Origin of the sequence: Flavobacterium sp. 245 (assembly GCF_004362055.1) — a bacterium.
Classification (GTDB): domain Bacteria; phylum Bacteroidota; class Bacteroidia; order Flavobacteriales; family Flavobacteriaceae; genus Flavobacterium.
Genome location: NZ_SNXB01000004.1, coordinates 1 through 115,343, shown reverse-complemented (window position 1 = coordinate 115,343; position 115,343 = coordinate 1). Strand labels below are relative to the sequence as shown.

113 protein-coding genes and 1 pseudogene (1 of these 114 running past the window's edge) are annotated in these 115,343 nt (G+C 33.0%); 55 read left to right on the top strand and 59 right to left on the bottom strand.

From position 1 onward, the window contains the following. The 4 genes from EV145_RS09325 to EV145_RS09315 all read left to right on the top strand — a co-directional run. Window positions 1-692, top strand: partial view of a family 16 glycosylhydrolase gene (locus EV145_RS09325; protein ID WP_133524947.1) — the 3' portion only. The gene continues 67 nt to the left of window position 1, outside the view; the window shows 692 of its 759 coding nt (coding positions 68-759); the start codon falls outside the window, past its left edge; it ends in the stop codon at window positions 690-692. 303 nt (window positions 693-995) lie between these two features. Then, the gene (locus tag EV145_RS09320) at window positions 996-1,580 is read left to right on the top strand and encodes an RNA polymerase sigma factor (protein ID WP_035648741.1); all 585 of its coding nucleotides are present in this window, start codon (window positions 996-998) and stop codon (window positions 1,578-1,580) included. Window positions 1,581-1,629: 49 nt separating this feature from the next. Beyond that, window positions 1,630-1,773, top strand: a complete 144-nt coding sequence (locus EV145_RS22390) for a hypothetical protein (RefSeq protein WP_166638431.1) — start codon at window positions 1,630-1,632, stop codon at window positions 1,771-1,773. 500 nt (window positions 1,774-2,273) lie between these two features. Beyond that, on the top strand, window positions 2,274-3,335 hold the full coding sequence (locus EV145_RS09315) for a tetratricopeptide repeat protein (RefSeq protein WP_133524946.1): 1,062 nt from the start codon (window positions 2,274-2,276) through the stop codon (window positions 3,333-3,335). A 144-nt stretch (window positions 3,336-3,479) separates the two neighbouring features. Here EV145_RS09315 and EV145_RS09310 read toward each other — a convergent pair whose 3' ends face one another. After that, on the bottom strand, window positions 3,480-4,136 hold the full coding sequence (locus tag EV145_RS09310; protein ID WP_133524945.1) for an endonuclease III domain-containing protein: 657 nt from the start codon (window positions 4,134-4,136) through the stop codon (window positions 3,480-3,482). 341 nt (window positions 4,137-4,477) lie between these two features. Between EV145_RS09310 and bcp the strand changes: the two genes are divergently transcribed. Then, window positions 4,478-4,930, top strand: coding sequence for a thioredoxin-dependent thiol peroxidase (gene bcp, locus EV145_RS09305; protein ID WP_133524944.1), 453 nt, complete (start codon window positions 4,478-4,480; stop codon window positions 4,928-4,930). A 166-nt stretch (window positions 4,931-5,096) separates the two neighbouring features. On the opposite strand, the gene EV145_RS09300 is transcribed toward bcp, so the two are convergent. Continuing rightward, window positions 5,097-6,557, bottom strand: coding sequence for a TonB-dependent receptor (locus EV145_RS09300; protein ID WP_133524943.1), 1,461 nt, complete (start codon window positions 6,555-6,557; stop codon window positions 5,097-5,099). A gap of 90 nt (window positions 6,558-6,647) precedes the next feature. Here EV145_RS09300 and EV145_RS09295 point away from each other — a divergent pair, with 90 nt between their 5' ends. The 3 genes from EV145_RS09295 to EV145_RS09285 are packed head-to-tail and all read left to right on the top strand — an operon-like array spanning window position 6,648 to window position 8,408. After that, window positions 6,648-7,412, top strand: coding sequence for an MBL fold metallo-hydrolase (locus EV145_RS09295; RefSeq protein ID WP_133524942.1), 765 nt, complete (start codon window positions 6,648-6,650; stop codon window positions 7,410-7,412). Between the two features lie 12 nt (window positions 7,413-7,424). Further along, window positions 7,425-7,928, top strand: a complete 504-nt coding sequence (locus tag EV145_RS09290; RefSeq protein ID WP_133524941.1) for a hypothetical protein — start codon at window positions 7,425-7,427, stop codon at window positions 7,926-7,928. Window positions 7,929-7,976: 48 nt separating this feature from the next. After that, a complete protein-coding gene (locus EV145_RS09285; protein WP_133524940.1) occupies window positions 7,977-8,408 on the top strand; it encodes a hypothetical protein in 432 nt (143 codons plus the stop codon). 80 nt (window positions 8,409-8,488) lie between these two features. Here EV145_RS09285 and EV145_RS09280 read toward each other — a convergent pair whose 3' ends face one another. The 5 genes from EV145_RS09280 to EV145_RS09260 form a co-directional block, all read right to left on the bottom strand. Then, window positions 8,489-9,049, bottom strand: a complete 561-nt coding sequence (locus EV145_RS09280; protein WP_133524939.1) for a cysteine hydrolase family protein — start codon at window positions 9,047-9,049, stop codon at window positions 8,489-8,491. A 71-nt stretch (window positions 9,050-9,120) separates the two neighbouring features. After that, a complete protein-coding gene (locus EV145_RS09275) occupies window positions 9,121-9,765 on the bottom strand; it encodes an alpha/beta hydrolase (RefSeq protein ID WP_133524938.1) in 645 nt (214 codons plus the stop codon). Window positions 9,766-9,877: 112 nt separating this feature from the next. After that, on the bottom strand, window positions 9,878-10,204 hold the full coding sequence (locus tag EV145_RS09270) for a hypothetical protein (protein ID WP_133524937.1): 327 nt from the start codon (window positions 10,202-10,204) through the stop codon (window positions 9,878-9,880). 4 nt (window positions 10,205-10,208) lie between these two features. Then, entirely contained in the window at window positions 10,209-11,459 is a 1,251-nt protein-coding gene (locus EV145_RS09265; RefSeq protein WP_133524936.1) for a dihydroorotase, read from the bottom strand. 155 nt (window positions 11,460-11,614) lie between these two features. After that, window positions 11,615-13,543, bottom strand: coding sequence for a vWA domain-containing protein (locus EV145_RS09260; protein ID WP_133524935.1), 1,929 nt, complete (start codon window positions 13,541-13,543; stop codon window positions 11,615-11,617). 249 nt (window positions 13,544-13,792) lie between these two features. Between EV145_RS09260 and EV145_RS09255 the strand changes: the two genes are divergently transcribed. Then, window positions 13,793-14,905, top strand: coding sequence for a lactonase family protein (locus EV145_RS09255; RefSeq protein ID WP_133524934.1), 1,113 nt, complete (start codon window positions 13,793-13,795; stop codon window positions 14,903-14,905). Window positions 14,906-15,064: 159 nt separating this feature from the next. Here the strand turns inward: EV145_RS09255 and EV145_RS09250 are convergent, their stop codons facing one another. The 8 genes from EV145_RS09250 to EV145_RS09215 form a co-directional block, all read right to left on the bottom strand. Beyond that, entirely contained in the window at window positions 15,065-16,417 is a 1,353-nt protein-coding gene (locus EV145_RS09250) for a DEAD/DEAH box helicase (RefSeq protein WP_133524933.1), read from the bottom strand. Window positions 16,418-16,527: 110 nt separating this feature from the next. Continuing rightward, a complete protein-coding gene (locus EV145_RS09245) occupies window positions 16,528-16,896 on the bottom strand; it encodes a response regulator transcription factor (RefSeq protein ID WP_133524932.1) in 369 nt (122 codons plus the stop codon). Between the two features lie 8 nt (window positions 16,897-16,904). Beyond that, window positions 16,905-19,118 carry a DUF4838 domain-containing protein gene (locus tag EV145_RS09240; protein ID WP_243739239.1) on the bottom strand — a complete coding sequence of 738 codons (2,214 nt, stop codon included), beginning with the start codon at window positions 19,116-19,118 and terminating at the stop codon, window positions 16,905-16,907. A gap of 5 nt (window positions 19,119-19,123) precedes the next feature. Continuing rightward, on the bottom strand, window positions 19,124-20,263 hold the full coding sequence (locus EV145_RS09235) for a YaiO family outer membrane beta-barrel protein (RefSeq protein ID WP_166638430.1): 1,140 nt from the start codon (window positions 20,261-20,263) through the stop codon (window positions 19,124-19,126). 129 nt (window positions 20,264-20,392) lie between these two features. Further along, complete coding sequence (locus EV145_RS09230; RefSeq protein WP_133524930.1) at window positions 20,393-21,829, bottom strand: glycosyltransferase family 2 protein; 1,437 nt, start codon at window positions 21,827-21,829, stop codon at window positions 20,393-20,395. Next, on the bottom strand, window positions 21,826-22,887 hold the full coding sequence (locus EV145_RS09225) for a hypothetical protein (RefSeq protein WP_133524929.1): 1,062 nt from the start codon (window positions 22,885-22,887) through the stop codon (window positions 21,826-21,828). Before EV145_RS09225 ends, EV145_RS09230 begins: the two co-directional genes overlap by 4 nt. A 75-nt stretch (window positions 22,888-22,962) precedes the next feature. Further along, entirely contained in the window at window positions 22,963-23,727 is a 765-nt protein-coding gene (locus tag EV145_RS09220) for a TIGR02757 family protein (protein ID WP_133524928.1), read from the bottom strand. Then, complete coding sequence (locus EV145_RS09215) at window positions 23,720-24,406, bottom strand: ABC transporter ATP-binding protein (RefSeq protein ID WP_133524927.1); 687 nt, start codon at window positions 24,404-24,406, stop codon at window positions 23,720-23,722. Before EV145_RS09215 ends, EV145_RS09220 begins: the two co-directional genes overlap by 8 nt. 252 nt (window positions 24,407-24,658) lie before the next feature. On the opposite strand from EV145_RS09215, the gene EV145_RS09210 reads away from it, so the two are divergent. Then, on the top strand, window positions 24,659-24,967 hold the full coding sequence (locus EV145_RS09210) for a hypothetical protein (protein WP_243739238.1): 309 nt from the start codon (window positions 24,659-24,661) through the stop codon (window positions 24,965-24,967). Here EV145_RS09210 and EV145_RS09205 read toward each other — a convergent pair. The 6 genes from EV145_RS09205 to EV145_RS09180 all read right to left on the bottom strand — a co-directional run bounded on the left by EV145_RS09205 (window position 24,964) and on the right by EV145_RS09180 (window position 29,982). Then, window positions 24,964-25,266, bottom strand: a complete 303-nt coding sequence (locus EV145_RS09205; protein ID WP_133524926.1) for a DUF6787 family protein — start codon at window positions 25,264-25,266, stop codon at window positions 24,964-24,966. The two genes, EV145_RS09210 and EV145_RS09205, sit on opposite strands and share 4 nt — an antisense overlap. Window positions 25,267-25,298: 32 nt before the next feature. Beyond that, window positions 25,299-25,739: a DUF6146 family protein gene (locus EV145_RS09200; protein ID WP_133524925.1), complete on the bottom strand. Its 441-nt coding sequence runs from the start codon at window positions 25,737-25,739 to the stop codon at window positions 25,299-25,301. 174 nt (window positions 25,740-25,913) lie between these two features. Beyond that, complete coding sequence (locus EV145_RS09195) at window positions 25,914-26,477, bottom strand: DUF937 domain-containing protein (RefSeq protein ID WP_133524924.1); 564 nt, start codon at window positions 26,475-26,477, stop codon at window positions 25,914-25,916. 102 nt (window positions 26,478-26,579) lie between these two features. Beyond that, window positions 26,580-27,530 carry a D-2-hydroxyacid dehydrogenase gene (locus tag EV145_RS09190; protein WP_133524923.1) on the bottom strand — a complete coding sequence of 317 codons (951 nt, stop codon included), beginning with the start codon at window positions 27,528-27,530 and terminating at the stop codon, window positions 26,580-26,582. 214 nt (window positions 27,531-27,744) lie between these two features. After that, on the bottom strand, window positions 27,745-28,815 hold the full coding sequence (gene serC, locus EV145_RS09185) for a 3-phosphoserine/phosphohydroxythreonine transaminase (protein WP_133524922.1): 1,071 nt from the start codon (window positions 28,813-28,815) through the stop codon (window positions 27,745-27,747). Window positions 28,816-28,908: 93 nt separating this feature from the next. Then, window positions 28,909-29,982 carry an acyl-CoA reductase gene (locus tag EV145_RS09180; protein ID WP_133524921.1) on the bottom strand — a complete coding sequence of 358 codons (1,074 nt, stop codon included), beginning with the start codon at window positions 29,980-29,982 and terminating at the stop codon, window positions 28,909-28,911. A 196-nt stretch (window positions 29,983-30,178) separates the two neighbouring features. Between EV145_RS09180 and EV145_RS09175 the strand changes: the two genes are divergently transcribed. Both EV145_RS09175 and EV145_RS09170 read left to right on the top strand, forming a co-directional pair. Then, window positions 30,179-30,529: a 4Fe-4S dicluster domain-containing protein gene (locus EV145_RS09175; protein ID WP_133524920.1), complete on the top strand. Its 351-nt coding sequence runs from the start codon at window positions 30,179-30,181 to the stop codon at window positions 30,527-30,529. A 167-nt stretch (window positions 30,530-30,696) separates the two neighbouring features. Beyond that, window positions 30,697-31,860 (top strand): hypothetical protein, encoded by a 1,164-nt coding sequence (locus EV145_RS09170; RefSeq protein ID WP_133524919.1) that lies wholly within the window; start codon window positions 30,697-30,699, stop codon window positions 31,858-31,860. A gap of 172 nt (window positions 31,861-32,032) precedes the next feature. Here the strand turns inward: EV145_RS09170 and EV145_RS09165 are convergent, their stop codons facing one another. Further along, window positions 32,033-34,735 carry a TonB-dependent receptor gene (locus EV145_RS09165; protein ID WP_133524918.1) on the bottom strand — a complete coding sequence of 901 codons (2,703 nt, stop codon included), beginning with the start codon at window positions 34,733-34,735 and terminating at the stop codon, window positions 32,033-32,035. 296 nt (window positions 34,736-35,031) lie between these two features. Between EV145_RS09165 and ychF the strand changes: the two genes are divergently transcribed. The 11 genes from ychF to EV145_RS09110 all read left to right on the top strand — a co-directional run bounded on the left by ychF (window position 35,032) and on the right by EV145_RS09110 (window position 48,551). Further along, window positions 35,032-36,126, top strand: a complete 1,095-nt coding sequence (ychF, locus tag EV145_RS09160; protein ID WP_133524917.1) for a redox-regulated ATPase YchF — start codon at window positions 35,032-35,034, stop codon at window positions 36,124-36,126. Window positions 36,127-36,452: 326 nt separating this feature from the next. Further along, entirely contained in the window at window positions 36,453-37,130 is a 678-nt protein-coding gene (locus tag EV145_RS09155; RefSeq protein ID WP_133524916.1) for a TIGR02117 family protein, read from the top strand. Window positions 37,131-37,138: 8 nt separating this feature from the next. Continuing rightward, complete coding sequence (locus EV145_RS09150) at window positions 37,139-37,831, top strand: hypothetical protein (RefSeq protein ID WP_133524915.1); 693 nt, start codon at window positions 37,139-37,141, stop codon at window positions 37,829-37,831. 74 nt (window positions 37,832-37,905) lie between these two features. Next, a complete protein-coding gene (locus tag EV145_RS09145) occupies window positions 37,906-38,865 on the top strand; it encodes a YihY/virulence factor BrkB family protein (RefSeq protein WP_133524914.1) in 960 nt (319 codons plus the stop codon). Continuing rightward, complete coding sequence (locus EV145_RS09140) at window positions 38,862-39,386, top strand: NADPH-dependent FMN reductase (RefSeq protein ID WP_133524913.1); 525 nt, start codon at window positions 38,862-38,864, stop codon at window positions 39,384-39,386. The genes EV145_RS09145 and EV145_RS09140 overlap by 4 nt, the downstream gene beginning before the upstream one ends. Next, window positions 39,387-40,361: a transglutaminase domain-containing protein gene (locus EV145_RS09135; protein ID WP_133524912.1), complete on the top strand. Its 975-nt coding sequence runs from the start codon at window positions 39,387-39,389 to the stop codon at window positions 40,359-40,361. It abuts the gene before it with no gap. 49 nt (window positions 40,362-40,410) lie between these two features. Further along, on the top strand, window positions 40,411-41,397 hold the full coding sequence (locus tag EV145_RS09130) for a transglutaminase domain-containing protein (protein ID WP_133524911.1): 987 nt from the start codon (window positions 40,411-40,413) through the stop codon (window positions 41,395-41,397). Window positions 41,398-41,473: 76 nt separating this feature from the next. Continuing rightward, window positions 41,474-42,649, top strand: coding sequence for a nicotinate phosphoribosyltransferase (gene pncB / locus EV145_RS09125; protein ID WP_133524910.1), 1,176 nt, complete (start codon window positions 41,474-41,476; stop codon window positions 42,647-42,649). A 163-nt stretch (window positions 42,650-42,812) separates the two neighbouring features. Further along, window positions 42,813-44,681: a DNA topoisomerase IV subunit B gene (locus tag EV145_RS09120; protein WP_133524909.1), complete on the top strand. Its 1,869-nt coding sequence runs from the start codon at window positions 42,813-42,815 to the stop codon at window positions 44,679-44,681. Between the two features lie 22 nt (window positions 44,682-44,703). Then, window positions 44,704-45,807 (top strand): YhcG family protein, encoded by a 1,104-nt coding sequence (locus tag EV145_RS09115; protein WP_133524908.1) that lies wholly within the window; start codon window positions 44,704-44,706, stop codon window positions 45,805-45,807. 23 nt (window positions 45,808-45,830) lie between these two features. After that, window positions 45,831-48,551, top strand: a complete 2,721-nt coding sequence (locus EV145_RS09110; protein ID WP_133524907.1) for a DNA gyrase/topoisomerase IV subunit A — start codon at window positions 45,831-45,833, stop codon at window positions 48,549-48,551. Window positions 48,552-48,604: 53 nt separating this feature from the next. On the opposite strand, the pseudogene EV145_RS09105 reads toward EV145_RS09110, so the two are convergent. Continuing rightward, window positions 48,605-49,273 (bottom strand): annotated as a pseudogene (locus EV145_RS09105) (AAA family ATPase); the annotation flags it as partial. A gap of 65 nt (window positions 49,274-49,338) precedes the next feature. Here EV145_RS09105 and EV145_RS09100 point away from each other — a divergent pair. Further along, window positions 49,339-49,938, top strand: coding sequence for a hypothetical protein (locus tag EV145_RS09100; RefSeq protein WP_243739237.1), 600 nt, complete (start codon window positions 49,339-49,341; stop codon window positions 49,936-49,938). Between the two features lie 36 nt (window positions 49,939-49,974). On the opposite strand, the gene EV145_RS09095 is transcribed toward EV145_RS09100, so the two are convergent. The 8 genes from EV145_RS09095 to murQ all read right to left on the bottom strand — a co-directional run bounded on the left by EV145_RS09095 (window position 49,975) and on the right by murQ (window position 56,045). Beyond that, window positions 49,975-50,601, bottom strand: coding sequence for a PolC-type DNA polymerase III (locus tag EV145_RS09095; protein WP_133524906.1), 627 nt, complete (start codon window positions 50,599-50,601; stop codon window positions 49,975-49,977). A 2-nt stretch (window positions 50,602-50,603) separates the two neighbouring features. Beyond that, the gene (locus EV145_RS09090) at window positions 50,604-52,526 is read right to left on the bottom strand and encodes a DUF294 nucleotidyltransferase-like domain-containing protein (protein ID WP_133524905.1); all 1,923 of its coding nucleotides are present in this window, start codon (window positions 52,524-52,526) and stop codon (window positions 50,604-50,606) included. A 188-nt stretch (window positions 52,527-52,714) separates the two neighbouring features. Beyond that, complete coding sequence (locus tag EV145_RS09085; RefSeq protein ID WP_133524904.1) at window positions 52,715-53,086, bottom strand: DNA topoisomerase IV; 372 nt, start codon at window positions 53,084-53,086, stop codon at window positions 52,715-52,717. Window positions 53,087-53,154: 68 nt separating this feature from the next. Further along, a complete protein-coding gene (locus EV145_RS09080; protein WP_133524903.1) occupies window positions 53,155-53,619 on the bottom strand; it encodes a hypothetical protein in 465 nt (154 codons plus the stop codon). Between the two features lie 13 nt (window positions 53,620-53,632). After that, window positions 53,633-54,208 carry a DUF1572 family protein gene (locus EV145_RS09075; protein WP_133524902.1) on the bottom strand — a complete coding sequence of 192 codons (576 nt, stop codon included), beginning with the start codon at window positions 54,206-54,208 and terminating at the stop codon, window positions 53,633-53,635. 65 nt (window positions 54,209-54,273) lie between these two features. Then, on the bottom strand, window positions 54,274-54,846 hold the full coding sequence (locus EV145_RS09070; RefSeq protein ID WP_133524901.1) for a pentapeptide repeat-containing protein: 573 nt from the start codon (window positions 54,844-54,846) through the stop codon (window positions 54,274-54,276). Between the two features lie 46 nt (window positions 54,847-54,892). Beyond that, window positions 54,893-55,114, bottom strand: a complete 222-nt coding sequence (locus EV145_RS09065; RefSeq protein ID WP_017498392.1) for a DUF6095 family protein — start codon at window positions 55,112-55,114, stop codon at window positions 54,893-54,895. A gap of 118 nt (window positions 55,115-55,232) precedes the next feature. Beyond that, complete coding sequence (gene murQ, locus EV145_RS09060) at window positions 55,233-56,045, bottom strand: N-acetylmuramic acid 6-phosphate etherase (protein ID WP_133524900.1); 813 nt, start codon at window positions 56,043-56,045, stop codon at window positions 55,233-55,235. A gap of 168 nt (window positions 56,046-56,213) precedes the next feature. Between murQ and EV145_RS09055 the strand changes: the two genes are divergently transcribed. Beyond that, window positions 56,214-57,359 (top strand): helix-turn-helix domain-containing protein, encoded by a 1,146-nt coding sequence (locus tag EV145_RS09055; protein WP_133524899.1) that lies wholly within the window; start codon window positions 56,214-56,216, stop codon window positions 57,357-57,359. Between the two features lie 153 nt (window positions 57,360-57,512). Further along, window positions 57,513-59,900, top strand: a complete 2,388-nt coding sequence (locus EV145_RS09050) for a TonB-dependent receptor domain-containing protein (protein ID WP_133524898.1) — start codon at window positions 57,513-57,515, stop codon at window positions 59,898-59,900. A gap of 165 nt (window positions 59,901-60,065) precedes the next feature. Here the strand turns inward: EV145_RS09050 and EV145_RS09045 are convergent, their stop codons facing one another. Both EV145_RS09045 and EV145_RS09040 read right to left on the bottom strand, forming a co-directional pair. After that, window positions 60,066-60,734, bottom strand: coding sequence for a ZIP family metal transporter (locus EV145_RS09045; protein WP_133524897.1), 669 nt, complete (start codon window positions 60,732-60,734; stop codon window positions 60,066-60,068). A gap of 93 nt (window positions 60,735-60,827) precedes the next feature. After that, entirely contained in the window at window positions 60,828-61,592 is a 765-nt protein-coding gene (locus EV145_RS09040) for a class I SAM-dependent methyltransferase (protein ID WP_133524896.1), read from the bottom strand. Between the two features lie 135 nt (window positions 61,593-61,727). Between EV145_RS09040 and EV145_RS09035 the strand changes: the two genes are divergently transcribed. The 3 genes from EV145_RS09035 (at window position 61,728) to EV145_RS09025 (ending at window position 63,978) form a co-directional block, all read left to right on the top strand. Next, the gene (locus EV145_RS09035) at window positions 61,728-62,885 is read left to right on the top strand and encodes a class I SAM-dependent RNA methyltransferase (protein ID WP_133524895.1); all 1,158 of its coding nucleotides are present in this window, start codon (window positions 61,728-61,730) and stop codon (window positions 62,883-62,885) included. 147 nt (window positions 62,886-63,032) lie between these two features. After that, window positions 63,033-63,269, top strand: a complete 237-nt coding sequence (locus EV145_RS09030; RefSeq protein WP_133524894.1) for a hypothetical protein — start codon at window positions 63,033-63,035, stop codon at window positions 63,267-63,269. A gap of 16 nt (window positions 63,270-63,285) precedes the next feature. Next, the gene (locus EV145_RS09025; protein ID WP_133524893.1) at window positions 63,286-63,978 is read left to right on the top strand and encodes an aspartate/glutamate racemase family protein; all 693 of its coding nucleotides are present in this window, start codon (window positions 63,286-63,288) and stop codon (window positions 63,976-63,978) included. Window positions 63,979-64,049: 71 nt separating this feature from the next. On the opposite strand, the gene EV145_RS09020 is transcribed toward EV145_RS09025, so the two are convergent. From EV145_RS09020 to rlmD, 3 genes are read right to left on the bottom strand one after another with little or no spacing between them, the layout of a single operon-like run. Next, entirely contained in the window at window positions 64,050-64,865 is an 816-nt protein-coding gene (locus EV145_RS09020) for a DUF6048 family protein (RefSeq protein WP_133524892.1), read from the bottom strand. Further along, window positions 64,837-65,394: a DUF6452 family protein gene (locus EV145_RS09015; protein ID WP_133524891.1), complete on the bottom strand. Its 558-nt coding sequence runs from the start codon at window positions 65,392-65,394 to the stop codon at window positions 64,837-64,839. The genes EV145_RS09020 and EV145_RS09015 overlap by 29 nt, the downstream gene beginning before the upstream one ends. A 10-nt stretch (window positions 65,395-65,404) precedes the next feature. After that, on the bottom strand, window positions 65,405-66,817 hold the full coding sequence (rlmD, locus tag EV145_RS09010) for a 23S rRNA (uracil(1939)-C(5))-methyltransferase RlmD (protein ID WP_133524890.1): 1,413 nt from the start codon (window positions 66,815-66,817) through the stop codon (window positions 65,405-65,407). A 159-nt stretch (window positions 66,818-66,976) separates the two neighbouring features. Here rlmD and EV145_RS09005 point away from each other — a divergent pair, with 159 nt between their 5' ends. Beyond that, window positions 66,977-68,026: a sensor histidine kinase gene (locus EV145_RS09005; RefSeq protein ID WP_133524889.1), complete on the top strand. Its 1,050-nt coding sequence runs from the start codon at window positions 66,977-66,979 to the stop codon at window positions 68,024-68,026. A gap of 12 nt (window positions 68,027-68,038) precedes the next feature. On the opposite strand, the gene EV145_RS09000 is transcribed toward EV145_RS09005, so the two are convergent. The 4 genes from EV145_RS09000 to epsC form a co-directional block, all read right to left on the bottom strand. Beyond that, a complete protein-coding gene (locus EV145_RS09000; protein ID WP_133524888.1) occupies window positions 68,039-68,449 on the bottom strand; it encodes a hypothetical protein in 411 nt (136 codons plus the stop codon). Between the two features lie 152 nt (window positions 68,450-68,601). Beyond that, window positions 68,602-69,588 (bottom strand): aldo/keto reductase, encoded by a 987-nt coding sequence (locus EV145_RS08995; protein WP_133524887.1) that lies wholly within the window; start codon window positions 69,586-69,588, stop codon window positions 68,602-68,604. Between the two features lie 143 nt (window positions 69,589-69,731). Then, the gene (cysM, locus tag EV145_RS08990; RefSeq protein ID WP_133524886.1) at window positions 69,732-70,619 is read right to left on the bottom strand and encodes a cysteine synthase CysM; all 888 of its coding nucleotides are present in this window, start codon (window positions 70,617-70,619) and stop codon (window positions 69,732-69,734) included. A 1-nt stretch (window position 70,620) separates the two neighbouring features. Next, the gene (epsC, locus tag EV145_RS08985; RefSeq protein ID WP_133524885.1) at window positions 70,621-71,412 is read right to left on the bottom strand and encodes a serine O-acetyltransferase EpsC; all 792 of its coding nucleotides are present in this window, start codon (window positions 71,410-71,412) and stop codon (window positions 70,621-70,623) included. 190 nt (window positions 71,413-71,602) lie between these two features. Between epsC and EV145_RS08980 the strand changes: the two genes are divergently transcribed. Beyond that, complete coding sequence (locus EV145_RS08980) at window positions 71,603-72,304, top strand: DUF1003 domain-containing protein (protein ID WP_133524884.1); 702 nt, start codon at window positions 71,603-71,605, stop codon at window positions 72,302-72,304. A gap of 12 nt (window positions 72,305-72,316) precedes the next feature. Here EV145_RS08980 and EV145_RS08975 read toward each other — a convergent pair whose 3' ends face one another. Next, window positions 72,317-72,583, bottom strand: a complete 267-nt coding sequence (locus tag EV145_RS08975) for a DUF2752 domain-containing protein (protein WP_166638438.1) — start codon at window positions 72,581-72,583, stop codon at window positions 72,317-72,319. Between the two features lie 124 nt (window positions 72,584-72,707). Between EV145_RS08975 and EV145_RS08970 the strand changes: the two genes are divergently transcribed. Then, window positions 72,708-72,893 carry a hypothetical protein gene (locus EV145_RS08970; protein WP_133524882.1) on the top strand — a complete coding sequence of 62 codons (186 nt, stop codon included), beginning with the start codon at window positions 72,708-72,710 and terminating at the stop codon, window positions 72,891-72,893. Continuing rightward, window positions 72,883-73,434 carry a Smr/MutS family protein gene (locus tag EV145_RS08965; protein ID WP_133524881.1) on the top strand — a complete coding sequence of 184 codons (552 nt, stop codon included), beginning with the start codon at window positions 72,883-72,885 and terminating at the stop codon, window positions 73,432-73,434. Before EV145_RS08970 ends, EV145_RS08965 begins: the two co-directional genes overlap by 11 nt. Window positions 73,435-73,581: 147 nt before the next feature. Here EV145_RS08965 and EV145_RS08960 read toward each other — a convergent pair whose 3' ends face one another. Further along, window positions 73,582-74,580, bottom strand: coding sequence for a hypothetical protein (locus EV145_RS08960; protein WP_133524880.1), 999 nt, complete (start codon window positions 74,578-74,580; stop codon window positions 73,582-73,584). Between the two features lie 86 nt (window positions 74,581-74,666). Here EV145_RS08960 and EV145_RS08955 point away from each other — a divergent pair, with 86 nt between their 5' ends. Further along, complete coding sequence (locus EV145_RS08955) at window positions 74,667-75,791, top strand: cysteine desulfurase family protein (protein WP_133524879.1); 1,125 nt, start codon at window positions 74,667-74,669, stop codon at window positions 75,789-75,791. 82 nt (window positions 75,792-75,873) lie between these two features. Here the strand turns inward: EV145_RS08955 and EV145_RS08950 are convergent, their stop codons facing one another. Beyond that, window positions 75,874-76,434 (bottom strand): L-threonylcarbamoyladenylate synthase, encoded by a 561-nt coding sequence (locus EV145_RS08950; RefSeq protein ID WP_133524878.1) that lies wholly within the window; start codon window positions 76,432-76,434, stop codon window positions 75,874-75,876. Between the two features lie 131 nt (window positions 76,435-76,565). Here EV145_RS08950 and EV145_RS08945 point away from each other — a divergent pair, with 131 nt between their 5' ends. Then, window positions 76,566-77,672 carry a glycosyltransferase family 4 protein gene (locus EV145_RS08945; protein WP_133524877.1) on the top strand — a complete coding sequence of 369 codons (1,107 nt, stop codon included), beginning with the start codon at window positions 76,566-76,568 and terminating at the stop codon, window positions 77,670-77,672. Window positions 77,673-77,679: 7 nt separating this feature from the next. Continuing rightward, complete coding sequence (locus EV145_RS08940) at window positions 77,680-78,450, top strand: Kdo domain containing protein (RefSeq protein WP_133524876.1); 771 nt, start codon at window positions 77,680-77,682, stop codon at window positions 78,448-78,450. Here the strand turns inward: EV145_RS08940 and EV145_RS08935 are convergent. From EV145_RS08935 to EV145_RS08925, 3 genes are all read right to left on the bottom strand, one after another. Next, window positions 78,447-79,217: a glycosyltransferase family 2 protein gene (locus EV145_RS08935; protein WP_133524875.1), complete on the bottom strand. Its 771-nt coding sequence runs from the start codon at window positions 79,215-79,217 to the stop codon at window positions 78,447-78,449. The genes EV145_RS08940 and EV145_RS08935 overlap by 4 nt on opposite strands. Then, window positions 79,214-80,290 (bottom strand): glycosyltransferase family 9 protein, encoded by a 1,077-nt coding sequence (locus tag EV145_RS08930; protein ID WP_243739236.1) that lies wholly within the window; start codon window positions 80,288-80,290, stop codon window positions 79,214-79,216. The genes EV145_RS08935 and EV145_RS08930 overlap by 4 nt, the downstream gene beginning before the upstream one ends. A 109-nt stretch (window positions 80,291-80,399) precedes the next feature. Next, entirely contained in the window at window positions 80,400-81,215 is an 816-nt protein-coding gene (locus EV145_RS08925) for a 2,3,4,5-tetrahydropyridine-2,6-dicarboxylate N-succinyltransferase (protein ID WP_026729271.1), read from the bottom strand. Window positions 81,216-81,500: 285 nt separating this feature from the next. Between EV145_RS08925 and EV145_RS08920 the strand changes: the two genes are divergently transcribed. The 3 genes from EV145_RS08920 (at window position 81,501) to EV145_RS08910 (ending at window position 84,329) form a co-directional block, all read left to right on the top strand. Further along, entirely contained in the window at window positions 81,501-82,136 is a 636-nt protein-coding gene (locus EV145_RS08920) for a PAS domain-containing protein (RefSeq protein WP_133524874.1), read from the top strand. A 156-nt stretch (window positions 82,137-82,292) separates the two neighbouring features. Then, window positions 82,293-82,709 (top strand): Holliday junction resolvase RuvX, encoded by a 417-nt coding sequence (gene ruvX / locus EV145_RS08915; protein ID WP_133524873.1) that lies wholly within the window; start codon window positions 82,293-82,295, stop codon window positions 82,707-82,709. Window positions 82,710-82,835: 126 nt separating this feature from the next. Then, window positions 82,836-84,329: a malate:quinone oxidoreductase gene (locus EV145_RS08910; protein ID WP_133524872.1), complete on the top strand. Its 1,494-nt coding sequence runs from the start codon at window positions 82,836-82,838 to the stop codon at window positions 84,327-84,329. A 42-nt stretch (window positions 84,330-84,371) separates the two neighbouring features. On the opposite strand, the gene EV145_RS08905 is transcribed toward EV145_RS08910, so the two are convergent. Beyond that, a complete protein-coding gene (locus EV145_RS08905; RefSeq protein ID WP_133524871.1) occupies window positions 84,372-86,594 on the bottom strand; it encodes an FUSC family protein in 2,223 nt (740 codons plus the stop codon). Between the two features lie 202 nt (window positions 86,595-86,796). Between EV145_RS08905 and def the strand changes: the two genes are divergently transcribed. From def to mazG, 3 genes are all read left to right on the top strand, one after another. Then, window positions 86,797-87,387: a peptide deformylase gene (def, locus tag EV145_RS08900; protein WP_133524870.1), complete on the top strand. Its 591-nt coding sequence runs from the start codon at window positions 86,797-86,799 to the stop codon at window positions 87,385-87,387. Between the two features lie 57 nt (window positions 87,388-87,444). After that, window positions 87,445-87,933 (top strand): DUF5606 domain-containing protein, encoded by a 489-nt coding sequence (locus tag EV145_RS08895; protein WP_133524869.1) that lies wholly within the window; start codon window positions 87,445-87,447, stop codon window positions 87,931-87,933. Window positions 87,934-88,031: 98 nt separating this feature from the next. Beyond that, complete coding sequence (mazG, locus tag EV145_RS08890) at window positions 88,032-88,802, top strand: nucleoside triphosphate pyrophosphohydrolase (protein ID WP_133524868.1); 771 nt, start codon at window positions 88,032-88,034, stop codon at window positions 88,800-88,802. Here the strand turns inward: mazG and EV145_RS08885 are convergent, their stop codons facing one another. After that, window positions 88,803-89,483 (bottom strand): Crp/Fnr family transcriptional regulator, encoded by a 681-nt coding sequence (locus EV145_RS08885; protein WP_133524867.1) that lies wholly within the window; start codon window positions 89,481-89,483, stop codon window positions 88,803-88,805. It lies immediately after the preceding gene. A 205-nt stretch (window positions 89,484-89,688) separates the two neighbouring features. Here EV145_RS08885 and EV145_RS08880 point away from each other — a divergent pair, with 205 nt between their 5' ends. From EV145_RS08880 to EV145_RS08845, 8 genes are all read left to right on the top strand, one after another. Continuing rightward, window positions 89,689-92,076 carry a heavy metal translocating P-type ATPase gene (locus EV145_RS08880; RefSeq protein WP_133524866.1) on the top strand — a complete coding sequence of 796 codons (2,388 nt, stop codon included), beginning with the start codon at window positions 89,689-89,691 and terminating at the stop codon, window positions 92,074-92,076. A gap of 116 nt (window positions 92,077-92,192) precedes the next feature. Beyond that, window positions 92,193-92,384 carry a cbb3-type cytochrome oxidase assembly protein CcoS gene (gene ccoS / locus EV145_RS08875; protein ID WP_133524865.1) on the top strand — a complete coding sequence of 64 codons (192 nt, stop codon included), beginning with the start codon at window positions 92,193-92,195 and terminating at the stop codon, window positions 92,382-92,384. Between the two features lie 2 nt (window positions 92,385-92,386). Continuing rightward, window positions 92,387-94,576, top strand: a complete 2,190-nt coding sequence (gene ccoN / locus EV145_RS08870; protein WP_133524864.1) for a cytochrome-c oxidase, cbb3-type subunit I — start codon at window positions 92,387-92,389, stop codon at window positions 94,574-94,576. A gap of 4 nt (window positions 94,577-94,580) precedes the next feature. Next, entirely contained in the window at window positions 94,581-94,757 is a 177-nt protein-coding gene (locus EV145_RS08865) for a CcoQ/FixQ family Cbb3-type cytochrome c oxidase assembly chaperone (RefSeq protein ID WP_035648546.1), read from the top strand. Window positions 94,758-94,776: 19 nt separating this feature from the next. Further along, window positions 94,777-95,718: a cbb3-type cytochrome c oxidase N-terminal domain-containing protein gene (locus EV145_RS08860; RefSeq protein ID WP_133524863.1), complete on the top strand. Its 942-nt coding sequence runs from the start codon at window positions 94,777-94,779 to the stop codon at window positions 95,716-95,718. Window positions 95,719-95,723: 5 nt separating this feature from the next. Further along, a complete protein-coding gene (ccoG, locus tag EV145_RS08855) occupies window positions 95,724-97,142 on the top strand; it encodes a cytochrome c oxidase accessory protein CcoG (protein ID WP_133524862.1) in 1,419 nt (472 codons plus the stop codon). 12 nt (window positions 97,143-97,154) lie between these two features. Continuing rightward, on the top strand, window positions 97,155-97,604 hold the full coding sequence (locus EV145_RS08850; protein ID WP_133524861.1) for a FixH family protein: 450 nt from the start codon (window positions 97,155-97,157) through the stop codon (window positions 97,602-97,604). A gap of 7 nt (window positions 97,605-97,611) precedes the next feature. Further along, a complete protein-coding gene (locus tag EV145_RS08845; RefSeq protein WP_133524860.1) occupies window positions 97,612-98,313 on the top strand; it encodes a sulfite exporter TauE/SafE family protein in 702 nt (233 codons plus the stop codon). Here EV145_RS08845 and hemN read toward each other — a convergent pair. The 8 genes from hemN to prfB all read right to left on the bottom strand — a co-directional run bounded on the left by hemN (window position 98,310) and on the right by prfB (window position 106,170). Further along, window positions 98,310-99,674 (bottom strand): oxygen-independent coproporphyrinogen III oxidase, encoded by a 1,365-nt coding sequence (gene hemN / locus EV145_RS08840; protein WP_133524859.1) that lies wholly within the window; start codon window positions 99,672-99,674, stop codon window positions 98,310-98,312. The genes EV145_RS08845 and hemN overlap by 4 nt on opposite strands. Window positions 99,675-99,801: 127 nt before the next feature. Next, window positions 99,802-100,278, bottom strand: coding sequence for a hypothetical protein (locus tag EV145_RS08835; protein ID WP_133524858.1), 477 nt, complete (start codon window positions 100,276-100,278; stop codon window positions 99,802-99,804). 115 nt (window positions 100,279-100,393) lie between these two features. Beyond that, window positions 100,394-100,741, bottom strand: a complete 348-nt coding sequence (locus EV145_RS08830) for a hypothetical protein (RefSeq protein ID WP_133524857.1) — start codon at window positions 100,739-100,741, stop codon at window positions 100,394-100,396. 112 nt (window positions 100,742-100,853) lie between these two features. Further along, complete coding sequence (locus tag EV145_RS08825) at window positions 100,854-101,276, bottom strand: DoxX family protein (RefSeq protein WP_133524856.1); 423 nt, start codon at window positions 101,274-101,276, stop codon at window positions 100,854-100,856. A gap of 123 nt (window positions 101,277-101,399) precedes the next feature. Beyond that, the gene (locus tag EV145_RS08820) at window positions 101,400-103,028 is read right to left on the bottom strand and encodes an acyl-CoA carboxylase subunit beta (protein ID WP_133524855.1); all 1,629 of its coding nucleotides are present in this window, start codon (window positions 103,026-103,028) and stop codon (window positions 101,400-101,402) included. A gap of 170 nt (window positions 103,029-103,198) precedes the next feature. Beyond that, window positions 103,199-104,197, bottom strand: coding sequence for a UDP-3-O-(3-hydroxymyristoyl)glucosamine N-acyltransferase (lpxD, locus tag EV145_RS08815; RefSeq protein WP_133524854.1), 999 nt, complete (start codon window positions 104,195-104,197; stop codon window positions 103,199-103,201). A gap of 323 nt (window positions 104,198-104,520) precedes the next feature. Then, entirely contained in the window at window positions 104,521-104,967 is a 447-nt protein-coding gene (gene msrB, locus EV145_RS08810) for a peptide-methionine (R)-S-oxide reductase MsrB (protein WP_133524853.1), read from the bottom strand. A 104-nt stretch (window positions 104,968-105,071) separates the two neighbouring features. Beyond that, window positions 105,072-106,170 (bottom strand): peptide chain release factor 2 gene (gene prfB, locus EV145_RS08805; RefSeq protein WP_133524852.1). Its coding sequence is split into 2 segments (ribosomal slippage): window positions 105,072-106,106 and window positions 106,108-106,170, totalling 1,098 coding nucleotides; the frame shifts between segments, so codons are not numbered across the junction. Window positions 106,171-106,547: 377 nt separating this feature from the next. Between prfB and EV145_RS08800 the strand changes: the two genes are divergently transcribed. Then, entirely contained in the window at window positions 106,548-107,567 is a 1,020-nt protein-coding gene (locus EV145_RS08800; protein ID WP_133524851.1) for a threonine aldolase family protein, read from the top strand. A 207-nt stretch (window positions 107,568-107,774) separates the two neighbouring features. On the opposite strand, the gene EV145_RS08795 is transcribed toward EV145_RS08800, so the two are convergent. Then, window positions 107,775-108,095 carry a YbaB/EbfC family nucleoid-associated protein gene (locus EV145_RS08795; protein WP_133524850.1) on the bottom strand — a complete coding sequence of 107 codons (321 nt, stop codon included), beginning with the start codon at window positions 108,093-108,095 and terminating at the stop codon, window positions 107,775-107,777. 145 nt (window positions 108,096-108,240) lie between these two features. On the opposite strand from EV145_RS08795, the gene EV145_RS08790 reads away from it, so the two are divergent. The 4 genes from EV145_RS08790 (at window position 108,241) to EV145_RS08775 (ending at window position 113,972) form a co-directional block, all read left to right on the top strand. Continuing rightward, on the top strand, window positions 108,241-110,301 hold the full coding sequence (locus EV145_RS08790; protein ID WP_133524849.1) for a S9 family peptidase: 2,061 nt from the start codon (window positions 108,241-108,243) through the stop codon (window positions 110,299-110,301). Window positions 110,302-110,370: 69 nt separating this feature from the next. Next, complete coding sequence (locus tag EV145_RS08785) at window positions 110,371-111,411, top strand: PLP-dependent cysteine synthase family protein (RefSeq protein ID WP_133524848.1); 1,041 nt, start codon at window positions 110,371-110,373, stop codon at window positions 111,409-111,411. Between the two features lie 365 nt (window positions 111,412-111,776). Then, window positions 111,777-112,703, top strand: a complete 927-nt coding sequence (locus tag EV145_RS08780; RefSeq protein ID WP_133524847.1) for a LamG domain-containing protein — start codon at window positions 111,777-111,779, stop codon at window positions 112,701-112,703. A 369-nt stretch (window positions 112,704-113,072) separates the two neighbouring features. Beyond that, window positions 113,073-113,972 carry a LamG domain-containing protein gene (locus EV145_RS08775; RefSeq protein ID WP_133524846.1) on the top strand — a complete coding sequence of 300 codons (900 nt, stop codon included), beginning with the start codon at window positions 113,073-113,075 and terminating at the stop codon, window positions 113,970-113,972. A 52-nt stretch (window positions 113,973-114,024) separates the two neighbouring features. Here EV145_RS08775 and EV145_RS08770 read toward each other — a convergent pair whose 3' ends face one another. Both EV145_RS08770 and EV145_RS08765 read right to left on the bottom strand, forming a co-directional pair. After that, window positions 114,025-114,228, bottom strand: a complete 204-nt coding sequence (locus tag EV145_RS08770; protein ID WP_133524845.1) for a hypothetical protein — start codon at window positions 114,226-114,228, stop codon at window positions 114,025-114,027. Window positions 114,229-114,369: 141 nt separating this feature from the next. Beyond that, complete coding sequence (locus tag EV145_RS08765; protein WP_026729302.1) at window positions 114,370-115,083, bottom strand: YebC/PmpR family DNA-binding transcriptional regulator; 714 nt, start codon at window positions 115,081-115,083, stop codon at window positions 114,370-114,372. Window positions 115,084-115,343 lie beyond the last annotated feature (260 nt).

Below are 115,343 nucleotides of genomic sequence, written 5' to 3'. Positions count from 1 at the left end.
TTGTCTGGGAAGAAAATTTCGATAAAAAGGAGTTAAATGAAAAAGAATGGAATTACGAACTTGGCGACGGCTGTCCTAATCTCTGCGGATTTGGAAACAATGAAAGACAGATTTATACCAAAACAAATCACGAATTTAAAGATGGAAATCTAGTTATTGAAGCTAGAAAAGAAGGTTCTAAATACACTTCGACTAAAATTACCACCAAAGGAAAAAAGGAATTTAAATATGGCCGAATTGAAGCTCGAGCGAAATTGCCTGTTGGTCAAGGAATCTGGCCTGCATTCTGGATGTTAGGAGCAAATATCGACGAAGTTCATTGGCCAAAGTCAGGTGAAATAGATATTTTAGAATATATTGGACGCGATCCAGGAATGGTTTACACTACCTTGCACACACAGGACAGCCACGGAAATACAATCAATACTAAAAGAACGCCATATCCTAATATTGAAGAAGGATATCACATATTTGCAATTGAATGGACTAAAGAAAAAATGGACTTTTTTGTAGACAAAACATTAGTTTATACTTTTAATCCACCAGTAAAAAATGAAGACACTTGGCCTTTTGATCAACCTTTTTATATAATTGTCAATTTAGCAGTTGGAGGAAATTTTGGAGGACCGGAAGTAGATGACAAAGTGTTTCCGCAAAAGTACTATGTTGATTACGTACGTGTTTATCAATAAAAAGACAAAAAAAAAGATGTAAATAGTTATAAGTGTTTAATTGTAAGTTATTTATGTCTTTTTTTTATTGATTTTTCATGCGTAAAATTTAAGGTTTTAACGGACTTTGCTAATAAAATTTAACGTATCTACGTGTTTTTTAAGTTTTTATTGTTAATTATTATGTATTTTATTTGCTTTTTAAAATAATAATTTGTTAAATTTGATCACTTAATTAACACAACTAAAAAAAGAGAAGCCTATACAATAAAATTACTTTTTAGAAAATTACTCCAAATTAAAAAAAACTAAAAAAGTAGTATTATGGCTCATCTGCATATTCCAGACGCTCTGTTAGTAAAAAATTATATCGACGGCAATGAAGTTGCACTGTCGACATTAATTAAAAGGCACGAATCTAAGATATATGGTTTTATATATTCTAAGATCGCCGATAGAGATATTTCAAATGATATTTTTCAAGACACTTTTATTAAGGTAATCAAAACCTTAAAAAGTAATTCCTATAATGAAGAAGGTAAATTTTTGCCTTGGGTAATGCGTATATCTCACAATTTGATTGTGGATCACTTTCGTAAAACCAAAAAAATGCCAATGTACAGAGAAACAGAAGAGTTTTCAATCTTCTCTGTAATGTCTGATGATTCTTTGACAATCGAAGGAAAAATGATACTTGATCAAGTTGAAATAGACTTAAAAAAACTAATTGAAGAACTTCCAGATGATCAAAAAGAAGTACTGGTAATGCGTATGTATCAGGATATGAGTTTCAAGGAAATCTCTGAATTGACAGACGTTAGCATCAATACAGCATTAGGAAGAATGCGTTATGCATTGATGAATTTGAGAAAAATAATTGATAAACATCAAATTATTTTAACCAACTAATACTATTTTGAGTATTAACTCGTTATACTGTATATAAACATTTTATAGTATGGCAAAAATTTACTCTAAGAAAGCGTTAGCTTCTAAAAATTTAAAACCTAAAAAAGAAGTTGTTTCTTTTTTACTAAGTTATTCACAAGCATTAACTGTTGTGAAAATCGAAGATAAAACTTTTGATATTATAGCAAATTAATAATCGGCAATTTAGGCCGAAAGTTTATTGTTAACGAAAAAGCCAAATGGTCGTTTTGGTTTAAAACTCACTTTTAGTATGTAAAATACTGACAGTGAGTTTTTTTTTGCTCTTTGTTAAAACAATAGAAAATTATGATAAATTAGCGGTTTTAAGAAAATGTTATGATTTGGCTAAAAAAATATTCACATTTTATTGTGTATTCATTTTTTAATTCTATTTTAGATAAAAATATGTAATGTTTGCATGAAATATCCGTAAACAATGGTATTTATAGCGTAAATACTGTTAAAAAACAGATTATTGTAAATAATAGTAAAAGTGTTTAATCCTTTAAAATATATAATATGATAAAAAACTACTCTAGCTAACTTTTAAGTTTGATGATTTTTGAATCCATTAATTTGGATATCGAAAATACAATTTTGGTCCACTATGGATAACCAGCAAAATTGTTGAGAGAAGAACCCAATCTATTTAACTATCAAACTTGATCTACAATGAAAATGAAACTAATGATTTTATCAATTGTATTGATAAATGTTGGGATGTATGCCCAAAAAACACAAATAAAAGATGCGCAGGCAATTTTTGATAAAGGTAATTCGCAAGAAGCAATTACGATTTTAAATAAGACAGAATATCTTATCATAAATGCTCCTGATGAAGACAAATCTGATTTTTATTTTTTAAAAGGAAATGTATTAAAAGATTTAGCCAGCAAAAATATTGATGCAGCAAATAACTTCAGCCTTGCATCACAAGCTTATCAAGATGTGTTTTTGTTCGAAAATGAATCAGGAAAATTTAAATTTACTGTAAAAGCTGCAACAGCTTTAAAAGACATGAAGGCTGACTTGGTAAACGGCGCTATGGCCGACTTTAAAGCTGGAAAGTTTAAAGAAAGTGCCGATAAAAGCTACAAAGTATATTTGTTTGACAAAAAAGATACGCTGAATTTGTTCAATGCAGCTTCATCATCTATAAATGCTAAAGATTATAACTCGGCAATTAAGTACTATGAAGAATTAAAGAAAAAGAATTATTCTGGACAAGGCGTTGTTTATTATGCAACAAATAAGAAAACAAAAGAAGAAGATGCTTTTATTTCGCCAAAAGCTAGAGAATCAGCCATTCAGCAAGGACTTTATGAAAAACCAAGAACAGAGTCGGTTCCTTCAAAAAAGATAGATGTGCTCAATAATTTGGCTTATTGTTACATGGAAAACAAAGATTATGCAAAGGCTGAGACGGCATATAATTATGTTTTAGAAGTAAATCCTAACTATGTTGATGCCTATGTTAATTTAGCATATCTAAAATTACAGCAAAAAAAGGCTTTGACTGATGAAATTGCCAATTTAGGAACTACGCCTAAAGAAATGCAGCAATATGATAAGCTAAATGCAAGAAAAGATGATATTGCAAGAAGTGCCATTCCATATCTTAAAAAAGCGCTTACTATAGAACCTAAAAATGAAGATGTAACAAAAACACTTTTAGGAGTTTACAGATCTCTTGATATGACTACTGAATATAATGCTTTAAAAGCGGGAATGTAATAAAATGGAATAATTAGAGAATGTGATAATTAGATAATTTATTATAGTAAATCTTTGTAAATACATTATTTAATTGTCTAATTATCAAATTAACACATTAAAAGATTAACAAAGGCACAAAGATTTTAATCTTTGTGCCTTTTTTTATTTCGTCAATTTTGCCATTTCTTCGATAATTGATTTTTTTCCAACAGTTCTCGTGATAATATCTTTTTCAAGACTCCAGCCTCTTGCAGGCGAATATTCACGTCCGTACCAAATAATCTGAAGATGCAAATCATTCCATATTTCTCTCGGAAATAATCTTTTGGCATCTTTTTCTGTCTGTACAACATTTTTTCCATTCGAAAGATTCCATCTGTACATCAATCTGTGAATATGTGTATCAACCGGAAAAGCAGGAACTCCAAAAGCCTGAGACATTACTACACTTGCCGTTTTATGCCCAACGGCTGGTAATTCTTCAAGTGCTTCAAAACTCTGAGGTACTTCTCCGTTATGCTTATCAATTAATATTTGCGATAAGCCATGAATTCCTTTTGACTTCATTGGCGATAAACCACAAGGGCGAATAATTTCTTTAATTTCTTCAACCGACATTTTAACCATATCGTATGGATTATCAGCTTTCGCAAACAACAAAGGCGTAATCTGGTTTACGCGAACATCGGTACATTGGGCAGATAATAAAACCGCAATTAAAAGAGTATAAGGATCTTTATGATCAAGCGGGACAGGTATGGTAGGGTAGAGTTCTTTTAACGTATTTATAACAAATTGTACGCGAGCTTCTTTATTCATTTCCGTATTTTTAATCCCGTAAAAATAGCATAATTTTAATGATGTGCCTAATCCAGCTTTCCGTTTCAACTCCTCATTATGCTAGTAACATTTTTAAGTATTTAAAAGAGCTTCCGCTGGTCGCTTTTTAAATGCAAAAAATGTAAACTATCATAATTCCGGGGTTTTCACTGCAATCTGGGGCAAAGAGTTAAGAGTTATGAATTATGAATTATTTTAAAGTTACAATTCAAAATCATATAATCTAAGAAGTCTAAGCAAGTCTAACAATCTAAGAAGTCTAAGCAAGTCTAACAATCTAAGAAGTCTAAGCAAGTCTAACAATCTAATAATCTAAATAAATGACAACACTAAAAGCAGGAGATAAAGCGCCAAATTTTTCAGGAATAGATCAAGAAGGAAAAACGCACAAACTGGCAGATTATGCCGGAAAAAAATTAGTAGTTTTCTTTTATCCAAAAGCAAGCACGCCGGGCTGTACAGCCGAAGCCTGTGATTTAAGAGATAATTTTCACCGTTTTCAGGCAAATAACTATGAACTTCTTGGAGTAAGTGCCGACAATCAAAAAGCGCAAACCAAGTTCAAAGAAAAATACGAATTGCCATTTCCTTTATTGGCAGATGAAGATAAATCGGTTATCAATGCATTTGGAGTTTGGGGGCCAAAGAAATTCATGGGAAGAGAATACGACGGAATTCATAGAACCACCTTCGTAATCAATGAAAAAGGAATTATTGATGAGGTAATCGAAAAAGTAAAAACAAAAGAACATACTACGCAGATTTTGAAATAGTATTCAGTTGCAGTATTCAGTTGAAGTGTTCAGTCGCAGTTTGTCAGGCTGAGCGAAGTCGAAGCCCACGTTCCAATTGGAGCGCCCTTCGACTTCGCTCAAGGTGACAACTGACAACTGCGACTGAATACTAATAAAAAAAGTCCCAACTAAGGGACTTTTTTTATTAGGTATTTTGTTCTAATTCTTTTTGAGGATGATACCCAAAAAGATGGTGTTCTTTTATAATTTCTGCAACTCCAGAAGGAAGCATTGGTTCCCAGCCCGTCTTTCCTTGGCCAATCATTTTCAATACTTCGCGAGAGAATACATTTAATATATCTGGATTGTAGTCTTTAATATCAACCACTTTTCCATTGAATTTAAAGAATTTGTACAATTCTTTCATTCGAGGGTGAACTTTTAAATTGTCAGAAGTAATAATTTCTCCGTTATCGCCTAACATTGGGTATAAGAATACTTTCATGTCGCGGTAGAATAATTTTCCAAACGCTTCCAGAATTCCTCCACTCAAATGACGATAGTATTTCTCATCAAAAATGTCAACTAAGTTATTTACTCCCATTGCCAATCCCATTCGAGCTTTGGTATAGTTAGAGAAATATTCAACAACTTTATAATACTCTTGGAAATTCGAAATCATTACAGTTTGACCAAGAGAACAAAGCAATTCGGCTCTGTCCATAAAATCACGTTCGTCAATTTCACCATCAGAACGCAAATTCGAAAGTGTAATTTCAAAAACTACTAAAGTATTGTCTTTGTCCACTTTATTCTCGCTCAGAAACATTTTTAATGATTTCTCATACATGTCAAGATTGACATTGGTAACTGGGCGGAAACTCCCTCTAAAAGCAAGAAGATTTTTTTTGTATAAAACGGCAGCAGGCAAAACGTTCTTTCCATCCGGATTAAACATTACGGCATCTGTCATTCCGTTTTTAACCAATTGCAAACTCATTAAACGATTATCAACATCGGCAAAACGAGGCCCTGAAAAGTTAATCGTATCAATTTCAAGCTGATCTTTGTCTAAGTGATCATATAGATAACGCAGTAAGCGTTTTGGATCATTGTATTTGTAAAAAGCACCGTAAATTAAGTTTACACCTAAAATTCCCAGTGTTTCCTGTTGTAGTCTTGCGTCAGTTTCTTTAAAACGAATGTGAAGAATGATTTCGTTATAAGCTTCGTCTGGTTCAATTTGGTATCTTATTCCAACCCAGCCGTGACCTTTAAATTGTTTAGCAAAATCAATAGTTGCAACTGTATTTGCGTAGCTGAAGAAAAGTTTGTTTGGGTGTTTTTCTCTACTTAAACGCTCTTCGATCAATTCACCTTCAAATGTCAGCATTTTTTTAAGGCGGTTTTCAGTGACATAGCGGCCGTCGCCTTCAATGCCATAAACGGCATCACTAAAATCTTTGTCATAGGCAGACATCGCTTTTGCAATTGTTCCCGATGAACCTCCGGATCTGAAAAAGTGCCTAACAGTCTCTTGTCCAGCACCAATTTCGGCAAATGTTCCGTAAATATTCTCGTTTAAATTAATGCGTAACGCTTTGTCTTTTATAGAAGGAATCTGTTCGATGACCTTGTCACCTTTGAGTTTTATTTCTGTACCCATTTTATTTTAAATAGATTTGTTACAAAGTTAGTAAATTAGGCTTCTAATGAAAGAGAAATAATCCTATTTTTGTAAAAAAATTAAGTTCAATTGAAGGTCTATTTTTTAGGTACTGGTACTTCTCAAGGTATCCCAATTATTGGGGTTGATCATCCCGTTTGCAAAAGCACTGATGCTAAGGATAAAAGGCTCCGCGTATCCATATGGATTTCGTGGGACGAGCATTCGTATGTAATCGACTGCGGTCCTGATTTCAGACAGCAGATGCTTTCCTGCGGATGCCGAAAACTCGATGCTATTTTATTCACGCACGAACATGCTGATCATACAGCAGGTCTGGATGATATTCGTCCGTTTAATTTCAGACAGGGCGAAATTCCGGTTTATGCGCATCAGCGTGTAATTGCTAATCTGGAACGCCGTTTTGAGTATATCTTTGAAACCGTAAACAAATATCCGGGCGCGCCAAGCATTAAAACAATTGAAGTTTTAAATAATAAACCTTTTGCAGTTGGTGATAAAACGGCTATTCCGGTAAATGTTATGCACGGTGATCTTCAGGTGTTTGGTTATCGTATTGATGACTTTGCTTATTTAACCGATGTAAAAACAATCGAACCGGCCGAAATCGAAAAATTAAAAAACTTAAAAGTTTTAGTTGTAAATGCATTGCGCGTTGAACCGCACGATACACATTTTAACTTGCAGGAAGCACTTGATTTTATTAATCTTGTTAAGCCTGAAAAAGCTTATTTAACTCATATCAGTCATGTTTTAGGTTTTCATGAAGAAGTGCAAAAAACGCTTCCTGAAAATGTTTTTCTGGCTTATGATAATTTAGAAATTACAATTTAATTATACCACACAATGAAAAAATCCTTAATGCTTTATCTTTTTATTCTTGCTATTTTAATGAATGTGTTTACTTATATGTTTTATAGCGGGCAAGTTAAATTTGAGCAAGATCGATATGATAAAACTACTAAGAAGCTTAGAGACAGCATAAATTTGGTTTCAACCAAATTGGCTGATGCCGATTATTTTTCGCTAGAACATAATGAAAATGCACAAAACTACTTTGATAACAGTGCTTCTGGAGGAAAAGTAATTTTGTACGAAAAACTAATTCCGGTTGTAACTGAAAAGTTATTAGATTTAAACGAAAATCCGAAAGGGAATCCATATACAGGTCAAGATATTATTGGAGGAAAGAAATTTATCATCAATAAAGTCAAAATTTTAAACCACAGATGGATTATTGCAGATTACAGCAATGGAGAATTATGGGGAGAAGTCTTGTTAAAATACTTTGTAAATACTGATGAAAGTATTACATTTGAAATAAATCAAACTTGGTTATATCAAAAATAGGATTTTTTAATCCTATTTTTTTTGCTCAATTTTTAAATTAATAGGATTATGAAAAAGATAATTTTGCTTGCAAGTATTGTAATTTTGGCATTTTCTTGTGCCAAGAAAGTTTCTCAAGAAAATAAAGATTCAAAAGAACCAGAACAGTCAAAAACGGAAATTAAAGTTGGAGCAGACTCAGACACTCACGGTTGTAAAGCTTCTGCGGGATATACTTGGTCAGATCTGAAAAAAGAATGTATCCGAATTTTTGATGGAACAAAATTGTCGCACTATGATGACGGAAAAGCTTATACAACAGCGTCATATGTAGTTTTTGACGGAAATAAAGCTGAACTTTTTCTAGATACTCAAAAAGAATCTATCATCTTAGAAAGAAAATCCGAAGGTGATTCTTGGAAAAAAGACGATTTAGAATTAATTCCTTGGAAAGGTTATGTTTTGAAGAAAGCGGGGAAAATTATTTATTCAGGAGAATGATTTAGTATTCAGTCTCAGTTTGCGGTTTAGAACTTTTTCAAAGTTTCAAACTTTGAAAAAGTTCTAAGCTAGTATAAAAACTATATAATTTCTTTAATGAAATCGGAAGTTACTATCTTAGCAAATTCTTCATTCAAACTAGCTAAAGCAGTTTGGTGAATTAATTCGGCAGAGAATTCTTCTCCGTTTATTCCTTTTTTATTGAAAGTTGCGGTTGCATCAGAAATTAAATAAGTAGTGTATCCAAAATTTCCAGCCATTCTTGTTGTAGTAGAAACACAATGATCTGTTGTTAAGCCTACAATAACAACGTTTGTTATTTTAGCATCATCAAGCAGGTCTTTTAAGTTTGTTCCAATAAAAGCGCTGTTGACATTCTTTTTAATGATAATTTCACCTTCTAAAGGTTTTACAACATCATGAAATTCATTTCCTGGACTGGTTTCGTTTAAAATAGAATTAGGATTTGAAGAACAATGCTGTATGTGAAAAACAGGAAGTTTTTTAGATCTCCAGATTTCTAAAAGTTCGCCGGCCTTTTGTTCAGCATCAATATTATTTCGATCGCCACCCCAATAAGCGACGTCATGAAAACCTTTTTGAATATCAATTAAAATTAATACAGGATTATCTAATTTCATAATAATAATTTTTTAAAAGGTTGGTTTAATTGTTGAAACCACTGAGCACTAAAAAAACTGAACACTGAACACTAGCTCAAAAGCCAATTCTTAAAATCAAAGAAATTCTGCGGCGCAACACCGTGACCAACAGGATATTCTTTATAAACAACAGGAATATTTAGTTTCTCTAAAATTGCAGGCGTTTTTCTTGCCCATTCAATCGGAATAACTTGATCTACAGTTCCGTGTGATGCGAATATTTTCAAGTTTTTAAAGTCATTTTTCTCAAAACCTTCTTTAATGATTTCTTCATTAAAATAACCGCTCATTGCTACAACTCTCTGAATTTTTTGAGGATATGAAAGCGCAGCAGAATAACTCAAAATAGAACCTTGGCTGAAACCAATTAAGGTAACATTATTACTATCAATTGGATAATTAGCTACTAATTCATCAATAAATTTAGCAATTAAATCACGTGAAGTTTTGGCTTGCTCATTGTCTGAAAATTTATTTTGATCTGCATCAAAATTGATTGCGTACCATGCGTAAGCTCCATATTGCAAATCATAAGGCGCTCTTGCAGAAATGATGTAGTAATTATCTGGAAGTTCAGAGGCAAACGAAAATAAATCGGCTTCGTTGCTGCCGTATCCGTGTAATAAAAGCAATAACGGATTTTTATCTAAAATTACTTTTGGTTCTTGTATTTTATATTCTAAAGATAGATTCATTTTTTTTAGTTTTCAGTCGCAGTCACTGTTTTCAGTGACTTTGATAAAGTTTTTGGAATTCGGACCCGAGCGCTAGCAAACAGGCGAAGCAATTTATTTTTTGGAATTTTGATTACCCTATAGATTTAAACCATTTTTGAAACAATTCGCCAACTAACGGAATTGGTTTCATTTGGCCTTGAATAGCAGTAAAGATTCCGTAGGTCCAAAGAATTGAAATACAAATCCACATTGGGAAAGTGATAAAAAAGCTGTCAAAATTACTGATTATAGCTCCGAAAGAAATAAATGTCAACGACAAACCTAAAGCTTGACGAATATGAAACGACGCAAAACTGTTTTTGTTTTCAGAATTCATAGACATGGCAATCAAAACACCGATAATTAAAATATAACTGGTAATGGCGATTGATTTTCCCTCTTCGATTGTATTCTTCATTGTATTATTTTGTAACAAGTTGATTTTGATTTAAAATTCCGTAAACAGAACCTTTGATTTCGGTTCCTAAAAAGGCAGAATTTTTAGATTTTGAAAGAATGTTTTCTTTTTCAAAAGTTGATTTTCCTTCTGGAGTAAAGAGTGTAAAATTGGCTTTTGCACCTTCTTCGATTGTATTATTTTCAAGACCAAAAATTTCCCTTCCCGAAGTTAGTTTTGCAACTACAGTTTCTAATGGTAAAACGCCCAATAAAGCTCCAAAAGCACTTTCTAAACCAATGGTTCCATTTTTAGCCGTATCAAATTCCATTTTTTTGAATTCAATATCAATTGGGTTGTGATCTGATGTAATTGTATCTATAGTTCCGTCAGCAATTCCGTTTAATAGCGCTTGTCTGTCAACCTCGGTGCGTAATGGCGGTGTCACTTTAAAACGTGTGTCAAATCCGTCCAGTTTTTCATCGGTTAAAACCAAATGATGAACAGAAACACTTGTCGTTACATTTAATCCTTTAGCTTTAGCTTCTCTAATTAATTGAACCGATTTTGCTGTAGAAATTGTCGGAATATGAAGTTTTCCGCCTGTATATTCCAATAAAAATAAGTTTCTTGAAATCTGTAGTTCTTCAGCTAAATTCGGAATTCCTTTTAATCCTAATCTTGTAGAAACGATTCCTTCATTTGCAACGCCGTTTCCTTTTATATTTGGATCTTGCGAATAAGCGATCACCAAACCATCAAAATCCTGAACATATTGTAATGCAATTTTCAGCAAATTGGCATTGTCAATACTTTTGTTGTAATCTCCAAAAGCTACGGCTCCGGCATTTTTCATGTCGTAAAGTTCTGCCATATCTTTTCCTTCGCTGGCTTTTGTTAAAGCGCCAATTGGGAAAATTTCTGTTGCAAAACCATTTGCTTTATTTTTTACAAAATTTACTTGAGATTGATTGTCGATGATTGGGAAAGAGTTTGGCTGTAAAGCGATTGCAGTAAAACCACTTTTTGCAGCAACATTTAATCCGTTTGCGATTGTTTCTCTGTCTTCATAACCTGGTTCACCCAACGAGACACTGCTGTCAAACCAACCTTGAGAAATGTGAAGATTGTCAAATCTTACAATTTCGGCATCATCGTTTGGAAGTGAAACGCCTATTTTTTCAATTAAACCATCTGCAATTAAAAGATCAACGGTCTGATTATGAAACGGACTTTTTGAGTCGATAATTTTGGCGCTTTTGATGATTATTTTCATAAGTAGATATTTATTTTATTCAAACATTAAATGTTTTTTGTTTTTACCATTAAGAAATTAAGTTAATAAAGTGAGGAACTTAATTTTCTAAACATTAAAAAAGTAAGTTCATAAAGTGAAAACTTAATAATCTTAATGTCTTAATGGTAAAAAAATCATTTTACAAATTTTATAATTGCCATTTCTAATGCTAAAAATAACAGTGCAAAGATAACAAACCATTTCCAAATTTGGCTGTCAGTTCGCTCAGTTTGTAAGGTGTTAAAAATGGTCGAAATTGTATCGGCGGTTTTAAAGTCAGAAACCACGTTTGTGTTTACTCGACTTAAATCGCTTTCGGTTCTTTTGTAATTAAAACTTAAATTTTCAACCCATTCTTTTTTATCAAAAATGCTATAATTCCCAGCTGTTTCGGGGAAATCATTGAATGTTAATTTGACTTTATTATTCAGAATCTGCTGAATCGGAATAAAAGAATCATCTGCTCCTTTTACTTCTAAAATTGCATCTTTTGTCAGCAAAACATCAACAAAATAAGGCTGGTTGTTTCCAATTGTCAAGGCATTTACACCGGTTTTTTGATTGTTCTGTGCTATTTTGTAAAATAACGGAACAATTAAAGGCGATTGCTGAAAGTTTGAATTCGTAGAATTTATGGGTGCCGAGAATACTGTAATTCCGGAAGTTGGATTTTGAATTGCAGTTACAAAGGCACTTTGATCTTCATATGATAAAACCGCTGGATAAGGGCTTGAAATAGCGAATGAAGTGCCGGTTTTTGGATACTGGAAATTCGTAATTTTATTTTCAAAAACGCCAGAAAATAATGGATGATCAAAATTGATTTTGGTAATTAATTTACTTTCGGTTTTGAGATTATTAAATTGAACTTTTCCAAAATTCGCTAAAAAAGAATTCAAATTTGAAATTGAACTTTTTTCAGAAGGAATTACCACGATATTTCCACCTTTAGAAACAAATGCTTTCAAAGTCGTCTGTAAAGCTTGCGGGATTTCAACTAATTCGTTTAAGATTATAGTATTTTGTTTTTCTAAACTATTATAATCTAAAGTACTGATGGAATAATTATTATAATTAAATTCTGCAGAAGTATAAATTCTCGACAAGAAATTACTTTTTTCAGGTTCACCAATACTGATTACGTTTGTTTTTTTGTTTTTAGAAATGCTGAAAAACAATTTGTTGTCATAAGTTAAACCATTGTCTTCGATAGAAACATAACCGTGAAAAGCTTCTTTCGGAATCGTGAAGTTGATTTTCTTTTTCTTCGAATCAAAAGTAATAATCGTTTTCGCAATCAGTTTGTTTTGATTGTATAAAGCAGTCGAAATTGGTTTGAAATCTTCACCATAAGCTGATAAATCGATACTTATTTCGTAGAAATTCTCCAAAGTTTGGTTAATGTAGACACTGTCAATTGAAACATTGTTTTTTTGCTCAGCTTCAGAAAGTATAAAATAGGGTTTTTCTTCAGAATCAATATTTTTAATATCGTTTTCTTTTAAACCAACGGCGTCAGAAATAATAATGATGTCTTTTTTATGTGCCGATTTATGAGCCTTTACTTTTGCCATTATTGACGAAAGTTCAAATGGAGTTGCACTGTAGTTTAGATTCTGTAAAGCACTTTTGGCCGACTTGATATCTGTATTCCAAAAATTTTCGGTATTTGTCAATAAAGAAAACTGAGCAGTTTCGGGCGTATTTTCCAATAGTTCCTGAACAGCACGTTTTAGCAATTCGCCTTTTTTGCCTTTTGCCTGCATGCTGAACGAATTATCTAAAATAATATACATTTCGTTTGAGGCATTTTTGCTGTCTTTGGCTTCAAAAAAAGGTTGTGCAAAAGCAATGATGGCGCAAGTAAGCAGTAATAATCGAGTGGCAAGCAATAAACGTTTTTTGATTTTAGAACTTTTTCGGGTCTGAATTGCAAGCTCTTTTAAGAAACGGACATTGGTAAAATAAGAAGTTTTAAAACGTCGTAATTGAAATAAATGAACCAAAATTGGAACAATCAATAAAAACAGAAAGTATAGAATTTCGGGATGTTTAAAATGCATTCTGGCTTCGATTTACTTCGTTACGTTTTGTTTTTCGCGAAGATGCTGGTCAAAAATACAAATTAAAAACTATTAAACCATATAAGTTCATAGAAGAGATTATAAGTAGAAATGTTTAAGTATCCTAAAATGAACTTAGATAACTTATATGGTGGAAATCCTTTTTAAAAATGTAACTTTTCTCGTTTTATTTGTAATGATCAAAAAGATATTATTGCGTATTTTAGCGTATTCAAAAAATAATAGAAAATGAAAAAATTATATGTGATCTTATTTTCGGCTTTAGCAGTTACAACGATGAAAGCTCAAAATAAATTCAACTTGTTAGTTGGAACTTATACTAATAAATGCCAAAGTAATGGAATTTACGTATATGAATTTAATGCCGATTCTGGGGCTTTTAAATTAAAAAACTCATCAGAAAATGTTATCAGTCCGAGTTATTTGTCGGTTTCTGCAAATAACAAGTTTGTATATGCCGTAAATGAAAACGGAACTCAAAGTGCAGTGAGCGCGTTTGGATTTGACGCGGTTTCGGGAAAACTTAAATTTTTGAACACAAATGATGCTTTAGGCGCAGATCCTTGTCATTTGATTAATGATGATAAAAATGTAATTGTTGCTAATTATTCTGGGGGGAGTATTGTGGTTTTTAAGAAAATTGCAGACGGAAGCATTTCAACAGTACAGCAATTAGTGCAACACGAAGGAAAAGGTCCTAATGTGGCGCGTCAGGAAAAAGCGCATGTGCATCAAGTTGTTTTTTCACCAGATAAAAAGTTTGTTTTGTCTAATGATTTAGGTTTAGATAAAATATTTATCTACAAATATAATCCCGCTGCAAAAAATGAGATTTTAACTTTAAAAGGATCTGTTGATGTAAAAGCGGGAAGTGGACCAAGACATTTGACCTTTAGCAAAGATGGCAAATTTGTCTATTTAGTTCAGGAACTTGATGGAACATTGACAACTTTAAGTTATGATAAAACGGGAAATCTAAAAATAGTTGCAGAAACAAGTATTCTTCCTAAAGGATTTACAGGCGGAACTGGCGCTGCAGCAATTAAAATTTCGCCTGACGGACAATTTTTATATTTAACTGACCGTGTAGATGCAAATGCAATTTCGGTGTACAAAATTTTGAAAAACGGAAGTTTAGAATTGGTCGAACAGCAAAGTACATTAGGAAAAGGCCCAAGAGATTTCGCTATTGATCCATCAGGAAATTACCTTTTAGTTGGACATCAATACACAAATGATGTTATCATTTTTAAAAGAGATAAAGCAACAGGAAAGCTTACAGATACTGGAAAACGAATTGAATTGTGTTCTCCGGTTGGGTTAGTTTTTACAAAAATATAATTTTAAGGTTCTAAGTAGCTAAGATACTAAGGCACTAAGATTTAAAAACTAAAAAGGCGAAATTAAGTTATTAACTTAATTTCGCCTTTTTAGTTTTTTTTATTTCTCTAACCTTAGAACCTTAGCATCTTAGTATCTTAGCTACTTAGAATCTAAAAATTATTTATCCTTATCTTTTCTCTTCTTATCTCTGGTCTTCAACATATTTCGATTGACAGAACCATGTGTTTTCTTTTTAGTTTTTGAAGGACCTCCAAGATTGACTTTTTTATTCTTTTTAGATTTTTCATGAAAAGCACCTTCACCTTCAAGTTTTACCTTTTTCATTAAAAACTTAATCGGCTGTCTGTCTTTTTCAGGTTCAATCAATTTTGTTGAAATTTCGACTTCTTCAGGGAAATCAGTAATTTCAAGTTCCTGATTCATTAAAAGTTCGGTTTCAATTTTGAATTCTTCTTCTCTTGGCGTTACAAAACTAATTGCAGTTCCAGTGGCATCTGCACGGCCGGTACGACCAATTCTGTGCATATATAATTCAGGTTCTTCTGGAAGTTCAAAGTTGATTACGTGCGTGATATCAGAAATATCTAAACCTCTCGCCATAATATCTGTAGTGATCAAGCCTCGAAGATTTCCTTCCTGAAATTCGGCCATTGTGCTCAAACGGTAATTTTGAGATTTATTAGAGTGAATAACACCAAATTGTCCTTCAAAAAACTCTTCAACACGCGTATGAAGCATGTCTGAAATCTTTTTATTGTTTACGAAAACCAAAACACGATTCATGTTTTCGTTCGTTTCCAGTAAATGTTTCAGCAGATTTACTTTTGTATTGAAATTCGGAACATTATATGTAATCTGAGTAATTTTTTCAAGAGGAGTTCCTGAAGCTGCAAGTGTTACTTCTTCTGGAAAATCAAAATAATCATTTAATATATCATCAACTTCGTCTGTCATTGTAGCAGAAAACAGAATGTTTTGACGTTTTGTTTTCATCATTGCCAAAAGTGAAGTCAGCTGTGGTCTGAAACCTAAATTCAGCATTTCATCAAATTCGTCGATTACTAATTTTTGAGTATCATCAAAACGAACAACAGCGTCAAGTGCCAAATCCATTGTACGGCCCGGCGTTCCAACTAAGATATCAACTCCTTCGTAAACGGCTTTTTTCTGAGTATTAATATTTACACCTCCATAAATGCCTAAAGTTTTAACCGACATGTATTTAGTCAATTTTTCAACTTCTTCGACAACCTGAACTACTAACTCACGAGTTGGTACTAAAACAACAATTTTAGGTGTATTGGTATTCGTAAATTTATATAATTTTAAAAGAGGCAGTAAATAAGCAAATGTTTTACCTGTTCCGGTCTGTGCAATTCCCATCATATCACGTCCAGACATGATTACAGAAAAAGATTTTTCCTGAATAGGAGTAGGCGTAACAAAGCCTAATTCGTCAACAGCTTTTTGTAATGATTTTGGAAGATTGAATTTTTCGAAAGTGCTCATTTGCATTAAATTTTGTGCAAATATAGCTATAAATAGCTGAAAAATTGGTATTTCTTCGAAATTACAAAAACTTAAGCGATTCATATTTCTTAAAAATAGAGTTTGAATTACTACAAAAATCGTTTTATTCGCAATAAAAGTTCGTTTGGATTAAAAGGTTTTGCAATAAAATCATCAACGCCTAATTTAAATGCTTCTTCGACCGTATCTTCTTCTTCACCAAGCGACGAAAGCGCCACCACACGTATCTGAGCGTAATTTTTTTTAATGTGACTGATGATTTCTAGTCCTGATTTTAACGGAATAATAATGGTAGTAATCACTAAATCAGGCATAAAACTTCCTATTTGCTCAAGTGCGCTTATTCCATCTTTAGCAACACTAATTTTGTAACCTTCTCGATTTAAAATAAATTTTAGAATTTCGATAGCCATATCATCGCTGTCGATAATCATAATTTTTTTTTCACTGCTGTTCATTTTGGCTTTTATTTTTTAAAAAGTTCGATCTCATCAATCATAACCATTGGCTTTTTATTCTTTCTTTCTCTCCAAGCTGGTAATTCTGTCTGGTTTTCAACAAGCACTTTGATTTTTGCAAAGCTATTAAAGCTTTGATTTTCAAATCCCCAAGATTTCGTTGTAATTTCAAATTCTTCTGTTAACGTATCACAAATTTTCTCTTCTATAAGCTTCCATTTCTGATTTGCAAAACCATAAATTTTTATTTTTTTTGGAGTAAAAATCCAATGACGCTGATCATTTAGAAAGTTTAATTTGAGAATATTAAAATTTAATTTATTTGTTTCAATTTCAAAAGAAGGATTTGTGCTGTACCATCCAATCCAGTTGATATTAAAGTCTTTATAGCCTCGGTTTCCGTCTGCTAAACCATAACTTCCTTTTCCTTTAAAATCTTCTGAAGGAGGTGTTAAGTAGTTGATTTTTAAGTCTTCGCCTAAATGTGTTGTTTTGTTTTTACAGATCTCCAGCCATTCTTTATAATAATTATCAGGAGAAAGGCCATCTTCGCTTAATTCATAAATTCCTAAGTCATTACACGATTTAGTAAATTGCAAAACTCTCTCGGTCAAACCATCTTTTACTACCTTCTCTCCATTATTATTTACGACAAACATTCCGTGTTGGTTTTTCCCATAAAATTTAGATTGTTCAAAATAGGTATATTCTAAAGCCAGCCTCAGTTTGTGAACTCTGCCTTTTAAAGTTGTATCGTCAGCTACAGCATCGGCAGCTTTTTCCAGCAATTGATCGTATTGATCCATATTTGCAGGCGTAAGAAATGAATTTCGAGCTTGTACGGGACCCGAATAAATATCTAAATAAACATTGCTTTTATTTTGATTTTCGGTTAAAGCTTTTAAATAGTTGGTTATAAAGGGAGCAGCTTTTCCGTAAAAGCCTCTTAAAAAATCAGCTGTTGTTGCTTGAATATTGGTTTCGGTATCCCATAATAGTTTTGCCAGAAGGTATTGTCTTAATTCAGAGAAATCTCCTGGAACATCGGCATAACCTTGAACAAATAAACCTTTTACTTTATTCTTTTTAAAGAGCTTGTAATTACTCTGAAAAGGCTCGAAATTTGGAAAAGGTGACATATAATTCGAAAATTGAACCGTATAATCCCATAAAAACAAATGCGGAGAAGTATTGCTCCAGTTTTCTAGTGTTTTTACAAATGAAGGTTCATTTTGGGCCGTAATTGTTTTTCCCCGATTTAATTCGATTGGACAGAAAATAGTATAGATATTTGGCGCAATTTTTAGATTTACAGGCGGTTTAAAAGTATGTAAATATGCAAGTGTTGTAATTTTTGTATTTGGAAAATGAGACGCAATTTTATTTAAAAAATAATATAGAGAGCCTTGCGGGCCACCATGTTTTTCATTCATTTTTCGGCATTCTGCACATTCGCAATACACCACGTCATCATTTTGGCTAACGGAATAGAATTGAGCATTTGGTTTCTCTTCAATCATTTTTGCCATTTTTTTCTCAACGAGATTGACAACTGTATCATTGGTCATACATAAAGATTCTCCATTTCTTTTTCCCTGATAAAGCGCAAAAAGCTTTGGATTGCTTTTAAAATATTCTTTTGGTGGAACAAGAAGATTAAAGGAATGTCCCCAAATTGCAAAATCATTTAAGTGCCAGTCGAGTTTATGCCAATCTCTAAAAGCTTCGTCGTAACAATCGGGAAAAAAAAGCGCTCGATAATCAAATGAAGGCTGGTAACGTTTAAGCGTATTTTTAGCAAACGTAAATTGATCAACTTTTGGAATATAGGTTTCAGTGGCAGAAAATTTCCGGAATTCCCAAATTTCCAGCAATGTATATACGGCATAGCGCATTGATCGCGAATTTTCAGCAATCAGATAAATGGATTTTGAATCACTTTTAATAATGAAATCATTCGGCTTCAGTTTTTCTTGTTCTGAAATTTCTAAGATTATTTCAGATTGATCAGTATCTTTTTTTTCGCCTGAAATATTATCAAATTCCTTTGCAAAAGCTTTATCGATATATTTTTTTAATAGTACAGCAGCGTCACGAGAATCATCTGATTTTGAGAGAATACTATTTTTATTTGTTATAATAATTTCAGATTGTGACATCATATTAAAATTAAATATGGAGAAAATGAGGAGCTGTAAATATATCTGATGCTTTTTTTTCATGATTTCTAAAATTTATATTGCAATAAAAAGGCAAAATCAAGTTCAGTTTGATATTTATTGGACGTATATTCTTGCTCGTTTGCAGTGATTAAAATTCCTGCTATATAATGACTTTTTATAAGTTTGTTAAAACCCGCACTGGCTCTAAAAGATTTTAAAGTCATCCTTGCTTCATATTCGGCAGCGCGTGTTCTGTCATCTGGGGAAGTTCCGTAACCGGCAATCAAAGTTACGTAATCAAATTTTGTTTTATAATAATATCGAGATGTAAAAGTAAAAGAAGGTCCTTCATTTTGAATAAAAGATCTAAGATTTAGCCAGTAAGAGCCAAAATACTTGCCAAGACCTATATTAAGTGATGTAACATCACTATTGTCCTGCGACTTAATATAGCGAATTCCCAGATCAGCTTCCCAGCCGTGTTTAAAGTTATGAAAATAAGAGTAACCTAATCGCAATTCAGGAAAAGCATCATCTTGACTGTATGCGGCATCTAGGTAGGAATAATTATTGTTTTTTGCATACAGATAGGATTCAACTTCAAATTGAAGTCCGCTTGCCATTATGTAATTCGAAGAAAACCTTTTTGCATAACTAACACGCCCAATTAAACTTCCCCATATACGCTGTCTTAGGTAATCAGCGCTTGCTAAATTCCAGGGGCCAATTCCGTCTCGGCTAATAGTTGTGTAATTGTAATATATTCCAACACGGTCCATATTAATTTTTGAATAAAGCTCATAAAGTCGCTGTTCGATTTCGGGATCATGTGGAAATTTGGTCCTAATTGATTTTAGATATTTAGCTTCATTTTCAATATCACCTTTTGATGAATACATGGCGATTCGTCTTAACCGAAATGTTTTGTCATCGGGATATAATTCAATCGCTTTATTGGCTAAAATTAAGCCTTCATCATATTTTTTTTCTTCTAAGTCTAAATTTATGAGATACAGAAAAGCTTCCTGATACTTTGGATTTTGTTCAATTACGTATTTGTAATAGTACCTTGCGCTGTCTTTTACATTTGTCAAATCATAATTTCGCCCTAAAAATAAATGAAAATCAAGATAATCTGGAGCCATTTTTTTACCCAATAAAGCACGCTGAATGTTGCGATTATAATCAGGATGAGCATTTTTCATGTCATTGGTTATAACGATCAGAAGACTGTCAGTATCAATTTTTTGGGCTTTTATATTTTGGTTAGAAAATATAAAAAGACAGAGAAACAATTGGATTATATGTAAAGTTTTAATGTTTTTCATCATCAATTATTTTACGGGTGATTTCTCAAAACCTTTACGAACCATGACGCCCCATTTTTGCTCTTTGTTTGTAAAAAAATACCAATATCCTTTTAACGATGCATAAACGTTTATTGGATGATAAACAAAAGGTTCAATGGCGGCCATACCAACAAGGATTATTAATTCTTTATAATTTGCATAGCTTCTGTATAAAATTTCATCTATTAAAATTGAAATAATCGTAATCGATAAATAAAAAAGATATACTAAAGCGCTTATAATCAATAGATACTGAAAATCTATAATGCCAAAAATGAAACTTGAAATCAAAGTAATGATTCCAATGAATTCTATTATTGGAACTAAAAATTCAAAACTGAAAAAGAAGGGCAAAACAAGAAATGCTGTTCTTCCATATTTTGGATTTAAAAACATATTACGATGCAAATAAAGCGTTTGTACGAGTCCTCGAGCCCAACGGATTCTTTGTCTTAAAAAAACTTCCCTGGTGCTAGGAACTTCTGTCCAGCAAAGTGATTCTGGAATGTATTTAATCAAAAATTGCTGCTTTGTATCGTGCATATATTTGCGCATACGCGTTACGAGTTCCATATCTTCACCTAGAGATTTATGCCAATAACCTCCAGCTTTGATTACAATGTCTTTATCAAACATTCCGAGTCCGCCAGAAACAAGCAATAAACCGTTTATTTGGCTCCAGGCCATTCGTCCAAATAAAAAAGAACGAACATATTCTAGTTCCTGAAACCTCGGATACCATTCTTTTGGATAATGAACTCTAAATAAAAAGCCTTCTTTCACATCGCATGAATTCGAAATTCTGATGCCAGCTCCAGTCGCAATTACACGAATATGACTTTCCATGAATGGTTTTGCCAATTTTAGAATCGTGTCTTGCTTTAAAATGCAATCAACATCAGTACATAAAAACAAAGGATATTGTGATGAATTAATACCAGCGTTTGAAGCATCTGCTTTACTTTTTCCGTTTATTTTATCGACAACCAACAGTTTTGAATAAACTGGATTTTTCGATTTGTAATGGCCTCTTACAGGTTGTGTCGGAATTTTTTCCTGATAATAAAAGTCAATTTTAACCAAATCAAATTCGGATATTAATTTTTCTAGCGTATCATCTGTACTTCCGTCATTTACGATTATAATTTCAAATTTAGGATAAGTCAGCGAGAGCAATGATTTTACATTATAAACAATATTCAAACCCTCGTTGAAGGCCGGTGCGACAACTGAAACGCCCAGAATGTGGTTAGAGCGGAGCAACACATCTTCTTCTAGATATTTTTCATATTTCAAATGTTTTATAATGGCCCAATAAGATAATATTGATAAAAACACATAAAACAGAATATACCCAATAGAAAAAAAGGCTATAAAAATATCATAAATACGTATAAGATGAGCCAGAAAATCGTGAATCATATTTGTATTTGTCTTATGTGATTAATCATTTTTTGAGTGTCAGGATCTTTTCTGCCTAATAATTCTAGGCTTTTAGGATCTAGATTATTATAACAATAAACCATTTTAAGTTTCAGGTCTTTTATTTCTTGTTTTTCGATTTCAATATCTAAAAAATCTAATGTTTTTTTTGAGCCTATAACAGAGAGCGTTTCCAGCATTTGAAATTGAATTTGAAGAGTTTCGGTTGGATATAAAGATAAAATCACATCTTCGGCTTCATACAAATAAAGATCTCTGATTGCTATAATTACATCCGTTCTTAAACCTTGGTGCTTATGATGCAATAAGTTGATAATTTCGGCCGACTTGTTTCTGTAATTGTAAAACACCATTACCATTACGGCTAGTTTTAAAATTGCCTTATTTTTAGAATATATCCATTGATTTACTTCTTCAGGCATAGGAATTTTTTCTGTATGCAGAACATCCATAACTTTTATCGTCGTGATAATCGTTACTTTTAGAGGCAGTTTGTCGACAGCCTGCCAATCGCCTTTAGACAGTGCCAAATAGGCAATATTTGCATTGGACCGAATGATTTGATTCGAACTAAATAAATATTTTTTTATAAGTGAAATACCTGGTTTATAGCATAATAATTGAAAATGGTGGATGCCTTCGTACTTTTTATATTTTCTGAAGTCTCTAATTAAGCTTGCAGAATAATTGTTTAAACCTAAACGCTTGTAGATAAGAAGAATATTTTTGGCAGCTGGGCCTTTTAAGTTGCTTTTCATTCGAATTAAATCTTCGATAAGCATGTTTTTGCACCAAGCTTTATGGATTGGTATTTCCGATTTGAACTTTGCAATTCGGTATTTTAATGTATTCTTGTCAGGTTTTGATAAGGTGATTTCAGTCAGAAATATTTCAGACTTTCTGATAATTTTATGTCTGTAAGGAAGACTGTATTGGTAAAAAACTCTTTTCAGAATTAAAATAGTTGCCAAAGAAAGCGTTAAGACTAAAAAAAATGGAAGGACAAAATGTTTGATATAATCTATAGTTTGTTCCATAATATCAGGCTTTTACACTTGTAATATTACGAAAAAAAAATGCAATGTCAAAATAACAACAATAAATTTTTGTAGTTAAAATCCTTCAAAAACTCCAAGACCAAAAAGTGCAAAATCATATTTTACAGGATCTTGAGAATCCATCTCTCTGAGTTTAACGTCTAATTCGGCTAATGCTTTTCCGTCGTTTTGTTTTCGCGTAAGCAATTCTAGTTTTCGGGCTACATTTCCTGAATGTACATCTAACGGACAAGATAAAGATGCGGGAGAAATGGTTTTCCAAATGCCTAAATCGACTCCTTTTGCGTCTTGGCGTACCATCCAGCGCAAATACATGTTGATGCGTTTGGCTGCCGAATTATTCATTGGATCAGAAATATGTTTTTGAGTTCGTGGCAAATGATTGATTTCAAAAAATATCTTTTTGAACTCATGTATGCTTTTCTGAAGACTATTCTGCTCTTGGTTTTTAGCAAAAACAGCTTCAAGGCCGCCATGATTTTTGTAAATATGCTGTAAACCTTTAATGAATCCGCCAAAATCTTTTCCGTTAAAAGTTCTGTGAACGAAGGTTTCTAGATTTTCTAAATTTTCATCAGAATGTGACATGACAAAATCATAAGGCGTGTTGCCCATCAATTCCATCATTTTATGCGAATTCTTAATAATCATTTTGCGGTTTCCCCAAGCGATTGAAGCGCTTAAAAAACCGGCAATCTCAATGTCTTCTTTTTGAGAAAATAAATGCGGAATCTGGACAGGATCACTTTCAATAAAATCCTGATTGTTATATTGAATGACTTTCTCGTCTAAGAATTCTTTTAATTCTGTTTTATTCATCTTTAGTAACTTCTGTATTGCTAATTTGGCCATCAACCATAACCAATTTTCTATCGGCCATATTAGCTAATTCTTCATTATGCGTTACGATTACAAAGGTTTGACCAAATTCATCTCTCAATTGAAAAAACAACTGATGCAGATTTTCGGCAGAATGTGTATCTAGATTTCCCGAAGGTTCATCGGCAAAAATAACATCTGGTTTGTTTATTAGCGCTCTCGCCACTGCAACACGCTGTTGTTCCCCGCCTGAAAGTTCATTTGGTTTGTGATCTATACGATGAGATAATCCTAGAAATTTCAGTAGTTTTTTAGCTTCAGCTTCAGTTTCTGCAACTTTTTTTCCTGCAATATAAGCGGGAATGCAAACATTTTCAAGCGCTGTGAATTCAGGCAACAGCTGATGAAACTGAAAAATAAACCCCAAATTTAGGTTTCTAAAATTAGATAAGGCTTTATCATTCAGCTTTAGAATGTTTTCGCCATTTATAATTAGTGAAGTAGCTGCAACATCATTTGATGGTTTGTCTAAAGTTCCCAAAATATGCAGTAAGGTTGTTTTTCCGGCACCAGAAGCGCCAACAATTGAAACAATTTCTCCTCTTTTAATGTGTAAATCTACGCCCTTTAAAACTTCAACCTGGTCGTAGAATTTATGTATATTTTTTGCGTGTATCATTTTTTGAAACTGTTTTTACAAAGAAACGAAGATTAAAATCAAAATTCAAATTACAATTTTTTAAATTTCCAAATTCGAACAAATAGCAATAGCCTTCGACTTAGTTTGAGAGGACAATATTGCCAAGATCTAAAATCGAAACTCTGAAATCTAAAATTTTGGGTATGTTTATTGATATGGGAATTTAGAAATTAAATTATAAAAAGAAATAATTCTGTTTCTGAATAATTTTTTAATTTCGATTTACTTAAAATGAAATGTAAGATGCAGGATTTGAATGTTGTAGAAGATAATAGAAAGTCAAAATTAATAATAGGATTAATTTTGGACGGAATTGGTATGGCAACTTCCATGATCACAATTTTTGGTGATTTTGCCGATGTAATCTGGGCGCCTCTTGCTGCTTTTATAATGACCCAAATGTATAAAGGAAGAGTAGGAAAGGTGGCAAGTGTTTTGACTTTTGTTGAAGAAATTCTGCCTTTTACAGATGTTGTTCCGTCATTTACGCTTACCTGGATTTATACGTATTATTTTCAGAAAAATAAAAAAGAAGATTAATCTTTAAACAGAAATCCCAATCCCATATTTTTAAGCATTTTCTTTTCGAAGTTCCAAAAGAATTTGAACTGCCCAAAAATAGTTCCAATGGCAACTAATAAAACTTGATAAATTGGGAAAATAATAAGTAACCTAATTAAAGTAAACCAGCCTCCAAAATCTTCTTTTGTAATACCGAGCCAAACACAAAAAGGTTTAGACAGCCACGCAGATGCCGATCCGGTGATGGCAAAAACGATAAGAATGATTATGGCTTGTAAATTTGAGGTAATTCCCCAGCGTTTCTTTAATTTATTCATTGCTATTTGTAATGATTACAAATATAATAACATTATCTAGATGGAACGTAACCCCAAAGCTTTTGTTTATAAGTATTTTGAAAATAGATCATATAGTTATAAATAAGATAATTCACTTCGTAGCCATAATGAATCTCAGGGCGGTAATCAATCAGCATCTCGTATAAATTTGGGTTATAAACCTGTGGCTGACGCACACGATTATTACATTCTGTTACATACAGATAATTTTTGTTTTCAAGATATGCTAGAGAGTAATAATGGCGTGGAAGCGCCATTGATACCAGCCAAGTCGAAAAGCCATTGTCAATAATGATTACTTCGTATTCTAATGAATCATTTACAATTTTCACTGTATCATTTACAGCTTTATTTACTTTAGGAGAATTGGCCGCAATCACATCATTTTTTGATGCAGTTGAGCACGCAATTATCGTAAATAAAACAATTAATATGTAAATGAATTTCTTCATGACTTTTGTTTTGAACTATTAAAGTTACGAATTTTTTCTAAGACTCTAAGTTTCTAAGATGCTAAGATTCTATGTTGTTAGTAACAAAAAAGCTGTTTTTTAATAAACAGCTTTTTTATATTTTAGATAAAGACAAAAATCTTAAAATCTTAGTGTCTCAGAATCTTAGCAACTTTATTTACTTCCAAAAAGTTTCCCTATAAAACCAGAAATGCCACCTTTGCTTTTAGTAACTACTAATACATCAGCAACATCTACTTTTCCATCGCTGTTTTGGTCAAGGCCAAATTGCATTCCGTATTTCGAAATAGTATCCATAATTCCAGATGCTTGTCCGCTGTTTCCGGAAATCGAATTGATGATATCTGAAATCTGAAAACTACTATCATTTGGGTCTTTTGCTTTATTAACTAATGAACCTAAAATCTGCGGAATCAAATTAGAAGCCACGCCGCTGGAATCTGCACTGCTAAGTCCAAACTTTTCACCAAGATTGCCACTCAATTGCTGTTGTATTTGCTGTACCACAGGATTTGAACTGTCGATAGCTGAATTTCCATTAAATAATCCGGCAATTTGCTCCGTACCGCCTTCAGAAACAATTTTTTGTAATCCTGCAAAAATTGAATTACTAGTTTCGCTTAATACTGCTTCGTTATGCTCATTCGGGACAGCAGAATTGTTTACAACGGCATCACCACCGTATTGCTGTACTAATTGTGTTAATTGTTCAAACATGATTTTAAAAGTTTTAGATTAGACACCAAAATTAACAAAAAGAAAGGGATTTACTACAAAACTGTAATAAATCCCTTTAAAGTTAATCTATTTTTTGATTGCTTAGCTCAACAAAGTAATAATTTGTGAAGCTAATTCTGTTCCAATTCTGTCTTGTGCTTCTCCAGTAGCAGCACCAATGTGAGGTGTCAATGAAATTTTAGAGTGCATTAAGATTGCCATTTCTGGTTTTGGTTCGCTTTCGAAAACATCTAACCCAGCAAAAGCAACTTTTCCTGAATCTAAAGCTTTTACTAAAGCTACCTCATCAATAACTCCACCACGAGCACAGTTTACGATTCCAACTCCGTCTTTCAAAATTTCAAATTCTTTTTCTCCAATAATGTAACCATCTTGAGCAGGAACGTGCAATGTAATGAAATCAGCTTCTTTAAATAAAGATTCTAATGATTGAGAAACAATTGTAGTTGTAATAGATTGTCCGTCAAAAAACTCCACTTTTACATCTACCTGCGGAATAAAACTATCCGCGGCGATAACTTTCATACCTAAACCAAGCGCCATTTTTGCAGTTGCCTGACCGATACGTCCGATACCAACGATACCAAGAGTTTTACCTCTTAATTCAGTTCCGTTTGCGTAAGCTTTTTTCAAGCCATCGAAGTTTGAATCTCCTTCAAGAGGCATATTTCTGTTAGAATCATGTAAGAAACGAACACCAGAAAATAAGTGTCCAAATACCAATTCAGCAACAGATTCTGATGATGAAGCAGGAGTATTGATTACATGAATTCCTTTGCTTTTAGCATAATCAACATCGATATTGTCCATACCAACACCACCGCGACCGATGATTTTGATACCAGGACACGCGTCGATAATATCTTTACGAACTTTAGTTGCGCTGCGCACTAAAATTACGTCTACGTTATTTTCATTAATAAAGTTAGCTACTTGTTCTTGAGCTACTTTTGTAGTTATAACTTCAAATCCACCTTTTTCTAAGGCTAGAATTCCACTTTTAGAAATTCCGTCATTTGCTAATACTTTCATTGTGTGTTTATTGTTTATTTGGTTAATCGTTTAACTGTTTAATCGTATATACGTTTAATTGTTTAATCGATGAACCAACTATTATTTTTTTCTTTTTTGAACTTTTTAAAGGAAATGCTTTACCGTTAAACATTTAATCAAATGAACAATTAAACGAATTAACAGTTAATCACATTAACGATTAAACGTATAAACGATTAACCGAAAAAAACGATTAAACTTTACTTTCCAATGCTTTCATTACATCAACTAAAACCTGAACACTTTCGATAGGCATAGCGTTGTAAATAGAAGCTCTGTAGCCACCCACAGAACGGTGTCCTGGGATTCCAGAAATTCCAGCTTCTTTCCATGCAGCATCAAAAACGGCAGTATGATCTGGGTTGCTTAATAAAAAAGTAACGTTCATTTTAGAACGATCTTCTACTGCAGCAGCACCTTTAAATAATGGGTTTCTGTCGATTTCAGCATACAGTAAATCTGCTTTTGCGTCGTTTAATTTCTCAACAGCAGCGATTCCACCTTTTTCTTTAATCCATTGTAAAGTCAATAAAGAAACATAAACAGCAAAAACTGGAGGAGTATTATACATACTTTCACCTTTAATGTGTTTTGCATAATCTAACATACTTGGAATTTCTTTTCCGTTTTTACCTAGAATATCTTCTTTGATTACTACCAAAGTAGTTCCCGCAGGTCCCATATTTTTTTGAGCTCCGGCATAGATTAAATCAAATTTAGAGAAATCTAATTCACGTGAAAAAATATCAGAACTCATGTCGCAAACAACAGGAATGTTAGTTGCTGGGAATTCTTTCATTTGAGTTCCAAAAATGGTATTGTTACTTGTACAGTGAAAATAATCTGCATCACTTGGTATTTCGTACCCTTTTGGAATATGGTTGTAATTTTCTTCTTTTGAAGAAGCTACAACAACAGTTTCTCCAAAATATTTAGCTTCTTTTATTGCAGCAGTTGCCCATGTACCTGAATCTAAATAAGCCGCTTTTCCGTTTTCTTTCATCAGGTTGTAAGGAGCCATTAAGAATGCTGTACTTGCACCACCTTGTAAAAATAAAGCTTGATATCCTTTTCCTTGAAGTCCTAATAATTCTAATGCAAGGGATCGTGCCTCTTCCATAACAGCAACGAACTCTTTGCTTCGGTGCGAAATTTCAAGGATAGATAATCCTGTATCATTAAAATTTAAAATTGCTTTTGATGCCTTCTCAAAAACTTCCTGAGGTAAAATACTTGGTCCTGCGCTGTAGTTGTGTTTTTTCATGGTTGTTGTTAATAGTCGAAAATTTTAAAGACGCAAATTTCGGCAATAGGAGCTGAAAAAGCGATAAATTATTCGAAATAATTAAACATATTTTTACTTTGTTGTTAACAAAAACGTTATAGTATCAACGTTATCTGCGTAATCCCACAATTGCGGATTTTGCGTCTGGCCAAATTGAATACTGTTTTGAATTAAATCGCTGCTTACGATGCACTGAATTTGTTCAGAATCAGCTTCAAGACGCGCTTTTAAATCGTCAATATTTTCATAAAACTCATAAAAAACACTCGAAATAGGAGAGGCATAGCTCGAATCTTCTTTAATAGTCAAAAATCCGTTGTCTAATAATTTAAAGTTGCTCATTAAAAATACAGCTTTATTATAGTCATAATTATTAGCGTATTTTTCATAATGAATAACATCCTGATATTTGAACATTGCTTCAAAAAATCCATCAAAAGAATAGCCGCTTGGAACAAAAAGTTTAGAAACATTTCGGCATCCTAATCCGAAATAACGAAAAATATCTTCGCCTAAATTTTCTAATTCTTCTTTAGATTCATTTCCGTTTAAAACAGCAACCGAATTTCTGTTTTTTCTTATGATCGAAGGTTTATCTTTAAAATAATATTCAAAATAACGAGAAGTATTATTGCTTCCGGTTGCAATTACAGCATCAAAATTTTCAAGTTTTCCTTCAACGAAATTGATTTTATCTTTCAGATTTTCATCAACTGCAATTAAATATTTTGCCAAAAATGGCAGCAAATGCTGATCGTTTGATGAAGTTTTGATAAGTGCTTTATTCCCAGTTATTAATACCGATAAGAAATCATGAAATCCAACTAACGGAATATTTCCGGCTAAAATCAAAGCAACGGTTTTTTCGTTCCTGTCATTCTGAGCGAAGTCGAAGGAATATTTTGAAAGCCATTTTTCAATATTTTCTGCTGTTAAAGCTTCTGCCCATGACTGTATTGCAAAGTAAACCTGTTCAGGGGTGTACCAGCCATTATGAGATTGTGATAATTGAATCAGGCTTTGAAAATCATCGAAAAAAATATCGTTATATAATACGTCCGATTTTTTAACGGATTCCTTTTCAGAAAACTGACTTAAAAAATTTCCTAATTCAACAAAAACACTTTTTTTTGTTTCTAATGTCATAATGTTTGCTTATGAATTGTTTTGATTGTAATTTTGCACAAAAATAAGGATAAATAAGTCGAAAGACAAAAGTCCAAAGTCGAAAGACAAAAGTCCAAAGTTGAAAACACTTTAATACTTTTTACTTTCAAACCGCAAGACTTTCAAACTTTATCACTTTTGACTTTATGACTTTAAAACTTTAAGACTAAAAAAGATGGCAATTATTATAACTGACGAATGCATTAATTGTGGGGCTTGTGAACCAGAATGCCCAAATACGGCAATATATGAAGGTGCAGATGATTGGAGATATAAAGACGGAACAAGTCTTTCTGGGAAAGTAATTTTACCTGACGGAACTGAAGTCGATGCTGAAGATGCTCAAACTCCAATTTCTGACGAAATCTATTACATTGTTCCAGGAAAATGTACAGAATGTAAAGGTTTTCATGATGAACCTCAATGTGCAGCTGTGTGTCCTGTTGATTGCTGTGTGCCAGATGATAACCACGTAGAAGATGAAGAAACCTTGTTGAACAGACAAGCGTTTTTGCATGGCGAATAATTTCTTGTGACTAAAATATTGAAATCCTGAGTATTACGCTCAGGATTTTTTTTGTCCAATTTTAAAGAGTTAACTTACGTATAGCATTGTTTTTTAATGTTTTGTTGAACAAATGTTAATTTATATTTAATAATTTAATACATTAGTTGAAAATTTAATAACAGCCTATGAGGAGACTGGTACTTTTATTTATTTTATTGTATAATATTGCCGTCTTTGCTCAAAATGCAGAGTATTCAATTGTGGTTAAGGATATTGAAACACAATTGCCTATCGAAAATGCTACTGTTTTTATCATGAAAACGAAGCAAACATTGATAAGCAATAAAGATGGCAAGGTAACTTTTGTATTAAATGGATCTTCAAGTCTTCAGGTTACTGAAACAAATTATGAAAAAGTAACACTTCGATGGGGACCTCTAAAGCCAGATCTATTTGTAGTTTATCTTCAAAGTAATAATACTAAATTAGATGAGATTGTAGTCTCTAAAGAAAATCCGCAAAAAATCCTTCAAAAAATTGTTGCAAATTCAAGGCAAAAATTAGCATCTTCTTACCGACTAAAAGTGTTTGTGAGAGAGTTTTTTATGCTTAACAATAAATATTCTTATTATAATGACGGATTAGTGAATTTTCAGTTCACGGGTAATCAAAAAAAATCGACTACAACATTGTTAGTGGAACAAAACCGGTCATACGGACTTCTTGATACTGATCTCAGCGCTGATTTAAAAGGTTATAATCTGAATAATATCATGGAAAATTACTGTAATCTTAAGTATTTTGATCCACTTTTGGATTCAAAAACTAGAAAAGAATACGATTTTATTACAAGAGGACATCCAAATAATAAAAATTATTACTTGATGGCAATTACGCCTCGGGACAAATCAAAAAAGGCATTAGATACTTTTGAGGTTGTATATGATCCTGTAAAAAAGTTAATTGTTGAATTCAGCATTATAATTACGCCTCAAAATTTGCTTCAAGTTGAAGAGCAGACAAAAATTGGTTCAAAAAATGTTACGAGATCAATTGTGAAAGTAAATTATAGAATTAATGGTGAAGAGTATTATTTGCTTAGTTCAAATGAAGAAATTGCTTATGATCTCATTTCAAAAGATCACATTAAAAATATTCAGGTTCGAAATTGTTTTGTTACCACGCATTTCAACAAACAAAATTTTACTTATAAAGAAAGTGATGTTTTTAAAGAAAAATCACTTTTCAATAAAAAGAATAAAGTGTTGACAAAATATTGGGAAGTATCAGGATTTACAGCCACTGACGAGGAAAAAGCAATAGTAGATTCGTTAGAATTTAAACTGTAGTTTTTGCAGAAAAAGATAAAAAAAATCCTGAACATTTGATTCAGGATTTTTTTGTGTTATTAAGTGTCAGGCTGAGTGAAGTAGAAGCTCCACAAAGATTGGCAATTTGTATTGTGGAGCTTTTTGTTTGTCCTTCGACTTCGCTCAGGATGACATATCTAGATAAGTTCCATTAAAAATTAAACCCAAGTCTCGCATAGTAGTAAGCACCGCTGAAACCCATTTGTACAGCATCCCAATATCCTCCAGCTTCAACCCAATCGTCTTGTTGATCAGGATAGATATTCAATAAGTTATTTGCTCCAATGCTAATTTTAGTAGATTTAGAAACTTTAAATCCGAAAGTTAAATCGGTTACAATTTTTGCACCATAAGTGTCTGTAGCAGCTCTCTTTTGGTTAGCAAAAACCTCTGCATCAGTTTCATCTGGCGAAGTTCTGTAGTCCTCCGGATCTTCATCCATTTGATAATCTAAAAGTTTTACTTCGCTGAATCTTGTAAAAGCAAGTCCAGCATCAAACCATTTTCTTCCGTAATTAAGGTTAAGGCCGAATTTGTTTGGTGGAGCTGAAGCTAGTAAAAATGCTTTATCACGCTCTCCAAAAAATGTTTTTTCGTCTAAAGTTCCATTATTTACTTTGTCGATTTTCATATCATTTATATTTCCAATAAGAGTTGCACTAAGTCGGTTCTCGTTTATTGTTTTTTTCCATGCTAAAACAATATCCAGACCTTTCGTTTTAGTATCTACGCCATTGACAAAAAACTGAGCTTTATCTATATTTCCTGGTAATGCAGATGCATCAAAATAACCTGTTAATACGATTCTGTCTTTTACATTAATTAAATAACCATCTACAGTTGCTGTAAAATCGCCATAGTTAGCAGTAAATCCTAATGAGGCGTTTATCGCCTTTTCTTCGTTTAATTTTTGAATTCCAAAAGCTCTTGTTATTTCACTGTCATTTGAGGCTAATAGAACTTCTGTAGCGCCTGCTGAACTAAAATTGGTAAAACGTAAATTATAATAAATTTGAGCTAATGATGGTGCACGGAAACCCGTGCTTACAGAACCTCTTAAGTTTAAGTGATCTGTGATTTTTAGCCTTGAAGCTAATTTACCATTAACTGTGCTTCCAAAATCGCTGTAATTTTCAAAACGAACGGCTCCACTAACCATCCAGGCTTGCGTAACATCTAATTCGGCATCAGTGTATAGTGAGAAGTTAGTACGAGTTTTATTTACTTCATTTAGTGGACTGTATCCAGGAAAACCTTGAGATCCTCCAGGTCTTGGCTCTCCAGAAACTGGATCAATTGGAGCGCTTTGAGTGGTTGGATCTGTAATTGGAACTCCATTTGTATCGTAGGTTGCATAAGAACCTTCTTCGCCAGCAAAAATTTCAAACTGTTCTACTCTGAATTCTGTTCCAAAGGCTATATTAAAGCCGTCAAGAATACTGTCGTAGTTTTTTGAAACATCTAAATTTGTAGTATTTTGAAGCAAACTATGGCCTCCGGCATCAAACTCCAGTGGAGATTTTTCTTCAAGTGATGCGTTGATGGTTCCTTTTATGTCGTAATGAAATTTGTTTTTCCCCAAAGTATTACTAAAATCCCATTTCCAGCCTCCGCCAGATTCTGTTCTTATTCCTGCAGCAATCGAATTATCATTTATTTTAGATGTAATTCTTGGTGTATATCCTCCAGGATATATAGCTTCAACAACTCTTTCTCCGTCATTTCTTGTAAAAGCATAAGCATCTGTATCTCTGAAATTACTTCCTCCAAAAGCATAAAATTCAGTTTTATCAGCTATCGGAATAGCAAGATTCACGAATAAATTGACACCTTGAATTTCAGCCTCTCCAAATCCTTTTCTAAAATCAAAACCTGGTCTTAGTGTTTTATTTTTATTTAAAAATTCTCCTGTGACATTCACATAACCGCCTTTGGTTCCAATCTTTGTTCCATAATTGGCTGCTATTTGAACAGATCCTCCATCAAAATCCTGATCCTTTCCAAATGAATTTCCATTACCGTGTTGATCTAATCTAAATCCTTTTGTATTGGCTGTTCCTACAGGAAATTCACCTTTTGCATCTGTATTAAAAACACCATAAGTAACAGATCCGGTAAATTCGTCTACGACATCATTCGTTATAATATTAATTACTCCAGCAATGGCATCAGAACCGTATTGTGCTGCAGCACCATCTCTTAAAATCTCAATTCTTTTGATTGAAGCTGCCGGAATTGCATTTAAATCTGTTCCTGTATTTCCACGTCCGCGTGTTCCAAATAAATTAATAAGAGAGGACTGGTGTCTTCTTTTTCCATTAATTAAGACCAAAGTCTGGTCAGGTCCCATTCCTCTTAAAGAAGCTGGGTCAACGTGATCGGCACCATCAGAACCCGATTGTTTATTGGCATTAAATGAGGGAGCAACATATTGAAGCAGCTGATTAATTTCGATTTTACCGCTTTGTGTGGTAACATCTTTGACATTGATTACGTCAATAGGAACCGCTGAATTTACGACGGTTCTTTTAGTGCTTCTGGAACCTACAACGACAACATCACTTAAAACTTGACCGCCGCTTTCATCTAAACTGATATCAACTTTATCTCCCGATGCTGATTTTTCAACTGTAGAAAACCCTACATAGCTAAAAATTAGGGTTGCACCTTCTTTAACTTTAATTTTATAACCGCCTTCAAAATCGGTTGAGACACCATTTGAAGTTCCTTTCTCGACTACATTTACTCCTGGCAAAGGTGTACCTGTTTTGTCTTTGACGACGCCCGAGACTTCTTTTTGAGCAAAAAGAAACATCGTATTAAATAGAAATACGAGTAATGCAATTTTTTTCATGGTAGTTTGGTTTTTTGGTTTGTTTTTTATTGATTTAGATTATAAAATTAGTTTTTTTTAACAAAAATTTAGTAAAAAGTTTAAAAATTTTCAAGATTAGCCGATAAATTATATTATTACACATTTTTACTTCGCGCACGAGCTATTAAATCTTATATTTGCAAAATTTTAAAGCCAAAAAATAGCATTTTGGCAGAAAATCAAAAAAGTACACGTAAAACATAAATCATTACGACAGAAGTAGTAATGGTCTGGCCTGAGAAAAATCAGTGTCATAAAATAAATAGAAACAACAGATGAAAGCAGGAATTGTAGGATTACCAAATGTTGGAAAATCAACATTATTTAATTGTTTATCTAATGCAAAAGCGCAAAGTGCCAACTTTCCGTTTTGTACAATTGAACCTAATATTGGTGTTGTAAACGTTCCGGATCCAAGAATCAATAAATTAGAAGAATTGGTTAAACCAGAGCGCGTACAAATGGCAACAGTTGATATTGTAGATATCGCAGGTTTGGTAAAAGGAGCAAGTAAAGGTGAGGGTCTTGGAAACCAGTTTTTAGGAAACATTAGAGAGTGTAACGCTATTATTCATGTTTTGCGTTGTTTTGACAATGACAATATTGTTCATGTTGACGGAAATGTAAACCCAATTCGTGATAAAGAAACGATTGATATTGAATTGCAGTTGAAAGATTTAGAAACGGTTGAAAAACGTTTGGAAAAAGTAAATCGTGCTGCTAAAACAGGAAATAAAGAAGCGCAAACTGAAAAAGCACTTTTAGACAGAATCAGAGAGGCATTATTACAGGCTAAATCAGCTCGTACTATTGTTCCTCAAGGTAATGACGAAGAGGTTTTAATGGAATCTTTCCAATTAATTACAGCAAAACCAGTTTTATACGTTTGTAACGTTGACGAAGGTTCTGCAGTAAACGGAAACAAATATGTTGACCAAGTTCGTGAATTAGTTAAAGATGAAGATGCTGAAGTTATTATTCTTTCAGTAGGAGCAGAGGCTGATATTACAGAATTAGAAAGTTACGAAGAGCGTCAGGTTTTCCTTGAAGATATGGGATTAACTGAGCCAGGAGCATCAGTTTTAATTCGTGCTGCTTACAAATTATTAAAACAACAAACATATTTTACTGCTGGTGTAAAAGAAGTTCGTGCCTGGACAATCAACATCGGAGCAACAGCGCCTCAGGCGGCTGGAGTTATCCACACTGATTTCGAAAAAGGTTTCATCCGTGCTGAAGTTATCTCATACGAAGATTACGTTCAATACGGTTCTGAAGCTAAAGCAAAAGAAGCTGGAAAATTCAAAGTGGAAGGAAAAGAATATATTGTTAAAGATGGTGATGTAATGCACTTCCGTTTTAACGTTTAGTTTTTTTCTTTAGATAATAGAAGAAAGAACAAAGAATAAAGACTAAAACTGCTGGAGAGATTCAGCAGTTTTTTTTGTTAGTCTTTGCGAGGAACGAAGCAATCACACGATAAATAGCAAACTTTTAGAATAAAAATGTTTAACTGTATGAGATTGCTTCGTTCCTCGCAATGACAAAAATCCGCGCCTTCGCTTTAGCGAATCCGTATCATCCGCGTTCTGTTTTGGCATTCCAATCTACTTTTAAAATTTAAAGTTTATTTTTTGGCTCAAAAATTGGTTACAACAAAATAACCTAATTTATTAACCCAAAAACAATCAACCAAATGCTAAAAAAATCTTTCAAATTTCTCTGCTGGACAATCCTCGGAATCATTACTTTTCTCGTTTTATATTTAATCGCGATGTATCTAATTTCAAAAATAACGGTCAATTCAGATATTGCACAAGTTGATGAAAAAGACGCAATTCCGATTTACATTCTTTCCAATGGCGTTCATACCGATATTGTGGTTCCAGTTGCAAATGAAATAAAAGATTGGCGCAAAGAAATACAATTCAGTCAGACACAGTCTAAAGATTCATTGGCAACTTTGGTAGCTTTTGGCTGGGGCGATAAAGGTTTTTATTTGCATACACCAGAATGGTCCGATTTAAAAGCCAGTACCGCTTTAAAAGCAATTTTTGGCGTAAGTTCTTCAGCAATGCATACTTCATTCTATAAAAGTCTTGCGGAAAACGAAAATTGTAAACGCATTTTAATTTCAAAAGAAAATTATCAAAAATTAGTCTCTTATATTTCAGAAAGTTTCAATAATCCAACAAATCCTGAATGGATTCAGGGCTACAGCTACGGAAAAAAAGATGCTTTTTATGAAGCAAAAGGAAGTTACAGTCTTTTTTATACCTGTAATACTTGGGCAAATAGTGCTTTAAAAGCGGCGAATCAAAAAGCAAGTTTGTGGACAGTTTACGATAAAGGGATTTTTTGTCATTATAAATAATTGAAGATATGAAAAAACTGATTTTAATTTTTGCGATAGTATCATCAATTATTTCTTGTAAAAAAGCCGATGCCGATGCCGAATTTGGAGGTTTGGCATTTTATTTTGAGAACCCTCAACCAATTAATGACTCTGAGCTAAATAGCTTCCCTTCTACATTTAAAGGAGTATATAAAACCCCAGATTCTACTTTTTTAAGAATTGATGAAGATAGAATTTTTAAGGAGTATTATTTTAAATTTAGGATTCACAAACAAAAACTGGATTCTTTAAAATCTGAATTTGACCTTGTTGATGAAAAATTAATTTCTAAGGATACGAAATATAAATTTGATGTATTAAAAAAGGGTGATTCAATTGAATTGTCTCAAAAAAATATAGATACAGTATTTAGATTGTCGTACAATCAGAAACTAAAACGTATTAAGGGACAGTTAATTTTAAGTACGAGAGATTCTGTTTTTTGGAAAATCAAAATAATGTCTCTCGAAAATAATGTTCTTAAAATTAAGAGTATCTATTTGCCAGAAGACTTGAAAAAGTTGGATTCAGTTACTGCTGTAAAAGCAAAAACGCTTGATTCACTTTCTTATTTGATAAAATCAACAAGAAAAGAATTTAAAAATATTCTGAAAATTAAAAATCTAGGTTTTGATCAAGAATATAAAAAAGTATCAAAATACTACATGGTAAAAATATAAAATTCGACTAAAAATCAAGAATTCAAAATTTTTCAAGATTGCGTAAATTTGAGAGAATATCAAAAAATCAGCAAATGAAAATCAAAAATATATTCTCCAAAACGTGGTTTCTCTTAAAAAATACCTTTTTAGAATTTAACGATGATAATGCCATTAAACTTAGTGCCGCACTCGCATATTATACCATATTTGCGTTACCGCCTTTATTAATTATTATCATTACAATTTGTGGTTTCTTTTTTGGAGAAGAAGCTGTGACGGGAGAATTATATGGGCAAATTAACGGTTTGGTAGGTAACGGTGCGGCAAGCCAGATTCAGGAAGCTATTAAAAATGTACAATTGTCTGGTGATAATGTTTTTGCAACCGTATTTGGGATTGTAATGCTGTTAATTGGGGCTTCAGGGGTTTTTGCCGAAATACAAAGCTCTATTAATTTTATTTGGGGATTACGTGCAAAACCTGACAAAGGAATTAAGAAATTTATTCAAAACCGCTTAATGTCATTTTCTATGATTGCTTCAGTTGGTTTTTTAATGCTGGTCAGTCTTTTTATAAGTACAACTTTAGACTTGCTAAGTACACGTTTAAAAGTTTATTTTCCGGAAAGTACGGTTTATCTATTTTATGTACTTAATATAATTATTGTGCTGGCGAGTATTAGTACTCTTTTTGCTATTATTTTTAGAACCTTGCCAGACGGAAAAATAAGATGGAAAGATGCTTTTATAGGTTCGGGCGTTACTGCCGTTCTTTTTATGATTGGTAAATTTGCAATTGGACTTTATTTAGGAAGCTCTACGGTTGCATCTGTTTATGGTGCCGCAGGTTCTGTGATAATTATTCTGGTTTGGGTTTATTATTCGGCGATAATTCTGTATTTTGGAGCAGAATTTACGAAAGTCTATGCTAAATCATATGGAGGAAAAATTTATCCAAATGAGTATTCTGTAGAAATAGCAAAAGAGATTTACGAAATCGACGGGCCAAAAAAAGAGCCAATAGAAGAAACATTACAAAAAGAGAAGCCATGAAAATAATAGCCTTTGGAGGAAGTAACAGTAAGCAATCAATCAACAAACATTTAGCAACTTATGCTTCAAGTTTATTTGAAAATGCTGATGTTGAAGTTTTAGATTTAAATGATTTTGCAATGCCAGTATTTAGTGTTGATCTTGAAAAAGAAGTAGGTCAGCATTCATTGGCACAAGCTTTTCTAAACAAGCTTAAAGAGGCTGATATTTTAGTAGTTTCAATGGCAGAAAATAACGGAAATTATTCGGTTGCTTTTAAAAATGTTTTCGATTGGAGTTCGCGTATCGAAAAAGATGTTTTTCAGCACAAACCAATGTTGTTACTGGCAACTTCGCCAGGAGGAAGAGGCGGAAGTTCTGTTTTAGGAATTGCTCAGAATCTTTTCCCGCGTTATGGTGCCGAAATAAAAGGAAGTTTTTCATTACCAGCATTTGGCTCGAATTTTGATTTACAAGAAAATAAAATTTCTAATGTTGAGTTAGATAACGAACTGAAAAACATTATTAAATCAAATTTTTAAATGCCACAAAAAAAGATTGCTTTTATATTCCTTTTGCTGAACTGTATTTTTTTGAATTACACTTTTGCGCAAAAAATTAATGAAGTCGACAAAATCGTTGCAAAGTACCCAAAAAGCTTTGCGACAACAGAAAAGTTAGCGGAAAGAATTGAAAAAGATTTCGATTCTGATTATGACAAAGCACGCGCTATTTATAGCTGGATGGCTTTTAATATGAAGTACGATTTCAATGCTTTTTTAAACCCTCCTAGATCGCAGGGTTTCAGTTATTCTACTGAAGCTGAAAAACAAAGAAAAATAAAACAGATTAATGACAATCTGATTCAGAAATCTTTTAAATCTCAAAAAGCCGTTTGTGAAGGTTTTACGGCTTTATATCAGCACTTGGCTTCTTTGGTTGGAATAAAATGCGAAATCATCCGTGGCGATTCGAAAATTTCGGTACGAGATATTGGCCGAAAAACAACTTCATCAAATCATGCCTGGAATATTGTTTTGATTGATAAAAAATGGCGTTTGGTTGATGTGACTTGGGGTCAAGGTTATTATGACAGCAGTAAAGGCCGAATGGTTGCTGATTTTTCACCGATTTATTTCGACACTGATCCTGATTATTTCTTTGCCAAACATTTTCCAGATTCAGGTTCTTATTTAGGAAATAGATTAAGCAAAGATGAGTTTCTGAATGGACCTTTAATTTACAATAAAACAATCGAATTTGATTATAGGATCAAATCACCAGAATCAGGTTTGATTGAAGTTAAAAGAGGCGATAAAATTACTTTTGAAATCAAAAACGTTTCAAAATCAAATCAGGTTTTTTATCTGAATAAATATAATAGGGCGGTAAAAGTTCAAAATCCAAAGGAAAAGCGTGGAGGTTTAGAATTTCAGATTCTTTATGATAATAATGTAGGGGAGTATATTACCATTTTTGTGGATACAAATAGTATTGTTTCTTTTAAAATTATTTAGAGGTGAAAAGAAACGATTTATTGAATTTCATTTTTAAATTTTAAACTAAATGCCATTAAAAAAAATCCTTTTTTTATTCTTTTTTTTGAACATCATTTTTACCAGTTCTTCTTATTCACAAAAATATAATGCTATCGACAGTATTGTTTTAAAGTATCCGAATTTTGGAAGTACTGAGAAACTAGCCGAAAGAATTCAGAAGGATTTTACATCAGAACAGGATCTGGCAAGAGCAATTTATAGCTGGATTGCACTGAATTTAGATTACGATTTAAAAACCTTTTTAGATCCTCCAAAACAAAAAACATATAGTTCTAAAAATGAAGCCGATTGGGCAAAAGTAAAGCAGTTGCTACAGGCAAATGCAACACAAAAAGCATTTCGGTCTAGAAAAGCAGTGTGTGAGGGCTTTTCTTTATTATATGCACACTTAGCAATGAAAATTGGGCTAAAATGTCAAGTAGTAACAGGCGATTCTAAAAGATTGTTGAGTGATATTGGACGAAGAAGATTGGGATCAAATCACGCCTGGAATACAGTGCAAATTGATGGTAAATGGATATTAGTTGATGCTACATGGGGTCAAGGTTATTATGATGAAAACCGAAAATCCGTTGTAAAAGAATTTACACCCATTTATTTTGATGTTGATCCTAAGTATTTTTATGCCCTGCATTTTCCAGATTCTTCGATGTATGCAGAAAATACAGGGAGTAAACAAGAGTTTTTGGATGGACCACTTATTTATAATCAATTCATAAGAGAAAAATGTGAAATCATTTGGCCCTTTTCAGGGATAATCCAAGCAAATGATGGAGATGTGATTATCTTTAAAATTAAAAATATTTCACGGCTTGATAATTTGTGTTATTTAGGCAAAAAGGAAGAACACGTCAAGATTGAAAATCCAGAAGAAAAAGATGGAATGCTAGAATTTCAGCTAACTTATAATAGAAAATTAGGACGATTCATTTCTTTTTATCTTAATGGAAGATCTTTAGTTGATTTTAAAGTCGTACCCAAACAAAAACTTTGATAACTGTTATCGCTGAAATTTCCTTCTTTTACCGAATTGCCGTATCTTAGCAATTCAGGAATTGAATTAATATGCCATGGAGACAACTTTTTTGAAATCAATCTTGGATAATGATTTCTATAAATTCACAATGCAGCACGCTGTAATAAGGCTTTTCCCGAAAGCAAAAGTACGTTATGGATTTATAAACCGAGGAAAACATGTCTTTCCTGAAGGTTTTGCAGATTTACTTCGAAAATCTGTTGATGCCATGGCTGATCTTCGGTTGACAAAAGAAGAAAAAAATTATCTGTCACATTACTGCCCTTATCTGGATCCAACTTATTTAGATTTTCTGCAAGGCTATAGCTATGATCCGTCTGAGGTTCATATTACTCAAGAAGGTTCAGAAATAAAAGTTACAGTAGAAGGGTTTTGGTACCGAACTATTCTGTGGGAAGTACCACTAATGGCATTGATTTCGGAGCTTTTTTATAAATCAAATCATTTAATTCGTTTAAACGATGAGGCGATAAAAAAGCTGACCAAAGATAAAATTGACAATTATAATAAATTAGGAGTTTCGATTTTAGAGTTTGGTACCAGACGACGTCATTCTTATGATGTGCATGTTTTAGTGAATGAAACTTTGAGAGAAAATGGCGGACAAAGTTTTATTGGAACCAGCAATGTGCATTTTGCAATGGTTAATAACAGAAGGCCTTTGGGTACTCACGCTCATGAATGGTTTATGTTTCATGCGGCGCAATATGGTTTTAAAATGGCCAATTTGATAAGTCTCGAACATTGGACGCAAGTTTATGGAGGCGACCTCGGAATTGCTTTAACTGATACTTATACTACAGAAATATTCTTCAATCAGTTTGATAAAAAATATTCCAAACTTTTTGACGGCGTTCGACATGACAGTGGCAACCCTATTGAGTTTGCCCAAAAGGTGATTTCGCATTATATAAAAATGGGAATTGATCCAAAATCGAAAGCCATTGTTTTTTCAGATTCCCTTAATTACGAAAAAGTAAAAACGATTGTAGATTTCTGTAAAGACAAAATCAAAATGTCGTTTGGAATTGGAACAAATTTCACTAATGATGTTGGCCTCCCCGCCATGAATATGGTAATCAAATTAACCGATACAAAACCAGATAATACACATTGGCAAGGCGTTGTAAAACTTTCCGACGAAAAAAATAAAAACACCGGAACGCCTGAAATGATTGCGCTAGCAAAAGAAGTACTCGGAATCAAATAGTATTTTTTTGTTTCATCGCTTCTTTTTTATATTTTTAACGGTCGTATTTTTTTAAAATCAATTTAAATAGATTTAAAAACTGTTATTATTCGTAACAAAAGAAAAAATACGCTTTCATTTTTTGCCGATAAATGGTACATTAGCCAAAAATCCAATTCACCTTATGCTAGAGCAAAATCAATATACCGAAGATAATATCCGATCACTCGATTGGAAAGAACATATCCGTATGCGTCCGGGAATGTACATCGGAAAACTTGGAGACGGTTCTTCTCCAGATGATGGTATTTACATTCTATTAAAAGAGGTTTTAGATAACTGTATCGACGAGTTCGTAATGGGCTCCGGAAAAACTATTGAAGTGACTATCAAGGACAAAACGGTTTCGGTGCGTGATTACGGACGTGGAATTCCGTTAGGAAAAGTAGTTGATGTAGTTTCGAAAATGAATACAGGAGGAAAGTACGATTCTAAAGCTTTCCAGAAATCAGTTGGTTTGAATGGTGTCGGAACAAAAGCAGTTAATGCGCTTTCGAATTATTTCCGTGTAGAATCGGTTCGTGATGACAAACAAAAAGGAGCAGAGTTTTCTGCTGGGAATTTGGTTTTAGAAGAAGATATTGTTGATACTACAAAACGTAAAGGAACAAAAGTAACTTTTACGCCAGATGAAACTATTTTCAAAAACTATAAATTCCGTTTAGAATACGTAATCAAAATGGTTAAAAACTATTGTTATTTGAACAATGGTTTGACTATTATTTTCAACGGAGAAAAATATATTTCTGAGAATGGTCTTCGTGATTTATTAGAAGAAACAATCAGTGAAGATGACTTAGAATATCCAATTATACATTTAAAAGATCACGATATCGAGATCGCTTTAACGCACAGTAAAACGCAATACAGCGAAGAATATCACTCTTTTGTCAACGGTCAGAATACAACACAGGGAGGAACGCACTTAGCGGCCTATCGTGAAGCAGTTGTGAAAACGATTCGTGAGTTTTACAATAAAAATTTCGAGGCATCAGATGTTCGTAAATCGATTGTGAGTGCAATTAGTATTAAAGTGATGGAACCGGTTTTTGAGTCTCAGACCAAAACCAAATTAGGTTCTACAGATATGGGTTCTGATGATGGAACACCAGCAGTTTCTGTTCGTACTTTCGTAAACGATTTTGTAAAAAACAAATTAGATAATTACCTGCATAAAAATCCGCCGACTGCAGAAGCTTTGTTACGCAAAATTCTTCAGGCTGAACGCGAAAGAAAAGAATTATCAGGAATTAGAAAACTGGCCACAGATCGTGCTAAAAAAGCCAATCTGCATAATAAAAAATTAAGAGACTGCAGAGCGCATCTTCCAGATACAAAAAACCCAAGAAACTTAGAAAGTACGCTTTTTATAACCGAGGGAGATTCTGCTTCTGGATCGATTACCAAGTCGCGCGATGTAAATACTCAGGCTGTTTTCAGTTTACGAGGTAAGCCATTAAATTCATACGGAATGACTAAAAAAATTGTGTATGAAAACGAAGAATTCAATTTACTGCAAGCCGCGCTTGATATCGAAGACGGACTAGAAAAACTACGTTACAATAATATCGTAATCGCAACCGATGCCGATGTCGATGGAATGCACATTCGTTTGCTTCTAATTACTTTCTTTTTGCAGTTTTTCCCTGAGTTAATCAAAGAAGGACATTTGTATATTTTGCAGACACCGCTTTTTAGGGTTCGAAACAAAAAAGAAACCATTTATTGTTATTCTGAAGAAGAAAGAAAAGATGCGATTGAAAAGTTAAAACCAAAGCCAGAAATCACCCGATTTAAAGGTTTGGGAGAGATTTCGCCAGATGAGTTTAAAAACTTTATTGGAGACACGATTCGTCTTGATCCTGTTATGATGGACAAACATACTTCAATAGAGCAATTGCTGTCTTTCTATATGGGGAAAAATACACCAGACAGACAGGAGTTTATTATTAAGAATTTGAAGGTTGAAATTGATGAGCTTGAGGAGGTTTAGTAATTTTTTATAATAACAAAAAGTGTCAGACGGTCTTCAAAATAAAGTTATTTTCCAGCAAGTTGCGGAGTTATTGCAAAATGCCCGACAAAAGGTTTTACGTGCGGTAAATTCAACAATGACAGTTACCTATTTTGAAATAGGAAGAATAATTGTTGAAGAAGAACAAAATGGAAAGAATAGAGCTGAATACGGAAAACAATTATTAAAAGAGCTTTCAAAGCAATTGACGAGAGAATTTGGAAAAGGTTTTTCGGTGGTCAGTTTAGAGAACATTAGGAAGTTTTATTTAGTTTATTCAAAATCCGAGTCACTGATTAGGATTTTACAAATTCAAAAAACCCAGTCACTGACTGAGGAATTCAAATCTCAAAAAACGCAGACAGCGTCTGCTGAATTTAATAAAGCAGACTATCAAACATTGTCTTCTTTTTTTAAATTAACTTTTACACATTATGTTTTTTTGATGAGAATTGATGATGAAAAAGAAAGACGTTTTTATAAAATAGAATCTGAAAAAAACAATTGGAGCGTTAGAGAACTAAAACGTCAATACGACACGGCACTTTATACAAGATTAGCATTAAGCAGAGACAAAGAAGGGGTTTTAAAACTTTCGGAAAAAGGCCAAATTATTGAAAAACCGAAAGATATTATTAAAGATCCTTATATCTTAGAATTTTTGGGTTTACCTGAATTACATCAGTATTCAGAATCGCAATTAGAACAAGAAATCATTAATAAATTAGAACATTTTTTATTAGAATTAGGTCATGGTTTTACTTTTGTTGCAAGACAGGAAAGAATTACATTTGATGATAAACATTTTAGGATCGATTTAGTTTTTTATAATAGAATACTAAGATGTTTTGTTCTTATCGATTTGAAAATAGGTGAATTAAAACATCAAGATTTAGGTCAGATGCAAATGTATGTGAACTACTATGACAGAGAAATGAGATTGGAAGATGAAAATAAAACAATCGGAATTGTACTTTGTCAAAATAAAAGTGAATCTGTAGTAAAATATACTTTGCCAGAAAATAACGAACAGATTTTTGCCAGTAAATATAAGACCGTTTTACCAAGCGTTGAAGTTTTAAAAGAACTTCTTGAAAACAAATAAATTTATAATTTCGAATATAAATAATGAAAGACGAAGAAGACGACAACATAATTCCAAACGACGACGATAATAATCAAGATGAAAATCAATTTGATGAAAATCAAGATGATTCAGATGAGATTATAAATGTAGATGCAAAGAATTTCGAGGGACAGCATTTTTACGAAAATCAGGAAGAAGAAGGAGAGGACGTTATTACCAAAGTAACGGGAATGTACAAAGACTGGTTTTTGGATTATGCTTCGTATGTAATTCTGGAACGTGCAGTTCCTGCTATCGAAGACGGATTTAAACCGGTTCAGCGTCGTATTATGCACTCTCTAAAAGAGCTGGATGACGGTCGTTATAACAAAGTTGCCAATGTAGTAGGACATACCATGCAGTATCACCCACACGGAGATGCTAGTATTGGTGACGCCATGGTGCAAATTGGTCAAAAGGATTTATTGATTGACTGTCAGGGAAACTGGGGTAATATTTTAACGGGCGACGGAGCAGCAGCTTCGCGTTATATTGAAGCACGTTTATCAAAATTTGCTCTAGAGGTTTTATATTCTCCAAAAATTACAGATTGGGGCGTTTCGTATGATGGTCGTCGTGCAGAACCAAACAATCTTCCGGTAAAATTCCCATTGCTTTTAGCACAAGGAGCAGAAGGTATTGCGGTTGGACTTTCAACTAAAGTGCTCCCTCATAACTTTAATGAGTTAATCGACGCTTCGATCAAGATTTTAAAAGGAAAACCTTTTACGTTATACCCTGATTTCATGACACAAGGTATTGCCGATGTGTCGAATTATAATGATGGGCTTCGCGGAGGTCGTGTGCGTGTGCGTGCTAAAATTTCGCAATTAGACAAAAATACATTGGTGATTACGCAGATTCCGTTTTCGACCAATACATCGACTTTAATTGACAGTATTTTGAAAGCCAATGATAAAGGTAAAATTAAAATCAAGAAAATTGAAGACAATACTGCAGCCGATGTTGAAATTTTAATTCATCTCTTTCCAGGTGTTTCTCCAGATAAAACAATTGATGCTTTGTTTGCTTTTACGGCTTGTGAAACTTCTGTTGCGCCTTTAGGATGTGTTATTGAAGACAATAAACCGTTGTTTATTGGAGTTTCTGAAATGTTGAAAATTTCAACACACAGAACAGTTGATTTGCTTCGTCAGGAATTAGAAATTCAGTTAGAAGAATTAAAAAATAAGTGGCATTTTTCTACTTTAGAGAAAATCTTCATTCGTGAAGAAATGTATATTGATTTCAAATTGTATTCTGATAGAGAGTCACTTTATAAATATTTATACGACCGATTTGAGCCTTTCAAAAAATCATTTGTCAGAGAAATTAATGACGATGATTTACAACGACTGACTCAGATTCCAATGATTCGTATTACACGTTTTGATTCTGATAAAGCTGATGATTTTATAGCTAAGTTAGAAGATGAAATGAAAGAAGTTGAGCATAATCTGGAACATTTAACCGATTTTGCAATTGCTTATTTTACCAAATTAAAAGAGAAATACGGAAAAGGACGTGAACGTCAGACAGAACTTCGTGTTTTTGATAACGTTGAGGCAACAAAAGTAGTTTTGCGTAACACAAAACTATACGTAAACCGCGAAGAAGGTTTCGTAGGAACAAGTTTAAAGAAAGACGAATACGTAGCCGATTGTTCTGATATTGATGATGTAATTGTATTTTTGCGCGATGGTACAATGATGATTACAAAAGTTGATGCCAAAACGTTTATTGGGAAAGATATTATACATGTTGCTGTTTTTGATAAGAGCGATAAACGCACGATTTACAACATGATGTATCGTGATGGTAAATCTGGTCCTTCGTATATCAAACGTTTTAATGTTAGTGGAGTCACACGTGATAAAGCTTACGATTTAACAAACGGAACAAATGGTTCTCAAGTAGTTTATTTTTCACATAATCCGAATGGAGAAGCTGAGGTTGTGACCATTTTATTGCGTCAGATTGGAACAATAAAGAAACTGAAATTTGATATTGATTTTGCTAAATTAGCTATTAAAGGTCGTGCATCAAAAGGAAATCTGGTTACTAAATATCCGATCAAAAAAATCGAATTAAAAGAAAAAGGAATTTCGACTTTACTGCCAAGAAAAGTTTGGTTTGACGATACTGTAAAACGTTTAAATGTTGACGCCAGAGGAGAATTATTAGGAGAATTTAAGCCAAGTGATAAAATTTTGGTTATCAGTCAAGCTGGAAAAGTAAAAGTTATAATTCCGGAACTATCGACTCATTTTGATGAAGATATGATTGTTTTGGAGAAATGGAAACCTAAAAAACCAATTTCTGCGATTTATTATGACGGAGAAAAAGAACGTTATTTCTTAAAACGTTTTCTTGTTGAAAATGAAGGTAAAGAAGAAAGTTTTATCACAGATCATCCAAATTCACAATTAGAAATTGTGTCGACAGATTATCGTCCGGTTGCGCAATTGGTTTTTGCAAAAGTAAAAGGAGTTCAGAAAGAAGATTTGCATATCGATGTGGAAGATTTTATAGCCGTAAAAGGTTTTAAAGCTTTAGGAAATCAATTAACTACAGATAAATTAAAACAAGTTAATTTGTTAGATCCGCTTCCTTATGAAGAGCCAGTCGAAGAAGTTCCGGAGAAACCAGAATTATCAGAAGATGATGATTCAGTCGAAACCGAATTAGATGACGACGGACAAATAGGTTTGGTTTTAGAATAATAAAATTGAAAAAACGCTAAGATTAATTTCTTAGCGTTTTTTAGTTATGGGATTTATTTTTCATGAGAATAAATAACTCCTTCTTTAATCCATTTTACTTCGTTGTTTTCAATGCTAACAGAAATAATATCTCCATCTTTAACTTCTCCAGAAATTATCTTTTTTGCTAAAGGTCTTCTTAAATGCGTTCTAATAATACTTTTAATAGGCCTTGCTCCATACTTTGCATTATATCCGTTTTCGGCTAGATAAACTTTAGCTTCCATAGGGATTTCGACTGTAATATTTATGTTTTTCAATAAATCCATAAATTCTTTCTTAAGATGAATTTCGAAGATTTTCAATGCATTTTCTTTACTGATAGGCGCAAAAGGTACAATTTCAGTCAAACGCCCTAAAAATTCAGGTCGAAAATAGTTTCCCATAATTTCCATTAACGAATTTGAGCTTGGAATTTCGCCGTTATTGAAAGTAGTAACGATATGATCTGCGCCAATGTTTGAAGTAAAAAGTATTATAGCGTTTGAAAAATCGCCTTCTTTTCCTAAACGATCATGAAGTTTTCCTTCATCCATAATCTGAAGAAAAACATCAAAAACAGAAGGATGCGCTTTTTCAATTTCATCAAATAGAACTATGGAATAAGGCTTCTGACGAATCTTGTTAACTAACAATCCGCCTTCTTCATATCCAACATATCCTGGAGGCGCTCCACGAATTATTAGAAAATGTATTAGATCTACTTAAGGACGAAAGTTCCTCCTTTGCAGGTTTAGGAAAGGATTTTATGAACAGCTCTCTTGTCGAAATAAATCAGCTGTTAGCCTCTGTTGAACAACAGGCTAAAGAAAGCAGTTTTTCTAAAAATAATGATCCTTATTTAATGATTAAACCCACAGCTGATAATTCGACTGGAAAATCGTTTACGATAAGTTATTGGTCAACTTGTGCTGAAGAAGGAAATGATATTAAAGCAGGAACAACTTTAGAATCTAAAGATGATTTGTTTTTCATTGGCAAAACCGTTACTTTAATGACAAATACGGTTGGTGGCTTAAATAGGCAAAATAATAAAGACCGAATCCTTGCATACAGAAATGCATTATTAACTCGAGGCCGAATTGTAACTTTTGCAGATATTAAAGCATTTGGATTTAATCATTTTAAAAACTCAATTGCCGATATTAAGATTGAAAAAGGAACGCGAAAAGAAATATCTGTAAAAGCTGGTTTTAGTCGTACTGTCGATATTTTTATTAAATCAAATTCAGAAGAAATACAGCATTTGTCTAAAGCAGAATGGGATTATTTATGCGATAGCTTCATGAAAAATTTAAAAAATAGATCTTCAAATGTATTTCCGTATCGACTATTTATAGATAATTAAAATGGAGGAAAACTTGGCCTTAAAGAGTCAGGTTTTCTATTTAAAAAGAGAATTCAAATTAATCGCTTTTTTCTCTTTCAGTTTTTTTACAATTTTCAAGAAAGCGATTGCCGTAATATACGCATCGCCCAAAGCAGTGTGACGATCTTTTTTAGAAATATCAAATTTATCTGCAAGATCGTCTAATGTGTAATGATCTTTTCGTTCAAATAAATGTGATTTGATTAAGGTTTTTTTGTATAATATCGCGGTGTCAAGCCTTTTATTAGTTAGTTCTGGCAAACCGTTTCTTTCAAGAGCTTTATTTATAATTGTAACGTCAAAAATGGTGTGATGTGCAATGATAATTGCATCACCAAGAAAAGATAAAAATTGCTGTAAAGCCTCTAATTCGGTTGGACGTTGAATTACAAATGCTTTTAAAATGCCATGAATTTGAGCGGTTGATTTATCATAATGATCTTGCTCGATGTAAAGTTCAAAACTATCTTGGACATAAATAATTCCGTTTTGAAGAACCAAAGCGCCAATGCATAAAATCCGGTCATTTTCATAATCAAAACCAGTAGTTTCAGTATCCAGAACTACAAATCGGGTTTGTTCGATGGTAATGTTTTCATCGAATAGATTTACTTCTTTTTTCCAAAAATTGAATAAACTCATTATTAGACCAGATTTGAGATATTAAAACGCACCGAAATAAGTTCCTGAAGTTCTTTGATAGTTTTAAAAGTACGTTTCAGTTTGATTTTTTCCATTTTTGATAAAGATTCCAAAGCAATAAACTGACCTGAATCATGATGTAAAAGACCTTGTTTAGTTCTAAATTTTAATAAAGCTTTAAAAGAATACGAACAAGACAAATACAATTCGCGATTGTTAGGTTCCAGTTCGGCTAATTTTTCAAAACGCTCGGCTGTATTGCTGATAGATTTAACGGAATGTGATAAAATCAAAACCCGAGCCGCGTCGGTCAAAGGCATTAAAGCTCGTCTTTTAATATCAAAATTGTCTTTGTTGGCACCGTCTTGTTCGACTAGAAATTGTCTGAAGAATCCTGTTGGAGAAGGGCTTTGCAATGCACCGCTTACCAAATGCATATAAAAAATAGGATTTGCCTTTACGTTTTCAAAAATAGAATCTGATAACTGATTTACAATTTCGGCATCTCCATAAGTCATACTATAATCGAAGAAAATGAAAGAAAGCAAAACTTCATTTTTTCCCGGATTGGTGATCCAATGATGTACCTGGTTTTTCCATTCGTCAAGACTCATGCACCATTTTGGACTTGAAGCCATCATATCGGCAGGACAATAATCATAACCAATATCAAAAAGTCCTTTGTTAACTAGAGAGGCAAATTTCAAAAAGTAAATTTTTGTTTCATCTCTAAAAACTTCTGAAACATTTTCATAAACAATCGCATTATCCTGATCGGTATGAAGCATTTGTTCACCCCTTCCTTGGCTTCCAAGCGCCAGCCATGCAAATTTTACAGGAGGTGGACTACTCATTTTTTCCAGACAAATCTCGATAACACGTGTAGTGCAAGCTTCGTTTAATTCAGTTATAATTTTTGAAATCAATGTCATAGGAATATTTTGATCTAAATATCCCTGAAGCAATTGCATGATTCGGTTACTTATTGGTTTTATTTCCTTTGTTTTCTTAGCTCTTTTTAGTGCTTTAATTAAAACTGCGGGATTATTTCCCAGCGCCACCATAACATCATGTTTCGATAAAATTCCAACAGCTTTTGTATTGACCGTTCCATCTTTTGTTAGGCATAAATGGCTGATATTACTTTTCATCATTGCCATTTGCGCTTCAGTAACCGTCATTTTTTTGGGATAGGTAATGACTGGTTTCGTCATTATAGTTTCGGCAGTAGTCATAATCGAATAATCGCCAGTTACGATTTTGTTTCGAAGATCTTTATCGGTCAAAATACCAATCGGAAGCATTTCATCTACAATTAATATGGCTCCGACTTTTTTCTTATTCATGATTTTTGCAACCTCGCGAGCCGTTGTTGACGGACTGCAGGCAACAATTTTTTTCGAATACTTTATTGGTGTTAAATCAAATGAATCGTTATTTGAATGACGATTTTCGTTTAATAAATCATCGTCTCCATACAATTTATCTTTATGAATGTCTGAATACGGATTTCGTGTGTTTGAAGCATAACTTTCAATCAGGAAATTGCCAACATTTCTGTTTTCTAATGCATAAGGTTTAAAAACCGCAATCGGAATGGCGTATAAAATAGTTTCTTCATGCGCTACAGCTTCCATAATGTAGTTTTCTTGTGCTAAAAGCGGACGAAGTCCAAAAATGTCACCTTCATCACACATATCTAAAACCGTATTTTTCGTGCTTTTTTTAAGTGCGACAGCCCCTTTATGAACTACATAAAAAGAATCATGAGTTTTATCATTTTCAGCAAAAATCACAGCATCCTTTTCTTTGTAAACAATAGAAATCTGCTCAGATAATTTTTCTAAATCTATTTTGTGTAAAAAGTTAAAGGGAGGAAAATCTTTTAAAAAATCGGCAACTCTTTGCGAAATGGTATTTTTCATTTGTTTAGATTAAAGTCCTAAAATACTATTTAAAAACATAAACGTAAAATAAACACTAAAGTTTATTTTATGCAAAGATGAGCGTAGGGACAAAGCGGCAAAGGTTTTTGCAATATGATAAAAAAACTCAGTGATTTTGAATCTTGGTGGCAAGTCAAAAAAAAAGCCCCAATTGGGACTTTAACTGTTTACTCAATTTTGAAAACCTTGCCTCTCTGTTTCTCTTCAGAACCAACCAAGCCAAATTCAAACGTGTATGAATCTTTCGAAGTCGTTAAAATTTTCATGCTGATTGCTTTTTCTTCGGCCATATTTTTTGGGTGTTTTTTCTGCAAAACATATTCGCAGTCGCTTACCCAGCGAATGGTTGCAGTATCTGTTTTTCCTTCAAAAGTTTCGATTTCAATGCTGTCTTTTCGTTCAAAGAAAGTTGTTTTTTTTACGCCATTTACTTCAAACTCAAATTTGAATTTTCCATTTTTAAAATCTTTGCAGTTGTGTTCGGCGTTGTAACAAGATACTAAAGCCAGTATTGGAAATAAGAATACTATTTTTTTCATTTTGAAATGTTTGTTTAGATAGCGTTTTGAATTAAATGGCAAACTACCTTTGTAGATAGTAATTAAACTCAAATTTTTTGGATATAAAACTCTTTTAATTTTTTAGATTCTTTTACTTCTTCTCTAATTTCTTCTTTGGATTCGCTTTTTGAAGCTTTGGGCCAAATATGAAATCCTCCTCTTGCATATTCCAACAGTTTTTCTATAACATGTGGGGCAAATCCTTCTAAGTCAGAAACATCGGCTGGTTGATCCCAAGTTCCCCAAATACCATTTTCATCAATATCGCCTTTGTAATTAATAGTATGTGTAGAATAGGTTTTGATCATTTTAATTTTAAAATTCTCCAAATTATAAGTTCCATTCCATCGAAATGGAGCTACATCGTCGACTCCGGATCCCTTTACGACTAAATTGCTAAAAACCAATTCTATCGACATTTTATGTTGTTGGGGAGAATTTGAGTAGCAATAAAAGCCTTCCCATTCTCCGCTTGGCAAAAAGTGATGCGTTTCGTTATCTTTTGATTTCATATTTGGGGATATTTTATTTCAATCTCTTAAATTCATCATCAGTAAAGTTCTTGATTTCTTTTTCTTTTGCAAATTTTTCAGCATTATAATTTCCCGATTTATTCTTCGGAATCGATAAACTTTCCCAAGAACTATTTTTTAGTTGTTTGGCGTAAAAAACAATTTGCCCAACATGATATGGATAATGAGCCAATTGCCTGTTTATTGCTTCAATAACGGTATGACCTTCATTTCGGATATAAATGATATCTGAAAGCTGTTCAGGTTTTAAACTATTTAATGTTTCAAGAAAAACATTCCAGCCTTTATTCCAAACTTCTAATACTTCATCTTTCGATTGTAAATCATTTTCGAATTCAGCATCACGATTTCGCCATTCTTTCTCTCCGTCAGAAGTCAAAAAGTCTGTCCAGCGCGAAAGCATATTACCAGAAATATGTTTTATAATAGTTGCAATGCTGTTTGTATCTTCGTTAACAGCAATAAAAAGCTGTTGAGGTTCTAATTGGTCAATCGCTTTTTCGCCCAGCATTTTATAATATAAAAATTGCTTTTTCGCGCTTTCTAAATAGGATTCATTTGCTTCCATGATCAATTTTATTTTTATGAAAAAAGAAAGTCTGTTTAGATTCTCGGCATTCTTTCTAAAATTATCTATACGATTTTAATGTCATACTTATCTAAAAGCCCAACAATTCCATCATTAGAAAATTGTGCTTTTCGCATTGGATTAAATTCGGGATCAATTTTATAATTATAAGCCGTTTTAAAATTAACTCCGGCCAATTGCGTTTCATTAAAAATAGCTCCTTCAAGGTTGCAATTGTCAAAAACAGAACTTGTTAAATTAGTTCCAATAAAAGTTACTTCGCGAACAGAGGAATCTATAAACTTAGTTTTAGGCATTTTTTTATTAGAAAATATAGCATAATCTAAAGTACATTCTTCAAAATGAACCTGAAATAAAAAATCATCACATTCGTGAAAAGCAATTCCAAGAAGTTTACAGTTTCTAAAAGTGACATTTTTTAAACTTGTTCCAGCTAAACTTGTCATTGAAAGATTGCAGTCAATAAATTCGCAATCTAAAAAGGTATTGGAATTAAAATTACTGTTAGAAAAATCACAGTTTTTAAAAACACAATCTTCAAACTCCCGATTGTTTATTTTTTTATCGATGTAAATAACCTTTTCGAATGTTTTTTGAATGTGAATTATGTCTTCCATGTTGGAGTTTAATAAAGAGGTTAAAGGTTTTGTTTAGAAGACTAGTTTAATCATTGAACAAACCTTTCATAATGATTTTCAACCCGTAAAAAATTAAAAACATAGCACTTAAGCAAGCTACAATTCCAATTCCTAAAACTAAATAATGCCAGTTTGTATGTTGATTCATGAAAGCATTATAAATCAGAGATGGCCCTATAAATAATAATGGCAACGAACCTGACAAGTATTTAATTCCTTTTCCTAATAATTCTTTATTTGTTGCCATTTTTTTTGTTTCAAGTTTGAAAAAGTTTCAAGTTTCAGGTTGACTAATTTTGCTAACCTTGTGTAAATCCATTGCGATCTCTGCGGTTAAGTAGCATTTTACACTTCACAAAAAAATTTTACTTTAAATAATTGTCGACAGCATTTCTCACGCTGCCATATTTCTTTAATAATTCTGAGGCTTCGTCGTATGAAACAGGAATTTCTTCCATAATCATTTTTACGCCGCGATCAACAAGTTTTATATTGCTTAATTGCATGTCGACCATTTTATTTCCTCTAACTTTTCCAAGTTGAATCATTGCCGCAGTCGAAATCATGTTTAAAACTAGTTTTTGAGCCGTTCCGGCTTTCATTCTAGAACTTCCAGTTATAAATTCTGGGCCAACCACTACTTCAATGGGGAATTGTGCTGTTAACGCCAGCGGACTTCCTGCGTTGCAAGTAATACAGCCAGTAATAATATTATTTTTATTACAAGCTTCTAAACCGCTGATTACGTACGGAGTTGTTCCAGATGCTGCAATACCAATTACAACATCATTAGAGTCAATATTATATTTTTGAAGATCAATCCAAGCATTTGTTGTACTGTCTTCAGCATTTTCTACTGCACGTCTTATAGCCGTATCTCCGCCCGCAATAATTCCGTTTACTAAATCAAAAGGAACACCAAATGTTGGCGGACACTCCGAAGCATCCACAACACCAAGTCGTCCTGAAGTCCCTGCTCCAATATAAAACAGCCTGCCTCCTAATTTTAATTTAGCAACTATGTGCGGAATTAAAGCTTCTATTTGAGGTAAAGCTTTTTCTACGGCATAAGGAACCGTTTTATCTTCTTGATTAATATTGGATAACAATTCATGAACAGACATTTTCTCTAAATGCTCATACTTGGATGCTAGCTCCGTTGTTTTGGTAAATGTCATTTTTATCAGTTATTTAGACTCGGCAAAAATAATCTTTTTTCTCTCAATCACGAAATTTACTAAACAAACTCACAAAGATTTAAGTTTTGTTTAGTATGATGGGAATCCTTTCTTGCATCTTTGTTAAAAGAACTAAAATATTATATTTGTTAAAATATTAAAAAATAAATGGATAAATTAGATTTATTGCAAGGGATTGGTAAGATCTCTGTTTTTGTTTCTTTACTGTTGGCCTTTTTTTTATTCACGGTTAAAACCGAAAATAAATTGGCAAACAGATTATTTGCCTGGTTTTTTATTTTCTCTGCTGTCGATCTCAGTGGATTTTTTATTGATACTGTAACACGAACCGAACTAAATTGGGAAATTTTCAGAGCAACTGCCTGTTTATTTGAAATGCCTTTGTTTTACCTTTTTGTGTTGGCGGTTTGTTATTCTGATTTTAGATTACAATGGAAACATTTAATTCATTTACTACCCTTTGTCGTTGTCAATTTAGTTTTCATTCCTGGAATTTATTTAAACCTTGACACAGATAAAGATACTTTTCTTTCAACGTTTAATCAATTGCCTGAGATTTACTTTATCCAGATTTTAATTGAATTTCAATATGCCTTTTACATTGTCAGTGTATTTTTGATTTTAAAAAAATACCGTCATATCTATTTAGAAAATTACGCAAATCCAAGTACGGCGACTTATAAATGGCTTTTTCAGATAACTTGCGTGTTTCTTACTGCACATTCAATTGTGGCATTAAAAAATTTATTGCGCTATAGCGGTTACAGAGAGATATTTCTTTGGGCAAATGTCCTTGTAGGAAGCATCGCTTTGTTTATAACCTGCTGGTTTATAATGAAAGCGTTGAATCATCCCGAACTTTTTAGAGGAGTGAATTCTAAATTGAAACTCACAAAAGATATTCTGCCGGAAGTTGATGGAGATAAATCCGCTTCAACCAACGTTCAAAATGATGTGATTAACAGCCAAATTTCCACCTTGAAGCAATATATGGCCGAGAAAGAACCTTTTCTGGATCCGTCGCTTACGATTCAGGAACTCGCCAATCAAATTGAAATTCCGGTTCGGGATTTGTCTGTTTTGATTAATCATAAAATGGATCAGCACTTTTTTGATTTTGTTAATGAATATCGCATTCAAAAAGCAATGAATATTTTAAAAGATGAGTCTAAAAATCAACTTACCGTTTTAGAAATTTTATATGAAGTCGGTTTTAATTCAAAATCTTCATTTAATACTTCTTTTAAAAAATACACCAATTTAACGCCTACAGCTTACCGAAACGCTTCATAATAAGAGTTTTGTAAAAAGTCGTACTTCGTCCCTTATAAAGTCGAACCAATTTCTTTAATAGAAAATGGTTCGACTTTTTTTTGTCGGTCGAATCTGGAAAATTTCTAAGGCAACTTTGCTTCAAATTAATCGAACAAGTTAAAAATAGAAATCATGAAAACATCAAACCTCCTTATCTTTTTATTATTGCCATTCTTTTCCTTAGCACAAGCATCATTTAAATTAAAAGGAAAAATAGCAAGCGAAACAACATCTTTAGAATGGGTAGATATATCAATCATAAATTCAGAAGGGAAAATTATTGACGGAACAACAACGAAACCAGATGGAACTTTTGAAATCAATCTTAAAAAAGGTTCATATAAAATAGGAGTTAGTCTTTTGGGATTTGAAGAATATGAAAAAGAGATTTCGATAGAAAAAGATACCGATTTAGAAACCATTATCTTAAAAGAAAATGCAACCAAATTAGTTGAAGTTGTTGTTCAGTCTAAAAAGAAAATCATTGAACAGAAAACAGATCGTCTGGTTTACAATCTGGAAAATAATGTTACAAATGTTGGAGGAGATGCCTTAAGCGCGATTAACACTGCGCCGGGAGTTGTAGTAAAAAATAATACCATTACTATTTTAGGAAAAGGAACTTCCCGCGTTATGATCGATGGAAGAATGATTGAATTGGCTGGCGAAGAATTGAATAACTTTTTGAAATCAATATCGGCAAGTGATATTAAAAATATTGAAATTATCAGCAATCCGCCGGCGAAATATGAAGCGGAAGGAACTGGCGGACTGATTAATATTATCATGAAAAAAGGAGTCCGTGATTCGTGGAAAAACACCACGACAGCTTCTTATGATCAGAATAAATATGGAATTTTTACTTTGAGAGATAATTTCTTTTACAATAAAAAGAAGTTTCGTTTTTCTGCCAGCATTAACGGAAAAACAGGCTATTTGAATGCTACAGACGACTTAAAAATGTATTTTCCTGATGGGCTTTCGCACATGCAAAGCACAACAAAAGTAAAAACCGAAAACTTTTCCGGAAAAATAGCTTTGGATTATGATTTCTCTGAACGTACAACAGTTGGTTTTCAATTTATGAATGACAGAAATAATCCAGATTTCAACTCGGATATTTCGATTAGTAATTATAATGCTCAAAATCAATTGTACAATATTACTCTGAATAAAAGTAATACCGATAGAGGATCAGGAAATCAAACTTATAATGCGCATTTGATTACCAAGCTAGATGGCTTAAATCGAAAATTATCTTTTGATGTGGATTATTTTAATTACGATTCAAAATTTGATAGAAGTTTTATAGCCAATAATTATACACCGGAAATGATATTTGTAGATGTAAATCAGGCAGGAAAAAACATTTCGAATCAGGATATTGACAACTGGAGTTTTAAGGCCGATATGGAACATCCGTTTCAGGCGATCAATTTGTCTTATGGTGCAAAAATGAGTTTCACAAATAGTATCAGCGATGTACTTTATTACAATACAATTTCAGGAACTCCGGTCTTAGATCCAAATCAGTTAAACCGATTTATATATACCGAAAACAATCAGGCGATTTATGTGAATGCAGATAAAAAACTAAATGAAAAATGGAATTTTCAAATGGGCTTAAGATTGGAAAATACACAAACAAATGGGTTTTCTGAAACTCTGAATCAAACGACAGAGAATAATTATTTGAAATTGTTTCCAACGGTTTATGCTTCTTACAAGAGAAACGAAAATAATACTTTCAGTTTAAATTACGGGAAAAGAATAAACAGACCTCGTTTTGACTTATTGAATCCGTTTAGAATTTACATCAGCAGTAATAGTTATTCAGAAGGAAATCCGTTTTTAAAACCTTCTTTCAGTGATAATTTTGAGTTTGCACATTCTTATAAAGAAATCCTGAGAACCAGTGTTTTTGTCAACTCTGTTACTAATGGTTATGGTGTTTTATTTAGTGCAAACCCAGAAACGAATACACAAATTGTAACACGTGAGAATTATTTTAAAAATTTAAGTTATGGAGTTGGAGAAAGCTATTCAGCAACTTTTGCAGATTGGTGGCAGAGTGAAAATTCATTATACTTTTTAGGAGCAAAAACGGAATTTATTAAAGACATAAATGCAACTCCATCAAACAGTTTGCAAATTGATTTTTCGACAAATAACACTTTTGTATTAGGTAAAACGACAAAATTGCAAATCGATTTTTCGTATACAACTCCTTTTAAAAGTGGTTTGTATGAAGTGGGATATGCCTCTAGTTTTGATATCGGTTTCAAACAGGATTTGTTTAATAAAACAATGCAGATCGCATTTTTGGCAAATGATATTTTTAATACGTCTTATTTAAAAGATTTTACTTCGGTTGTAAATGGTGTAAAACAGGTTTACAGCCAAACTGAAAGTAACAGATTTGTACGTTTATCTGTGGTTTATAATTTTGGGAATAAGAAGATAAATGTGAAGGAAAGAGCTTTTGGAAATCAGGAGGAGAAAAAGAGAACGGGGAATTAATTAGATAATTAGTCAATTAGAAAATTAGATAATTTTTGTAGTATCCTAACAGGTTTTTTCAACCTGTTAGGTATTTTCTTTCGCTACCTAAAAATGGATACCTAACAGGTTGAAAAAACCTGTTAGGATATTTAAACGTCTTTTGTGAATTTGGGCACGTCCTACTTATAATACGAATGCCAATAAAATACCAAGAACAATCATGGAAACTTTGGCAACATTGAATTTGTGTCCTTCACTGCTTTCGAAGATAATAGTCGATGAAATATGGAATAGGATTCCGATTACAATGGCTGTTATTTCAGTGTAATATGCATTTAAAATGGGTAAATATTCAGAGGCAATTGTACCAAGCGGAGTCATAATGGCGAAAGTAAGCATGAAAGCAAAAATTGCTTTTTTGTTGAGATTTGCATTGATGAAAAACGTAGTTAAAATCACGGCAATTGGCAAATGATGAATCGCAATTCCGATTGCTAAACCGTGATGATGACTTACAGGAAAACCTTCCAGAAAGGCGTGAATACATAAACTGATAAAAAGCAACCATGGAATCTGAGACATTTGTGCATGCCCGTGAACGTGCCCGTGTTCAGCACCTTTTGAGAAAAATTCAAGGATGATCTGGAATAAAATCCCGACCATTATAAATAAACCAATATTATGATTATGAGATTCGTAAACTTCAGGCAACAAATGTATTACGGTTAACGATAATAAAAATGAACCGCTAAAAGCAAGTAATAATTTTAGATTGGTTTTGTTTTTTGGTTTTATAAATAAAGCCACAGCATAACCTAAAAGTACAGAAAATAAGGGTAGTAAGTAGTTCATTATTTTGTTTAATCGGTTTTTGTTTAATCGTTTAATCGGTTTTTGTTAGTTTGCTTAAAACGATTAAACAAATTAACAGTTAAACAATTAAACCTATTTAAAAATCATGATTAATCGTTCGCTTTCGGTTTTATGGAATTTTTTGAGTTTGTAATCTCCAAAAATATCCAAAAGAAAAATTCCGGCTTCGGCCATTAATTCTTCAAAATCTTTTAAAGTTAAAGCTTTTACTTTTTCGGTAAAATGATATTTATGTCCTTGATCTTCAAAATCAATTTCTTTGAAAATATGTCCGTCTTCAAGGTATCTTTTGATTTTAAAATCGATTCCGTCAACGGTTTTTACTTCTTCGGGAACCAAAGTTTCGATTACCTGCGCCACATTCATAAAATCAATCACGGCAAAACCGTATTCAGATAAACTTTCTTTGATAGCTTTTAAAGTCGTAAGATTGTCGTCATCACTTTCGAAATAGCCAAAACTGGTAAACAAATTAAAAATAGCATCGAATTTTTCTTCGAAAGGCTCGCGCATGTCGTGGACCTTGAAATGCAGGGTTTCGTTGCTGTTTTTACTGGCTTCGGCAATACTGTTTTCAGACAAATCGGCGCCTAAAACATCAAAGCCAAGTTGGTTTAAATAAATAGAATGACGTCCTTTTCCACACGCTAAATCCAATACCTTAGCCTTTTCAGGAAGATTTAGGTAATGAGTAAGATTATCCATAAAAATCTGAGCCTCACGGTAATTTCGGTCTTTATAAAGAATGTGATAATACGGAGTGTCAAACCATGAAGAGAACCAGTTTTCGGTGTTACGCTCCTGATTTGGTGTTGATGAGTTTGGTGCTTCAGACATTTATTCTATTTCAATTAATTCAAAGTACCGCAAATTTAGTGTATTTTTGCCGAAAAATAACTATTTCGCAAGGATACCTATATAATTGGTAATATGCATTTGCGATTGGAGTTGTTTTTTTAAACAAAAATAAAGATGGAAGAAAATTTTAGAATGATAGCCAAATGTTTTTTTGGTTTCGAAGAAATATTAGAAAAAGAATTACGTGATCTTGGTGCTCAGGATGTCGAAAAAGGAGTGAGAATGGTAAGCTTTAAAGGCGATAAAGGTTTTATGTATAAAGCCAATTTATCGTTGCGTACGGCGCTTAAAGTATTAAAACCAATTTACTCGTTTAGAGCAAACAACGAGCAGGCATTATACAAAGGAATTTCAGGTGTTAACTGGTCTAAATTGCTTAATGCCAACCAAACTTTTGTAATTGATGCAACAGTGCATTCGACTTATTTTAATCACTCAGAATTTGTCTCTCAAAAATGTAAAGATGCGATTGTGGATCAGTTTAGAGAAAGAACTGGACAAAGACCAAGCATTGATAAACAATATCCAGACTTAAGAATCAATGTTCATATTGATAAAGATCAGGTTTCTGTAGCTTTAGATACTTCTGGAAATTCACTGCACCAGCGTGGTTACAGAACAGCTACGAATATTGCACCAATCAATGAAGTTTTGGCGGCAGGAATTCTGTTGTTGTCAGGTTGGGAAGGTCAAAGTCACTTTTTGGATCCAATGTGTGGATCTGGAACTTTCTTGGCGGAAGCGGCTATGATCGCTTGTAATATTCCGGCAAACATCAACAGAAAAGAATTTGCTTTTGAAAAATGGAAAGACTGGGACAATGATTTATTTGATCAGATTGTAAACAGTTTGATGAAAAAAACAAAAGAATTTCATTATACAATAAAAGGTTTTGATAAAGCACCAAGTGCAGTAAGCAAAGCGAAAGACAATGTAAGAAATGCAAATCTTGAAGATTATGTAACGGTTTCTGAAGATAATTTTTTCGATACTGAGAAAGCAGTAGAAGGAAAACTGCATATGGTTTTCAATCCGCCATACGACGAGCGTTTAGATATTCATATGGAGAAATTCTACGCTAGCATTGGTGATACTTTAAAGAAAAATTATCCAGGAACAAACGCTTGGTTTATTACTGCAAATCTTGAAGCCTTAAAATTTGTTGGATTAAAACCTTCCAGAAAAATTAAACTTTTCAATGCAAGTCTGGAAGCACGTTTAGTAAAATACGAAATGTACGAAGGAAGCAAGAGAACGAAATTTCAAATCTAAGATACTAAGATTCTGAGGTACTAAGATGCTAAGATTTTTTAACATCTTCCATAAATAAACAAAATAAATTAAAGTTCTAAGACTCTAAGCTTCTAAATAAAAAACTGAGAAGCTCAGAGTCTTAGAGCCTTAGCAACTTTAAAAAAAATGACAAAACTACAAGTAAGAGCTTTTTTATATCAATTAGGAACTTTTGCTATTCTATTTATAGCAGGAAGATTTATTATTGCACAATACACAGGATTAACGGGATTTTGGATTCCAGTGACTTCTTTTATTGTTGCCACTCTAATTGGGCCTAAATTTCAGGCTGTAAAAACCAAAGATGGTGAAAAGCTTTTTATGAAATGGATTTTTATAAAAGGTATTAGAGAAATCGGATAAAATTTTAATCAGCGTTATGAAGAAAATTGGACTTATTGGCGGTATCAGCTGGGTTTCAACTGCTGATTATTATAAATTAATTAATGAAGGAATAAATGAAAAAATGGGAGGTTTGAACTTCTCTGAATGTTTGGTTTATTCTTTTAATTATGCCGATATAAAAAAGAATAACGATAACAACGATTGGGATTCGACTTTTAAAATGCTTTTTAAAGGCTGTGAATTTTTAAAATCGGGCGGGGCGGAAGCGATTGTTTTATGCGCCAATACAATGCACTTAATTGCTGATAAACTTCAAGAAGCAATTGATATTCCTCTTATTCATATTGCAACGGCCACGGCTGTTGAAATTGAGAAAAAAGAAATTAAAAAGGTAGGTTTACTAGGAACTAAGTTTACAATGGAACTGGATTTCTTTAAAGATAAACTTGCGGTTAAAGGAATCGAAGCAATTATTCCAATTGAGGAAAGCGATAAGGATTTTATTCATTACACTATTTTTGAAGAGTTGGGAAGGGGAATTGTAACTGAAGAAACGAAAAAACGTTATCTTGAAATTGCCAATGAACTAATTAAAAATGGTGCAGAAGGAATTATTTTGGGCTGTACCGAAATCCCATTAGTAATAAAGCCAGAAGACGTTTCCGTTCCCGTTTTCGATACAGCTTTGATACATTCGAAAGCGGCCGTTAATTTTCAGCTTTCTTAATAGTATTAGAAATAAAATAAAAACCACGAATTCAAAATTATGAGTTCGTGGTTTTTTATTATTTGATATTTTTATTTTTTAGGCGCTTTTTTAGTTGCGACCGGAATAACTGTTTTTTTCTTGTAAATAGGAATGAAATACGAAACAGTATAGTTAAAACCAATTCCGAAACTTCCGTCATAAGTTCTGTTAAAACCTGGAATATATAAATTGTCAAAATTATCTGGTTTTGTATTTGCAACCAGCATTTTCAACTGTACGCCAAAACCAACAAATACATTATTAAACACTTTTGCTTTTACTCCCATTACAACTTCAATCCATCCTGCTGTAAGTCCGTTGTATTTTTGGTGTTCTGTAATTGCAGGTTGTTCACCCCAATACGGATTTGGATTGTAAATTTTATAACTATTTAATTCCTGGCTAAATGTACTAAAACCTCCTCTTAGACCAATAGTGATTAGGTTTTCCATATCAAGCCAGTTTTGGTATAAATTATAATCAAAACCTCCTTTAATATATGTTCCTGTTGCCGATGAGTTTAGTCTGTCATCGTCAGTAGTTTTGTCTTCAAAACCTAGTTCGGCAGCTAAATAGTATTTTTTTGTCAAGCGCCAGTCACCCACAAATTCGATTCCTTTGTAATCTTTATCATAAAAACCGCGAGTCAGTTTATACAAATCAACTCCCACGCGAAGTCCGTAACGGTCTGTTTTTATGCTGTCGGCTTTTACTTCCTGCAAAGCAGGTTTCGTTACAGTTTCTGTTTTTGGTTTTTCAGGAACGATTTCTTTGGTTACTGTAGTTGTTGGTGTTTCTTGAGCATGACCCAAAAACATTGAAAACAATAAGCAAAAACTAGAAATATACTTCAATGTGTGTTTCATTTTCTGTTTCAATGTTATATTTTTTTACATAAATCTGGGTCATCCAGAAGCCTTTCGAATCAGTATCAGTTTTTATAAATGGAGCAGTTGGCGGAATTCCGTCAGAAAGAGGATCAAGGTCAAAAATAGTTTTAAAACCACAAGCTCTAGAAACATATAGATTTTGGCGCGAATAATTAAATTGCACTTCATCTGTATTTATTGCTGCCGTATTATCATTGCCTGAGTCTAAAATAAAAGTATAAGATGTTGAATTTACATCGGTTCTTAGCGGAATAGAGATAGTGCTTCCATTTGCAAGATACTTTGCCTCGCCAGTTGCATTTTCATTAAAAATAATTCCTTCGGTCATGCCTTTTCCAATTACTTTTAAATTAGTAACTTCTTTATTAACTGATGGATTATCGGCATAGAAAAAATCAATAACTAATCGTGGTGTTGTTGGAGTATCTGGATCACAAATATCATCTTTTTCACAACTTGACAAGCCAAAAGTAAAAAGCAGTAAAACTGAAACTATTTTTCTCATTTATATTTTTTTATCGAAGTTCTAAAAGTACAACATTTTCGACATGATGCGTCTGTGGAAACATATCAACCGGACGTACACGCGTAACTTTGTATTTTTCATCCATCAAAGCCAAATCACGTGCTTGTGTAGCCGAATTACAACTTACATAAACTACTTTTTTTGGAGCTATTTTTAAAATCTGATCGATTACTGCAGCGTGCATTCCATCTCTTGGTGGATCAGTAATAATTACATCCGGTTTTCCGTGCTGTGCAATAAAAGCTTCGTTGAATACCACTTTCATGTCTCCAACAAAAAACTCGCAATTGTTGATATTATTGCGCTCAGCGTTTGCTTTAGCATCTAAAATAGCTTCTGGAACACTTTCTACACCAATTACTTTTTTTGCTTTTTTAGAAACAAACTGAGCAATAGTTCCAGTTCCTGTATATAAATCATAAACAGTTTCATTTCCTGTCAGTCCAGCAAAATCACGTGTAATTTTATACAATTCGTAAGCTTGATCTGAGTTTGTCTGGTAAAAAGATTTAGCATTTATACTAAATTTTAAACCTTCCATTTCTTCTAAGATATAATCTCTTCCTTTGTAAAGTTTAATATCCTGATCGTAAATTGTATCGTTTTGTTTTGCATTTACAACATATTGCAATGAAGTAATTTGTGGAAATTTCTCGTATAAATGATCTAGAACCAATTCACGGTTTGCTTTGTCATCTTCGAAAAACTGAATCAAAACCATGATTTCTCCTGTTGAAGCAGTACGAATCATTAAGGTTCTCAATAATCCAGAATGTTCTCTCGGATTAAAGAATGCCAAGTTATGATCATTGGCAAAAGCTCTAATTTCGTTTCTAATTGCGTTTGAAGGATCTTCCTGCAAATGACATTTTTGAATGTCCAAAATTTTATCCCACATTTTAGGAATATGAAATCCTAATGCGTTTCTGTTGCCTAAATCTTCTGTGCTTCCAATTTCTTTTTCAGTTAACCAACGGCTGTTTGAAAATGAAAATTCCATTTTATTTCTGTAGAAAAACTGTTTTTCTGAACCTAAAATAGCTTCAAATTCTGGAAGTTCCACTTTTCCAATTCGCTGCAAATGATTTTTTACTTCATTTTGTTTGTAATACAGCTGTTGGCTGTAATTCATATTTTGCCATTTACATCCGCCACAAACACCAAAATGATCACAGATTGGTTCAATACGATGTTTAGAAAATTCGTGAAATTTCACGGCTTTTCCTTCGTAATATGCTTTTCTTTTTTTGAACGTTTGTACATCCACAACATCGCCGGGCACAACATTCGGAATAAATATTACTTTTCCATCAGGAGCTTTTGCTACTGATACTCCTTTTGCTCCTGCGTCTAAAACTTCAATTTGATGAAAGACGACTTTGTCTGTATTTTTTCTTCCCATAGCGCAAAAATAAGGGTTTGTAAACTTTTATAAATTTAATTTTCAAAATATTTTATCAAATTGTTTAATTTAACAGATTAATTGAGTTTAAAAGTTAACTTTGTTTTTTAGCAATTGTCCCAGTGCTGCGTTTTTAACCTATTGTATTGTTATTTTTTTATGAAGTTATATCATAATCTGTCACAAATAAGTTTTCTTAAAAAAAGCTACGCTTTTAAATTTTTATTTGTTGCATTCATCGGAATCCATATTCCTTTAATTGGTATTCTGTTTTTTGTACTGTTTTCATCGTACAATATTTCTGTAGCCTCTATCGTGATTTTTGCAATAATTATGACATTATTGGCTACTGCAGTAACATTACTGGTTTTAAATCAATTGATTATGCCAATATCTATTGCTTCAAAATCATTGGATGATTATAGAAATAATAGAAAACTTTCGGTTTTGCCTACAGAATACACTGATGAAGCAGGTTTATTAATGTGCAATATTCAGGAATCAATATATGAGTCTGAAAGTTTTATAAATGAAAAACAGGATTTGATTTATATGCTTTCGCATGATTTGAAAAATTTTGCTGGAAATCCGCAAGGACTTGCGAAATTGATTTTAAGCGAAAACCCTTCAGAATCTGTTAGACATTTAGCCGAATTAATTTGTGAGTCGACTAATTTGCAATTTCGATACATCGAAAACTTTATAAAACTGCTCAAAGAACAAGATCAGGTTGCAAAGCTTAATCCAGATGCTAAAACGATTGTTTTTACCAATATTGTACCTTTTATAAACGAACAAGTAGAGCAGCGTTTGCTAGATAAAAATATTACATTAAATGTAAGTTTAGATACATCTGAGGCAAAATTACGGATTGATGAAGGCCTGCTAGTTCAGGTTTTGGTAAACTTAATAAGCAATGCGATAAAATTCTCTTATTTTGACAGCGAAGTGAAAGTCCGAATTTTCAGCGAAGATTCGAAATTAAAAATCAGTGTAGCCGATAAAGGAATTGGTTTTGATAAAAATCAAATTGAAGAATTATTCAAAAAATTCACTAAAATGAGCCGATTAGGAACTGCAAATGAATTATCTACCGGAATTGGGCTTTACTTATGCAAAAAAATAATCGAACGTCATCAAGGCACACTTAACGCTGAAAGTGAAGGTAAAAATAAAGGAGCTGAATTTAAAATTGAATTTGAGCTTTAAACTTAGATGCGTTTAAAAAGCGACATTATGCATGAATACTGGTTTTCCATCAACACAGCCAACTCCGGCAGGAGGCAGGATAATATCGCAGGTCGAGAAAATATTCCATTTTACATTAAATGCTGCTCTAGCATCAGTGTATGCTTTTACTTTAGCAAGAAAATCGGCAGTGTTTATTTTTTTTGAGTAAATAATGAAATTCTCAGGTCCACCACAAGCTTTCGATCCAATTGCTGTAAAATCCCATTCTTTTGAATCTGTACAAGTCTCCGAATTTACTTTAGAAAGCGTTACGATTTCCTGATACATTTTTTCTAATTGCTTGATATCGTTTTCTTTGCTGTTATTGTCGTCAGCGCGATCATTACTGCAAGAAATAAAAATCAGACAAAGAGTAGCTAGTATAAAACTTAAATTTTTCATGGTTAATTATTGAAGGTTAGTTCTTATACATAGATGTGTGAATTCAAAAAAGGTTGCGTGGCAGGATGAGATTCTAAGGTTCTGAGATACTAAGGTTTAAAAAAAACTTAGAATCTTAGTATCTCAGAACCTTAGTATCTTAAAAAAAAAAACTACCACAGTTGATGAACAGATGGTTTTATATATTTTTCATAAATCGCATTCATTGCAGTAATTTTCTCCGGACTTATTTTAGGAAGATCGTAAACAGATAAATTAGAAAGCACATGATCTGCTTTTGAAGCGCCGGGAATTATACAGCTAATTTCTTCAAAATTTAAAATCCATTGCAGGGCAATAGGAGCAAGGTTTGGATTTTCTGGAAATAGCGCTTTTAATTCTTCAACGGCTTTTAAACCTAATTCATAATCAATTCCTGAGAATGTTTCACCTTTGTCAAAAGCATCTCCGTTACGATTAAAATTACGGTGATCTTGCGGTTCAAAAGTGGTTTTTAAATCAAATTTACCAGTTAAAAGTCCGCTTGCCAACGGAACGCGTGCAATGATTCCGATATCTTTCTTCTTCGCTTCTGAGAAAAACAATTGCGAAGGGCGCTGACGAAACAGATTAAAAATAATTTGAACTGTAGTAACATTTGAATATTCGATGGCTTTTAAAGCTTCTTCTACTTTTTCAACACTTACACCCAGATTTAAAATTTTCCCCTGATCTTTTAAACGGTCAAATAATTCAAAAATTTCTGGACGGTAATAAACTTCAGTAGGAGGACAGTGCAGCTGAATCAAATCGAGCGTTTCTAATCCTGTTCTTTTTAAACTGTCTTCAACAAATTTTTGAAGCACTTTTGGCTGGTAGCCTTCATTTACATGCGGATTAATTTGACGTCCGCATTTTGTCGCAACATAAATTCGTTCAGATCTTGAACGCACAACGCGCCCAACAGCAGTTTCGCTTAAGCCGTTTTCATAAACATCTGCAGTATCAATAAAATTGACACCATTATCAATTGCTGTATTTATAAGCGCATCGGCTGTTTTATCGTCAAATCCCGATCCCCATTTCCCTCCAACTTGCCAAGTTCCAAGTGAGATTTCAGAGATGTTAAAGTTTGTTTTTCCTAGTTTTCTGTAGTTCATTTTTTTTGAGTTGCTAAGTTGCTAAGGTTCTGAGTTACTAAGTTTTTTTAAAGTTGCAAAGTTGCTGAGCTTTTAAGTTGCTAAGATTTTATTAAAGTAAAAAACTTAGAATCTTAGCATCTTAGAACCTCAGTGTCTTTTTTTTAGTCAAACAAATCTGAAGACAAATAACGGTCGCCTCGATCGCATATAACAGCAACCACGACTCCAGATTCTAATTTTTCGGCTATTTTTAGCGCAACAGCAACAGAGCCGCCACTGCTCATTCCTGCAAAGACACCTTCTTCGAGTGCTAGACGTTTTGTCATTGCTCTCGCTTCATCTTCACTGACATCAATAACAGTATCAACTTTTGAGGCATCAAATATTTTTGGCAGATATTCCTGTGGCCATTTACGAATTCCTGGAATCTGAGATCCGTCACTTGGCTGTGCGCCGATGATTTGTATTGCTGGATTTTTTTCTTTTAAGTAAGTCGAAGTTCCAATGATTGTTCCTGTTGTTCCCATTGCCGAGACAAAATGAGTTACAGTTCCTTCGGTATCGTTCCATATTTCTGGACCTGTTGTTTTATAATGCGCTTTCCAGTTGTCATCATTTGCAAATTGATTTAGCATAATATAACCGCCTTCTGCGACTTTTTTATCGGCATAATCTCTAGAGCCAATAATTCCTTCCTCAGCAGGCGTTAAAATCACCGTAGCGCCATATGCACGCATTGTCTGAGTTCGCTCTTTGGTCGAATCTTCCGGCAAAACCAATTCGATTTCAATTTGAAACAACTGCGCAATCATCGCCAGAGCAATTCCGGTATTACCACTGGTTGCTTCAATCAATTTATCGCCTTTTTTTATTTCGCCTCTTTCTAAAGCTGCTGCAATCATATTATATGCCGCTCTGTCTTTTACGCTTCCACCAGGATTATTTCCTTCAAGTTTCAGTAAAAGTTTTACGTTTTTATTTTTAACCAAATTGACAGTTTCCATCAATGGAGTATTTCCAATTAGGTTAACCAATTTCTGTGGACTCATTTTATTTCTTTTCTTTTATTTTAACTTCTGTTGTAGTGGTATTCAAAACGATAGAATCTGCGGGAACAGATTTTGTAATCCAGGCATTTCCGCCCACAATGCTGTTTTTTCCAATAGTAGTTTCTCCGCCTAAAATGGTTGCATTGGCATAAATGCAGACATTTTTTTCTACAGTTGGATGACGTTTTGCGTTTTTCATTTCTTTGCTTACGCTCAAAGCGCCAAGCGTAACACCTTGATATATTTTTACATGCTTTTCAATAACTGTAGTTTCGCCAATAACGATTCCCGTTGCGTGATCAATAAAAAACGGAGATGCAATTTTAGCTCCTGCGTGAATATCTGTTCCGGTAATTCGGTGCGCATATTCACTCATCAATCTTGAAAATAATAATAAATCAAGTAAATATAATTCGTGGCTTAATCGATAAATAGCAATAGCATAAAATCCAGGATAAGCCAGATAAACTTCATCAATACTGTTTGAGGCTGGGTCATTTTCTAAAATATAAGCAGCGTCTTCATTTAATTTTTCTAAAACTCCAGGAAGTTTTTCTAAAAATCTGTCCCAAATCGATTCGCATAAGTTTTCTGGTTTTTGACATGCCAGAACTGCAATCTCTTTAAAGCGTACTTCGAGATCGTCTATACTTTGGTCTAAAGCAGCATTCGAATCAAAAAGAGTGTAAAAAAGCTTCTCGGTAAAATCTTCTGTTTTAGTTTTGATTCCGTAATTTATGTTTGAATGGCTTTTTAAAGCTTTGATATTTTGTATGATAGTGTCTTTTGTCACAATGGTAAAATTGATTGGATATTTTCAAACGTTAAAAGTAAGGCGTTTTTTGTAAATAAGGGCAGGAATTAACTAAAGAAATTTTGTATTGGCAGTGCTATTTGTGATAATTAAATGATTGCTAAATACACTTATTTAGGATGTATCTTAAAAACTTAAATGCGTAAATTAGCCAGTAAAATTTCTAAAAATGAAAAACAACTCAACTTTTAAAAGCGCTATTTCTGGTCTTGAATTGCCAGACGGTCAGAAAATCTCTGGAAAATCAATTCACGATCCTATTCTGAGTTTAATTATAAAAGATTATCCTTCGTTTTGTGATGAGGATTGTATTTCGGTTCAGGAACTGAATGATTACCGCCAAAAGTATATTTCAAATTATTTATCAAGTGAAATTGGGATGCTTTCAGATCTTGAAAAAAGCGTTATTTCGTCATTAAAAGAAGATAAATCTATTGTAAGTATTGTTGAAGATGAAGATGAAACACGAAGTTTTGGACAAAAAATAGCTGATAAAGTAGCAGATTTTGGCGGAAGCTGGACTTTTATTATATCGTTTGTTCTTTTTATTGTTATTTGGATTAGTGCAAATGTTTTGATTTTGGTGAATAAAGGTTTTGATCCGTATCCGTTTATTCTGCTTAATTTGATTTTATCGTGTATTGCTGCATTGCAGGCGCCGGTAATTATGATGAGCCAGAATCGTCAGGAAGAAAAAGACAGAAACCGTGCTAAAAAAGATTATATGATTAACTTGAAATCAGAATTAGAGATCAGAATGATTCATGATAAAATCGATCATTTGATTATGCATCAGCAGCAGGAATTGATCGAAATTCAAAAAGTTCAAATCGAAATGATGAATGATATTTTGCATCAGATCAAAAAATAATTCTTACAAAAATCAAAAGTAAAAGTGTTTGAGGTAATAACCAAAAACGACAAAAATCAGATTTAAAAACGCTAAATTCCAAATGAGTTTTTTGTGTTTTTTTGATTTGTCGAAAAAACACAAAACACAAAATCCGAAAAATAAAAGAGTAGAATAAAGCGCTGGATACATTTTAAAAGCGGCTAAAAACTCGCCTTGAAAAAGTAAGAATAAACCACGCTGAAAACCACAGCCGAGACAGTCAAAACCAAAGAGCCATTTGAATAGGCAAGGGACCATGTAAATCTCTAAATTCAAGGGAATGTTTTTTGCAATTTTACAAAAAAATATTCGATATCAATTCAAGAGAATCCAACTGCTATTTTAAAGTTTTATACTTTTGAAATCTTATAACAAAATAAAAATGAAAGCTTTTAAAATTTTAATAATGATTCTTGCAATTGGAGTAGCGCTTTATGAGCAAGTTTCTGAAGAAAAAAATATCTATATCATGATCGCTGCAATTGTAGTTTTCATGTACGGAATGATGCAGCTGAGTGCAAAAACGCCAAGTAAAAATCAAGATAAAGACGAAGAGGATGCTGACTAAAGGAGATAAGGTTTCGGTTTTAGATGAAGCCATAAACGGAATAGTAGTTTCGGTGAAAAATAACGAGGTTTTGATTGAAACTGAGGATGGTTTTATGATGACATTTTTTGTCAATGAATTAATTAAGATTCAGGAAACCAGTAATTTAATGAATTCTATTAAAAGAATTGATTTAGATGAAATTTCAAAAGAGAAAACAGAGCCAAAAGCAAGAAGTTTTGTCAAAGAAAAGAAAGATAAACGCGAAATATCGGCTCCTGAATTTGATTTGCACATTGAAAAATTGGTTCCAAATAAACGTGGCATGTCGAATTATGATATTTTGACTCTACAGACAGAAACGGCAAAAAGACATATTGAATTTGCGATTAAAAACAGGATTCCTAAAATTGTTTTTATTCATGGAGTCGGCGAAGGAATTTTAAAAGCCGAACTTGATTTCTTACTAGGTCGTTATGACGGTTTAGATTTTCAAGATGCCAATTATCAAAAATACGGCCTTGGAGCAACCGAAGTTTATTTTAGGCAAAACAATAAATAAAACTTTTTTTATCCTAAAAAACGCTGTTTTAAAAGCATAAAAAAACATCCATTTTTCGTTCTGATTCTGTTAGAAAATCAGCTTGAAAAATGGATGTTTTTTTGTAAGAATTTAAAAGTGCTTTTTATAGCAAATTATGATGTTGTATTATGGAGCTATTGTTGTTACTTCTCCTAAGTAAAATTCGGTTGCAAGTTTAAAAGTACTGTTTCCTTTTTTCATTGTTGCGTTTCTTATATACACTTTATGTTTATAAACTTTAAGAGTATGGCTTGTAGTAATTTCTATAATTCCACTTACATTTTCAACGCCTGCAACACCTACCCAAGTATCTTTTACTGATGGAGTTGATGGAGTTGCATCTACACAGAAATAATTTTGTTTAGGCAGCTCAGGTAAATTACTTGAATATATTCTATAATAAACATTATTTGAAGTAACAGCCGGATTACTTGTAGGCAAATTGATTAAACTTTTTCTTGGTTGTCCCGCTGGAGTATCTTCATTTACAATTAAATTTTTGTCTAAGTTTTCTATTACCAAAGCGTTTGATAAATTATTATTGTAAACTTTTAATTGAACATCACAGTATTTTGCAACTTCATCTGTAAAAGCTACGACGACAGGATCAACCGTCGTTTTAAAATCTCCAAAAACATATTCATCATTAACTAGAACAGGACCTGGTTTTGAAAATGTTGCATTTACCAAAGTAATATTGTGATTATATCCCACAATCTCTGTATGTCCATCAGCTGGAGCCGGATCTTTATAATTCGCTTTGGTTACAATTTGAAGTTTACCTGCAAGTGCGCGCCATTCCTGATTAATGTTTGGTGTCGCTGGAGGAATCGCATCACATACATTTGATACTGCAACAGCGCCATCGTAAGCTCGGTAGAAAAAACGAAAAGTCTTATCATCAATATCGTAAACTAAAGTGTCAGGCTGAGTTGCAAGTTTGCCTTCAGGCATTTGCAATAATAATGTTTCCTGAGGTTTAAGTTTATAAATCAACGTATTAGTTGTAGGATCACAGCTTGTCGCAACGACATCTTTAAAATCAATAGTTTCTACAGTCAAATCACCATCATCGCAGCCGTTTAATAACAGGGCAAATAATAGAAGGCTTGCATATTTTTTCATCGTAATTTTATTTGGGTCAAAAATAGTGAAAAATTTGGCAAATGATATTGAAGATTGGACAATTGATATTTTATAACTTTGCAGTAATGAAAAAAGTATATCTCGATAACGCCTCTACAACGGCCATGCGTCCTGAAGTAATTCAGGAAATGACAAAAGTGATGACAGAAGATTTTGGTAATCCGTCTTCTACACATAGTTTTGGACGAAATGGCAAAACTATTTTAGAACTTTCCAGAAAAAGTATTGCTAAACATTTAAACTGTTCGGCTCAGGAAATTATTTTTACTTCTGGTGGTACTGAAGCAGATAACTGGATTCTGCGATCTGCTGTTGAAGATCTTGGCGTAAAGCGAATTATTACTTCAAGAATTGAACATCACGCTGTTTTATACGCTGTTTTGGCTTTGGAATCTGATTATGGTATCCAAGTTGATTATGTAAAGGTAAATCCAGATGGAAGCATCGATTTAACGCATTTGTCTAATTTATTATCAGAAGATAAAAAGACTATTGTTAGTTTAATGCATGTAAACAACGAAACGGGAACAATTTTAGATCTTGAGCGAGTTGGTGTAATTTGCAAGCAATATAATGCTTTATTTCATTCAGATACCGTGCAATCGGTTGGGAAGACAGAAATCGACCTGCAAAAAATACCAGTCGATTTTATAGTAGCAAGCGCACATAAATTTCATGGACCAAAAGGAGTCGGATTTGCATTTGTTCGAAAAAATTCTGGATTGCAGCCTTTAATTTTTGGAGGAGAGCAAGAAAAAGGCCTACGTGCGGGAACCGAAGCTGTTCATCAAATTGCCGGAATGTCGAAGGCATTATCTTTATCTTATGAAAATTTAGAAGAAGAAAGAAAATACATTTCAGACTTAAAAAGGTATCTTATTAATCAATTAGAAACTCATTTTCCGGGCTTCAGAATCAACGGAAAAAGAGATGATTTTTATAATATTATCAACATTATTCTACCTTTTTCTTCAGATAAAACTTCGATGTTGCTGTTTAGTTTGGATATGAAAGGAATTGCGGTTTCAAGAGGAAGCGCATGTCAGTCAGGAAGCATTAAGCCATCACATGTTTTAAAAGAAATGCTTTCGGAAACCGATTTAAAATTACCAAATCTCCGAATTTCATTTAGTCACTATAATACTAAAGAAGATATCGATTGGCTGATTGAGAGTCTTAAAGCTGTTTAAAAGTTTCAGGTTTCAAGTTTCAAGTTTCAGGTTTCGAGCAGAACTTGAAACTTGAAACCTGAAACCTGAAACAAAAAAAAAACTATTTACGTATCACCTTTACCTGCGAATCGTTTGTCAATTTTATAATAGTTGATGGTTTTCCGGCAACTTTATCGTGATATAAGTTTACGACATAATCAACACCATTTACAATTTCGGGACTAATATCTTTAAATGCAATTGGAGTCGGTTGGCCAGAAATATTGGCAGAAGTTGAAACTAAAGGTTTTTTCATTCGCTCCAATAATTTGAAGCAAAACGGCTCTTTTACTACACGAATTCCAAGAGAATTATCTGCTGCAATAATATTTGGAGCCACATTTCTTGGTTCATCAAGAATTAAAGTGGTTGGTTTTTCAGATAAATCTAAAATTTGCCAAGCTACTTCGGGGATATTTTTAAAAACATTATACATCATTTTTTCCCCATTCATCAGCACAATCATACTTTGTGTCTCAGCACGTTGTTTCAATTTGTAGATTTTTGCAACAGCTTCAGGATTAGTAGCGTCGCAGCCAATTCCCCAAACAGTATCAGTTGGATACAAAATGATACCGCCTTCTTTAATGACTTCGTAAGCTTTAATTATTTCTTCGTTCATTGTAAAATTTTAATGCTATTTGAAATGCAAAGATAATAATTCCGATTTGCAGAGATTCTTAATTGATCTTTTTATCTTTATTTTTATAATTACAACCTTATATTTGCATATCTAAGAAATATTACAAAAATATGAAAATACTGCACATTTCTGGGGCAAAAGCCTGGGGAGGAAACGAACAGCAATTAGTTTATTGTATTCCTGAATTGAATAAATTAGAAGTTGAAAATGTTGTTTTTGGAATAAAAGATACTGTACTCGAAAAACTTTGTTTAGAAAACAATATTTCTTTCATCCCGGCTCAAGACAGAAAACTTGTGAAGTTTTCAAATTATAAGCAATTTAAGGAATTGGTAAAAACAGTCCACCCAGATTTGATTCATCTTCATACCAGTAATTCATTGACATTTTACGTTTTAAGTAATTTGTTTTTAAAATTGAATGTGAAAGTTGTTTTTTCGAAAAAAGCAATCAGCGCAAGCAGCAGTTTTATCAGTAAATTTAAATATAATTCAAAAGCGATTGATGCTGTTTTTTGTGTTTCAAATGCAGTTAAAGAAAATTTCGCACAAGTTCTTTCACCTTCAAACAAATCTAAATTAACGGTTGTTCCAGATTGCGTTCCGTTGGAGATTTTAAATAAAAAGCCAAATGTTGATTTAAGAGAAAAATATAAGGTTGCTGAAGGCAAATTTATAATTGGAAATATTGCAAATCATACAACCGCAAAAGATTTAGAAACTTTAATAAATACAGCCGATTATTTAGTAAATGGGCTGAATAAAAAAAATCTTGTTTTTTTCCAGATTGGAAATTATTCAAAACGCACGGATGAATATTTAAAACTTGTGGCGGAAAAAAATCTTCAGGATTATGTTATTTTTACCAACACAATTGAAGATGCATCTGGTTTAAACAAACAATTTGATGTTTTTTTAATGACGTCTCAAAGAGAGGGTGGCCCAACTTCGGTTTTAGAAGCGATGTTAATTGGTGCTCCCGTTGTTTCAACTAATGTAGGTATTGTTCCTGAAGTTATCACTGATGGCGTAAACGGTTTTATTTCTCCAATTAAAGATTTTAAAAGTTTGGGAGATAATATAGAACAGCTTTTGAATGATAAAAATTTGCAGGAAAATTTTATTGAAAAAGGCAAGGTTGCTATAAACGAAGGTTTTATTGCTCCAGTGATTGCTAGAAAAACTGCTGAAGCATATAAAAAAGTAATAAATTCATAAATATTGTATGACTGCAAAATTTAAATTTTCTGGAGTAGTAAAAAGCTCAAAAGATATTCTTTCTCTTATTCAAAATTTCCACACTTCGGGAGAACTTTTTGGAAATGGAGACCGAAATAAAATTAAATTGTTTGAATTGAATGGAAAAACGATTAACATCAAATCATTCAAAATTCCGAATATCGTAAATAAGATTGCTTATAAATATTTCAGAAAATCAAAAGCCAGACGTTCATTTGAATATGCTACTATTTTATTAGAAAAGAATATTGGTACGCCTGAGCCAATTGCATTTCTAGAAAATTTTAATTTTTTAGGTCTAAAGGACAGTTATTATGCAAGTGAGCATTTAATAACCGAATTGACTTATAGAGAATTAGTTGAAATTCCCGAATATCCAGACAATGATAATATCTTAAGACAGTTTACCAAATTTACTTTTGATCTTCATGAAAAAGGAGTAGAGTTTTTAGATCATTCGCCAGGAAATACTTTAATTAAAAAAACTTCAGAAAGTTTATATGATTTCTTTTTGGTGGATTTAAACCGAATGAATTTTCACGAAAACATGAGTTTTGAACAACGTATGAACAACTTTAGCCGTTTGACGCCAAAGAAGGAAATGATCGCGGTTATGAGCAACGAATATGCAAAGTTTTATACTGAAAAAAGCGAAGCTGAAATTTTCGAAAAAATGTGGCAGGCTACTTCTGATTTTCAAGAAGAATTTGCGAGAAAGAAAAGGCTTAAAAAGAAACTTAAATTCTGGAAATCTTAATTTTCAGAATGAAGTTTTTTTAATTCCTGAAAGCGTACTGCAACACTAAGCGCGTTTAAATAGCAAATAATAATGCCTTTTTTACCGTCTAAAAATCCGAGTCTCAATAAATATTGGTTTAAAAACTGATAAGCAGGACGAATATAAAAATGAAAAAAGTTTGGTCTGGTGTTTTTTAAAAACTCCTCCTGTGCTTTTAATTGTCCGTAAAAAATCATTTTTTGTTTGTAATCCTCAAAATTTGAATACGAATAATGAATGAGTTTATGTTTTAGCGTGTCTGTTTTTCCAGTTATAATAAGCTTTTCATGAACAATTTTTTCATGATTGTAAAAAGCGTTTTCTTTCCTGAAAAGACGAATGATTTTATCAGTCTGCCAGCCGCTGAAACGTAATTTTTTGTCTTCAAACATAAAATTTCGATGAACAAAATAAGCAGCTGCGCTATTTTTTTGATTGATTACACAACTGATTTCTTTTTGAAGTTCTGATGTCAATCGTTCATCTGCATCTACAAAAAGGATCCATGAATGCGACGCAAGACTTAAAGCATAATTGCGCTGTGAAGCAAAATTGTCAAAAATGCGCTGTATAATTTTGACATTTTTGAAGCTGGAAGCAATTTCAAAAGTTTTATCGGAACTGAAAGAATCAACGATGATAATTTCATCGGCGAAAGCCAAATGATCAAGAACTGTTTTAATATTCTGTTCTTCATTTTGGGTAATAACCAAAGCCGATAAAAGTTGTTTTTCCTGCAAAATCATTTTGTTGCAACGCTTAGATTTTGATTTAAAAACAATTCAATTTTGTCTTTAAAAAAATCAGGTTTAAATTCCTGATATAAAGATAGAGCTTCTTTTTTGAGCATTTTCTCTGTTTTTTGCTCAAACAATTCAGGTCGGTAATCTTTTAAATGTACTGAAAGATGATGGATTCCATCTTCAAAAGTGGCCCATATTTTCTTTTCGATCCAAGGAGAAAAAATAATAAAAGATGGTTTTTCTAGTGCTTTCGCCATATTGATTGCGCCACCGTCATTTCCAATAATCAAATCACAATGATTAACTAATCCAATAAATGAACGAAGGTCACCACCTAATAAATCAAAATAAATCTTTTCCTGAGTAGAAGGTTTGCAGGCATTAAAAACAATTTTTGCTTCTTCTATTTGCTTCGGAAAATAATTAAAAAGAATATTTACATTGGCATGATCAGCAATATAATCAACTACTTTAGACATGAATTCTAAAGGATATGTTTTTAAAGTTTCACTGCCCAATAAACTGATCATTACTGTTTTTCTGTCTTTTCGAACATCATGTTTTTCAAAAAGAGCAATAGCTTCCTGGTTTTCTTTTTCAGAAACAAACAACTTAGGAATTGGATCTGTTTTAATTTTTAAATCCAAAGGTTCTAATAAGGATAAACGTCTTTCAATTGCTAATCCTAAATTTGTTTTCGGAAAAGGTTCAAACGGAACATTATCTGTATATAAAAAGTTTCTGCCTGGTTTTTTATAAGAAATCTTTCTTTTCGCATTGCTCAATAAAACCAGAATCCAGCTTTCTAATTTTGAGTAAGCGTCAATTAAAAGGTCGTATTTTTCGTTTCGGAGCTGTAAGCCAAGTTTTAAAAGTTCTTTTTTGCTTTTTCGATGTTTTTCTTCAAATAGAATGATATTATCGATACTTGAATTTCCTTCTAAAACCGGAGTTGTAGAGGTATAAACCAAATAATCTATTTGAGCCTCTGGATAAGCAGTACGCAGATTATTGCATATTATGCTACTGACCAAAACGTCTCCAATCATTTTTTGCTGTATTACAAGTATCTTCATATAGAAAAACAAAATCTTTTTTGTGGGTTACAAATTGAAGCAAAAAAAATCCAAATTCCAATTGATTAAGATCGGAATTTGGATTTTTTGAATTATTTGTCTTTAAATACTATACCGCAACGTCGTATTCGCGAAGAGCATTATTTAATGAAGTCTTTAAATCTGTAGATGGTTTACGAGTACCAATAATCAAGGCACATGGAACTTGGAATTCTCCAGCAGCAAATTTCTTAGTGTAACTTCCTGGAATTACAACTGAACGTGCAGGAACAAAACCTTTCATTTCAACTGGTTCATCGCCAGTAACGTCAATAATTTTTGTAGAAGCAGTCAAACAAACGTTAGCACCAAGAACAGCTTCTTTACCAACGTGAACACCCTCTACAACAATACATCTAGAGCCAATAAACGCACCATCTTCAATAATTACTGGAGCTGCTTGCAATGGCTCTAAAACACCGCCAATTCCAACACCACCGCTTAAGTGTACATTTTTACCAATTTGTGCACAGCTTCCAACAGTTGCCCAAGTGTCAACCATAGTTCCTTCGTCAACATAAGCACCAATATTTACATAACTTGGCATTAAGATAACACCGCTAGAAATATAAGCTCCGTAACGTGCAACTGCGTTTGGTACTACACGAATTCCTTTTTCAGCATAATTTCTTTTTAGCAACATTTTGTCGTGGTATTCAAAAATACCAGATTCCCATGTTTCCATTTTTTGAATTGGGAAATACATTACAACAGCTTTCTTTACCCATTCGTTTACTTGCCAGCCTTCTCCAACCGGTTCAGCAACACGTAATTTTCCTGCATCTACTAGTTCGATAACTTCTCTGATAGCATCAGTTGTAGCAGTTTCTTGTAATAAAGCTCTGTTTTCCCAAGCTTGTTCAATTATTGTCTGTAAAGAATTCATAAGTTTTAATTTTTGGCAAAGATAATGTATTTGTGTAAAAACGGAAAAGTAAAACCTTTTTGAAAATGTTATATTTGTAACATTTTGTTTTTAATTTGATAAATTAAAAAATTTGATTCCTGTTTTTATTTGAATGCAAGCCACGAAAAGTTTTTTTTATATCAAAATATGACAAAAATCAGATTTTGCCTTTTTTCTTCGGACTACTTTCGCATCGTTAATTCTGAAAAAGCAGAATAGAATTAATAAAATACCATTCCAAAACAAATATATAAGTAGTAGATCATGAATCAGGAAAATCAGCTCCAGAATAAAGTTACAGTAATTGACAAAGAGGTTACTTGGGATAAAACGCAAGTTATTATGAGTAAAACAAATGCCTTTGGTGTTATTGAATATGCCAATGAAGTGTTTGTCGATGTTTCGGGTTATGAAGACTATGAATTGATGGGACAACCACATAATATAATTCGGCATCCAGATATGCCAAAAGTCATTTTTAAAGTGCTTTGGGAAAATCTCAAACAAGGAAAAAATTTTCATGCAATCGTGAAAAATTTAGCAAAATCCGGAAGATATTATTGGGTTATTACCGATTTTGAAATTGCAAAAGATGAAAATGGCGTGATTGTCAATTATTTTGGAAGACGACAATCTGTCCCGCATGAAGTGGTTTCGCTTCATATTGAACCTTTGTATAAAAAGCTTTTGCAGATTGAAGCAGCAAGCGGTGTCGAGTTTAGCGAAAAATATTTAATTGGATTTCTGGAAGAGAAAAAAAGATCTTACGTTGAGTATATTAAGGAGTTAATTCTTGAACATGAAAAATCGCAGTCTAAATTTCTGCAATACGAACAGCAGACAGTGGAAGAAGAAGAGGGGGAGGAAAGAGGTTTTTTTAGAAGACTATTTAATAGGTAAATTGAATTTTTAGGTTTTGAATATTTTGGAAGAATCCGCTTTGAAGTTTTTTAAAGCGGATTTTTTATTTGGTTTTTAGAGTATTCTAAAAATGGTGTTTTTAGTAACATTGAAAATCAAAAAAAATAAATAGTTATCTTTGGTAAAAATTATAAAATGCCAAGAATACTTTCCATAGACTACGGACAAAAACGCACTGGAATTGCAGTTACAGATGAAATGCAGATTATTGCATCAGGCTTAACTACAATCCCGACTAATACTGTAATTGATTTTTTAAAAGATTATTTTGCAAAAGAGAAAGTCGAAGCGGTTTTAATTGGCGAGCCAAAACAAATGAACGGACTTCCTTCAGAAAGTGCTTCAATAATAAAAGGTTTTGTAACTCATTTTTCAAATATTTTTCCTGCTATGAAAGTGGTTCGTGTTGATGAGCGTTTTACCTCAAAAATGGCTTTTCAGACGATGATCGATAGCGGATTGAGCAAGAAACAGCGTCAAAACAAAGGATTGATCGATGAAATTTCTGCAACGATTATGCTTCAAGACTATCTTTCTTCTAACCGTTTTTAGGTTTCAGGCTTAAAAATTTCACTTTATTTAGAAAAAAATATGATTTCCTAACTTTTATCATGCAGATTTTAGTTTTTTTTTGCGATTGAAAAAAGTACCTTTGCATTTTTAAAAACAAATACTGTTATGCCTGACAATACAATACGTTCTAATAGTGAAGTAGTACTTATTGGAGCTGGAATTATGAGTGCAACTCTTGGATTAATTTTGAAAGAGCTGCAACCGGATATTAAAATTGAAATTTACGAAAGACTAGATGTTGCTGCGGCAGAAAGTTCTGATGCATGGAATAATGCAGGAACGGGACACTCTGCTTTTTGTGAACTAAATTATACACCAGAAAAGGCAGATGGAAGTATTGATCCTAAAAAAGCAATCAGTATAGCAGAATCATTTGAGATTTCACGCCAGTTTTGGTCTTATTTGGTAAAAGAAAAGAAAGTACCGTCTCCAGAAAATTTTATAAAAAGTGTTCCTCATATGAGTTTTGTATGGGGTGATAAAAATGTTGAATATCTTAAAAAAAGATTTGCGGCATTACAAAGCAACCCAATTTTCTCTGAAATGGAATTCAGCACTGATTTTAATCAGTTGAAAGAATGGATGCCATTAGTAATGGAAGGCAGAGAGAATAACGAAGCATTAGCGGCAACGCACATGGAAATTGGTACCGATGTTAATTTTGGTGCTTTGACCAGAAGTATGTTTAATTATCTTGAAAAATTAGACGGCGTAAAATTGTATTTTAATCACGAGGTTAAAAAATTAAAACAACGTGAGGATAAATCATGGAGAATTAAAATAACAGACCTTTCTACAGGACAAAAAAGAAAAGCATATACTAGTTTTGTATTTATTGGAGCTGGTGGTGGTTCATTGCCATTATTGGAAAAAGCTAACGTTCCTGAAGGAAAAGGTTATGGAGGATTTCCAGTAAGCGGACAATGGTTAAAATGTACAAACCCAGAAGTTATTGCAAAACATCAAGCAAAAGTGTATGGTAAAGCAAGTGTTGGAGCGCCTCCAATGTCTGTACCTCATATTGATACCCGCGTAATTGATGGCGAAAAAGCATTGCTTTTTGGACCATTTGCAGGTTTTTCAACTCGTTTCTTGAAAAATGGCTCTTATTTAGATTTGCCGTTATCTATAAAATCAAATAACTTAATTCCGATGTTGGCTGCTGGATATCACAATATTCCGTTGACAAAGTATTTAATCGAGCAGGTGCGTCAGTCTCCAAAAGACCGAATGAAAGCACTTCGCGAATATTTGCCTTCTGCACGTTCAAAAGACTGGAAGCTTGAGAAAGCGGGACAGCGTGTACAGGTTATTAAAAAAGATGAGAAAGAAGGTGGTGTATTGGAATTTGGTACTGAAGTAATCAATACGCACGATGGAACTCTTGCGGTTCTTTTAGGTGCATCTCCTGGAGCATCAACGGCTGTAGCGATTATGATTGATCTTGTAAGCAGATGTTTTACAAATCAAATCAAAACACCAGAGTGGGAAGCAAAATTAAAAGAAATGATTCCTTCTTATGGTCAAACACTAAATGACAAACCAGAGCTTTTGACTAAACTTAGAAAAGAGACTTCTGAAGTTTTGAAATTAAACTAAAATTCAAGTTTTATATATAAAAAAGCAACAAATCCAGATGAATCAATCTGGATTTGCTGCTTTTAATTCTTTCGTAATCTTTAAAATCTTTTCGGCAAGGTTGCTCATCCAGATTAATTGTTCAATAACCAATTGAGCTTCCTGCATTTTAGCTTGGCGAGTTTCTTTGTCAAGTTCATCATCTTCTGCCAGTCGCGTAAAGTTTTTACGTTTTAGTTCCTCAAACTGCAGGGTTACATCTTCTTTATCAAAAAAAGTATCGTTAATAATTGTTTCATTTTTTAAAATAGAAATGGAATGATCTAAATTTGATAAAATCGTTTTGATAATATAATTAAAAGAATCTGATGCCGATGTTGTCTGATGTGACTGAATATAAGTCGACAATGAAGCCAAAGCAGATAAAATGGAGTGATTAAGCACAACTAATTTATTTACCAATGGCAATGTTTTTTGTTTTGATTTTGGTTCCTGCATCATGCGCTGAAACGAGGTCATTAAATTGCCAATTTCGACAAAAGCATTTTTTCTGGCCAAACGGTATGAAGTTGGAATTTCTCCTTTTTTATTATAAAAATCGGCAATTTCTTTAAGATAATTTCGGTTTGCCCGAATCGAATTTTCAATATGAATCGGCGTATTGATAAACTCCCAAGCTGGCCATAAAAACTGATTGGCTAAAAAGGCTAATATGGCTCCTGCAAGCGAATCTAAAATCCTGAACTGAATTACTTCGACAACATTTGGAGTTAAAATTCCGTAGATAAAAACAACGTACATTGTCACAAACGTAGCACTTATCTTGTAATTGATTTGTGTAAAAGAAATTCCCAAAAGCATACAGACAATTGAAAATATGCTCAGTGCAATATGATTTTGAATAACAGACACGATTCCGAAAGCAAATAATCCTCCTAAAATGGTTCCGAAAATTCTATTGTAAGAGCGTTCTTTTGTCAGTCCGTAACCCGGACGCATAATAACGACAATAGTTAATAAAATCCAATAAACATTTTGGAATGGAAGGATTTTTCCAATCAAAAAACCAATTAAAATTGTAATCGTCAATCTTAAGGAATGTCTGAAAATTGAAGAAGAAAAGCTCAAGTTTTCCGTTAAGGTTCGTAAAGGATAGTATTGTGGTGTCAGGAATTTTTCAAGTTCCTTATCTTTATCTTTTAGTTTATATGATTGCATTGCAAGTGAGAAAGCACGCTGAATGATTTTAATTTTTCCGACTTGGTTTCTTGCATATTTCAGCATATTTGTCAGCATTAAAACGCCTTCTGAAGCTTCTTCCTTGCCTAAGCTTTTTTCATAATCAAAAATGGCAAATTCAAGAGCGTCTAATTCGTTTTTTAAATCATTTTTATCAACGTAAACTGCAATATGATGTACATTCTTAGAAAGTTTTTTTAACGTCGAAGCCAACTTATAAGCTACATTTTGATATGTCCGAAGCACTTCTGGATGTTTGGCAAATTTTTCATGAAGTTTGCTGTGGTCAAATGACGTGTATAAGGCAAGTTCCTGAATTTCGACCAAAGTAATAAAAACCAATAGCATTTTACGGTTTTGAGCTGTTGTACCAGATGTATTCTGATTTCCGATAAGCATTTTTCTTAAATCTTCATGAATCAAATTCAGTTCAACCTGAACAGCTAACTGCTTTTCGATAATAGCATCTCTATTTGCTTCTGGATTCCATAAATCACCTCTTAATTTCAGGTATTTAGCCGTAAGTTTTATTCCTTCAGCAATTTCGAGTTCTACATATTTATAAGGCTGTATCAAATGAAAAACAAGCGATACGATTAGGTATAAAATTCCTCCAATAAAAATAAAACCAGCATATTCAAAAGCTTCCCAGCCCTGATGTAAATGCCCGAATGATAATGAAATAGACAATAAAGCTGAAAAAGATACTAAGGTTGCACGTTGTCCGTAAACAGAAATCATGGAACACAAAAACAATAAAAATCCTAAGAAAGGATAAAACAAAAACGGATATGGATAAGTAAGATTAACCAGCAAATTAACTCCCGAAACAATAAAGGAAGCTACAATAAGTCCTTTTATCTTATGACTCAACGAACTCGGAATATCGCTGGGATAAGTATAAAAAGCTCCAAGTGCGATGGTAAATCCAATTTCAAAATGGCCTAGGAAGTTTAAAATCAACACAGGAACTACAGAAGCAATGGTTACTTTTGAGGCATTTAAAAAAGAAGTACTGTTCGTGAATTTCGAGATGCGATCAAACATATATAGAGGTTTACTAACAAAGGTAAGAATTGTACGAATTAATTTGGCATAATTATGGATGAGATTTTAACATACGGGCAAAAAATAAGATATAATATAATGTTTAGAATTATTAGTAGACTATTTTTTACTATTTTTGCCAGCTGAATTATGGGAAACTAAAATTCAGTTTTACAGTAGATAATGCAATAAATTAATACAAATGATTTTACCAATTGTAGGATATGGGGATCCTGTTTTAAGAAAAGTAGGTGTGGCAATTACGCCAGAATATCCAAACCTAAAAGAAACAATAGCAAACATGTATGAAACCATGTATAATGCTTACGGTGTTGGGCTTGCTGCTCCGCAAGTAGGTATGGCAATTCGTTTGTTTGTTATTGATACAACTCCTTTTAGTGAAGATGATGATTTAGGATCTGACGAGGCTAAAGAATTAAAAGGATTTAAAAAAACTTTTATCAATGCTAAAATCGTTAAGGAAGAAGGAGAAGAGTGGAGCTTTAACGAAGGCTGTTTAAGTATTCCTGATGTTCGCGAAGATGTTTATAGAAAACCAACCGTGACAATTGAATACTGTGAAGAGGATTTTGTAATGAAAACAGAAGTTTTTGACGGATTAATTGCAAGAGTTATTCAGCATGAATACGATCATATCGAAGGAGTTTTGTTTACAGATAAAATATCTTCATTGAAAAAGCGTTTGATTCAAAAGAAATTAAAAAATATTACAGAAGGCAAGACTTTTCAAGAATACAGAATGAAATTTGCTGCTGCTAAAAAAGGAAGATAATTGTTCTGAAGAAGACAAAAAATACAATAAAATTCTTAATACTAATATTAATACAACATGAATTTAGACAAAATTTTAGCCATTTCAGGGAAACCAGGTTTATATGTACTAAAAGTGCAAACTCGTACAGGTTTTGTGGCAGAATCATTAACAGACGGAAAAAAAATCACAGTAAACTTAAAAAGCAATGTAAGTTTATTGTCAGAAATCTCAATTTATACATACGAAGGCGAAAAACCATTAACTGAAGTAATGCAAAAAATTGCTGCTAAAGAAAATAAAGGTCAAGCTATTTCACATAAAGAAGATAATGCTACGTTAAGTGCATATTTTAAAGAAATTTTGCCAGAATATGATGAAGAAAGAGTTTATCCATCTGATATTAAAAAAGTATTAAACTGGTACAACACACTTCAAGCAAAAGGTTTAGTTACTGATTTAGCTCCTGCACCAGCAGAAACAGCTGAAGAAGTTCCTGCAGTTGAAGAAAAAGCGCCAGCTAAAAAAGCACCAGCTAAAAAAGCAAAAGCAAAAAAGGAAGAATAGAGATTCCTTCTTTGAAATATATTAATCCTGTTGAGATGTTTTCTTGACAGGATTTTTTACTTTTACAGTATTCGGTTACCATTAAAAAAAAATAAAAAATGAGCAAAGAACTTCAGTTGAAAGCCTTCGAGAGATTATTAATTATCATGGATGAACTTCGCGAACAGTGTCCGTGGGATAAAAAACAAACGCTTCAGACTTTGCGCCATTTAACAATCGAAGAAACTTATGAACTTGGAGATGCAATTTTAGACAATGATTTAAACGAAGTAAAAAAAGAACTTGGTGATTTGTTATTGCATATTGTTTTTTATGCCAAAATTGGTTCAGAAACCAATGATTTTGATATGGCTGATGTCTGTAATGAAATTTGCGATAAGTTAATTCATCGTCATCCTCATATTTACAGCGATACTGTTGTAAAAGATGAAGAAGAAGTAAAACAGAACTGGGAAAAACTTAAACTCAAAGAAGGCAAGAAATCTGTTTTAGAAGGTGTGCCAAGAAGCCTTCCTGCTTTAGTAAAAGCGAGCCGAATTCAGGATAAAGTAAAAGGTGTTGGTTTTGATTGGGAAGAACCGCACCAGGTTTGGGATAAAGTACAAGAAGAATTAGAAGAGCTTCAAGTTGAAGTAAAAACTGGTGATCAGGATAAAATTGAAGCCGAATTTGGCGATGTTTTATTCTCAATGATCAACTACGCCCGATTTTTAAATGTAAATCCAGAAGATGCCTTAGAGCGCACTAATAAAAAATTTATTAAGCGTTTTCAGTATTTAGAGAGCAAAGCTGGTGAATTAGGAAAACCTTTAGCAGAAATGACGTTGGCAGAAATGGATGTTTTTTGGAACGAAGCTAAAAAGCTCTAATTATTCAGCCATTTTTTTTAATGCTCTGATATTTTTCAGCATAATTTTTTTTCCAACAAGCTCAATCAGTTCTAATTTATTAAAGTCAGATAAAAGTCGAATACAGCTTTCAGTTGCGGTTCCAATTATTCCTGCAAGTTCTTCTCTTGTAAGTTGCACTTGTAGAGTTTTGTCTGGATTTTCTCCAAATTCATTGTGAAGCTGTAATAGAGTTTCGGCTAAACGCTGTTTTACAGTTTTTTGAACTAACGCAATTTTATCGTTTTCAGATTCTTTCAAATCTTCACAAATTGACTGCATTAAATTAAGTGAAAATTGATTGTTGTTATTAAAGAAATGGATAATTTCAGATTTCGGAATAAAACAAACTTCCATATCGGCGATTGCTTTTGCAGATAAATTAGCAGGTTCATTGCTGATCATAGAGCGTTGTCCTAATAATTCACCCGATTTAACTAATTTAACTATTTGGTCTTTTCCGTTAGCGCTTAACTTTGATAATTTCCCAACTCCATCTTTTATACAAAATACACCATTTGTAACTTCTCCTTCTTCAAAAATAGCTTCACCTTTTTTAATAGTATAACTAGTTTTACTGTTCGCTAATTTTACAACTTCCTCTTTATTAAGGGCTTTTAAAGACGACAACTGGCGTACAATACATTGGTCACATTTATTCATCGCAAAATAATTTGGTGCAAAATTAACCAATATTCGTGTTTTACAGCCTTGTTTTCTCTTAAAATATGCAGAAAATTTTTACTAACGTAATTTGACTAATTTATTTCGTTAAATTAGAATTGGATTTCATTTTCATATGATAATTGTCATATTTATACTTAAATCTTATTCGAAATATTTGTTGCATTAAAAAAGAAACAAATTTATGACTGAGCAGAGCTGTTTTCATTGCGGGATTGACATTCCTAAAAATGAAGAAATCAATTTTGATGAAAAAAAGTTTTGTTGTGCCGGATGTAAAACGGTTTATGAGATTTTTAGTCTGCATGATTTGACCTGTTACTATGATTTCGAAAAATCGCCAGGCGCTACTCCGCAAGATATTCAAGGAAAATATGATTTTTTAGACAATGAAGCCATTTCTTCAAAAATAATCGATTTTCAAGAAGGAAATACCGCTATTGTTTCTTTAAATATTCCACACATACACTGCAGTTCATGTATCTGGATTTTAGAAAATTTAAATAGAATTCAGTCCGGAATCAGTATTTCACAAGTTAATTTCCCAGAAAAAAAAGTCCGAATTACTTTCAACTCAGATCTTGTTTCTCTTAAATCTATTGCTAATTTGTTAAGTTCAATAGGTTATGAGCCTTATATAAGTTTAGAAAATTACGAAACCGGCAAAAATAATGTAGACAGAAGTTTAACGTATAAACTTGGTGTAGCTTTCTTTTGTTTTGGAAATATCATGTTGCTTTCATTTCCAGAATATTTTGAAATAAAAGAATTTTGGCTTGACAATTATAAGCCTTTTTTCAGGATTTTGATTTTTTTATTGGCTTTGCCCAGTTTTCTATATTCAGCAAGCGGTTATTATGTTTCAGCTTATAAAAGTATCAAATCAAAAATGCTGAACATTGATATTCCGATTGCTTTGGGAATTATTGTAATGTTTATCAGAAGTACTTTTGATATTGTCATGAATTACGGAGGTGGTTTTTTTGACAGTCTTACAGGTTTGGTATTTTTTATGCTGCTCGGAAAAATGTTTCAAATCAAGACCTATAGTTTTTTGAGTTTTGAAAGAGATTTTAAATCGTATTTTCCAATTGCAGTTACCAGAATTAATCAAGATACATCTGAAGAAAGCGTGCCTATTTACGATGTTTTAAAAGGAAACCGATTATTGATCAGAAATCAGGAATTGATTCCGGTTGATGGTATTTTAATTAGTGAAAAAGCCGAAATTGATTATAGTTTTGTTACTGGAGAAGCAGTTCCAATAACCAAAAAATCAGGTGATAAAGTTTTTGCTGGCGGGAAACAAATTGGAAAAGTAATTGAAATGGAAGTTTTGCATTCGGTTTCGCAAAGTTATCTTACCCAATTATGGAGCAATGAAATTTTTCAGAAAAAGGTAGTTCAAAAACATAAAACGATAACAGATAAAATAAGCCGTTATTTTACTCCAATATTATTATTGATTGCTTTTGCAGGATTTGGATATTGGATATTTATAGATGCAAATACAGCATTCAACGTTTTTACAGCAGTATTGATTGTAGCCTGCCCGTGTGCGCTGGCACTTACAGCTCCTTTTACTTTTGGAAATATCCTGAGAATCATGGGTAAACAAAAAATGTATCTTAAAAATGCTTTGGTAATTGAGCAATTAGCAAAAGTTGATACAATTGTTTTTGATAAAACCGGAACAATTACAACAAATAAAAAATCAAATATTGTTTATGAGGGAACTATGATTTCTGATGAAAATAAGGTTTTACTGAAAAATGTGCTGCGTGCATCAAATCACCCTTTAAGCAGAATGCTTTATGATTTTTTGCCAGAAACAAAGCGAATTAAAATCGAGGAATTTGAAGAAATAACGGGAAAAGGAATTTTGGCTTTCACCGAAAATAAAACAATTAAAATTGGCTCAGCTTCGTTTGTTGAAAGTCCAGATTTAGATTCATCAGAAATTGAGAAAACAGCCTTGCATATTAAAATTGGAGATGTTTATTATGGACGATTTAATTTCCAAAATCAATATAGAGATGGTCTTGCAACGTTACTTTTAAATTTAAGCAAAAACTACAAGTTAAAAGTACTTTCAGGCGATAATGATGGTGAACGGGTAAATCTTGAAAAAATCGTGCCTAAAGGAACTGAACTGATATTTAATCAGAAACCAGATCAAAAACTTGAATTCATTAAAAAACTACAGGAAAATGGGCTAAATGTGATGATGGTTGGTGATGGATTAAATGATGCCGGAGCACTTGCTCAAAGCAATGTTGGGGTTTCGATTTCTGAAAATGTCAATGTGTTTTCACCTGCTTGTGATGCAATCTTAGATGCCAATGAATTTTCCCGATTGAGCTACTTTTTAAAACTTTCCCAAAAATCCATTTTAATTATTAAAATGAGTTTTGTTTTATCTCTTCTTTATAATGTTGTTGGACTTGGTTTTGCTATAACGAGCAATTTGCTTCCGCTAGTGGCTGCTATTATTATGCCATTGAGCACAATAACTATTGTAAGTTTTGTAACTATAATGTCTAACTACTTCAGTTCTAGTAATTTAAAATGATTATAAATAATTTCAAGGTTTATTTTTAGTAAATTTAGCATAAGCCATTTGACTATGATAATTATCATATTTTATGCAGTACTAAGGAGTTAATTTTGTTAACATAATTTTATGGTATGAGTGTAATTTATCTATTAATCTCAGTAAGTATTTGCGTCGCAGTAGGCTTCTTCATTGCTTTTATTATCGCTGTCAAATCTGGACAGTATGATGATGACTATACGCCCTCAGTCAGAATGCTTTTTGATGATGAGACAAAAAATATTCCCCAGAAAAATAATTCACCAACCGAAGAAAAACAAGTTTAATTATGGAAATGGAACAGTTTTATTACGACAACAAAATTGTAAAAAAATTCATTTATGCCACTATTCTTTTTGGAGTAGTAGGTATGTTAGTGGGTCTGACCTTGGCGGTTATGTACCTTTTTCCCAACATGACAGATGGGATTTCATGGCTTAGTTACGGCCGATTAAGACCGTTACACACAAATGCAGTTATTTTTGCATTTGTTGGTAATGCTTTTTTTGCGGGTTTATATTACTCGCTGCAGCGTTTGCTTAAAGCCAGAATGTTTAGTGATTTTTTAAGTAATCTGCATTTTTGGGGTTGGCAGTTGATCATTGTTGCCGCTGCTATTACATTGCCATTAGGTTACACATCATCAAAAGAGTACGCCGAACTAGAATGGCCTATTGATATTGCAATTGCATTGATTTGGGTTGTAATGGGAATCAATATGATTGGCACAATGCTTCGCCGAAGAGAAAGACATTTATACGTTGCTATTTGGTTTTACTTAGCTACGTTCGTAACGGTTGCTGTCTTGCATATTTTTAATAATATTGAATTGCCAGTTTCTGCATTAAAAAGTTATTCTGTTTACGCAGGCGTTCAGGATGCTCTGGTACAATGGTGGTACGGGCATAATGCGGTTGCATTTTTCTTGACAACGCCATTTTTAGGATTGATGTATTATTTTATTCCTAAAGTAGCAAATAGACCTATTTATTCTTATAGATTATCTATTATTCACTTTTGGTCATTGATCTTCATTTACATTTGGGCAGGACCTCACCACTTATTATATTCAGCTTTGCCAAACTGGGCACAGAATTTAGGAGTTGTATTCTCGATTATGCTTATTGCTCCATCTTGGGGAGGTATGATCAACGGACTTTTAACGTTGAGAGGAGCTTGGGACAAAGTTCGTGAAGAACCAGTTTTAAAATTCTTTGTGGTAGCTATTACGGGATACGGAATGGCAACTTTTGAAGGTCCAATGCTTTCTTTTAAAAATGTAAATGCTATTGCACACTATACAGATTGGATTATTGCACACGTACACGTGGGAGCTTTAGCATGGAATGGATTTATGTCATTTGGTATTATTTATTGGCTGATTCCACGTATGACAAAAAGCACTTTGTTTTCTAAAAAACTGGCTAATTTCCATTTCTGGATTGGGACTTTAGGAATTATATTGTATGCTTTGCCAATGTATGTTGCAGGTTTCCAGCAAGCTTCAATGTGGAAACAGTTTAATCCAGATGGAACTTTAACTTACGGAAATTTCCTTGAAACAGTTACTGCAATTATGCCTTTATACTGGATGAGAGCAATTGGAGGTACTTTATATCTAATTGGAATGCTGACATTGGTATATAATATCATAATGACAGTAAAAGCAGGAGATACAATTGAAGATGAATTAGCACAAGCTCCAGCATTGCAAAGAATCAGCAGCAATAGATTAAGTGGAGAAAAATTCCATACTTGGTTAGAAAGAAAACCTATTCAGCTTACTATTTTAGCTACGATTGCAATTTTAATTGGAGGGATTATTCAGATCGTACCAACGATTATGGTTAAATCGAATATACCCACTATTTCAAGTGTAAAACCTTATACCCCTTTAGAACTTGAAGGACGTGATTTATATATCAGAGAAGGGTGTGTAGGTTGTCACTCTCAATCAGTTCGACCTTTTAGAAGTGAAGTTGAGAGGTATGGACCTCAATCTAAAGCTGGAGAATTTGTTTACGATCATCCATTTTTATGGGGATCAAAACGTACAGGTCCAGATTTGTTGAGAGTAGGAGGCAAGTATAATGACAACTGGCATTTTAACCATATGTGGAATCCACAAAGTACTTCTGCCGGCTCAATCATGCCAGGTTACAAATGGTTATTTGACAATAAACCTTTGGATATTTCTCTGACACAAAAGAAAATGCAGGCTATGGTTTCACTTGGTGTTCCATATTCGGAAGCTGAAATTTCAAATGCTCAGAAAACATTGAGAGATCAAGCTGTAAAAATTGAAAAAAGCTTAGAAAACGATCCTGATTTCGTGAAAAGTTATGAGGACAGTAAAAAGAAAGCAGCTGCCAAAGGCGAACAATTCGTTCCTATGAATGAAAGGGAAATTGTTGCTCTAATTGCGTACATACAAAGATTAGGGACTGATATAAAAGTAAAAGAGACTGCTAAAAAATAAGGTTATGTTTGAACAGATAAAACACAATATGGAGACAATATCGGGTATAGAAATTTACCCGATTCTTTCTCTCTTGATCTTCTTTTTATTTTTTGTTGGATTAGCCTTTTGGGTGTTTTCTTATAAAAAAGACAAGATTAAAGAAATGAGTGAAATTCCTTTAAATGAGGACTTGGTATAATTTCAAAAGATAAATAAAAATGAAAAAGTTTTTCCCAGTATATGTAAGAGTACCACTTATTTTCTTCATCGGTTTTGCTTTGATGGAGTATTTTATTGATTCAGGCGATAAGCCAGCATTTATAAAATTCCCAATGGTTTCTGTCTTTTTAGCTGTATTTCTATTTGTCCTAGTGGCAATTGAAATTACACTCAGCGCAGTTAATCGAGTGATGTATCATTTAATGTCGCCTGAAGAAAAAGCCAAATTGGAGTACGAAAATAGTCTGAGTTTAAGTGAAAGTACTTGGTTTAAAGAGTTGATGCATAAACTTACAAAAACATCACCAATTGAAAAAGAAGGTGATTTATTAATGGATCATGATTATGACGGAATCAAAGAGCTTGATAATAATTTACCGCCTTGGTGGGTATATTTATTCTACATCTGTATCATTTTTGGTGCTATCTATCTAGTACACTATGAAATTCTTGGAGGAGATGACCAAGAAACAGAACTTAAGAAAGAAATGGCTCAGGCTAAAATTGATGTAGATGAATACTTAAAAACGGCGCCAGATTTAATGGATGAAAAGACAGTTGTTTTGCTTACAGATGAACCGAGTTTAGCAGCAGGTAAAGAAATTTTCATGACAAATTGTGCTGCTTGTCACCGAGCAGATGCTGGAGGTCAAATTGGCCCCAACTTAACGGATGATCACTGGATTTTAGGAGGTGGTATCAAAAATGTTTTCCATACTATTACAAATGGTGGCCGTGATGGAAAAGGAATGGTTTCTTGGAAAACAAATGGGATGAAGCCTAAAGATATTCAAAAAGTAGCTAGTTATATATTGTCGTTACAAGGTAGCAATCCTAAAGAGCCAAAAGAAGCCGAAGGTGAAGTTTGGGTGGATGAAAGTGCTCCCAAAAAAGACGCAGCAGTAAATAGCCCAAAAGATAGTACAGAAGTTAAAAAATAAAAATCATGTCAAATTTACCAGACGAAGCTTTTAGAGATACCATCGGAACTATTGATGAAGGCGGTAATCGAAAATTTATTTTCCCTAAAAAACCGTCTGGTAAGTTCTATGATTATAGAAAGATTGTTAGCTATGTTTTGTTGACTATCTTAGTTGCAAATCCATTTATCAAAGTCAACGGTAATCAATTTATGATGTTCAATGTAATGGAACGTCGTTTTAATATTTTTGGTTTTCCGTTTTGGCCTCAAGATTTCTATCTTTTTGTGATCTCAATGCTGGTAGGTGTTGTTTTTGTCATTTTGTTTACGGTTGTTTTTGGAAGGATTTTTTGTGGATGGATTTGTCCGCAGACTATCTTTTTAGAAATGGTTTTTCGCCGAATTGAATATTGGATTGATGGTGACAGAGGCTCTCAAGCACGTTTGGCCCGACAAGAATGGAATGCAGAAAAAATTAAAAAAAGACTCTCAAAATGGACTGTTTTCTTTTTAATTTCTTTTGGTATTGCAAATGTTTTTTTGGCATATTTAGTAGGCAGTGATCAATTATTTTTAATGATGGAGCAAGGTCCGGTAAAACAGGCGAGTAATTTTATAGCACTGCTTATTTTTACTGGTGTTTTTTACTTTGTTTTTGTTTGGTTTCGTGAACAAGTTTGTATAATTGCTTGCCCTTACGGCAGACTTCAGGGGGTTCTTCTTGATAACAAATCAATCAATGTGGCATACGACTTTGTTCGTGGTGAAAAGGAAGAAGGACGTGCAAAATTTAATAAAAAAGAAGATCGAGCATTAACTGGAAAAGGAGACTGTATTGATTGTCTTCAGTGTGTACATGTCTGTCCAATGGGAATTGATATTCGAAATGGAACTCAGTTAGAATGCACCAATTGCACTGCATGTATTGACGAATGTGATCATATAATGGAAAGTGTTGGCTTGCCCAAAGGCTTAATACGTTATGCTTCTGAGGATGAAATAACAAAAAAAGAACCTTTCAAGTTTACAAACAGAATGAAAGGCTACACTGCTGTCTTGTTTATTTTACTGAGTGTTTTTGTTGGGATGCTGTTTTTAAGAACTAATGTTGAAGCAATTATTTTACGTTTGCCTGGACAATTATTTCAGCATAAAGGAGACAAAATAAGCAATGTTTATACCTACAAGATTGTCAATAAAACGATGAAAGATTATAATGATATTCATTTTGAATTGATTGATCAGAAAGGTGAAATAAAAAATGTTGGAAATAGACATTTCAAAATTAAAAAAGAAGAGATTTCGCAAGGAACACTTTTTATAGAAATCAATGAAGCAATTTTGGAAAGTGATAAAACAACAGTTAAAATTGGTGTTTATAATGGCAATGAATTGTTGGAAACTACCAAAACTAACTTTTTAGGCCCGCGAAGTTTTAATTAAAATAATAGGATTATGAAAATAAACTGGGGAACAGGAATTGTAATAGCTTTTGCTCTTTTTATGACTTTTATTTTATATTTTGTTTTTGAAGTACAATCAAATGCCAAATATGATAATGATTTAGTTGTAGAGGAATATTATAAGCATGACTCTCATTTTCAAGAAGAAATGGCACGAGTTCAAAATGCGCATGATCTACAACAAAAACCTTCAATTACCTATGATGAGACAGGTGTTAAAGTTGCATTTCCTGCAACTTTCGAAAGTGATAAAGTAACAGGGAATATTTTGTTGTATCGTCCTTCAAACAAGAAATTTGATTTTAATACTAAACTTGCTTTAACAAATTCAGCTTTATTTATTCCAAAAGATAAATTGATCAAAGGGCGCTGGGATGTTAATATGGAATGGCAGTATAACGGAACAAAATACTTGACTAAAGAAGTAATTTACGTAAACTAATTTAAAAATGTTGTATTCAGCATTCATATTAGGTCTTATAAGCAGTCTGCATTGTGTTGGAATGTGCGGGCCAATTGCGGTTATGTTGCCGGTTGATCATCAAAATGAAGCTAAAAAGGTTACTCAGATTATTACCTATCATCTAGGACGTCTTACAGCTTATGCAACAATAGGGTTGATTTTTGGTTTGTTGGGACGTGGCTTCTTTATGGCAGGATTACAACAGAAAATATCAATTTTCATTGGTATTGCAATGATAGCAATTGTATTGATTCCTGAAAAAGCATTTGCTAAATATAACTTTTCAAAGCCTATTTACAAAGTAATTTCAAAAATTAAATCAACATTAGGAAGCCAGTTTAAAAAGAAAAATTACAAATCTCTTTATATAATAGGCTTATTAAATGGTTTTCTTCCGTGCGGAATGGTTTATGTAGCGCTGTTTGGTGCAATCGCAATGCAAAGTGCCTATTTAGGAGTTCTATATATGCTGCTTTATGGCTTGGGAACTATTCCTTTAATGACTATTGTGGTTTACATTAATTCATTATTAAAGTTGCCATTCCGAAATAAAATTCAGAAAGCAATTCCTTTTGTAGCTGTTTTTATAGGTGTGTTATTTATTTTAAGAGGTTTAGGTTTAGGAATTCCATACCTGTCCCCATCAAATATAAGTTTATTTGTACAACAGACTCCAAACTGTCATTAAACTGTCATCGAAAACAAATTGGCTTCCGGTGATTTTCTTTTTAAGTGCAAATCAAAAGCCATACAGATATTGCGGACAAATGGTCTTCCGGCTTCAGTAATTTTAATTCTGTTTTTTTCGATCACAATTAACTCATCATTTTCTATTTCTTTTAGTGCTAATAGGACCTCTGGTAATTCTTCAAAATACAAAGCTTCGTCGTTCCAGGAAGTTTCAAGATCACAAGTTAAATTTAAGATGTGTTTTCTAATAATTAAATCTTCATCATTTAAAATATGTCCTTTTACAATCGGCAACTGGTTTGACTGCAAGATTTGGTAATATTCCTCAAGATTCTTTGTGTTTTGTGCAAAACTATACCAGCTGTCGCTGATTGAGGAAACTCCTAAGCCAATCATAAGCTGTGTTTTTGATGCACTGTATCCCATGAAGTTTCTATGAAGTTTTTTAGAGTGAGCGGCCTGAAATAAACTGTCTGTTGACTGTGCAAAATGATCCATGCCAACTTCATGATATCCATTTGTTGACAGAAGTATTTTTCCAGTTTCATAAAGCATTCTTTTTTCAGCATCTTTTGGAAGGTTTTCTTCATTAAAACCGCGTTGCCCGTTTCCTTTTATCCATGGTACATGAGCATAGCTGTAAAATGCTAATCGATCTGGTTTTAATGAATTTGTTTTTTCAATTGTATCTACAATATTTTCGACCGTCTGAAATGGAAGCCCAAAAATAATATCATGACCAATTGATTTATAGCCAATTTCTTTTGCCCAAAAAGTTACTTTTGCAACATTGTGAAAAGGCTGTACGCGATGAATGGCTCTTTGAACTTTTTCAGCATAATCCTGAACACCAAAACTTACTCGGCGAAAGCCTAAATCATATAATTTTTTAAGCTGCTCGTAAGTGGTGTTATTTGGATGTCCTTCAAAACTGAATTCATAATTTTCGGCTTTTTCCGCTAGTTTAAAAATCCCATTTATTAGATTTTCTAAATTAGTCACTGAAAAAAAAGTAGGAGTTCCTCCGCCTAAATGAATTTCTTTAATTAGAGGTCTTTCAGGAAGAAGTTCACAATACAGACTCCATTCTTTCAAAACGGCACTAATATAAATTTCTTCTACAGAATGGTTTTTTGTAATTCGTTTATTGCAACCGCAAAAAGTACACATGCTCTCACAAAACGGCAAATGAATATATAAACTGATTCCGTTTTGGGTATTGCTTTCTGAAAATGATTTTTGAAAAGATGCAGTCCATTTTTCCAAATTAAAACCAGCTTCATTCCAGTACGGAACTGTTGGATAACTTGTATATCTTGGACCTGGGACGTTATATTTTTGAGTCAATGAAATTTTCATAAATAAAACATTTTGAGAGGTATCAAAATTACTTTACTTGTTTAAAAATTAAAATGATAAATATCATATTGTTGTTGTAAATAAAAAGAGACTCAATATTTGAGCCTCTTTTTTCTGAATTAAATAACTAACGTGAAATAGAATCTTGGATGATTTTAAGCCATTTTTTTGCAAAGATATGATCTTGATAAGCACTGATTTGCTTGATGCGGTCATCATCAAAATCATAAAAAGGTATTGTGATTTTTTTTGAAGTTTCTTTTTCTTGGAATTCAAAATCAATTTTCAGAATTGTGTCTGAATTTCCATCTGTAGTCAAAACCAATTTGCAGGAAGAAATATTTTTTAAATCTACAAAAGTTGATTCTTGCTGATTTGGATTGAAATTCATTAAAACAAATCTTCTGTTTTTTTGATCTATAGTAAGCGTTTTGTTGCTTTGAGATTCGGTTAGATTAAAATCTTCAGGATGTGATGCGTTGAATTTCTTTTTGATATTTAGAATTTTAGATTTATTAGCAGCGCTCGATCGTGCTGAAAAATAGACAGGAATAGCGACAATGATAGCAATCACCAATCCAATTATGGTTACACTCGTTTCCATTTTTGATATTTTTTTTGATAAACAATATGAAATTATAAACAGTCTTCAGACAGAAAACGGTTTAAAGGATTAGGAAAGAAAGGGTTTCTTTCGGATTAAAATTTCACGTATTTATTTACCAGAAAAAATGAAAGGCATAGAGCATTAAAGAGATTTTCTTGCTCTGAGTTGAAAATTGAGTTGAAAAATTAAATGAAGACTTAACGGCTTCGTGCTGTGGAATGACTGCGATTAAAGAATCGAACCATTTTATTGCAACAGGATATTCTGTTTTAATGCTTGCTGCAAATTGATAGCTTGTTTGTGGCTGGATAAATGCAGATGAATCTGGAATATCTTTAGAAAAATTGGTGTCCGTTTTTTGACTTTCAATTAATTGCATAGGAACATCGTTTGCCTGAGCAGCAAAGAAGCCGATGATCAAAAGTGAAATAAATAAAACGGTCTTACGAATCCAATTCATGAGGCGAATTTAGTTCATAAAACAGAATAAAAGAAATTTTAAGTGCTAATTACTTCTTAAAATGCTTTTTGTTTTATCCTCAGCTTAAATAATTACTGAGGATAGAACTGTTTTATTGCTGCATTTTAAAGTAGTAATCGGCAGAATGCTTTCCCCCGCCATAAAATAGAAAGAAAATGCAAATCAGTAATACTGTTATTGCAAGTAACAAGCTTTCAGAATGCATTCTTCCCATGAAATTAACTAAGACGGCTCCAAAAAGTATCGGCAGCTGTGCCGCAATTGCCCAGCGAGTGAGCAGACCGAAAACGATCATTATTCCTCCAATCATATGCGCGGGCGCAATATAATGCAGCAGGAACATACCGCCTCCAAACTGATCGATTGGAGAAATTAAATCATGCAGATACTGAACATTTGTTACAAATGAAACTCCTTTCATAAATAAAAAAACACCCAATACAATACGTACTAAATCTACTGGTAAATAAGTGTGCGAATTTGCCCATTTATTCAAGCTTTTTACATTTTCCATGACATTGCGTGATTAAAAATTGTTTATTAAAATTACAAAATTTTAATAACATATTTAATAATAAGTGCTTGAAAATGAGTTTTTTGATGTTTAGTTGTCTTGTTTTGAGAATTTCAGATTATTTTAAACCTGAATAACTCCTAAATTAAATGGTTTTTGAATAGGAGCATGGTTTGCTGCTTCAATTCCCATTGAAATCCATGTACGAGTATCTAATGGATCAATAATGGCATCTGTCCATAATCGTGACGCAGCATAATAAGGCGAAGTTTGTTCGTCGTATCGTGCTTTAATTTTATTAAATAGTTCTGCCTCTTTGGCTTCGTCAACAATTTCTCCTTTTGCTTTAAGCGAAGAAGCTTCTATTTGTGCTAAAACTTTTGCAGCCTGAGTACCGCCCATAACGGCAAGTTCTGCGCTTGGCCAGGCAAATATTAGTCTAGGATCATAAGCTTTTCCGCACATTGCATAATTTCCTGCGCCATATGAATTACCCACTATGACAGTGAATTTTGGAACAACGGAATTACTGACAGCATTTACCATTTTGGCCCCATCTTTAATAATACCACCATGTTCAGATTTAGATCCAACCATAAAACCGGTAACGTCCTGCAAAAATACAAGTGGAATTTTCTTTTGATTACAATTTGCTATAAAACGGGTTGCTTTGTCGGCACTGTCAGAATAAATCACACCGCCAAACTGCATTTCACCTTTTTTAGTTTTTACTACTTTTCGCTGGTTAGCGATAATTCCAACTGCCCAGCCGTCAATTCTGGCATAACCAGTAATTAGCGATTGACCGTAACCGTCTTTATAGGCTTCAAATTCTGAATTATCAACCAAACGATTAATTATTTCCATCATATCATATTGCTCATTTCTGGCTTTTGGCAAAATTCCGTAAATAGCTGCCGCGTCTAAAGCAGGTTTTTCAGCTTTAATACGGTTGTAGCCCGCTTTATCAAAATCACCAATTTTATCTACGATATTTTTGATTTTATCTAAAGCATCTTTGTCGTCTTTGGCTTTATAATCTGTAACGCCAGAAATTTCACAATGGGTTGTGGCTCCTCCTAAAGTTTCATTATCAATTGTTTCGCCAATAGCCGCTTTTACCAAATAACTTCCGGCAAGGAAAATACTTCCAGTTTTATCAACAATTAAAGCTTCATCACTCATAATTGGCAAATAGGCTCCACCTGCAACGCAGCTTCCCATAACTGCTGCGATTTGAGTGATTCCCATACTGCTCATTTGGGCATTATTTCTAAAAATTCGTCCAAAGTGTTCTTTATCAGGGAAGATTTCATCCTGCATTGGCAGATAAACCCCGGCACTATCAACTAAATAGATAATTGGAAGTCGGTTTTCCATTGCAATTTCCTGAGCTCGAAGGTTTTTCTTTCCTGTAATAGGGAACCAAGCTCCCGCTTTGACAGTCGCATCGTTAGCAACAACAATACATTGTTTTCCTTTGATGTAGCCAATTTTTACCACGACACCTCCAGACGGGCATCCTCCGTGTTCAGCATACATGCCATCGCCGGCGAAACCGCCAATTTCAATATTTTTTGAATTTTCATCTAATAAATAATCGATTCTTTCACGAGCTGTCATTTTTCCTTCAGCATGTAGTTTTTCGATACGTTTTTCGCCTCCGCCTAATTTAACTTTAGCAAATTTTTGTTTTAATTCTGAAAGAAGTAATTTATTGTGATCTTCGTTTTTATTGAAGTTTAAATCCATGATATAATATTGATTTTACAAAATAGTGTTGGCTAATTTACAAAATCAATTGAAATAAATGCGGTCTTTTGAAAATGTCTAAACTTAAATTTCAAATAATTTTGATAAAATCAAGGCATAAAAAAACAGAAGCTAAACTTCTGTTTTTTTTATGATTTATAAACTTGATATTATTTTTTTGGATTGCAGACCATTTGTTTCAACATTGCCCATTGTTTTAGAGCATCTCGAGCTTCAACTGCTGGATAACCCAACATTGTTTTTCCTGCTGGAACATCTCCGGTAACTCCAGATCCGGCACCAATTACAGCTCCATCGCCAATAGCGGTATGGTCTTTTATTGATGCGCTTCCGCCAATGATAACGCCATTCCCTAAAGTTACAGAACCTGCTAAACCACTGTTTCCAGCCATAATGCAAAACTTACCTAATTTACTGTTATGACCAATTTGTACTAAATTATCAATTTTACAGCCGTCGCCTAGAATTGTAGAACTGAATTTACCGCGGTCAACACAAGTATTTGCACCAATTTCGACACCATTTCCAATAATTACATTTCCAATTTGCGGAATTTTTACGAGTCCGTTTTCTTTGCAAGGGCGAAATCCGAAACCATCAGCACCAATCGTTGCATTTGGGTGAATAATACAGTCGGTTCCAATATGACATCTTTCGCGCACAACCGTTCCAGACCAAATTACAGTATTTTTTCCAATGGTACATTCGTCCAAAATCGTCACATTTGGATATATGGTAACATTCGCTCCAATTTCAACTTTTGGTCCAATATAACAGCCAGCACCAATTTTGGCACCTTCTGCGATTATTGCCGTTTCATCAATTGTGGCTGTTTTGTGAATATTACTACGAAATAGTGGTGTAGGTGGAGCAAAAAGGGCAAGAATTTGTGACATGGCTAAATCAGCATTTTTTACTTTAATAAAAGCGCGATTTTCGCCAGGTTCTATTGAAATATCTTCATTAACAACCGCAATTGAAGCATTTGAAGCTGACCAATGTTTTTCATATTTTTTACTGCCTATAAATGAAATTTGCGAAGTAGTTGCTTTTTCCAGTTGCTCGGTTGCATTAATGCTTTGAGAAGTTGAGCCGTATATCACGCCATTAATTACTTCGTTAATTTCTTGAATTGAATAGGATTTCATTTACTGTATGTAATAGTATTTGGGGTTAATTTTTGCCAAATAAAATAAATTACATTTTAATTACCTAATATTTTTATTGCGTTTATTGAAAGATATTTAAAATAATAGTTTAAATATTACAAAATTAACATTTTAGATATTAAAATTTTGTTGGTTTTGTAATTTTTGATATAGTGTTTATGTGCCTTATAAAGAAGTGATTAGCTTTTTTTTAAAGAAATAAAAAGTTTGTTTTATTGATAAGCAGTAACTTACATTTTTTTTGTTAATTGCTTAAATGTCAAAAAAAAACGATTCACTTTTAAAAGGAATCGTTTTCTATTTTAGTCTTTAGTTTTAGATAAGGAAACTGCATTTATGCAATATCTCAGGCCGCTTGGAGGCGGGCCATCTGGAAAAACATGTCCCAAATGCGCATCGCAAACATTGCATACAACTTCAACTCTAATCATTCCGTATGATTTATCAGCATGATATCCAATTGAGTTTTCTTTAATCGGTTGTGTAAAAGAAGGCCATCCGGTTCCTGATTCAAATTTTTCACTTGCATCAAATAAAACCGTTCCGCAACATTTACATTCGTAAATCCCTGGATCAAATAAACTGCATAATTCTGAGCTAAAAGACCTTTCAGTTCCCTTTAAACGCGTGACTTGAAATTCTTCAGGCGTAAGAAGCTGTTTCCATTCTTCTTCCGTTTTCTCAACTCTTTTATCTGGAGCTGGGTTTCCTTTATTTGTAAAATGAATTACATCGGCCCATTTTATCATAACTTTTTTAGTTTTAAAGTTTTAGGTTTCAAGTTTCAAGTTTCAAGTTTCAGGTTTACTGTGACTGCAAACAGTGACTGAATGCTATAAAATCTGAACACTGTTTACTCTTCCTCTTTCTGTCCCATCATCATTAAATATGCTTTAAGAAATGGGTCAATATTTCCGTTCATTACGCCGTCAACGTCGCTGGTTTCATATCCTGTACGAACATCTTTTACCAATTTATAAGGTTGCATTACGTAATTGCGAATTTGCGAACCCCACTCAATTTTCATTTTTCCGGCTTCAATATCAGCACGCTGTGCTTGTTGTTTTTTTAACTCAATTTCATACAATTGAGAACGAAGCATTTGCATCGCACGCTGTCTGTTGTCTTGCTGAGAACGTGTTTCAGAACATTGAATCTGGATTCCAGTAGGTTTGTGAACCAGCTGTACTTTAGTTTCGACTTTATTTACGTTTTGTCCTCCGGCACCACTGGAGCGAGAAGTTGTAATTTCGATATCAGCAGGATTAATGTCGATTTCGATACTGTCGTCAACAAGTGGATAAACATAAACGGATACAAATGAAGTATGACGTTTTGCATTACTGTCAAAAGGAGAAATTCTAACCAAACGGTGAACACCATTTTCGCCTTTTAAATATCCAAAAGAATAATCACCTTCAAATTCTAAAGTCACGGTTTTGATTCCGGCAACATCGCCTTCCTGAAAGTTAAGTTCTTTTATTTTATAACCATAACTTTCTCCCCACATCATGTACATTCGCATGAGCATTCCGGCCCAGTCGCAGCTTTCAGTTCCTCCGGCTCCAGCCGTAATTTGAACAACAGCGCTCAGACTGTCGCCTTCATCAGAAAGCATGTTTTTGAATTCGATGTTTTCAATATGCGCTTGTGCACCACTGTATTGCTCGTCTAATTCCTCTACAGAAAGTTCTCCTTCTTTATAAAAATCATAAGCAAGCTGAAGTTCATCTGTAAGTTCAACAGCTTTGTCATAGTCTTCAATCCACTTTTTCTTGTTTCGAAGATTTTTTACAATGTTTTCTGCTTCTTTTGCGTTGTTCCAAAAATCGGGAGCAAAAGTTTTTTCTTCTTCGTTTGCAATTTCGATTAGCTTGGCATCAACGTCAAAGATACCTCCTCAACGCACCAAGGCGCTCCACAATACCTTTTACTTGTTCGGCTGTTGTCATAAATTAATAAGTAGTTTTATATGTTTTTTGCAGAGATTACATTCATTTGCGTCTGTAATTTCGTTCTACAAAAATAAGATTTAGTTTTTAGAATACAGCAATAAATTTAGAATACAGTTATTTGAATCTAAATGATTAAAGCTTAGTAGTTTTGCATGATTTTTTTATTTTCTCAAAGATGCTGTTTGTTATTAAATAGAATAGTTTCTAAAGTTGCCGCTCAATTTTTTAATTATTAATGTTAGTTTTATATGTTTTTTATAAATATTACGTTAATTTGGTTGTATAGTAATCGAAAGTTAAAATTTATGAAAACTTGCGATTAATAAATAACAGTAATACGTAATTTTGCTGTCCAAAAAAGATATTAGTTTTATATGGAAATAAATTTAGTTAGCGATACCATTACAAAACCTACATACGAAATGCTGCAATATATGTTTAACGCACAAGTTGGCGACGACGTATATAAGCAGGATCCTACGGTTATCGAATTAGAAACAAGAGTAGCTGAATTTTTTGGTATGGAAGCTGGACTTTTTTTTCCATCGGGAACTATGGCAAACCAAACCGCTATTAAACTTCATACACAACCTGGCGAACAGTTAATCGCTGATAAATATGCTCACGTTTTTCATTATGAAGGAGGCGGAGTTTCTTTTAACAGCGGTGTTTCCTGCTGCTTGTTAGATGGAGACCGAGGCATGATCAACGCATCTCAGGTTGCGGCAGCAATTAATGATCCAGAATTTTATCATAGTCCGTTAACGAGTTTGGTTTGTGTAGAGAATACAACAAACAAAGGAGGTGGGGCTTGTTATGAATTGGAAGATTTAAGAGATATCAAAAAAGTATGTGATGCCAATAATTTAAAATTCCATTTAGATGGAGCAAGAATTTGGAATGCATTAGTAGCTAAAAGGCAAAATCCGAAGGAATTTGGAGCGATTTTCGATACCATATCGGTTTGTTTGTCTAAAGGATTAGGTGCGCCAATTGGTTCTGTGTTGCTTGGAAGCAAAGTTGATATTCATAGAGCGTTGAGAATCAGGAAGATATTAGGTGGGGGTATGCGTCAAGTTGGTTATTTGGCTGCAGCCGGATTATATGCTTTAGCGAATAATATCGAAAGACTGGCAGAAGATCACAGAAGAGCTAAAGAAATAGGAGCTATCTTAAGTACAAAATCTTGGGTTTCAAGTGTAGAACCAGTAGAAACTAATATTTTGATTTTTTCTTTAGCAGAAGGTTACAGCGATCAACTTTTAATCGAAAAATTAAAACAGAAAAACATATTAATAAGTTCCCTTGGACGCAATAAACTCAGAATCGTAACGCACTTAGATTATAAAGAAGTGATGCATACGTATGTTATGGAGACTTTTTCGAAGATTTAGGAGAAAAGATTCTAAGTTCCTGAGATTCTAAGATGCTAAGGTTCTAAGGTTTTTGCTTTACTAAAAAAAAAGACGCACAAATCGTGCGTCTTTTTTTTAGCCTTTATTTCCCCATGGATAGTAGATACTTAGTATCTCAGGGCCTTAGCATCTCAGAATCTTAGAATCTTAGAACCTTAGCATCTTAGTATCTCAGAATCCAGAACCTTACTTAAACAAATTATCCATTCCTGGAATCATTGGCATATCCATTTTTGCAACAGCATCAAGTTCTCTTTCATTTACGCTTGTTGCTTTTTCAATTGCTTTATTTAATGTTACAATTAAGTAATCTTCTAATTGCTCTTTATCTTCTAAAAGAGAGTCATCAACAGAGATTGTTTTTATTTTTCTATTTGCAGTAATTGTTATCTTCAATAATCCGTCAGCGCTTTGTTCGTCAATTAAAACAGTATCCAAGCGTTTCTTTGTATCTTCAATTTTTTGTTGGGTTTCTTTAAGTTTGCCCATCATTCCCATTAAATCCATTTTTCTTGATTTTTTAAATTATTTAAGACAAAATTAGTATATTGCTATGGTAAATCAATAGAATATTTTATGAAAAAATTAATTTTGGTTCTGTTTTGATTGTACTACTTTTGCTCCTTCGTATTTAAAAATAAATGCTCAATCAATGCAAAATAATATAATGGCTCCCGAAGCCAAAGAAATTCCGAAGAAATTAAAAAAACATAAAGAGACAAGAATTGATAATTATTTTTGGCTGAATGACCGCGAAAATCCAGAAGTTATCGATTATCTGAATAAAGAAAATGATTATTATCAAAATATGACAGCTCATACTAAAGATTTGCAAGAATCTTTATATGAAGAAATGAAGAGCAGAATTAAAGAAGATGATTCATCTGTCCCTTATTTTTATAATGGCTATTTTTATATTACACGTTTTGAAACAGGCCAGGATTATCCAATTTTTGCCCGAAAAAAAGGAAGCCTTTCTGCAGCGGAAGAAATTTTGTTCAACTGCAACGAATTAGCAAAAGGACACGCTTATTTTAAATTAGGCGGTCTAAGTATTAGTCCGGATAATAAATTTGCCAGTTTTGGAGTAGATATTGTTGGAAGAAGAATTTATACCGTTCAAGTTAAAAATTTGGAAACAGGAGAAATCTTATCAGACAAAATTGAAAATGCCACTGGAAGCTCGGTTTGGGCAAATGACAACAACACTTTGTTTTATACCAGACAAGATGAAGTTACATTACGTGCAGACAAGATTTTTAGGCATAAATTAAACACTGATTCTAAAGATGATGTTTTAGTTTATAATGAAGCGGATGATACTTTTAATGTTTCTGTACACAAGGAAAAATCTAAAAAATACATTGTAATCAGTTCTGGAAGTACTTTAACGACGGAATATCGAATTTTGAATTCAGACAATCCAGACGGCGAATTTGAAATTTTTCAGACACGCGTACGCGGATTAGAGTATAGTATTTCACATTTTGAAGATTCGTTTTATGTTTTAACCAATAAAGATAAAGCGACCAATTTTAAATTGATGAAAACACCAGAAAACAGAACAGCGAAGAGAAACTGGGTTGATGTTATTCCGCACAGAGAAGATGTTTTGTTGGAAGATATTGAAATCTTTAAGAATTATTTAGTTGTTGAGGAGCGTTCAAACGGATTGAATCATATCAGAATTATGCCTTGGAATGGCGAACCAGATTATTATCTGCCATTTGGAAGCGAGACGTACAATGCTTATACGACAACAAATGTCGATTTTGACACCGATATTTTACGTTACAGTTACCAGTCACTTGCAACGCCGTCGTCTGTAATTGACTTTAATATGAAAACTAAAACCAAAGAAATCTTAAAAGAACAGCAGGTTTTAGGTGGAAAATTCGATAAAGAAAATTATATAGAAGAACGAGTTTGGGTAACAGCAAGAGATGGTGTAAAAGTGCCAATTTCTATGATTTATCGAAAAGGATTAGAGAAAAATGGCAAAAATCCGCTTTTATTGTATGCATATGGTTCGTACGGAATCACGATGGATACTTATTTCTCGTCAACAAGACTTTCGCTCTTAGACCGCGGATTTGTTTATGCGATCGCTCATATACGTGGCGGAGAAGACTTGGGAAGGCAATGGTATGAAGATGGAAAACTGTTAAAAAAGAAAAATACCTTTACAGATTTCATCGATTGCTCTAAATTTGTAATAAACGAGAAATATACTTCGTCAAAACATTTGTACGCAGAAGGAGGATCAGCAGGAGGGCTTTTAATGGGAGTTATTGCAAATGAAGCTCCAGAATTATATAATGGAGTAATTGCTCAGGTTCCTTTTGTTGATGTCATTACGACAATGTTAGATGATACAATTCCGTTAACAACAGGAGAATACGATGAATGGGGGAACCCAAATAATAAAAAGTATTATGATTATATGTTGTCATACTCACCGTATGATAATGTAAAAGCGCAAGATTATCCAAATATGTATGTATCTACAGGATTGCACGATTCGCAGGTACAATATTGGGAGCCTGCCAAATGGGTAGCCAAATTGAGAAATATGAAGACAAATGAGAAACTTTTGTTTTTAGATACCAATATGGATGCCGGACATGGCGGTGCTTCAGGACGTTTTGAGGCTTTGAAGGACTTAGCAAAAGAATTTAGTTTTTTATTAGATTTAGAGAAAATTAAAAGCTAATTAGAAAAATTTTGTTAAATTTGCAACCTATCGGGGGTTTTAATAAAGCCTTTGATTAACTATTTTTTTATGAAAGAAGAAATAAATGCTTATAATAATGTTTTAGAATTAATAGGTAACACCCCACTTATTAAGCTAAATAAAATCACCGAAGAGTTAGAAGGAAATTTCTACGCAAAGGTAGAAGCTTTTAATCCAGGTCATTCCTCAAAAGATAGAATCGCGTTATATATTATTGAAGAAGCTGAGAGAAAAGGAATTTTGTCGCCAGGTGATACGATTATTGAAACTACATCAGGAAATACAGGGTTTAGTTTGGCAATGGTCAGCATTATTAAAGGTTATAACTGTATTTTAGCAGTAAGTTCAAAATCATCAAAAGATAAGATTGATATGTTGAGAAGCCTAGGAGCAAAAGTTTATGTTTGCCCTGCGCACGTATCAGCAGATGATGAAAGATCTTATTATAATGTAGCAAAGCGCTTACACGAAGAAACAAAAGGTTCTGTCTACATCAATCAATATTTCAATCAATTGAATATTGATGCTCACTACAATACTACAGGTCCTGAAATCTGGGAACAGACAAAAGGAAGAATCACACATTTAATTGCTTGTAGCGGAACAGGAGGAACAATTTCTGGAACTGCTAAATTTTTAAAAGAGCAAAATCCTAATGTTAGAATTCTAGGTGTTGATGCTTTTGGTTCAGTATTAAAGAAATATCACGAAACAAGAGAATTCGACAACAAAGAAATTTATCCGTACCGTATAGAAGGTTTAGGTAAAAACTTAATTCCATCAGCGACTGATTTCGATATTATTGATAAATTCATGAAAGTAACTGACGAGGAAAGTGCGCATGCTGCACGAGAAATTACTCGTAAAGAAGGTTTATTTGTTGGATATACATCTGGAGCAGTAATGCAGGCAATTAAACAATATGCAGAAGAAGGTGAGTTTACAAAAGATAGTAATATTATTGCTATTTTTCCTGATCACGGTTCTCGTTATATGAGTAAAGTATTTAGTGATGACTGGATGAACGAACAAGGATTCTTTGACAGTGTTAACGAAGAAGAAGCGCAAAAAATTGAATTTGTAAAGTAAATTAAAGACTTTTTTAATATATAGACTCCATCTTTTCGATGGAGTTTTTTTTGGTACTTATGTTAAGATTATTCTTGAAAAACCAGAACTAATACAAAAAAAAGTCGATTTATAATATTTGCTAAAAAAATGTAAATACCGTATTTATACGTAAGAAATTTTAAGTTTGATTGAAGTAATAATATTATTTTAATAATATTAATGAAAGTATAAAAAAATGTAATTGATCGTTCAAAATCATCAATTTTGGTTATTTAAACGATTATTTAGGTTAGTTATCGAAAAAATTTTCGCTGAAAAGCATAAAAATATAGTTTAGCAGTGTTAAAATGACACAATGTTTTAATACCCTAAAATCTATCATTATGAAAAAATTACTACTCTCTTTAATGTTTGTAAGTTATTTGAATGCTAATGCGCAAAATCCTATTCAGGAGTTTAACTTCAATGGAACCTTAAACAATACTCAAAATACAATTAGCTTCATGGGAACAGATAATTTTGTTTCTGACCGAATGGGAAATCCAAGCGGTGCGCAGCGTTTGAATAATAAAGCACTGGAAGCTGTAATTGATGATCTTCCTCAAAATAATAGTGCTCGATCAATTAGTATTTGGGTAAAACTGAATGATATTTCAAAAGCAAATTATATTTTGGGCTATGGAACTGCATTTAATGCTCAATATTATGGTTTATTGCAACAAGCTACAGCTTCTTCAAATTCAGATCTTAGTCAGGCTGGTTGGGGCGCAAGCAATGATGTTATTGTTTCAGTTCCATTAGCAAAAGGAAAATGGTACAATTATACTATAACGTATGATGGAGCAGTTTCTAAAATTTATCGTGACGGCGTATTAGTGAAAGCTTTAGATGGCATTACACGTGCTACAAAAGGCAATATTTTTAGATTAGGCGAAATAAATACTACTGTTGGTATTAATGCGGATATTGATGATTTGAAGATTTTTAATGTTGCGCTGACAGATGAGCAGGTTGCAGCATTTTATGAAGAATCAAAACCAGTAATTGCAATTGTTGCCGATGCAGCTCCTGCGGTTAAAACTCCAGCAGTTAAAACAGCAACAGGAAAAGGAAAAGTTGCAGTTAAGGCTGCACCATCAACAGCAATTATTTCAAACAGAGATATAAACGCTGCAGATAAAAATGTTGAAGTTTATTCGCAAGGTCAGAAGATAATTGGGGATAATTCAATGAGTATAAGTGATTTGCCAGAAGGAACGTATTTGTTGAAAATAACAAGTGTACCAGCAAAAAAAATCACATCAAAGTAGAAAAAGAAAATTTGGTTAATAGAAATAGTTAGTTAGTTTTTTATTTTTTTTATCATGTTGTTTAGTGAGCATTTATTTTGGATAGTGAAAAAAAACCTTTTGAAATTCAGAAGGTTTTTTTTGTAAAAATGTCTTTACAAATGTTATATTAAAACTTTATTGTTTTTCGCTTTTTCAGTATTTTAATAAGAATAACATACTTATGAGCTATAACTGTTTGGTAATTTTGAATTTAATTTATAGTTTTAACAAAAAAATAAAATTATTTATTGAGAACAAATAATACTTATTTACGCTTGATCGCTAAATTAATTTAATCACATCTATATTACATATTTACAAGATTTTTAAATACCCTAAATCATATCTATGAAAAAACTATTACTCACATTAATGTTTGTAGCTTTTTTAAATTCTAATGCCCAAAACCCAGTTCAGGAATTCACTTTCAACGGAACTTTAAGCAGTACTGACAATAGTATCACCTTATTAGGCGCTCCTAATTTTGTAAATGACAGAATGGGAACTGCTAAAGCAGCGCAGCGAATTACGAATAAAGTATTGCAAGGTGTAGTAGGGGAACTTCCACAAGAAAACAAACCCAGATCAATATCATTTTGGGTAAAGTTTAATAATGTTGCATCAGCAAATTACATTTTAGGTTATGGTACAGCTGTAAATACGCAATTTTTTGGCTTGTTGCAACAACCTGTTGCTTCAGGAAATTCAGATTTAAGTTTGGTTGGCTGGGGCGATGCTAATAATGTTGTTGTTTCGACTCCGCTTCAAAAGGAGGTTTGGTATCAATATAATATTACTTATGATGGAAATACGTCAAAAATATACCGTAATGGCGAATTGTTAAAATCGGCAACAGGAATTTCTCGCGCAACTAAAGGTTATATTTTGAGGCTCGGGCAATTAAATACTACGACTGTTCTTAATGCAGATATAGACGATCTTAAAATATATAATGTTGCAATGACTGACGAACAAGTTATGGATTCCTTTACGAGTTCTAAACCTGCGGCAGCTCCAGTTTCAAATACCATAAAAAAAGTTGCTGTTGCACCACCTACAAAAGCTGTTGTCCCAGTAAAAACACCAGTTTCTGCTGCTGAAAGTGCAACTGAAAATAATGGAGATTCAAAAACTATTGAGGTTTTTTCGCAAGGAAAAAAAATAACAGGAAGCAACGCTTCTAATATTACTGATTTGCCAGAAGGAACTTATTTGTTGAAAATAACAAAAACACCAGCAAAAAAATAAGCTGATTTTCTTATATAAAAAAAGCCTTCTGATAAACTTCAGAAGGCTTTTTTTAGTTTTTCTTTTGTTGCCCTGGAGCGTATGCTTTTGCACTTTTGCTTCCTGACATTTTTTTAGCTTGTCCTGGCGGTACCTTTTTAGTAGTTGGTGCTGGTCCATTTGTGTGAACATGAGTACTGCAGCTGATTACGCTTAATACTAAAAACAAAAGTACTAGTACAATTACTGCAATTCTTGTGTATTTTGATGTTTGCATATTTTATTTTCAATTTAGTTTGAGGTTTTGCAAATATAATGGTAAATATGATTTTTCAAATATGCGCTTCTAGTTTAAAACCATTACAAACAAAAAAGCCTCAGAAAAATCCAAGGCTTTATCGTGTAATATATTAGAATATTATTCTTCTTTCATTGTATGATAAACGTTCATAACGTCATCATCTTCTTCAATTTTCTCAATTAATTTTTCAACGTCAGCGATTTGAGCTTCAGTTAATTCTTTTGTAATTTGCGGAATACGCTCAAAACCAGAAGATAAAATTTCAAGACCTCTGTTTTCTAATTCTTTTTGTAAAGCCCCAAAACTTCCAAAAGGAGCGTAGATCAAAATTCCGTCTTCGTCTTCAAAAACTTCTTCGGCACCAAAATCAATTAATTCTAATTCTAATTCTTCAGCGTCAAGGCCATTATTTGCAATTCTGAAGTTGCAAGTATGGTCAAACATGAATTCTACAGAACCTTGAGTTCCCATTGTTCCATTACATTTGTTAAAGTAACTTCTAATGTTTGCAACTGTTCTATTATTGTTATCAGAAGCAGTTTCAATCAAGATTGCAATTCCATGAGGCGCATATCCTTCAAATAAAATTTCTTTATAGTTGGCAGTATCTTTATTGCTTGCGTTTTTGATTGCGCGCTCCACATTGTCTTTTGGCATGTTGGCCGCTTTCGCATTTTGTATTACAGCTCTTAATCTAGAATTGGCATCTGGGTTTGGTCCGCCTTCTTTAACAGCCATAACGATATCTTTACCAATTCTGGTAAATGTTTTGGCCATTGCTGACCAACGTTTCATTTTTCTTCCTTTTCTAAATTCGAACGCTCTTCCCATTTCTAATTTTTAGTTTTGTGATGCAAAAATACGGTTATTCCTTATTTTTCCAAAATCAATTTCAATTATATTTTTAGTTTAAAAGTTTCATGTTTCACGTTTCAAGTTTGTTGGAATCCATAAATTAAAAAATCCGTTCGTATTGCGAATGGATTTTTTATATAAGAAACCTGAAACCTGAAACCTGAAACCTGAAACCTGAAACCTGAAACCTGAAACCTGAAACCTGAAACCTGAAACCTGAAACCTGAAACCTGAAA

Excerpts from the sequence above, each read along its gene's own strand:
- EV145_RS09275 (WP_133524938.1), bottom strand. The coding sequence starts at position 9,765 with ATGAATCTATCTTTAGAATATAAAATACAAGAACCAAAAGTAATTTTA.
- ccoS (WP_133524865.1), top strand. The coding sequence starts at position 92,193 with ATGAGTGTAATTTATCTATTAATCTCAGTAAGTATTTGCGTCGCAGTA.
- EV145_RS08775 (WP_133524846.1), top strand. The coding sequence starts at position 113,073 with ATGAAAAAACTATTACTCACATTAATGTTTGTAGCTTTTTTAAATTCT.
- EV145_RS08940 (WP_133524876.1), top strand. The coding sequence starts at position 77,680 with ATGACTGCAAAATTTAAATTTTCTGGAGTAGTAAAAAGCTCAAAAGAT.
- EV145_RS09130 (WP_133524911.1), top strand. The coding sequence starts at position 40,411 with ATGCCATTAAAAAAAATCCTTTTTTTATTCTTTTTTTTGAACATCATT.
- EV145_RS09005 (WP_133524889.1), top strand. The coding sequence starts at position 66,977 with ATGAAGTTATATCATAATCTGTCACAAATAAGTTTTCTTAAAAAAAGC.
- EV145_RS09025 (WP_133524893.1), top strand. The coding sequence starts at position 63,286 with ATGAAGAAAATTGGACTTATTGGCGGTATCAGCTGGGTTTCAACTGCT.
- EV145_RS08885 (WP_133524867.1), bottom strand. The coding sequence starts at position 89,483 with ATGAATAAATGTGACCAATGTATTGTACGCCAGTTGTCGTCTTTAAAA.
- EV145_RS09310 (WP_133524945.1), bottom strand. The coding sequence starts at position 4,136 with ATGAATAAAGAAGCTCGCGTACAATTTGTTATAAATACGTTAAAAGAA.
- EV145_RS09030 (WP_133524894.1), top strand. The coding sequence starts at position 63,033 with ATGACAAAACTACAAGTAAGAGCTTTTTTATATCAATTAGGAACTTTT.
- msrB (WP_133524853.1), bottom strand. The coding sequence starts at position 104,967 with ATGATAAAATGGGCCGATGTAATTCATTTTACAAATAAAGGAAACCCA.
- EV145_RS09280 (WP_133524939.1), bottom strand. The coding sequence starts at position 9,049 with ATGAAATTAGATAATCCTGTATTAATTTTAATTGATATTCAAAAAGGT.
- EV145_RS09095 (WP_133524906.1), bottom strand. The coding sequence starts at position 50,601 with ATGAGTTTATTCAATTTTTGGAAAAAAGAAGTAAATCTATTCGATGAA.
- EV145_RS09155 (WP_133524916.1), top strand. The coding sequence starts at position 36,453 with ATGCTAAAAAAATCTTTCAAATTTCTCTGCTGGACAATCCTCGGAATC.
- EV145_RS09140 (WP_133524913.1), top strand. The coding sequence starts at position 38,862 with ATGAAAATAATAGCCTTTGGAGGAAGTAACAGTAAGCAATCAATCAAC.
- ychF (WP_133524917.1), top strand. The coding sequence starts at position 35,032 with ATGAAAGCAGGAATTGTAGGATTACCAAATGTTGGAAAATCAACATTA.
- EV145_RS09075 (WP_133524902.1), bottom strand. The coding sequence starts at position 54,208 with ATGGAAGCAAATGAATCCTATTTAGAAAGCGCGAAAAAGCAATTTTTA.
- EV145_RS09055 (WP_133524899.1), top strand. The coding sequence starts at position 56,214 with ATGGATAAATTAGATTTATTGCAAGGGATTGGTAAGATCTCTGTTTTT.
- EV145_RS09000 (WP_133524888.1), bottom strand. The coding sequence starts at position 68,449 with ATGAAAAATTTAAGTTTTATACTAGCTACTCTTTGTCTGATTTTTATT.
- EV145_RS09215 (WP_133524927.1), bottom strand. The coding sequence starts at position 24,406 with ATGATACACGCAAAAAATATACATAAATTCTACGACCAGGTTGAAGTT.
- EV145_RS08920 (WP_133524874.1), top strand. The coding sequence starts at position 81,501 with ATGAATCAGGAAAATCAGCTCCAGAATAAAGTTACAGTAATTGACAAA.
- EV145_RS09285 (WP_133524940.1), top strand. The coding sequence starts at position 7,977 with ATGAAAAAGATAATTTTGCTTGCAAGTATTGTAATTTTGGCATTTTCT.
- EV145_RS09090 (WP_133524905.1), bottom strand. The coding sequence starts at position 52,526 with ATGAAAAATACCATTTCGCAAAGAGTTGCCGATTTTTTAAAAGATTTT.
- EV145_RS09210 (WP_243739238.1), top strand. The coding sequence starts at position 24,659 with ATGAAATGTAAGATGCAGGATTTGAATGTTGTAGAAGATAATAGAAAG.
- EV145_RS08965 (WP_133524881.1), top strand. The coding sequence starts at position 72,883 with ATGCTGACTAAAGGAGATAAGGTTTCGGTTTTAGATGAAGCCATAAAC.
- EV145_RS22390 (WP_166638431.1), top strand. The coding sequence starts at position 1,630 with ATGGCAAAAATTTACTCTAAGAAAGCGTTAGCTTCTAAAAATTTAAAA.
- bcp (WP_133524944.1), top strand. The coding sequence starts at position 4,478 with ATGACAACACTAAAAGCAGGAGATAAAGCGCCAAATTTTTCAGGAATA.
- EV145_RS09300 (WP_133524943.1), bottom strand. The coding sequence starts at position 6,557 with ATGGGTACAGAAATAAAACTCAAAGGTGACAAGGTCATCGAACAGATT.
- EV145_RS08950 (WP_133524878.1), bottom strand. The coding sequence starts at position 76,434 with ATGAACGAAGAAATAATTAAAGCTTACGAAGTCATTAAAGAAGGCGGT.
- mazG (WP_133524868.1), top strand. The coding sequence starts at position 88,032 with ATGAGCAAAGAACTTCAGTTGAAAGCCTTCGAGAGATTATTAATTATC.
- EV145_RS09035 (WP_133524895.1), top strand. The coding sequence starts at position 61,728 with ATGGAAGAAAATTTTAGAATGATAGCCAAATGTTTTTTTGGTTTCGAA.
- EV145_RS09145 (WP_133524914.1), top strand. The coding sequence starts at position 37,906 with ATGAAAATCAAAAATATATTCTCCAAAACGTGGTTTCTCTTAAAAAAT.
- EV145_RS09065 (WP_017498392.1), bottom strand. The coding sequence starts at position 55,114 with ATGGCAACAAATAAAGAATTATTAGGAAAAGGAATTAAATACTTGTCA.
- EV145_RS08925 (WP_026729271.1), bottom strand. The coding sequence starts at position 81,215 with ATGAATTCTTTACAGACAATAATTGAACAAGCTTGGGAAAACAGAGCT.
- cysM (WP_133524886.1), bottom strand. The coding sequence starts at position 70,619 with ATGAGTCCACAGAAATTGGTTAACCTAATTGGAAATACTCCATTGATG.
- EV145_RS08880 (WP_133524866.1), top strand. The coding sequence starts at position 89,689 with ATGACTGAGCAGAGCTGTTTTCATTGCGGGATTGACATTCCTAAAAAT.
- EV145_RS08865 (WP_035648546.1), top strand. The coding sequence starts at position 94,581 with ATGTTTGAACAGATAAAACACAATATGGAGACAATATCGGGTATAGAA.
- EV145_RS09120 (WP_133524909.1), top strand. The coding sequence starts at position 42,813 with ATGCTAGAGCAAAATCAATATACCGAAGATAATATCCGATCACTCGAT.
- EV145_RS09235 (WP_166638430.1), bottom strand. The coding sequence starts at position 20,263 with ATGAAAAATGCTCATCCTGATTATAATCGCAACATTCAGCGTGCTTTA.
- ruvX (WP_133524873.1), top strand. The coding sequence starts at position 82,293 with ATGCCAAGAATACTTTCCATAGACTACGGACAAAAACGCACTGGAATT.
- EV145_RS09250 (WP_133524933.1), bottom strand. The coding sequence starts at position 16,417 with ATGAGCACTTTCGAAAAATTCAATCTTCCAAAATCATTACAAAAAGCT.
- EV145_RS08905 (WP_133524871.1), bottom strand. The coding sequence starts at position 86,594 with ATGTTTGATCGCATCTCGAAATTCACGAACAGTACTTCTTTTTTAAAT.
- EV145_RS08850 (WP_133524861.1), top strand. The coding sequence starts at position 97,155 with ATGAAAATAAACTGGGGAACAGGAATTGTAATAGCTTTTGCTCTTTTT.
- EV145_RS08970 (WP_133524882.1), top strand. The coding sequence starts at position 72,708 with ATGAAAGCTTTTAAAATTTTAATAATGATTCTTGCAATTGGAGTAGCG.
- EV145_RS08830 (WP_133524857.1), bottom strand. The coding sequence starts at position 100,741 with ATGAATTGGATTCGTAAGACCGTTTTATTTATTTCACTTTTGATCATC.
- EV145_RS09240 (WP_243739239.1), bottom strand. The coding sequence starts at position 19,118 with ATGAAAAAAAAGCATCAGATATATTTACAGCTCCTCATTTTCTCCATA.
- EV145_RS08800 (WP_133524851.1), top strand. The coding sequence starts at position 106,548 with ATGGAAATAAATTTAGTTAGCGATACCATTACAAAACCTACATACGAA.
- ccoN (WP_133524864.1), top strand. The coding sequence starts at position 92,387 with ATGGAAATGGAACAGTTTTATTACGACAACAAAATTGTAAAAAAATTC.
- EV145_RS09200 (WP_133524925.1), bottom strand. The coding sequence starts at position 25,739 with ATGAAGAAATTCATTTACATATTAATTGTTTTATTTACGATAATTGCG.
- EV145_RS09270 (WP_133524937.1), bottom strand. The coding sequence starts at position 10,204 with ATGAAGAATACAATCGAAGAGGGAAAATCAATCGCCATTACCAGTTAT.
- EV145_RS09170 (WP_133524919.1), top strand. The coding sequence starts at position 30,697 with ATGAGGAGACTGGTACTTTTATTTATTTTATTGTATAATATTGCCGTC.
- EV145_RS09040 (WP_133524896.1), bottom strand. The coding sequence starts at position 61,592 with ATGTCTGAAGCACCAAACTCATCAACACCAAATCAGGAGCGTAACACC.
- EV145_RS09290 (WP_133524941.1), top strand. The coding sequence starts at position 7,425 with ATGAAAAAATCCTTAATGCTTTATCTTTTTATTCTTGCTATTTTAATG.
- EV145_RS08895 (WP_133524869.1), top strand. The coding sequence starts at position 87,445 with ATGAATTTAGACAAAATTTTAGCCATTTCAGGGAAACCAGGTTTATAT.
- EV145_RS08835 (WP_133524858.1), bottom strand. The coding sequence starts at position 100,278 with ATGGAAACGAGTGTAACCATAATTGGATTGGTGATTGCTATCATTGTC.
- murQ (WP_133524900.1), bottom strand. The coding sequence starts at position 56,045 with ATGACATTTACCAAAACAACGGAGCTAGCATCCAAGTATGAGCATTTA.
- EV145_RS08935 (WP_133524875.1), bottom strand. The coding sequence starts at position 79,217 with ATGATTTTGCAGGAAAAACAACTTTTATCGGCTTTGGTTATTACCCAA.
- EV145_RS08975 (WP_166638438.1), bottom strand. The coding sequence starts at position 72,583 with ATGGTCCCTTGCCTATTCAAATGGCTCTTTGGTTTTGACTGTCTCGGC.
- EV145_RS09260 (WP_133524935.1), bottom strand. The coding sequence starts at position 13,543 with ATGCATTTTAAACATCCCGAAATTCTATACTTTCTGTTTTTATTGATT.
- EV145_RS08860 (WP_133524863.1), top strand. The coding sequence starts at position 94,777 with ATGAAAAAGTTTTTCCCAGTATATGTAAGAGTACCACTTATTTTCTTC.
- EV145_RS09100 (WP_243739237.1), top strand. The coding sequence starts at position 49,339 with ATGAACAGCTCTCTTGTCGAAATAAATCAGCTGTTAGCCTCTGTTGAA.
- EV145_RS09265 (WP_133524936.1), bottom strand. The coding sequence starts at position 11,459 with ATGAAAATAATCATCAAAAGCGCCAAAATTATCGACTCAAAAAGTCCG.
- EV145_RS09225 (WP_133524929.1), bottom strand. The coding sequence starts at position 22,887 with ATGGAACAAACTATAGATTATATCAAACATTTTGTCCTTCCATTTTTT.
- EV145_RS09165 (WP_133524918.1), bottom strand. The coding sequence starts at position 34,735 with ATGAAAAAAATTGCATTACTCGTATTTCTATTTAATACGATGTTTCTT.
- EV145_RS08995 (WP_133524887.1), bottom strand. The coding sequence starts at position 69,588 with ATGAACTACAGAAAACTAGGAAAAACAAACTTTAACATCTCTGAAATC.
- EV145_RS09180 (WP_133524921.1), bottom strand. The coding sequence starts at position 29,982 with ATGACATTAGAAACAAAAAAAAGTGTTTTTGTTGAATTAGGAAATTTT.
- EV145_RS09110 (WP_133524907.1), top strand. The coding sequence starts at position 45,831 with ATGAAAGACGAAGAAGACGACAACATAATTCCAAACGACGACGATAAT.
- EV145_RS09245 (WP_133524932.1), bottom strand. The coding sequence starts at position 16,896 with ATGAACAGCAGTGAAAAAAAAATTATGATTATCGACAGCGATGATATG.
- EV145_RS08770 (WP_133524845.1), bottom strand. The coding sequence starts at position 114,228 with ATGCAAACATCAAAATACACAAGAATTGCAGTAATTGTACTAGTACTT.
- lpxD (WP_133524854.1), bottom strand. The coding sequence starts at position 104,197 with ATGAAATCCTATTCAATTCAAGAAATTAACGAAGTAATTAATGGCGTG.
- EV145_RS09255 (WP_133524934.1), top strand. The coding sequence starts at position 13,793 with ATGAAAAAATTATATGTGATCTTATTTTCGGCTTTAGCAGTTACAACG.
- EV145_RS09135 (WP_133524912.1), top strand. The coding sequence starts at position 39,387 with ATGCCACAAAAAAAGATTGCTTTTATATTCCTTTTGCTGAACTGTATT.
- EV145_RS09150 (WP_133524915.1), top strand. The coding sequence starts at position 37,139 with ATGAAAAAACTGATTTTAATTTTTGCGATAGTATCATCAATTATTTCT.
- EV145_RS08820 (WP_133524855.1), bottom strand. The coding sequence starts at position 103,028 with ATGGATTTAAACTTCAATAAAAACGAAGATCACAATAAATTACTTCTT.
- EV145_RS08845 (WP_133524860.1), top strand. The coding sequence starts at position 97,612 with ATGTTGTATTCAGCATTCATATTAGGTCTTATAAGCAGTCTGCATTGT.
- EV145_RS09195 (WP_133524924.1), bottom strand. The coding sequence starts at position 26,477 with ATGTTTGAACAATTAACACAATTAGTACAGCAATACGGTGGTGATGCC.
- EV145_RS09050 (WP_133524898.1), top strand. The coding sequence starts at position 57,513 with ATGAAAACATCAAACCTCCTTATCTTTTTATTATTGCCATTCTTTTCC.
- EV145_RS09190 (WP_133524923.1), bottom strand. The coding sequence starts at position 27,530 with ATGAAAGTATTAGCAAATGACGGAATTTCTAAAAGTGGAATTCTAGCC.
- EV145_RS09320 (WP_035648741.1), top strand. The coding sequence starts at position 996 with ATGGCTCATCTGCATATTCCAGACGCTCTGTTAGTAAAAAATTATATC.
- EV145_RS09175 (WP_133524920.1), top strand. The coding sequence starts at position 30,179 with ATGGCAATTATTATAACTGACGAATGCATTAATTGTGGGGCTTGTGAA.
- rlmD (WP_133524890.1), bottom strand. The coding sequence starts at position 66,817 with ATGGGAAGAAAAAATACAGACAAAGTCGTCTTTCATCAAATTGAAGTT.
- EV145_RS09020 (WP_133524892.1), bottom strand. The coding sequence starts at position 64,865 with ATGAAACACACATTGAAGTATATTTCTAGTTTTTGCTTATTGTTTTCA.
- EV145_RS08780 (WP_133524847.1), top strand. The coding sequence starts at position 111,777 with ATGAAAAAATTACTACTCTCTTTAATGTTTGTAAGTTATTTGAATGCT.
- EV145_RS09205 (WP_133524926.1), bottom strand. The coding sequence starts at position 25,266 with ATGAATAAATTAAAGAAACGCTGGGGAATTACCTCAAATTTACAAGCC.
- EV145_RS09015 (WP_133524891.1), bottom strand. The coding sequence starts at position 65,394 with ATGAGAAAAATAGTTTCAGTTTTACTGCTTTTTACTTTTGGCTTGTCA.
- EV145_RS08945 (WP_133524877.1), top strand. The coding sequence starts at position 76,566 with ATGAAAATACTGCACATTTCTGGGGCAAAAGCCTGGGGAGGAAACGAA.
- EV145_RS08785 (WP_133524848.1), top strand. The coding sequence starts at position 110,371 with ATGAAAGAAGAAATAAATGCTTATAATAATGTTTTAGAATTAATAGGT.
- EV145_RS09045 (WP_133524897.1), bottom strand. The coding sequence starts at position 60,734 with ATGAACTACTTACTACCCTTATTTTCTGTACTTTTAGGTTATGCTGTG.
- EV145_RS09230 (WP_133524930.1), bottom strand. The coding sequence starts at position 21,829 with ATGATTCACGATTTTCTGGCTCATCTTATACGTATTTATGATATTTTT.
- hemN (WP_133524859.1), bottom strand. The coding sequence starts at position 99,674 with ATGAAAATTTCATTGACTCAAAAATATAACGTCCCAGGTCCAAGATAT.
- EV145_RS08980 (WP_133524884.1), top strand. The coding sequence starts at position 71,603 with ATGAAAAACAACTCAACTTTTAAAAGCGCTATTTCTGGTCTTGAATTG.
- EV145_RS08790 (WP_133524849.1), top strand. The coding sequence starts at position 108,241 with ATGCAAAATAATATAATGGCTCCCGAAGCCAAAGAAATTCCGAAGAAA.
- serC (WP_133524922.1), bottom strand. The coding sequence starts at position 28,815 with ATGAAAAAACACAACTACAGCGCAGGACCAAGTATTTTACCTCAGGAA.
- EV145_RS09085 (WP_133524904.1), bottom strand. The coding sequence starts at position 53,086 with ATGAAAAAAATAGTATTCTTATTTCCAATACTGGCTTTAGTATCTTGT.
- EV145_RS08795 (WP_133524850.1), bottom strand. The coding sequence starts at position 108,095 with ATGGATTTAATGGGAATGATGGGCAAACTTAAAGAAACCCAACAAAAA.
- EV145_RS08930 (WP_243739236.1), bottom strand. The coding sequence starts at position 80,290 with ATGAAGATACTTGTAATACAGCAAAAAATGATTGGAGACGTTTTGGTC.
- pncB (WP_133524910.1), top strand. The coding sequence starts at position 41,474 with ATGGAGACAACTTTTTTGAAATCAATCTTGGATAATGATTTCTATAAA.
- EV145_RS09220 (WP_133524928.1), bottom strand. The coding sequence starts at position 23,727 with ATGAATAAAACAGAATTAAAAGAATTCTTAGACGAGAAAGTCATTCAA.
- EV145_RS09315 (WP_133524946.1), top strand. The coding sequence starts at position 2,274 with ATGAAAATGAAACTAATGATTTTATCAATTGTATTGATAAATGTTGGG.
- EV145_RS08960 (WP_133524880.1), bottom strand. The coding sequence starts at position 74,580 with ATGAAAAAATATGCAAGCCTTCTATTATTTGCCCTGTTATTAAACGGC.
- def (WP_133524870.1), top strand. The coding sequence starts at position 86,797 with ATGATTTTACCAATTGTAGGATATGGGGATCCTGTTTTAAGAAAAGTA.
- EV145_RS08955 (WP_133524879.1), top strand. The coding sequence starts at position 74,667 with ATGAAAAAAGTATATCTCGATAACGCCTCTACAACGGCCATGCGTCCT.
- EV145_RS08910 (WP_133524872.1), top strand. The coding sequence starts at position 82,836 with ATGCCTGACAATACAATACGTTCTAATAGTGAAGTAGTACTTATTGGA.
- ccoG (WP_133524862.1), top strand. The coding sequence starts at position 95,724 with ATGTCAAATTTACCAGACGAAGCTTTTAGAGATACCATCGGAACTATT.
- EV145_RS09070 (WP_133524901.1), bottom strand. The coding sequence starts at position 54,846 with ATGGAAGACATAATTCACATTCAAAAAACATTCGAAAAGGTTATTTAC.
- EV145_RS09080 (WP_133524903.1), bottom strand. The coding sequence starts at position 53,619 with ATGAAATCAAAAGATAACGAAACGCATCACTTTTTGCCAAGCGGAGAA.
- EV145_RS08765 (WP_026729302.1), bottom strand. The coding sequence starts at position 115,083 with ATGGGAAGAGCGTTCGAATTTAGAAAAGGAAGAAAAATGAAACGTTGG.
- EV145_RS08825 (WP_133524856.1), bottom strand. The coding sequence starts at position 101,276 with ATGGAAAATGTAAAAAGCTTGAATAAATGGGCAAATTCGCACACTTAT.